107 protein-coding genes and 1 pseudogene (1 of these 108 running past the window's edge) are annotated in these 113,498 nt (G+C 62.5%); 53 read left to right on the forward strand and 55 right to left on the reverse strand.

The annotated features are described in order from the left end of the window. Positions 1-194 precede the first annotated feature (194 nt). Both A9K71_RS11585 and A9K71_RS11590 read right to left on the reverse strand, forming a co-directional pair. Positions 195-1,313 carry a DUF1501 domain-containing protein gene (locus A9K71_RS11585; RefSeq protein WP_082980466.1) on the reverse strand — a complete coding sequence of 373 codons (1,119 nt, stop codon included), beginning with the start codon at positions 1,311-1,313 and terminating at the stop codon, positions 195-197. Continuing rightward, positions 1,304-2,653, reverse strand: coding sequence for a S8 family serine peptidase (locus tag A9K71_RS11590; RefSeq protein ID WP_156752638.1), 1,350 nt, complete (start codon positions 2,651-2,653; stop codon positions 1,304-1,306). The genes A9K71_RS11585 and A9K71_RS11590 overlap by 10 nt, the downstream gene beginning before the upstream one ends. 164 nt (positions 2,654-2,817) lie before the next feature. On the opposite strand from A9K71_RS11590, the gene A9K71_RS31370 reads away from it, so the two are divergent. Then, positions 2,818-3,396: a hypothetical protein gene (locus A9K71_RS31370; protein ID WP_127403287.1), complete on the forward strand. Its 579-nt coding sequence runs from the start codon at positions 2,818-2,820 to the stop codon at positions 3,394-3,396. Positions 3,397-3,408: 12 nt separating this feature from the next. On the opposite strand, the gene A9K71_RS11600 is transcribed toward A9K71_RS31370, so the two are convergent. After that, positions 3,409-5,142 carry an adenylate/guanylate cyclase domain-containing protein gene (locus A9K71_RS11600; protein WP_066994994.1) on the reverse strand — a complete coding sequence of 578 codons (1,734 nt, stop codon included), beginning with the start codon at positions 5,140-5,142 and terminating at the stop codon, positions 3,409-3,411. 116 nt (positions 5,143-5,258) lie between these two features. Here A9K71_RS11600 and A9K71_RS11605 point away from each other — a divergent pair, with 116 nt between their 5' ends. Both A9K71_RS11605 and A9K71_RS11610 read left to right on the forward strand, forming a co-directional pair. Beyond that, on the forward strand, positions 5,259-6,533 hold the full coding sequence (locus A9K71_RS11605; RefSeq protein WP_156752639.1) for a YcaO-like family protein: 1,275 nt from the start codon (positions 5,259-5,261) through the stop codon (positions 6,531-6,533). Between the two features lie 1,048 nt (positions 6,534-7,581). Continuing rightward, positions 7,582-8,673 (forward strand): acyltransferase, encoded by a 1,092-nt coding sequence (locus A9K71_RS11610; RefSeq protein WP_066995000.1) that lies wholly within the window; start codon positions 7,582-7,584, stop codon positions 8,671-8,673. Positions 8,674-9,145: 472 nt separating this feature from the next. Here A9K71_RS11610 and A9K71_RS11620 read toward each other — a convergent pair whose 3' ends face one another. Next, a complete protein-coding gene (locus tag A9K71_RS11620) occupies positions 9,146-9,796 on the reverse strand; it encodes an outer membrane protein (protein ID WP_066995007.1) in 651 nt (216 codons plus the stop codon). A 634-nt stretch (positions 9,797-10,430) separates the two neighbouring features. Further along, complete coding sequence (locus tag A9K71_RS11630; protein WP_066995013.1) at positions 10,431-11,954, reverse strand: glycosyltransferase family 39 protein; 1,524 nt, start codon at positions 11,952-11,954, stop codon at positions 10,431-10,433. Positions 11,955-13,050: 1,096 nt separating this feature from the next. Between A9K71_RS11630 and A9K71_RS31375 the strand changes: the two genes are divergently transcribed. From A9K71_RS31375 to A9K71_RS30245, 4 genes are all read left to right on the forward strand, one after another. Continuing rightward, positions 13,051-13,911, forward strand: coding sequence for a hypothetical protein (locus A9K71_RS31375; RefSeq protein WP_156752640.1), 861 nt, complete (start codon positions 13,051-13,053; stop codon positions 13,909-13,911). A 246-nt stretch (positions 13,912-14,157) separates the two neighbouring features. Further along, positions 14,158-15,195 carry a phosphatidylglycerol lysyltransferase domain-containing protein gene (locus A9K71_RS11645; protein ID WP_066995021.1) on the forward strand — a complete coding sequence of 346 codons (1,038 nt, stop codon included), beginning with the start codon at positions 14,158-14,160 and terminating at the stop codon, positions 15,193-15,195. Between the two features lie 111 nt (positions 15,196-15,306). Continuing rightward, positions 15,307-16,074 (forward strand): Stf0 family sulfotransferase, encoded by a 768-nt coding sequence (locus A9K71_RS11650; RefSeq protein ID WP_082980468.1) that lies wholly within the window; start codon positions 15,307-15,309, stop codon positions 16,072-16,074. 331 nt (positions 16,075-16,405) lie between these two features. After that, the gene (locus tag A9K71_RS30245) at positions 16,406-17,236 is read left to right on the forward strand and encodes a glycosyltransferase family 2 protein (protein ID WP_197504222.1); all 831 of its coding nucleotides are present in this window, start codon (positions 16,406-16,408) and stop codon (positions 17,234-17,236) included. Here A9K71_RS30245 and A9K71_RS11660 read toward each other — a convergent pair. From A9K71_RS11660 to A9K71_RS11750, 18 genes are all read right to left on the reverse strand, one after another. Next, complete coding sequence (locus A9K71_RS11660) at positions 17,215-17,997, reverse strand: hypothetical protein (protein ID WP_066995031.1); 783 nt, start codon at positions 17,995-17,997, stop codon at positions 17,215-17,217. The genes A9K71_RS30245 and A9K71_RS11660 overlap by 22 nt on opposite strands. A gap of 986 nt (positions 17,998-18,983) precedes the next feature. Further along, on the reverse strand, positions 18,984-20,591 hold the full coding sequence (locus A9K71_RS11665) for a DUF927 domain-containing protein (protein ID WP_066995034.1): 1,608 nt from the start codon (positions 20,589-20,591) through the stop codon (positions 18,984-18,986). 195 nt (positions 20,592-20,786) lie between these two features. Continuing rightward, positions 20,787-21,647, reverse strand: a complete 861-nt coding sequence (locus A9K71_RS11670) for a hypothetical protein (protein WP_156752642.1) — start codon at positions 21,645-21,647, stop codon at positions 20,787-20,789. A gap of 332 nt (positions 21,648-21,979) precedes the next feature. Next, positions 21,980-23,014: a hypothetical protein gene (locus A9K71_RS11675; protein WP_066995038.1), complete on the reverse strand. Its 1,035-nt coding sequence runs from the start codon at positions 23,012-23,014 to the stop codon at positions 21,980-21,982. Positions 23,015-23,044: 30 nt separating this feature from the next. After that, complete coding sequence (locus tag A9K71_RS11680; protein ID WP_066995040.1) at positions 23,045-24,298, reverse strand: site-specific integrase; 1,254 nt, start codon at positions 24,296-24,298, stop codon at positions 23,045-23,047. 204 nt (positions 24,299-24,502) lie between these two features. Beyond that, a complete protein-coding gene (locus A9K71_RS11690) occupies positions 24,503-25,273 on the reverse strand; it encodes an SDR family oxidoreductase (protein ID WP_066995043.1) in 771 nt (256 codons plus the stop codon). Between the two features lie 13 nt (positions 25,274-25,286). After that, the gene (locus A9K71_RS11695) at positions 25,287-26,282 is read right to left on the reverse strand and encodes an ABC transporter permease (RefSeq protein ID WP_066995046.1); all 996 of its coding nucleotides are present in this window, start codon (positions 26,280-26,282) and stop codon (positions 25,287-25,289) included. A gap of 97 nt (positions 26,283-26,379) precedes the next feature. Next, the gene (locus tag A9K71_RS11700; RefSeq protein WP_066995049.1) at positions 26,380-27,420 is read right to left on the reverse strand and encodes a sugar ABC transporter substrate-binding protein; all 1,041 of its coding nucleotides are present in this window, start codon (positions 27,418-27,420) and stop codon (positions 26,380-26,382) included. 40 nt (positions 27,421-27,460) lie between these two features. Continuing rightward, a complete protein-coding gene (locus A9K71_RS11705; protein ID WP_066995052.1) occupies positions 27,461-28,225 on the reverse strand; it encodes an ATP-binding cassette domain-containing protein in 765 nt (254 codons plus the stop codon). Next, the gene (locus A9K71_RS11710; RefSeq protein ID WP_066995055.1) at positions 28,222-29,388 is read right to left on the reverse strand and encodes an ROK family transcriptional regulator; all 1,167 of its coding nucleotides are present in this window, start codon (positions 29,386-29,388) and stop codon (positions 28,222-28,224) included. The genes A9K71_RS11705 and A9K71_RS11710 overlap by 4 nt, the downstream gene beginning before the upstream one ends. Positions 29,389-29,531: 143 nt before the next feature. Next, positions 29,532-30,287, reverse strand: coding sequence for an ABC transporter permease (locus A9K71_RS11715; protein WP_066995057.1), 756 nt, complete (start codon positions 30,285-30,287; stop codon positions 29,532-29,534). Continuing rightward, on the reverse strand, positions 30,284-31,057 hold the full coding sequence (locus A9K71_RS11720) for an ATP-binding cassette domain-containing protein (RefSeq protein ID WP_066995060.1): 774 nt from the start codon (positions 31,055-31,057) through the stop codon (positions 30,284-30,286). Before A9K71_RS11720 ends, A9K71_RS11715 begins: the two co-directional genes overlap by 4 nt. Then, positions 31,057-32,109: an ABC transporter substrate-binding protein gene (locus A9K71_RS11725; RefSeq protein WP_197504223.1), complete on the reverse strand. Its 1,053-nt coding sequence runs from the start codon at positions 32,107-32,109 to the stop codon at positions 31,057-31,059. Before A9K71_RS11725 ends, A9K71_RS11720 begins: the two co-directional genes overlap by 1 nt. Before the next feature lie 65 nt (positions 32,110-32,174). Beyond that, complete coding sequence (locus tag A9K71_RS11730; RefSeq protein ID WP_066995063.1) at positions 32,175-32,609, reverse strand: VOC family protein; 435 nt, start codon at positions 32,607-32,609, stop codon at positions 32,175-32,177. Between the two features lie 2 nt (positions 32,610-32,611). Then, the gene (locus A9K71_RS11735) at positions 32,612-33,346 is read right to left on the reverse strand and encodes a FadR/GntR family transcriptional regulator (protein ID WP_066995066.1); all 735 of its coding nucleotides are present in this window, start codon (positions 33,344-33,346) and stop codon (positions 32,612-32,614) included. Further along, on the reverse strand, positions 33,343-34,779 hold the full coding sequence (locus A9K71_RS11740) for an FAD-binding oxidoreductase (protein ID WP_066995069.1): 1,437 nt from the start codon (positions 34,777-34,779) through the stop codon (positions 33,343-33,345). Before A9K71_RS11740 ends, A9K71_RS11735 begins: the two co-directional genes overlap by 4 nt. 135 nt (positions 34,780-34,914) lie before the next feature. Continuing rightward, entirely contained in the window at positions 34,915-36,192 is a 1,278-nt protein-coding gene (locus A9K71_RS11745) for a M23 family metallopeptidase (RefSeq protein WP_066995073.1), read from the reverse strand. A 166-nt stretch (positions 36,193-36,358) separates the two neighbouring features. Continuing rightward, a complete protein-coding gene (locus A9K71_RS11750; RefSeq protein ID WP_066995289.1) occupies positions 36,359-36,826 on the reverse strand; it encodes a peroxiredoxin in 468 nt (155 codons plus the stop codon). Between the two features lie 97 nt (positions 36,827-36,923). Here A9K71_RS11750 and A9K71_RS11755 point away from each other — a divergent pair, with 97 nt between their 5' ends. Further along, positions 36,924-40,334, forward strand: coding sequence for a DUF3971 domain-containing protein (locus tag A9K71_RS11755; protein ID WP_066995076.1), 3,411 nt, complete (start codon positions 36,924-36,926; stop codon positions 40,332-40,334). Between the two features lie 9 nt (positions 40,335-40,343). Here A9K71_RS11755 and tyrS read toward each other — a convergent pair whose 3' ends face one another. After that, positions 40,344-41,597, reverse strand: coding sequence for a tyrosine--tRNA ligase (gene tyrS / locus A9K71_RS11760; protein ID WP_066995292.1), 1,254 nt, complete (start codon positions 41,595-41,597; stop codon positions 40,344-40,346). Positions 41,598-41,947: 350 nt separating this feature from the next. On the opposite strand from tyrS, the gene A9K71_RS11765 reads away from it, so the two are divergent. Both A9K71_RS11765 and A9K71_RS11770 read left to right on the forward strand, forming a co-directional pair. Further along, the gene (locus A9K71_RS11765; RefSeq protein ID WP_066995079.1) at positions 41,948-43,591 is read left to right on the forward strand and encodes a glycosyltransferase family 39 protein; all 1,644 of its coding nucleotides are present in this window, start codon (positions 41,948-41,950) and stop codon (positions 43,589-43,591) included. 36 nt (positions 43,592-43,627) lie between these two features. Then, positions 43,628-44,479, forward strand: a complete 852-nt coding sequence (locus tag A9K71_RS11770) for a phosphatase PAP2 family protein (protein ID WP_066995296.1) — start codon at positions 43,628-43,630, stop codon at positions 44,477-44,479. Between the two features lie 29 nt (positions 44,480-44,508). On the opposite strand, the gene A9K71_RS11775 is transcribed toward A9K71_RS11770, so the two are convergent. After that, a complete protein-coding gene (locus A9K71_RS11775) occupies positions 44,509-45,183 on the reverse strand; it encodes an alpha/beta hydrolase (protein ID WP_066995082.1) in 675 nt (224 codons plus the stop codon). Positions 45,184-45,430: 247 nt separating this feature from the next. Between A9K71_RS11775 and A9K71_RS11780 the strand changes: the two genes are divergently transcribed. From A9K71_RS11780 to A9K71_RS11815, 8 genes are all read left to right on the forward strand, one after another. Continuing rightward, positions 45,431-46,591 (forward strand): cysteine desulfurase family protein, encoded by a 1,161-nt coding sequence (locus A9K71_RS11780; protein WP_066995085.1) that lies wholly within the window; start codon positions 45,431-45,433, stop codon positions 46,589-46,591. Between the two features lie 237 nt (positions 46,592-46,828). After that, complete coding sequence (sufB, locus tag A9K71_RS11785) at positions 46,829-48,346, forward strand: Fe-S cluster assembly protein SufB (RefSeq protein ID WP_066995087.1); 1,518 nt, start codon at positions 46,829-46,831, stop codon at positions 48,344-48,346. A 27-nt stretch (positions 48,347-48,373) separates the two neighbouring features. Beyond that, complete coding sequence (gene sufC / locus A9K71_RS11790; RefSeq protein ID WP_066995090.1) at positions 48,374-49,129, forward strand: Fe-S cluster assembly ATPase SufC; 756 nt, start codon at positions 48,374-48,376, stop codon at positions 49,127-49,129. 25 nt (positions 49,130-49,154) lie between these two features. Further along, positions 49,155-50,435, forward strand: coding sequence for a Fe-S cluster assembly protein SufD (gene sufD, locus A9K71_RS11795; RefSeq protein ID WP_066995093.1), 1,281 nt, complete (start codon positions 49,155-49,157; stop codon positions 50,433-50,435). 104 nt (positions 50,436-50,539) lie between these two features. Beyond that, positions 50,540-51,781 carry a cysteine desulfurase gene (locus A9K71_RS11800; protein ID WP_066995096.1) on the forward strand — a complete coding sequence of 414 codons (1,242 nt, stop codon included), beginning with the start codon at positions 50,540-50,542 and terminating at the stop codon, positions 51,779-51,781. A 5-nt stretch (positions 51,782-51,786) separates the two neighbouring features. Then, on the forward strand, positions 51,787-52,179 hold the full coding sequence (locus A9K71_RS11805; RefSeq protein WP_066995299.1) for an SUF system Fe-S cluster assembly protein: 393 nt from the start codon (positions 51,787-51,789) through the stop codon (positions 52,177-52,179). A gap of 108 nt (positions 52,180-52,287) precedes the next feature. Then, positions 52,288-52,674 carry a Fe-S cluster assembly scaffold SufA gene (gene sufA, locus A9K71_RS11810; protein WP_066995098.1) on the forward strand — a complete coding sequence of 129 codons (387 nt, stop codon included), beginning with the start codon at positions 52,288-52,290 and terminating at the stop codon, positions 52,672-52,674. Beyond that, the gene (locus A9K71_RS11815; protein WP_082980469.1) at positions 52,675-53,193 is read left to right on the forward strand and encodes a DUF2199 domain-containing protein; all 519 of its coding nucleotides are present in this window, start codon (positions 52,675-52,677) and stop codon (positions 53,191-53,193) included. Between the two features lie 8 nt (positions 53,194-53,201). Here A9K71_RS11815 and A9K71_RS11820 read toward each other — a convergent pair whose 3' ends face one another. Next, complete coding sequence (locus A9K71_RS11820; RefSeq protein ID WP_066995302.1) at positions 53,202-53,699, reverse strand: GFA family protein; 498 nt, start codon at positions 53,697-53,699, stop codon at positions 53,202-53,204. 89 nt (positions 53,700-53,788) lie between these two features. Here A9K71_RS11820 and A9K71_RS11825 point away from each other — a divergent pair, with 89 nt between their 5' ends. Continuing rightward, positions 53,789-54,112, forward strand: a complete 324-nt coding sequence (locus A9K71_RS11825; RefSeq protein ID WP_066995104.1) for a TfoX/Sxy family protein — start codon at positions 53,789-53,791, stop codon at positions 54,110-54,112. Between the two features lie 3 nt (positions 54,113-54,115). On the opposite strand, the gene A9K71_RS11830 is transcribed toward A9K71_RS11825, so the two are convergent. Both A9K71_RS11830 and A9K71_RS11835 read right to left on the reverse strand, forming a co-directional pair. After that, entirely contained in the window at positions 54,116-55,033 is a 918-nt protein-coding gene (locus tag A9K71_RS11830; RefSeq protein ID WP_066995107.1) for a pseudouridine-5'-phosphate glycosidase, read from the reverse strand. Between the two features lie 47 nt (positions 55,034-55,080). Beyond that, positions 55,081-56,019, reverse strand: a complete 939-nt coding sequence (locus A9K71_RS11835; protein WP_066995110.1) for a carbohydrate kinase family protein — start codon at positions 56,017-56,019, stop codon at positions 55,081-55,083. A 280-nt stretch (positions 56,020-56,299) separates the two neighbouring features. Here A9K71_RS11835 and recA point away from each other — a divergent pair, with 280 nt between their 5' ends. Together recA and alaS are read left to right on the forward strand one after the other, a co-directional pair. After that, the gene (recA, locus tag A9K71_RS11840; protein WP_059185132.1) at positions 56,300-57,397 is read left to right on the forward strand and encodes a recombinase RecA; all 1,098 of its coding nucleotides are present in this window, start codon (positions 56,300-56,302) and stop codon (positions 57,395-57,397) included. Positions 57,398-57,664: 267 nt separating this feature from the next. Continuing rightward, positions 57,665-60,334, forward strand: coding sequence for an alanine--tRNA ligase (gene alaS / locus A9K71_RS11845; RefSeq protein ID WP_066995113.1), 2,670 nt, complete (start codon positions 57,665-57,667; stop codon positions 60,332-60,334). A 236-nt stretch (positions 60,335-60,570) separates the two neighbouring features. Here alaS and A9K71_RS11850 read toward each other — a convergent pair whose 3' ends face one another. The 3 genes from A9K71_RS11850 to A9K71_RS11860 are packed head-to-tail and all read right to left on the reverse strand — an operon-like array spanning position 60,571 to position 63,151. Beyond that, positions 60,571-61,197 (reverse strand): glutathione S-transferase family protein, encoded by a 627-nt coding sequence (locus tag A9K71_RS11850; RefSeq protein ID WP_066995117.1) that lies wholly within the window; start codon positions 61,195-61,197, stop codon positions 60,571-60,573. A 1-nt stretch (position 61,198) separates the two neighbouring features. Next, positions 61,199-61,936, reverse strand: a complete 738-nt coding sequence (locus tag A9K71_RS11855) for a hypothetical protein (protein WP_066995121.1) — start codon at positions 61,934-61,936, stop codon at positions 61,199-61,201. 3 nt (positions 61,937-61,939) lie between these two features. Further along, positions 61,940-63,151, reverse strand: coding sequence for an NADP-dependent isocitrate dehydrogenase (locus A9K71_RS11860; protein WP_066995124.1), 1,212 nt, complete (start codon positions 63,149-63,151; stop codon positions 61,940-61,942). Positions 63,152-63,354: 203 nt separating this feature from the next. Here A9K71_RS11860 and A9K71_RS11865 point away from each other — a divergent pair, with 203 nt between their 5' ends. The 8 genes from A9K71_RS11865 to A9K71_RS11900 all read left to right on the forward strand — a co-directional run bounded on the left by A9K71_RS11865 (position 63,355) and on the right by A9K71_RS11900 (position 69,456). Continuing rightward, positions 63,355-64,194, forward strand: coding sequence for an RNA methyltransferase (locus A9K71_RS11865; protein WP_066995127.1), 840 nt, complete (start codon positions 63,355-63,357; stop codon positions 64,192-64,194). Between the two features lie 79 nt (positions 64,195-64,273). Then, positions 64,274-64,888 (forward strand): hypothetical protein, encoded by a 615-nt coding sequence (locus A9K71_RS11870; RefSeq protein WP_156752643.1) that lies wholly within the window; start codon positions 64,274-64,276, stop codon positions 64,886-64,888. Between the two features lie 106 nt (positions 64,889-64,994). Further along, positions 64,995-65,795: a glutamate racemase gene (murI, locus tag A9K71_RS11875; protein ID WP_066995305.1), complete on the forward strand. Its 801-nt coding sequence runs from the start codon at positions 64,995-64,997 to the stop codon at positions 65,793-65,795. Positions 65,796-65,854: 59 nt separating this feature from the next. Continuing rightward, positions 65,855-66,037, forward strand: coding sequence for a DUF3008 family protein (locus A9K71_RS11880; protein ID WP_066995133.1), 183 nt, complete (start codon positions 65,855-65,857; stop codon positions 66,035-66,037). Between the two features lie 411 nt (positions 66,038-66,448). Further along, complete coding sequence (gene rpsD / locus A9K71_RS11885) at positions 66,449-67,066, forward strand: 30S ribosomal protein S4 (RefSeq protein WP_066995136.1); 618 nt, start codon at positions 66,449-66,451, stop codon at positions 67,064-67,066. A gap of 187 nt (positions 67,067-67,253) precedes the next feature. Further along, positions 67,254-68,150 carry a tRNA 2-thiocytidine(32) synthetase TtcA gene (gene ttcA, locus A9K71_RS11890; protein ID WP_066995139.1) on the forward strand — a complete coding sequence of 299 codons (897 nt, stop codon included), beginning with the start codon at positions 67,254-67,256 and terminating at the stop codon, positions 68,148-68,150. Then, positions 68,140-68,967, forward strand: a complete 828-nt coding sequence (locus A9K71_RS11895) for an inositol monophosphatase family protein (RefSeq protein ID WP_066995142.1) — start codon at positions 68,140-68,142, stop codon at positions 68,965-68,967. Before ttcA ends, A9K71_RS11895 begins: the two co-directional genes overlap by 11 nt. 78 nt (positions 68,968-69,045) lie before the next feature. After that, positions 69,046-69,456 (forward strand): hypothetical protein, encoded by a 411-nt coding sequence (locus A9K71_RS11900; protein ID WP_066995145.1) that lies wholly within the window; start codon positions 69,046-69,048, stop codon positions 69,454-69,456. 22 nt (positions 69,457-69,478) lie between these two features. On the opposite strand, the gene A9K71_RS11905 is transcribed toward A9K71_RS11900, so the two are convergent. Together A9K71_RS11905 and grxD are read right to left on the reverse strand one after the other, a co-directional pair. Further along, a complete protein-coding gene (locus A9K71_RS11905; RefSeq protein WP_066995308.1) occupies positions 69,479-70,678 on the reverse strand; it encodes a multidrug effflux MFS transporter in 1,200 nt (399 codons plus the stop codon). Positions 70,679-70,866: 188 nt separating this feature from the next. Further along, positions 70,867-71,202 (reverse strand): Grx4 family monothiol glutaredoxin, encoded by a 336-nt coding sequence (gene grxD / locus A9K71_RS11910; protein ID WP_066995148.1) that lies wholly within the window; start codon positions 71,200-71,202, stop codon positions 70,867-70,869. Between the two features lie 294 nt (positions 71,203-71,496). Between grxD and A9K71_RS11915 the strand changes: the two genes are divergently transcribed. Together A9K71_RS11915 and A9K71_RS11920 are read left to right on the forward strand one after the other, a co-directional pair. Then, positions 71,497-72,618: a multicopper oxidase domain-containing protein gene (locus A9K71_RS11915; protein ID WP_066995151.1), complete on the forward strand. Its 1,122-nt coding sequence runs from the start codon at positions 71,497-71,499 to the stop codon at positions 72,616-72,618. After that, on the forward strand, positions 72,615-73,814 hold the full coding sequence (locus A9K71_RS11920; protein WP_066995154.1) for a ZIP family metal transporter: 1,200 nt from the start codon (positions 72,615-72,617) through the stop codon (positions 73,812-73,814). The genes A9K71_RS11915 and A9K71_RS11920 overlap by 4 nt, the downstream gene beginning before the upstream one ends. 19 nt (positions 73,815-73,833) lie before the next feature. Here A9K71_RS11920 and A9K71_RS11925 read toward each other — a convergent pair whose 3' ends face one another. The 4 genes from A9K71_RS11925 to A9K71_RS11940 form a co-directional block, all read right to left on the reverse strand. Beyond that, positions 73,834-74,067, reverse strand: a complete 234-nt coding sequence (locus A9K71_RS11925) for a BolA family transcriptional regulator (RefSeq protein WP_023674714.1) — start codon at positions 74,065-74,067, stop codon at positions 73,834-73,836. Between the two features lie 107 nt (positions 74,068-74,174). Then, on the reverse strand, positions 74,175-74,699 hold the full coding sequence (locus A9K71_RS11930; protein ID WP_066995157.1) for a hypothetical protein: 525 nt from the start codon (positions 74,697-74,699) through the stop codon (positions 74,175-74,177). Then, a complete protein-coding gene (gene purL / locus A9K71_RS11935; RefSeq protein ID WP_066995160.1) occupies positions 74,696-76,927 on the reverse strand; it encodes a phosphoribosylformylglycinamidine synthase subunit PurL in 2,232 nt (743 codons plus the stop codon). Before purL ends, A9K71_RS11930 begins: the two co-directional genes overlap by 4 nt. Before the next feature lie 154 nt (positions 76,928-77,081). After that, positions 77,082-78,491, reverse strand: a complete 1,410-nt coding sequence (locus tag A9K71_RS11940) for a PLP-dependent aminotransferase family protein (protein ID WP_066995162.1) — start codon at positions 78,489-78,491, stop codon at positions 77,082-77,084. A 94-nt stretch (positions 78,492-78,585) separates the two neighbouring features. On the opposite strand from A9K71_RS11940, the gene A9K71_RS11945 reads away from it, so the two are divergent. Next, entirely contained in the window at positions 78,586-78,828 is a 243-nt protein-coding gene (locus A9K71_RS11945) for a DUF1127 domain-containing protein (RefSeq protein WP_066995312.1), read from the forward strand. Positions 78,829-78,996: 168 nt separating this feature from the next. On the opposite strand, the gene A9K71_RS11950 is transcribed toward A9K71_RS11945, so the two are convergent. From A9K71_RS11950 to purC, 4 genes are all read right to left on the reverse strand, one after another. After that, the gene (locus tag A9K71_RS11950) at positions 78,997-79,407 is read right to left on the reverse strand and encodes a hypothetical protein (RefSeq protein ID WP_066995165.1); all 411 of its coding nucleotides are present in this window, start codon (positions 79,405-79,407) and stop codon (positions 78,997-78,999) included. 55 nt (positions 79,408-79,462) lie between these two features. Beyond that, positions 79,463-80,131 (reverse strand): phosphoribosylformylglycinamidine synthase subunit PurQ, encoded by a 669-nt coding sequence (gene purQ / locus A9K71_RS11955; RefSeq protein WP_066995168.1) that lies wholly within the window; start codon positions 80,129-80,131, stop codon positions 79,463-79,465. Positions 80,132-80,241: 110 nt separating this feature from the next. After that, on the reverse strand, positions 80,242-80,481 hold the full coding sequence (gene purS / locus A9K71_RS11960) for a phosphoribosylformylglycinamidine synthase subunit PurS (RefSeq protein WP_066995172.1): 240 nt from the start codon (positions 80,479-80,481) through the stop codon (positions 80,242-80,244). 67 nt (positions 80,482-80,548) lie between these two features. Then, positions 80,549-81,343: a phosphoribosylaminoimidazolesuccinocarboxamide synthase gene (gene purC / locus A9K71_RS11965; RefSeq protein WP_040969563.1), complete on the reverse strand. Its 795-nt coding sequence runs from the start codon at positions 81,341-81,343 to the stop codon at positions 80,549-80,551. A 275-nt stretch (positions 81,344-81,618) separates the two neighbouring features. Between purC and A9K71_RS11970 the strand changes: the two genes are divergently transcribed. Together A9K71_RS11970 and A9K71_RS11975 are read left to right on the forward strand one after the other, a co-directional pair. Then, on the forward strand, positions 81,619-81,939 hold the full coding sequence (locus tag A9K71_RS11970; protein WP_066995175.1) for a DUF1476 domain-containing protein: 321 nt from the start codon (positions 81,619-81,621) through the stop codon (positions 81,937-81,939). Positions 81,940-82,039: 100 nt separating this feature from the next. Next, positions 82,040-82,813, forward strand: coding sequence for an HpcH/HpaI aldolase/citrate lyase family protein (locus tag A9K71_RS11975; RefSeq protein WP_066995178.1), 774 nt, complete (start codon positions 82,040-82,042; stop codon positions 82,811-82,813). 12 nt (positions 82,814-82,825) lie between these two features. Here A9K71_RS11975 and A9K71_RS11980 read toward each other — a convergent pair whose 3' ends face one another. After that, positions 82,826-83,383, reverse strand: a complete 558-nt coding sequence (locus tag A9K71_RS11980) for an alpha/beta hydrolase (RefSeq protein WP_066995180.1) — start codon at positions 83,381-83,383, stop codon at positions 82,826-82,828. A gap of 198 nt (positions 83,384-83,581) precedes the next feature. Between A9K71_RS11980 and A9K71_RS11985 the strand changes: the two genes are divergently transcribed. Further along, entirely contained in the window at positions 83,582-84,394 is an 813-nt protein-coding gene (locus A9K71_RS11985) for a VOC family protein (RefSeq protein WP_066995181.1), read from the forward strand. 39 nt (positions 84,395-84,433) lie between these two features. On the opposite strand, the gene purB is transcribed toward A9K71_RS11985, so the two are convergent. Beyond that, positions 84,434-85,741 (reverse strand): adenylosuccinate lyase, encoded by a 1,308-nt coding sequence (purB, locus tag A9K71_RS11990; RefSeq protein WP_066995184.1) that lies wholly within the window; start codon positions 85,739-85,741, stop codon positions 84,434-84,436. A gap of 60 nt (positions 85,742-85,801) precedes the next feature. Continuing rightward, the gene (locus A9K71_RS11995) at positions 85,802-86,290 is read right to left on the reverse strand and encodes a hypothetical protein (RefSeq protein ID WP_245299596.1); all 489 of its coding nucleotides are present in this window, start codon (positions 86,288-86,290) and stop codon (positions 85,802-85,804) included. Positions 86,291-86,509: 219 nt separating this feature from the next. Between A9K71_RS11995 and A9K71_RS12000 the strand changes: the two genes are divergently transcribed. Continuing rightward, positions 86,510-86,767, forward strand: coding sequence for a DUF2171 domain-containing protein (locus tag A9K71_RS12000; protein ID WP_066995318.1), 258 nt, complete (start codon positions 86,510-86,512; stop codon positions 86,765-86,767). A 15-nt stretch (positions 86,768-86,782) separates the two neighbouring features. Here A9K71_RS12000 and A9K71_RS12005 read toward each other — a convergent pair whose 3' ends face one another. Both A9K71_RS12005 and A9K71_RS12010 read right to left on the reverse strand, forming a co-directional pair. Further along, positions 86,783-87,799: a P1 family peptidase gene (locus A9K71_RS12005; RefSeq protein WP_066995186.1), complete on the reverse strand. Its 1,017-nt coding sequence runs from the start codon at positions 87,797-87,799 to the stop codon at positions 86,783-86,785. Further along, on the reverse strand, positions 87,799-88,863 hold the full coding sequence (locus A9K71_RS12010; RefSeq protein WP_066995188.1) for a branched-chain amino acid ABC transporter substrate-binding protein: 1,065 nt from the start codon (positions 88,861-88,863) through the stop codon (positions 87,799-87,801). Before A9K71_RS12010 ends, A9K71_RS12005 begins: the two co-directional genes overlap by 1 nt. A 178-nt stretch (positions 88,864-89,041) precedes the next feature. On the opposite strand from A9K71_RS12010, the gene A9K71_RS12015 reads away from it, so the two are divergent. The 6 genes and pseudogenes from A9K71_RS12015 to A9K71_RS12035 all read left to right on the forward strand — a co-directional run bounded on the left by A9K71_RS12015 (position 89,042) and on the right by A9K71_RS12035 (position 93,388). After that, positions 89,042-89,536, forward strand: a complete 495-nt coding sequence (locus A9K71_RS12015; RefSeq protein WP_066995321.1) for a flavin reductase — start codon at positions 89,042-89,044, stop codon at positions 89,534-89,536. A 3-nt stretch (positions 89,537-89,539) separates the two neighbouring features. Continuing rightward, a pseudogene (locus tag A9K71_RS30250) lies at positions 89,540-89,730 on the forward strand (VWA domain-containing protein); the annotation flags it as partial. A 69-nt stretch (positions 89,731-89,799) separates the two neighbouring features. Beyond that, on the forward strand, positions 89,800-90,138 hold the full coding sequence (locus tag A9K71_RS12020) for an XdhC family protein (RefSeq protein WP_066995190.1): 339 nt from the start codon (positions 89,800-89,802) through the stop codon (positions 90,136-90,138). Positions 90,139-90,144: 6 nt separating this feature from the next. Then, entirely contained in the window at positions 90,145-90,849 is a 705-nt protein-coding gene (locus tag A9K71_RS12025; RefSeq protein ID WP_066995193.1) for an XdhC family protein, read from the forward strand. Next, positions 90,846-92,465, forward strand: coding sequence for a molybdopterin-binding/glycosyltransferase family 2 protein (locus A9K71_RS12030; protein ID WP_066995196.1), 1,620 nt, complete (start codon positions 90,846-90,848; stop codon positions 92,463-92,465). Before A9K71_RS12025 ends, A9K71_RS12030 begins: the two co-directional genes overlap by 4 nt. Positions 92,466-92,497: 32 nt before the next feature. Continuing rightward, positions 92,498-93,388, forward strand: a complete 891-nt coding sequence (locus A9K71_RS12035) for an alpha/beta fold hydrolase (RefSeq protein WP_066995199.1) — start codon at positions 92,498-92,500, stop codon at positions 93,386-93,388. On the opposite strand, the gene A9K71_RS12040 is transcribed toward A9K71_RS12035, so the two are convergent. Further along, the gene (locus A9K71_RS12040) at positions 93,389-94,438 is read right to left on the reverse strand and encodes a DUF1176 domain-containing protein (RefSeq protein WP_066995201.1); all 1,050 of its coding nucleotides are present in this window, start codon (positions 94,436-94,438) and stop codon (positions 93,389-93,391) included. Positions 94,439-94,582: 144 nt separating this feature from the next. Between A9K71_RS12040 and A9K71_RS12045 the strand changes: the two genes are divergently transcribed. Then, a complete protein-coding gene (locus A9K71_RS12045) occupies positions 94,583-95,086 on the forward strand; it encodes a DUF1993 family protein (RefSeq protein ID WP_066995204.1) in 504 nt (167 codons plus the stop codon). A gap of 51 nt (positions 95,087-95,137) precedes the next feature. Here the strand turns inward: A9K71_RS12045 and A9K71_RS33010 are convergent, their stop codons facing one another. Then, on the reverse strand, positions 95,138-95,302 hold the full coding sequence (locus A9K71_RS33010) for a DUF1127 domain-containing protein (RefSeq protein WP_082954041.1): 165 nt from the start codon (positions 95,300-95,302) through the stop codon (positions 95,138-95,140). A 329-nt stretch (positions 95,303-95,631) separates the two neighbouring features. Between A9K71_RS33010 and A9K71_RS12050 the strand changes: the two genes are divergently transcribed. The 3 genes from A9K71_RS12050 to A9K71_RS12060 all read left to right on the forward strand — a co-directional run bounded on the left by A9K71_RS12050 (position 95,632) and on the right by A9K71_RS12060 (position 98,640). Next, complete coding sequence (locus tag A9K71_RS12050; RefSeq protein WP_066995206.1) at positions 95,632-96,150, forward strand: hypothetical protein; 519 nt, start codon at positions 95,632-95,634, stop codon at positions 96,148-96,150. A 117-nt stretch (positions 96,151-96,267) separates the two neighbouring features. Then, positions 96,268-97,335, forward strand: coding sequence for an aldo/keto reductase (locus tag A9K71_RS12055; RefSeq protein WP_066995324.1), 1,068 nt, complete (start codon positions 96,268-96,270; stop codon positions 97,333-97,335). Positions 97,336-97,371: 36 nt separating this feature from the next. Beyond that, positions 97,372-98,640 (forward strand): cysteine desulfurase-like protein, encoded by a 1,269-nt coding sequence (locus tag A9K71_RS12060; RefSeq protein WP_066995327.1) that lies wholly within the window; start codon positions 97,372-97,374, stop codon positions 98,638-98,640. 1 nt (position 98,641) lies between these two features. On the opposite strand, the gene A9K71_RS12065 is transcribed toward A9K71_RS12060, so the two are convergent. The 4 genes from A9K71_RS12065 to A9K71_RS12085 form a co-directional block, all read right to left on the reverse strand. After that, on the reverse strand, positions 98,642-99,670 hold the full coding sequence (locus tag A9K71_RS12065) for a histone deacetylase family protein (RefSeq protein WP_066995209.1): 1,029 nt from the start codon (positions 99,668-99,670) through the stop codon (positions 98,642-98,644). Continuing rightward, entirely contained in the window at positions 99,667-100,164 is a 498-nt protein-coding gene (locus A9K71_RS12070; protein WP_066995212.1) for a GNAT family N-acetyltransferase, read from the reverse strand. Before A9K71_RS12070 ends, A9K71_RS12065 begins: the two co-directional genes overlap by 4 nt. Positions 100,165-100,388: 224 nt before the next feature. Beyond that, positions 100,389-101,771, reverse strand: a complete 1,383-nt coding sequence (locus tag A9K71_RS12080; protein ID WP_066995217.1) for an aspartate aminotransferase family protein — start codon at positions 101,769-101,771, stop codon at positions 100,389-100,391. Position 101,772: 1 nt separating this feature from the next. Beyond that, positions 101,773-103,413, reverse strand: coding sequence for a N,N-dimethylformamidase beta subunit family domain-containing protein (locus A9K71_RS12085; RefSeq protein WP_066995220.1), 1,641 nt, complete (start codon positions 103,411-103,413; stop codon positions 101,773-101,775). 144 nt (positions 103,414-103,557) lie between these two features. Here A9K71_RS12085 and A9K71_RS12090 point away from each other — a divergent pair, with 144 nt between their 5' ends. From A9K71_RS12090 to A9K71_RS12100, 3 genes are all read left to right on the forward strand, one after another. Then, the gene (locus A9K71_RS12090; protein WP_066995224.1) at positions 103,558-103,806 is read left to right on the forward strand and encodes a ParB N-terminal domain-containing protein; all 249 of its coding nucleotides are present in this window, start codon (positions 103,558-103,560) and stop codon (positions 103,804-103,806) included. Positions 103,807-103,936: 130 nt separating this feature from the next. After that, positions 103,937-104,332 (forward strand): GFA family protein, encoded by a 396-nt coding sequence (locus tag A9K71_RS12095; protein ID WP_066995228.1) that lies wholly within the window; start codon positions 103,937-103,939, stop codon positions 104,330-104,332. Between the two features lie 139 nt (positions 104,333-104,471). Continuing rightward, positions 104,472-104,684 carry a hypothetical protein gene (locus A9K71_RS12100; protein WP_066995231.1) on the forward strand — a complete coding sequence of 71 codons (213 nt, stop codon included), beginning with the start codon at positions 104,472-104,474 and terminating at the stop codon, positions 104,682-104,684. 40 nt (positions 104,685-104,724) lie between these two features. Here the strand turns inward: A9K71_RS12100 and A9K71_RS12105 are convergent, their stop codons facing one another. Then, positions 104,725-105,636: a hypothetical protein gene (locus A9K71_RS12105; protein ID WP_066995234.1), complete on the reverse strand. Its 912-nt coding sequence runs from the start codon at positions 105,634-105,636 to the stop codon at positions 104,725-104,727. A 187-nt stretch (positions 105,637-105,823) separates the two neighbouring features. On the opposite strand from A9K71_RS12105, the gene A9K71_RS12110 reads away from it, so the two are divergent. The 4 genes from A9K71_RS12110 to A9K71_RS12125 all read left to right on the forward strand — a co-directional run bounded on the left by A9K71_RS12110 (position 105,824) and on the right by A9K71_RS12125 (position 109,483). Next, positions 105,824-106,696, forward strand: a complete 873-nt coding sequence (locus A9K71_RS12110; RefSeq protein WP_066995237.1) for an undecaprenyl-diphosphate phosphatase — start codon at positions 105,824-105,826, stop codon at positions 106,694-106,696. A gap of 54 nt (positions 106,697-106,750) precedes the next feature. Continuing rightward, entirely contained in the window at positions 106,751-107,536 is a 786-nt protein-coding gene (locus tag A9K71_RS12115; protein ID WP_066995240.1) for a phosphodiester glycosidase family protein, read from the forward strand. 186 nt (positions 107,537-107,722) lie between these two features. Next, a complete protein-coding gene (locus tag A9K71_RS12120) occupies positions 107,723-108,862 on the forward strand; it encodes a GH25 family lysozyme (protein ID WP_066995242.1) in 1,140 nt (379 codons plus the stop codon). A 138-nt stretch (positions 108,863-109,000) separates the two neighbouring features. Further along, positions 109,001-109,483: a DUF2314 domain-containing protein gene (locus tag A9K71_RS12125; RefSeq protein WP_066995245.1), complete on the forward strand. Its 483-nt coding sequence runs from the start codon at positions 109,001-109,003 to the stop codon at positions 109,481-109,483. A 201-nt stretch (positions 109,484-109,684) separates the two neighbouring features. On the opposite strand, the gene A9K71_RS12130 is transcribed toward A9K71_RS12125, so the two are convergent. Next, positions 109,685-110,056 carry a VOC family protein gene (locus tag A9K71_RS12130; RefSeq protein ID WP_066995247.1) on the reverse strand — a complete coding sequence of 124 codons (372 nt, stop codon included), beginning with the start codon at positions 110,054-110,056 and terminating at the stop codon, positions 109,685-109,687. A gap of 160 nt (positions 110,057-110,216) precedes the next feature. Next, positions 110,217-113,498, reverse strand: the 3' portion of a protein-coding gene (locus A9K71_RS12135) for a vitamin B12-dependent ribonucleotide reductase (protein WP_066995249.1). 507 nt of this gene lie beyond the right edge of the window; 3,282 of the gene's 3,789 nt are visible here — the last part of the coding sequence; its start codon lies beyond the right edge, outside the window; it ends in the stop codon at positions 110,217-110,219.

A 113,498-nucleotide genomic window follows, 5' to 3' on the forward strand; every position in this document is an offset into this window, starting at 1 on the left:
GGGGGGGACGTCAATCGTCGTCAAGCGTCGCTGACGCCTGAGCTGCCGACCGTTCGAGTGTCGCCTCGAACAGCCCGGTCTTGTCGCCTACGGATGTGTGACGGAAAACTTCTGAAACTCCTTTCGGGCGCCGCACCCGACGTCTCGCGCCCCTGATGCGGGGTGTTGGCGTCGTGACTGTCGCAAAGGATGTATCAAACCAGAAACAATCCTTTGATTGCTTGAAGGCCCGATGCGTTGGGAGCGACCATCGCCATTGCCTGGCTTGACAGTCCAAGATGGTCTTTCAACACCGCGTTGACGATCGAGCGGGCATCGGTGGTGACTGCCAAGTCGGTCCCCTCGTGGAGCTGATCTGGCGCCAATCCGGGCCAGCGACCCGCGATCCGCCCTCCGGCTATCGCACCACCCATCAAGAACGCTACGCTGGCACTGCCATGGTCGGTGCCGCCTTGGTCGTTGAAGTGGGCAGAGCGCCCGAATTCCGTAATGCCTAGCACAACGGTTTGACGCCAGATTGCGGCTGCCGCTTCCGAGAACGCGACGACACCGCGCGCCAATGTCCCAAGGGTGGCCGAAAGACGCTCTCCCTGAGCAACGTGGGTATCGATACCGTCCAACTGCAGCAGGGCCACGCGCGGGCCGTCCGGCCCGGACAGCGCCTGCCCCGCGGAGGTCGCCGCTGCGACAAAGCTTGCAGCACTCAGCGCATGTCGCCGCGCAAGCAATGTCTGCACGGCGTCTCCGGCTGAACCGGACGCCTCGCCGAGCCAAAGGCGGGCGAGGTCAAGTCCCGGATTGCCCAACACAAGATCGAAAAGCGCGTCATTTGGCAGGCCGGCCGGCGCAGCACGCCAGATTGGTTGCCTTCCCTGCGACAGCACCGAAGCGGCTCTTCCCGGCCAGCCAAAATCGCCGCCGTCGAAATCGCCGTCGAACAGCACCCTCTGCGCGGCGTCATGCGATCTCCCGATATCCGGGATGCCCGTCGCGGGCAGGATCAGCAATTCGCCAGCCGAATAGAACCGAGCAAGAGGTTCCAGCGCCGGATGAAGTGCGAACAGCGGATCAAGCTTCACACCGAACGCGTCGTCGGAGGTGCCAAGTTCTCTCGCCCTGCCTCGTCCCCGCCGGAAATCCGGATCACCATGGGGCGGCAGCGCGGCCAGCGCATCAAGTCCGCCCCGAAGGTGGACGACCAGCAGCCGCGGGTGGCTGTCGCCGGCAAAAACCGCCGAAGCAAAGCCTGCGCTGGTAGCAAACAGCGAGGTAAGACCCAAACCCTGGAGGGCCGTGCGGCGCGTCAATTGCATTTCGGATAGTCCGGATTAGCGACGTCCGGCGTTCCGGCCGTCGAAAATCCAAGCTGATCGGCATTTGGGATCACGCCCTTTTTGATCGGGGCCTCCGGCAAACTCGCAGTGGTCCGAGCCAACAGTCCCGCCAGGACTGGAGCGGCAAGGGACGTCCCCGAACAGATATTCTGTCTTAGCTTGTGATTGTTTGTACTCCGCCAAAGCACCTGGACGCCAACGCCGGGCTCGGACATGGCCGCGCCAAAAGCGCCGCCATTCCAAAGCACATCACACCACCCGTTTGAAACGGTGCTGCACACGCCAGTGCCGGTGCCGGTCGGGATATAAGTGCTGTCGGATGCCGAGACACTTTGGATGAAGCCTTGCGTCGGGTTTGGAGAAACATATTCCGACGCATTGGCCGGGAAAAAGGACTGTACCCACGACGCCTCGTCGTCTTCCCGCGCATTGCCCGCCGCAATCACGATGCGGACCTGCTTGTTTGCGATCTCAAACAGCAGCTTGTCCATCTGACCAAGCAGGTCCAATTGGCCACCCTTCTTCGCGGTCTCCATGAACTGCGTGCCCCAGCTGATGTTCAGGATTTGGCCGGCCGACGCATGATCACTGACATATTGTAGGGCGACAAGCGGCGGTCCGACGATCTTCGACTTTTCGCCTTCAAATGCCTTGACAATCTTGAGTGGCACCCCTGGGCTGACCCCAACGATGCCAAGGAATTGACCGCTTGTTGTACCTTGCACGCGCATTCCGCCAATGATGCCTGCGACCATCGTGCCGTGACCTTGAGTGTCTGGCGCGCCGGTGGTCGTGCTGCATGGGGTCACCATACAGTTGATCCGTTCCGAAATATTGAGAAGCCCTTTTGTGACGACGTCGTCGTCGACGCCGCTATCGATGATCCAGACCGCAGGCCCGCCGGTCACAGGACTGGGCGACCCGATGACTCTGCAAACGCTCGGCGGCACGAGCTTGTCACCCGTCACAGGCTCTAGCCGACTACGTGCTTCGCAACCGCCATCCGCGAACAGGCTTACTTCAAGTGAGTCCGGCTCCTGATACCCTTCCGAAAGAAGCTTGTTCGCTTCCTCGTCGGTAAAGCTTCCAGTGACCAGGCTAAACCCCAGATCCGGCATGTCGACAGCCTGCAGGGCGTCCCCCGACGGATTGATCTTGTTCAGGCTGGTGATAACCGATGCAAATCTGTCCTTGTCCGCAAGTGGCGCGATGAATGTGTGTTGCGTTACTTGCGGCCCGCCGGGGTCTTCGTCCGCGTGCACGATTGTGGACGCGGAAAGTGTGGTGGCGAGAAAAGTCACAAGCCAGGCGAACCTCATGGATCCCAACCGTCTGCTGGTCGACTGACTGGCAGCATGCTCCCAATAGCTCTTTCTGTCCACGGCAAAGCTTTGGAGGCGAACCGCTCGAGGGCTCTTCTTGCAGCCAAAGAAAAAGCAGCCTACGTTGTTGTCGCACGCTCAAAGCGCGTGGAGCAACGCTTGTGCCCAAGGTGAAACTCAAGCAGGGCCGACAGGCTCAGGAGATTGGCGCGGCGCTCGTGGGAGCCTGGCTGAAGGCTTTGCCGCCCGCATTCACGGCGACTGTATCAGCGGTAGTCTCGACAAGTCCTTTGCGTATAACCGTCGACATACCGAACGCATTCACGCTCAACGATGTCATAGCTCTGCGCACTGGGGATAAAAGTGGCAGCCTTCGAAGTGTGAAGGTGGGACAGATCACAGGTGCTACGGGAAACACCTTACGTGTTGTTGATCTTGCTGGTGTCGATATCGACTATAAAGGCAAGAGCTTGCTGAATGGCGTAGTGTCGAAAGTAAAAGACCTGAATGACGTCATTTTTCGTAACGAACTTACTATTGTGTTGGAGCAGATCGTCGACGCGAAAGTGAAACTGGCGTGCGATGCGCCTACGGAGCTGACTGTGGTCCTGCCGGCCCTGCCGGAAGGCGTTGTCACGCGAGAGGACCTGATAGATTACCTCGGGGCGTACCACAAAAACGCGCAGGGTCGGCACTATCATGACGAGCTTGCGTCCGCGGTCCTTTTCGGCTGCCGATAGCAAACTTCAAGATCAGTTCGGCAGCCCTGCGGCGAGCAGCCCCTTCAACAGCGCGGCCCGATCCTCCTCCAGGCGATAGGGCTCCTTGGCCACGAATCGACTGCAGGAAAAGCTGGGTGTACCCGCCAACACGCGAGCCGCGTACGACTTTGCATCGCTGTCCCGGCCAAGCGCCGAGCTCGAAGCGGCCATGTAGGCCGTAACCCATGTCGGCATGGTCGACGAACGGCTCAAAGCGACCAATGCCGGCTCGGGCCGGCCCGCAATGAAGTGGACGATGCCGCGAAACGGCCAATACCAGGATGGTTCATAGAGCGGATCGAGCACCTGCGCCCGCTCGAACCATTGCATGGCGCGATCCGGTTCGCCGCAAAATGTGTAGAGGGTGCCGAGATAGGAAACCTGCTCGGGATCGTTCGGATTGAGGTAGAGGGCCCGTGCGTAGAGTTGCGCGGCGACGTCGAAGTCTCGCAGGTGCAGCAGCACCCAGCCGAGAATGTTGAGGCAGACCGGATCGTTGGCGGAGAGCGCCACCGCCTTCTTGGCAATTTCATGCGCCTCGTCGAGCAGGGCGTCGGAAGATCCCATGTCGCGAAACCATTCCAGCTGCTTGTAGTGAGCCAGCTTGGCATAGGCGCGCCCATAGGTCGGATCGAGGTCGATGGCGCGCTGATACCATTGCCTGGCTTCCGCTTCGCACGCGAGGTCGCCTAGCGGCAGGGCGTTGCCGCGCAGCACGCACTCATAGGCAGCCAAGTTGGCCGGCGGCTTGCGCCGTGCCTTCTCCGCACCCGCCGCCTTGAGCCGGCCGATAACTGTGCCCACGATCTTGCGGACCAGTTCGTCCTGCACATCGAATATGTCCTGATCGTCGCTGTCATAATGCTCTGCCCAAACATCACCGCCGGACGTGGCATCGACCAGTTCGCACGACAGGCGGATACGCCTCCCCATCCTGCGGATTCGCCCCGCAAGCTCGAAATCGAGCCCGATATCCGAGACCAGCTTCGGCAGCTCCACATCCTTGAGCCGCATCGAGGTGTGATATGACGCGACAGAGAGCTGCGTGAACCGCGTCAGCTCGGTGATGACGTCTTCAGTGAACCCTTCGCTGAAGTACGGCTCCACGCCACCGGTGCTGACAAATGGGCGGACCAGGATCGACGGCGCGTTCGAGCTCGAAGTCTCGGCGCCGATCCTCGCAAAGGCGCCGTCGGGTCTGTGAATAAGCGAGTAGACGGCCACCGGTCGGGGAATGTTCTTGAGCAGAAAGTCACCGCAATATTCGAAGGGCAATTGGAGCCCTGCGCGGACCTCCTCATGCACTTTTGCCGAAAGGCAAATGCCTCCGGGAGCCGCGATCTGTTCAAGCCGTGCAGCCACGTTCACACCGTCGCCGAACACGTCTCCGTCGCCGTCGACGATAATGTCGCCGAAATTTATGCCCATCCGAAGCGACAGACCGGGCGACGACCGCTCGGGGCTTGCGAGATAGGCCTGAATAGCCACCCCGCACCGCACCGCTTCGACCGCGCTGAAGAACTCCGCCACCATACCGTCGCCAGTGTTCTTTACGACGCGGCCGTCATGCCGATGAACGTAGCCTGGGATCTCGTCGTGCATCAGCGCTCGGACGCGGGTAAACGTGCCTTCCTCGTCTTCCGCCATTTGTTGCGAATAGCCGACCACGTCCGCGACCACGATCGCAGTCAGCCGTCGCTTCAGGGTGCCGTTGCTTGCGATCAATCTAGGCTTTGGGGTCAATCCATACCTCGGGTCAGACGTCCGAACCTACTTTAGCACATTTGCATGATGCTATCGCGCATGGCAGCGTGTAAACTGCTGCATGAAGAGCTTCGGGCGTGCGACAGAGCGAAATCCGTTCAGAAACGCTCGCAATGCGAAAGATGCGCACATTCGAGGTCTGCGTGGGGTCTAGTCTTCTCTATGGCCCGGTGGTGATCTCGGATCCATTGCTCGGCTGTCCTCTCACTGTGGCGGCAGGCCGCGTTCGCGCCGCCAGGGATGGCGATGAGAGCATTTACTTCGCGTCCGGTTGGGGCACGACAGTCGAGCAGGCGCTCCAAGGCTGCCTTTATGAGGCGGATGAGACCTACTTCGCCCAGATCATTCCCGAGGGGCGAATTCTGCGGTCGCGTGCCGATGCGATTCATGGTCGGGTCGTCGAGCCGCCCGGTATCCTTCTTTTCAGCGAAGAGCAATATGACCGCCGAGAGGCCGCGAACCGACAGCCCCGCAATATGGTTCCGGCCCGCTGGGACAGATCCGCGCCCGAAGACTGGATCCTGAGTGACGACAGGCTCGGTACGGAGCAAGCCTGGGTGCCCGCGGGGCTGTGTTTTCTCGGCTATGATCCCGGTGGCAAGCAATCATCGTTGCCGGCTGCCGACTCGAACGGACTTGCGCTGGGCATCAACCCTGAGGCCGCTGCGATGAGCGCCCTTCTCGAGCTGATCGAGCGAGATGGGACCTCCATCTGGTGGTACAATCGGCTTGTTCTGCCTCGAATCGATCCGAAGTCGATGGCAAGCGATACTATATCTTCATACGAGGATTGGCTTCGGCGCCAAGGTCGCGAATTGCGCCTTCTGCGACTTACGTTGGATTTGGCGGTGCCGATAGTTGCGGCAATCTCCAGCGATAATTCCGGCCGGGGTCCGGCGATGGGGTTTGCGGCAGGCGCATCGTGGTCAGCGGCTGCCACAAGGGCGCTTGGAGAGCTTGCTCAATGCGAAGCGAACCTTGCTCTGCTCTCCCAACAGGCGCAGCAACAGGGAACGGCCCGCTTTACGCCCGGGGCGCGGCAACTTTATCGCTGGCATCAAGAGACGGATCTTGGGCTGTGTCCATATTTGCAGGGTGAGAATAGCGGCCCTGCCTGCGCGGATGAAGCGACACTCGACTACGCCTCGTGCGTCAAACTCTGCCGCGAACGAAGCCTGGAAATACTCGCCGTCATCCTGATGCAGGATGAGCAGCGGTCCCTTGTCCGAATGTTCGCTCCGGGGTTGCGTTCGACCAAACCAAGGTTTGGTCCGGGCAGGCTCTATTCTGTTCCAGCCACGCTTGACCACGGGCCTCCGAGGTCAATATGCCGAGACCCTTTCCCGTTTTAGCGCGAAGCCAAAAGCTGCTGCAAAGTTCCAATTTGGGATCGAACACCGGAGGGCATACTCTACCGCTTCAGATTCCTTAAAGCGGCCATTCCGCTGTCGGCCCCAAAGCTGCTGTCTGGAGTGCGCCTCAATGCCGGCCCTAGAGGTCGGCTTTGCTGCCCGACGCGGACATCATCTGCGACTACACTGGATGTGATGATTGCGCCGTCAGACCTACGTCAGACGTGAACGTCGCATCTCAGATCCTCCGGCATGTAACGATCCAACCGGACGAGCATCCGTCTTGGGCGTGGCAAGGAGCCAGCAATTCAGATCGAATCGAAGCAAACCACTTTGTCGGAGCAGAAGGTAGGCGACCCACCTCTTCAGCTATCAGAAACTTCCTGTAGTCCACCCGGCTCTCCGAAATTTCCGGCGAGAGAAGGCTCAAGCACGTCCCAAACTGTGGATAACGCGTCGCGTGCCCGAGAATAGAAGCCGCCGTACGCGGGACTAGAACCTGCGGATATCGCCGGATAGAAATCGGATTGACGGCCGTTTGGAGGACCGACCTGTGCGCAGCGTGAAAGGCGCGCTGCCGAGACCTGTCAGCCCATCCGGCTGCCGAGCGAGAGTTGAACCACTCCCATATCAAGGCTGGCGCCCGAAATCGTCGCGCACAGGCGCTTTGGTGATAGACCTTCCACGCCAGGATCACCCCGGTTATCGCAATCGGCCTGATCGCCTCACAGTTTCGGACGTGAACTGCACGCCGCGCTGCTAAGGACAATCGCCGGTCGAGGTTTTCCAGGCGTGGCGCCCATGTCGTCGACATAAGTTTCCGACCGAGGGCTGGGATGTTCCGCAGATGTCGGAAGAGATCAGCGCCGGGTAATGTAGGAACTCGAGAGTAAGCGGAGCAAGTCCGCGGCCTACAAGATGAACTGGCCGGCGCGCGGCTGCACTGCGATAGGCCTTCGATCAGATCGATTCGTTGAAAAAGCCACTGTCGATTCTAATAACCCGGGCCTGGTTGACTGGTTAGCTTTGACGTGTAATCCAGGAACCTATGCGTGCAACCGGAAAATCTTCGCGGATTGAGTGGATCGACTATGCTCGATTCTTCGCGGCCTTGATGGTCATGAGCTATCATTACGGGGTCAACGGCATCCGAAACGGCAAGCTAACCAGCCTAGAGCCATTCGACCGAGCTGGAGCAGTGCTGCAATATGGCTACCTCGGTGTACCGCTATTTTTCATGATCAGCGGCTTCGTGATCGTGTCGTCAGCCGGCTCGGGTTCGCCGGTCAAGTTTGCCATTTCACGGGTCTTTAGGCTGTGGCCGGCATTCATCTTCTGTATGACCTTGACGTCGATCGTGCTCGCCATCTGGCCCTCGCATTTGATGCCTATATCGCCAAGCCAGTACCTCGCGAACCTTACCATGGTTCCGACCTCTCTTGGGTTTCCGGTCGTCGACGGCGTCTATTGGACCCTCAAAACAGAGATAAAGTTCTATGCCGCCGTGCTTGTCATTCTGTCGCTGCGGCTCATTGCCTACGCTCAAATCATTGTCGAGCTCTGGATAGGATGGTTGCTGGTTTCATTGGCGGTGGGAAGCGGTCATGGCTTCCTTCAGGGATATGATGCCTTCTTTGCCGCAGGCTGCTCCTTTTATTTCATTTCCCGAGACGGGCTTTCCGTCAGAACGCTACTCGCGACTGCGGCTTGTGGTCTCGTGGGACTTCAATCGGCGGAACTGCCAACTACTGCCGCAATCAATGCGACCTACGGCCAGTCGCTTTCGCAAGCGGTCGTTGTAACCACTGTGATCGGATTCTTTGCCCTGTTCCTGGGAATGAGCACGTCCAAGCTCAAATACACGACACTACCGTATGCGAGACAGATCGGCTCGCTAACCTATCCTATGTACCTTCTCCACGCGTATATCGGGTACACTTTGATGTCCAGATTTGGGTCATCTGATCATCCACTTCTTACGGTTCTTAGCATGGCTGCAGCGGTCCTCGTTGCAAGCTATTTGGTGACCCGCTTCATCGAACGACCGGCGCAAAAACTTCGTCCTGCAGCCGAGCGCTGGTTGGGTGCATCCTATCGTCCAGCCCGACAACTTGAACCTTCCGCACTCCCTGAAGGCTAGCTCGGGAGCGACACCGAGGCATACCGCTTAAAGCCTTCGACATCAACAGGCTGCCCGCGGCGCGGGTGTAAAGAACCTCCCACGGACACAGCATTCCGTAGTCACTGGCAAAGGCGCCGATGGTGATGGAAAAGCTGCAGGATTCGCCGGCCAAGAAGCGCAAGGAGCCAGCGATCGTCACGAGGAAAACCGCCTGCCCTGGCGCGCTTCGATTTTCGCGCCAGCTGGACGGTCGAACGCAAGGCGGCCGGGCTGCCAGCGACGTTATGGGCCGGGATATGCTTCTCCGGAATGACTGAGGGCAGGACATCCGACGCCAGCGCGGACGACGCCAACAAGGTAGCAGGCCACACCTCGACCAAGACGAAGACGTATGACGGTGCCGCGCTGGGGCGGCCGGCCGATTAGCCGATGCAAAAACGAAAGCACCGGGCAGGGCCCGGCGCTCTGAGTCTCATCCGAGAGTTGCGGCCTAAAACTTGATACCAATACCGACGCGGAAGTCGTGAGTCTGTGCCTTGTGCTCCAGCACGCATCCGCCGCCGCAATATTCGAAGCTCTTCTTGCCAAAGAAGGAAAAGTCATACTCGCCGCGAAGGAAGACATTGTGGGTCAGCGGCACGTCGATGCCGGCGCCGACGATCCCGCCAACGGCCGTTCCGTCCCGTTTCGCAAGGCCGACCGCGTCGGTTTTCAACCGCGACGCCGTGACACCCGCCGTCAGGTAGGGCAGGTACCCACCCAGATCCATACCGACTCGGCCCTTGAGAGAACCGAACAGACCAAGCGACTCGTCGAGATCGCCAGGGCCCGGCACGTCGTGGAAGTGGCCCTTCTTGAACCGGTAGCCCAGCTCGCCTTCAACGCCGTAGACGATGTTGCCCGACTGGAAGTTGTAACCGACAAAACCGCCGATCGTCGGCGAGCCCACGTTGTGCGTAACGTCGGCACCAATATTTGGCTCGCGGATCTTATAGTGCTCGAGCGTCCCGGCGCCGAAGGCACCGGCATAGGCTCCCTGCCACGTCCATTCGCTTGTCGCAGCCGGTTCTACAATATCGGCCGCCATGACAGAGCCGCAGGCAGCAAGGCCGAATACGGAAGCTAGCAAAAGAGATTTCATGTTTGTCCCACCGCAATTTGACGTTGACTCGAGATATACCTCAGAGCGCGCCGGATTGCTGTTGCAAAAACATCACGATGCAGTGGTTCTGAGGGGCGGCCGGTGGATAACCCGAGGTTTATCTGCCGGTCGCTTGACCCCTTTGCCTCCTTTATGTTGTTTAAAACGGCCTCGGGCGCTACGTCGCGCTTCCACTCCTTCAGCTCCTTCTCTGCTTCGGTATGCACAGCCAGGCGCTTGGTATGCTCGCTGAGCAGGCTCACCTGCGGATCGAGGTCTGCCCGCGACCCCGCGTGCAGTCGAGACATCCTCACGATTTCGGCGGCGGTGCGGCACCGCTGGCTCCGGACGGCCAGAGCCCCATGAAGATGTGCTTGACCGTGACCTGATCACGATCTGGGCCATAGCAGCGGAGAACGGCGCCGAGCTGCAGGCAAGACGGTCCTAAAACGCGGGCAAAAGCAGAGCCGCGGCCGCAGGTGTAGTCAAAAACGATGAGGCGGCCCAGATTGCGGGGGTGGGAAGAGTTCGAAAGCGACGGACTGCTGTGCTGACTGGCGGGCGTAGCGACATGCGTCAGCTTTCCAACCGAACTAGGCGGCATACCTTCGCCGTGCAAACACTGCTCGGTTGCTCACTTCGCTGAACTGCGGTTGCTAAGGTGCGCGAAATAGATGCGCCTTCCGGAGTCCGGTCCTAACAGTTCGTGCGCCGTCAGGGTGCCGATCTGGTTGCTCAACTCGTATCCTGCTTGTCGCAACCGCTCTAGGAGCATCGGGTTCGGCCTGCCTTCGTTCTCTGGCCACATCAGCACCGCAGGTTCTTGCAGAAGTTCTTCCAAGTCGGGCACCTCCGGGACGAGAAGTACGAGGTCGCTCCTCGCGAGTCGGAAATTGCCGATCCAAAAGGAATTGCCGACGATCGTGCGAACGGGCACGGTGGCTTGCAGCTCTTGATAGAGCTTCCGATAATCCAGTCTCGCCGCGCGAGACATGCCTTCGCCACCCATGAGTTGTGCATACCAAGTGAATGGTATCGTAAGTAGTGCTATCGCCACCCCCGAGGTGATTACGAAGCGCTGCACCTCTCGGCCGAACTCGCCCAATATTTCCGCGCATGCGGAGAGATATAGCGGCAGCAGGAAAAGAATGGGCAGAAGCCAGCGGCTACGCAACGACGTGCTGCCACTGATTAGCATCAGCAGCAGCACAGCAGAAATGCCGAGCAGCAATGCACGTCGAAGGAGTTTGTCCGGCTGTGCCTCAACAGTCCCCTTCAACCAAGGAAATTTCCATTTCCAAGCAGAGCCCACGGCGTACACGGAAAAAGTTACAATGCTGAATTCCACTGTCGCCAATATGGTCTGGACTAGCCCTTCTGTGCTGAAGACAATCATTCCGACGTCGCCATCGTCTATATCGAACTTGTACACGCGGGCAAAAACTGCATCCAAATGCCCATAGCTCCAAATCGCGGTCGGCGTCAGAACAAGCACGAATACTGTCAGGCTAAGGAGCATCTGTGGCGCAACCATCGCCTGTCGATAGGCGCGCACCGACAATGCCGAGGAGAATAGCGCCACCAAAAGGAGGACATCATTGAACTTCGCGAGCATGGCCAATCCAGCGGCCAGTCCGAAAGCTAGATAGGCCAGGGGCGTGCGGCTCTGTACGAGGTAAGCGAAGGCGAGCAGCGTGACCGCTGAAAAGGCGAAAGCCGCTACCGAGTGCGTTAACGTATGTTGTGCCTCCCAAAAGAGCAGGGGAACCGTCATCATTCCGAGCATCGCAGCAGCGGCGGTGATTTGCTTGTAACCCAGCTTCCGCATCGCAGCATGAACTGAACTAAATCCGACAAAAAGCAGGAAATATTTCGCCAGCTTCAGACTTGTAATGTTCGTGCCCGTCGCCTGGCTCACTACCCAAGTGATCCAGTTGTAGAGCGGTGGTTGCGAACCACCATACCCCGGAGCAAGATGCTGCAAATAGATGAGTTGCTCGGCATCATCGACGCTAACACCATTGCCTGCCCAGGCACTGAGCAGCGACAGCGTCACAGTCTGGAAGGCGAAATAGAAAGCAATGACAAACACCGCGGCATAAACCCTGCCGACCTTCTCCTTGGCGAGCCAATCGATCAGTTCCTCGATTTTGCGCAAAATTTTGTCACCCCTTGTGAGCTCGACGCGTTAGCACGGCTGTGGAGTGGAGAACAATGGATTGGTAGCTCGCGACCTGATCCGTGTGGCCTGGCAGACTGCTTGGTCAAGTCTTCGTGGCCTTTGATCGCAAAGATGTGGAGCCATGAGGACTATCGTTCGTATCGCGACTGCAAGCACTACCGGTCAGCAAACACCTTGCTGGGCGAGGTTCGGTAGTGTTCGGAATCGCAAATCCGCGGGCGCTCGCAATTGTTCGGAGACGAGGTGAAACGAGAAGCTGCGCTATTGGAAGACAATGAGCCTCCGGGTGAGGTCACCGCTTGTGAAGCTTTAAGCGAAGTAGGCAGCTGAACGCCCTTTGCCACTAAGCCTGTTTCTCTCTGTTGAGCAGGCCCCTCTTATTCGCCTCAGTGCGACTTGCATCAGCCAGGTGTGCGAAATATACACCAAATCGCTCGCCCAAGTGTGCCGGAGTCCGGATGTTCTGCATACGAAGAACGAAGCTGAGGTCGAGCCCAGTGCCGCAATGTCAAAGGTGCTAATGTACGTGCTTAGCTCCAGCTGGCGAGATCACGTTGCATGGATGAGCGTTTGCTGGTGAACCCCTGCGTTCATAAAAAGCCGCGTCGTAGGCTGCCCGCGCTTGGTTAAGTTGAAACGGATAAGATATTGCGGGGGGAAACTGCTCCGCCAGCTCGAACAGCGGGTGTTTGTGGGGCTGGCACCCGTTAGTGCACCAGAGCCGAAGGTTCCCGGAGAGATGGGCGGGTCAAACTGGAGACTGCTGCGGCGTGTAGCGGGCTTGGCGTGGGCGCCACACGCGAGTCCAGGGGAGAAAAACTAATGCAGACAGACACTCTCCAATTCCTCGATCATGAGCAGGGTGGCGTCGAGATGTATAGGATGGCGCCGTGGCGCTTCGTCGGATTATTAACCCGCTTCCTTCAGTGATCTTAGAGATACGCAACTTATGTCATTGCTGAGCCAGAAATGCCGATCCTTCAAACGTCGCTATCGGTTATCGAGACGTACGTCTACGTCGTCTACCACACTTGTCTGGTGGGGAAGCTTCGAACGCGGCGGGGGAGCAACTGTGGGCGACTTGGATGCAGTGAACAACCTTTCGGCTGCCCTACGTCGTGCTGGCCATGATCACGACGTATTGAGCCATCCGACGCTTGGGATTGCTGATCACCGCCAGACGAAGGACCTGTTTGATATACGCAATGAAATCAAAACGCTTGTCTTCGTTTGCGGGCCCCTTGTCGAAGTGGATGAACTGGCTGATTTGCTGGCGGTTCAACGGAAAGCGAGAAAGATCGCTGTCGGCGTCAGCGTAATTCCCTGTCACAAAGCGATGGCTTCGCGTTTCGATGCCATACTGGCGCGCGACGGTTTGCCGAGAACATCATTCGATCTTGCTATCTCACGATCCTGGCCTAGCGCTAAGCCGTCCCCAAGTAGGCGACTGAGGGCCGGACTTTGCTTCCGGGGCGATCAGCGGGACTACGGCAAAGGCATGACCGAATGGGTCAGAGCCGAGCGGCTTCTGTCGCAACTTGCCGAAGCTTTTGGGCTGGAAACTGAGCCGATCGATACCGTACTAAAGCCCGGAAACGAAGCAGCTAAGATCGAGTCCCAGTTCGAAAACGTCGACCTCATCCTGACGACACGTCTCCATGGCTCCCTCTACGGCCTATCAAGAGGCAAACCCGTCATAGCCCTCGATCAAATTAGGGGCACTGGCAAGGTGAAGCCGATCCTCGATCGCCTTAATTGGCCGTTCGCTTATTCAATCGAGGAAGCCAATGAGAGTTTGCTCGCAAGGCAGATGCGACAGCTAATGGCGGAATGGCCGGTGGAGGCGGTAACCAAGGCACAGAAGACGATTCTGGATCTCTCTTCCGGTGCCCGCGCGGATGCGGTCGCCATGATTACACAAGCCAGGCGTTAGTCCGGATGCGGGCCAACCAGCGCGACACGGAAACGAGTATCAACCGTCGTCTCTGTCTGCCATACAGGCTGATCCTGAAGCTAGGTTCCTGCTCGACGGGATCCTTGATGCTATGCTCAAGTCTCTCTCGCTCAAATATGGCTGCTACCGAGTCGTCGGCAGTCGCGTTCGATCGGACTCGCCATCACCCACGCTACACGTGGGGGCGGATTGCTGACGTCTAACCAAAGGCGCGAGATCTCGCTCATGCCCTCTTTGCGCATCCATCTCGATCGTTTGCTTGAGGACGCCGCTCCCAAAGTCGCCCGGCAGGACCTTACATATACCGAACGTCTGGCGTTGGTTAGGAAGCATGGTAACTTTTCCCTCGCCTACTCGACCGCTGTCCAGCAGGAGCTGTCCTGCTTCGGCGGAACTGATGGGTATATCGCTTTCGGCACCAAGATGATGCACCATTTCGCGCTCGGCGATCCGGTCGCCGAGCCTTCTGATCGGCCCGACTTCATCAGACGTTTTGTCGAAGCCGCTCGCAATCCTTGGTTCGTGCAAGTGAGCGAGGAGACCGCACGGGTGCTGGCAGGGCTTGGCTACCAGGTAAACTGTCTCGGCGTCGACACGCGACTTGAGCTTCCCGCCCATGATTTTTCCGGAAAGCGAAATGAGACGGTGCGCTATTCCGAGCGCTGGCTGCTAAAGAGGGGGTTTTCCTTTGCCGAGGATAAGCGCACCGTCTCTCCCGACGAAGTCCGAAGGCTCTCGGAGAACTGGCGAGCAGACCGCATTGTCAAGCGTTGGGAGATGGCTTTCCTCAACCGTCCCTTCAGTTATCGCCTTGGCCCCGATATGCGCCGTTTCGTCCTGCACGGTCCTGACGGCGGTCTAATCGCCTTGCTTGATTTCGACCCTCTCTTCAGCGGCGGTGAGGTGATAGGCTATACGACTTCGTTTAAGCGAAAGCATGTCGATGCCACGCCGCACGCCGAAGTCGGCCTGACCAAATTCGCGGTCGACTGCTTCCGCGGAGAAGGTGTCTCCGTGGTCACACTCGGTTTATCGCCACTTGCTGAAAATGGACCCAGCGGCTTCATCGAAAGCAGCTTCTGGCGCCATGCATTCCAGCGTGCGTACGAGTCGGCATGGGTCAATCGCCGCAAATTCAACCTGCAGGGACAGGCTGCATTCAAACGGCGTTTTCATGGTGCCGAGAAGCCGACCTATATCGCCTTCCGCCACGGCACCTTCGTCCAGATGCTGGGACTCCTCCGCCTGGTCAAAGCTTTATAAGCATTATCGCGCTGGCGGCGGATTGCTAACACAAGAGCAGATCGACGCTGCGTTTGTCGGCTAATCGAGCGGGATTGAAGGCTTGACGATTCTTGACTATAGCCCGAATGGATGAAGGCTCTGTCATCGCGTTTGAACCTTGGATCATTGCGGAGTGTGCGACCTAGTAGGCGACGACCACCGTCTGACTGGACCAGCCCGCGTTCTACAATCGTTATCGTCGGAGCAGCGCGATCGGGGACGAGCCTTCTCTGTTCACTCATGAGTGCGACCGGGCAGCTTGGTCAGCCCGACGAGATCTTCAGTCCGCGCTCGCGGAAGTACCCCAATCCGCTCGGGAAAGACGATATGTTGCACCGGGCGACTGTAGCGCGATCGCGCGTATCGCAAAACGGGGTATGTTCATTCAAGCTTTTCTCCGGCCAACTAAAGGCCGCGGCAAGGCGTATTCACCTTTGGGAATTTTTCCCTGACCCGATCTTTGTTCGAGTGTTCCGTGAAGATCTTCTTGGACAGGCGATCTCGCTGGCGAGGGCAAGGCTAACTGACAAATGGAGTTCGCATTGGGCGGGTTCGGGCGAACCAGCGATCTATTCAGCCAAAGCTATCGACCGAGCATTGTCGGACATTGTCGATGAAAATGCGCGGTGGGATCGGTATTTTGCACGCAACCAAGTTTCATCGATGAAGGTGGTATACGAGGAAATTGTTTGTGATCATGCACCAATTCTCCGTGGCATTGCTGATCTGGTCGGTGTGACGCTGGCTTCAATTCCAAGCATCGGGGACGCCGGACTCAAAGTTCAGCGCGACCGAATAAACGAGCAATGGCGACGCGACTTCGTCTCCGACGCGGGCGGGCTCGATCGGATCGATTGAAGGATAGAAGGGACTCGACCTCGATTCTGAGGAGGCCCATCTTCCGTTTGCCGTCGCAGGGCAGCCGCCCACTTCGGCGGGTACTGTTCGATTGAACCCGCCAGCATTCGGGGCCAGTACCAGCACCCCGGCCGCTCCATACAGATAATTTCAAATATGTTCGTTGACCTGGAGTGCTTTCAGAAATAGAGATCGATCAGGTAATGAGGTGGAAGCTCATGCTTGTGACTGAAAGTTGCGCCGTGCGTCGGTGCAAAGAAGTATTTCCGTGTGACTCCCGAAGCAGCAGCACCTTGGTTTTTCGGCTTCCGGACAACGCGGTCCTGCCGCGATGATTGCCGATGCGCCTTTGATTTCGGTGATTGTGACAACCTACAATTGGCCAGAAGCGCTAAGCCTGACTCTACAGTCGCTTATCGGCCAGACGGACCGTCGCTTTGAAGTCATTGTGGCCGATGATGGGTCTGGCCCAGCCACGGCCGAAGTGGTGTGCGCCTCTGCGAAATCGGCGCCGATTCCGATCCTCCATGTTTGGCAAGAGGATATCGGTTTTCGTCGTTCCGCGATAATCAACAAAGCCGTTGCCGAGGCAAGGGGAGATTATCTGGTTTTCGTCGATGGCGACTGCATCCTGCAGCCCGATTTTGTAACCCAACATCGTGAACTGTCCCAGCCAAACCATCTGGTGACTGGAAGTAGAATTTTGCTGGGTCGTAAACTTAGCGGAATGCTGTTGGCCGAGGGCAGGTGGTCCTACAGGGCGTTCCTGCGCAGCGCGCTTTGGTACCGTCTTACTGGTGATATCTCCAAGATCGCCGGGATCTTCGTACGCCTGCCCCCCTCCCGATTTCGTGACTATCGCTCATTTGTTTGGCGCCGCATAAAGGGCTGCAATCTTGCCTGCTGGAAAGCCGATGCTCTTGCCATTGGGGGCTTTGACGAAAGCTTTTTCGGCTGGGGCTCGGAAGATATCGACTTCGTGTTCCGACTACAGGAAAAAGGTGTGGTCCGACGGTCCGGCACTTGGGCTACGGAAGTCCTGCATATCTGGCATGCCCCACCAGATTCGAGCCGTGCCGAAGGAAACGAAAAAGTCGTGCGTGAAAGGATCGAAGCTGCATGTCGCCGCAGCAGGGCAGATCAGACTCCGAACTGGGCATAAAGTTTGGCTAAAGGCGAACCAGACGGCGGAGAGGTGTGTCGGAGATCACGCAACGCCTCATTCCAGAGATGCAAGGTGAGTGTCTCCTCGCGCACTATCGATTCGATTGAGCAGGCCGGGTCATAGATCGCGCGAGCTTGGGTAAAGTGCAACGGGTAGAATACGGCCTGGGGCTGCGCCCTTTCAAACAGCCCGTGCTTGTGGGCAAGCGCGGTAATCGCGGCTGGACCGAACGTCCCCCAGGGAAGATCGGCCGGGCGCACAGGGAGTCCAAGCAGGCGCATAAAGCGAGCCCTTCTTGCGCGCCGCATTCGAGTCCATGGGGGGACTTGGTTGCTGTGGAAAAGGCCCTCCAATTCAACGGTCATCGGCAATGTGGCGCCGAGATATAGTATGGCCCCGTTAATGGTGCTGTCATCCTCCAAGCCGAACAAGCAATCTTCCTGAAGTTCCACAGGTTTCAAGCAAACAATGTCGAGGTCAGACCACAAACCGGATCCGCTCAGTTGCAGCCGATAACGAAAATAATCCGAAGCGAGCGCATAGGACCCCGTCCTGCGGTGCCGCAGGCGTCTCATATCGGTAAAAGGCAGGATCGCGTCGCCATCGACGAGTTCAACGCCAGCCGGCACGTTGGCGACAGGCTGATAAGCGTGAAGACGAACCGGGTGCGCGCAGTTGAGCCACGAGGCGATCGACAGCAGTTCGATACGACCGAGTCGATCGCCGATCCAGAGCATGTTCACGGGTGGTGTCGTCATTCGCCTGCCTTCGTTTCTCCTGAATGGCGCGCGAGGACGCGCCCGCCGGAGATGCTGTCTATTCGTTCTCGAAGGAAACTCAATTTGTCGCTGCTTAGCAGCAAGTTTCGCTCTCTCAAACCTCGCAGCATAGTACCTCCAAGATGTAGATAGGGGAGCAGGAGTCGGAGAGGACGTGATGCAAGGCAGGCGGTGGGAGGTTATGCCAAATAGTTCCTTCCGGCCCTTGTATGTCCAGTCCCGATCCGCCGGCGCAATTCCTTGAGGACGGCAGCGATCAGCTCTTCGAATACATTTGCTCAGGTTGCCTCGAGTGCGTACCGCCGTTCGAAGAGCTTCAAGGTCCATACGACTAATCCATTGTCGCCTGGATTAGATGATCAACCACGGATAGAATTACCGCCGCCCTCAAGACCGCAGTTCTGATGTCATTGCGCTCGCTAGGGCAACCCCAAGGCTGTTGAATTTCCGTGTCAGTCCGCAAAACTGGTGTCGGCGAATGGCAGCTTTCTCGCTAGGTTTTCCAGAACCGGACCATCCTCATCCGGCCCCAAAGACGACATGGCCACATTCCGCCACTTTCTGGATCGACAACCTGTCGATGCGATAGGCACGTTCCGCTGTCGCTTCCTGCGCTTAACCCCTGTTGCAGAGCCATTTGATCAGGTCTGCCTTTTCAAGGATGTCGGGCGTTCCAAGGAGCATAGTTGTCTCCATGATTATTTGCGGGCGGGGTAGGGACACGTCCGACCCCTGGTGCAACCAACTCGACCGGTGGGATAATCGAGGTGATCCGTTGTATCTCACCGGTCGAATTGTCTGGTCACCGAATCTTGACGGTGGGGTGCACTCTCCTGTGCCACACCCTGTGCCGGCACTAAAACGTTTCGCGAGCTTGGAAGGCAGTGACCGGTGCATGCGTGGCTCAGACGGACGAGGCTCCCAATCAAGCGAGAGCCTCTGTCGGGTTCAGCCAACGACCTCGATCACACGCCGGCGGCGGTCCTCAACGCTTTCAGTTTGAAGACGACGAACCGAATTTTCTTCCGGTGCCCGGCAATGTAAACGCGAATTTGCCGGGTCCGTTTGCCGCCATCACCTTTAAGCGCGATCCTGAGGCGCCTCAGCTCCTCGAGGGTTGACGGAAGGTTGTCGGGGAATAGCTCAGCGAGCGCATCGGTACTCATAAACAGACGCCGTTTGTGCGACGCACCGGCGATAAAACCCGGGCATGATTTGGCTATCTCGATCGTTTCGCCGGCTTTGAAACTTGGATACGCGCCTTTGTCGCGGATAGCCCGCCAGATGGCAGAAGGGGGGTCGTCCTGAGAGATTTTACTTTTCGCGCCTTCCTGTGAGGACCTATAGATTCTCGTCATCACGCCGTCGCAATCCGAGAATTCCCACGGCAAGATTCCTGCGCGGATAGCCAATCGCCCGGCAGCAAAAATCAACCCGAACTTTTGCGCAATCCGTCGCTCCACCCCACCATTGTCCGAACACATGTGGTCAACGAATTTGTCGATGTGCCGCGCTACCAATGCTTCTAGCTTGTCTTGGTTTGACACCAAGTAATCCACCCACTTGATCAGCGCCGTGCCGTAGTCAATCTTCGCGGCATTGGTAAGGTCTTCGGATGCCTTGGCCCGCTCCTTGTTTGCGGCGTAGCCCGCGGTTGACCATATCCCGCCGAGAGTCTTTCCCGGGACCGGAATGTCTATCATCCGAGCTCTGTCACCATCGGTGCGGACATATCCTCCAAGGGCGAACTCCTTTTCGATGGAAAGGGGCCCGGTTGATAAGCCCCATCCATCGAACTTCACGTTCGGTAGTCGGTCTTGTACCGCCTGAGAATAGGTTGTTCCCTTGCCACCAGTGAGTTGATGGACAGTCGATCCTAGAATCTTCCATTTTGCCGCATCCTTGATTTTCTCAGTGTCGTCCAGAACCAGTTGCAGGCCGTTTCGCGTGGCTGCGAGTTCTTGCAGGGCTCGTGTCCTGGAATCCCAATCAGGCAGCTTCTCTTGAGGGCCCGATACCGAAGCTCCCATCTTTAGGGCCGTCGTCTTTCCGGTCGAGCCGCTTGCGCACAGATGGAAGAGCGCGCCTTCCTGAAGTCGCGAGCGTGAGAAGCGAAACAGGGGAGCCGCAAGAGCGTGTAAGATCGCGAAGGCCGTGTAATCGGAGCGCAGGGCCGGGGTTGCTACATGCTTTTGCCAACCTTTGAGTGTGCCTGCGGTGGATGGGACATCAAGGAAGCCTCCGAGATCCAGCGCTGGGTTTAGTCGGACGTCGTCGTCTCCGATGCATCGGTCGGCGCTGATTAGAAAGGATCGATTATGCCATCCGGTCCGGCTCGCCAAGATTCCGCTCACTGGCGATAGCTCGGCCTCCAACCGAGCGAAATCGAGATTGGCTTCGTCTTGTGTCGCACCACGAGCTAACAGAGCACTCCTGAGCTCCTTGGGGTTCATTGCCTTTTGCCTCGGCAGCAACTCAGTCTCTTCGAGGTGGTCGTATCGCTTGAAGGCTATTAAGACCCACTCTCTACCGTCCTCATCGCGGTATCGGCGGATTTTCGATGGAGATGACATGACTATCTTCCTTAGCTTTGCCTCACCTGCCTCACCAGATTTGGAGAGAGGTCGATCTGTCTGCGGCTCAATGGGTCGCGCGAAAGGTCGTGAGCGATTTGGTGATGAAGGTGCAGTTGTGTAGATGATCGACTGAGTATTTTACGGTCGCGGCGTATGGATCAGTCATTCATGACCAAGAAACGCACCCGCGTGTCATTTTTCAATTCTCGTCGTCTTGTCGTTCAGGACGTCAAGTTGACTTCTATTTCTCCGAATTCCAAACAGGATGAGCAGGTCGCCGACTTTGTGTTTCAGCAGGAATTCGTCGAATAACGCTTCATAACCGACGATCAATCGTTGCCGATCGAGAGCAAAATTCAGCGGTGCGTCGCAGTGATTAGGCAGACCGCCTAGCCGGCATTTAAGCGCGTAACGAAGCGCACCCTTGTCTTCGACCGGAAGAACTTTGACCGGCTTTAGCGTCCGAAATGCCTCCCGATCGTAACGTTGTCGGAGGTGGGTCTTGAGCGTTCGTTCGTCCGACCCTGCAACCACTAGATGGACATGAGGGCGGACTATGACCTTTCCGTCCAGTCCGTAACCGAGGTCGAAGTCCACCCGACCAACGGCTACGATAGCTTGACCTGAGGCTCCTTCTGCCTTCTTCAGACCCCTTTTGATCGATTGAACGATGCCGCTGACTTTGAACTGGGGGAGGTCTTTGGGGGCCAACCAGTAGGTCGGGCTAGCCACGGTCACGAACAGTGGTTGGCGATCGAGAGGGGCCAGGATCTGCGCTATCCTAGGCCCCTCCTTTCGCTCCAATCTGATATGAGCCACCCGACATATGGCCGAGCAGGGGAAGGGGTTCGGCGAGGTCGTTCTGTGTGGAGGGATTTCCGATCGTTGCCCGCAACGACCCCTTCGGCATTCGAAGAGTTCGTCGTCAGGGGCAAGCTTTCCAAGGCCGCGGAGCCGACGCAGCCGTAGTTGATGATCGGCGATCGCGTGATCCATGTCACGGTACTGGCGCCATTTGGTTCGCCGGCGCAGGGGGTGCTTGGCTTTAGCCATTGTGACCTCCCTGCGACGTATTCTGACGGGTGTGTTCTTCCTCCCATGACAGAATGTCCGAGAGCCGATAGCGGACCGAACGAGACAATTTTACGTACGGTAGAGAGCCGCCGGTGACGCGGCGATTTCTCAGGGTCTTGACCGAGATCGACCATCTCTTTGCGAGCGCATGCTCGTCGAGAAATGTCTCGTTCTCCGGGTCTAAAGGTTGTGTTGTTTCAGGCATTTACGGGTCCTTCCGTTGTTGGTGAGGACCAGAAAATGCTTCAGGGGCAAACGGCAAAAAATGCCGAAAAATCAGCCTACTATGGATAAATCAAAAATACCTGGAATTATTGCTTCAGTGGACGACCAGCCCTCCTTGCTGACAGCTTGATCAGTTTCGCTTTAGCGTCCTCACTTATGGGCTCGGGCTCAAATGGTTCAGTCTCCACGGGCAAGCCATTGTCGTCCTTCTTCATAGGCACGGGGGTGAGGCTGTCGTAGACATACCTCGCTCTGCGAAAGGCCTGCTGAACGCACTCGGAATGTGAGTAGAGGCTCGCAGGGTCAAAGAGTATTCGATGGAGGAGACGCTTCCCGCCGCCATCTAGCGTGTTGTAAGCAGCGTAGGCGAAAGCTGGTGCGAACGCTTTATCCGCGACGTCGTTTTCGATGGTTTTTCTTTTCCGAGGCGTCCTCGCAATCGGTTCCAGGTCAGGTCGCCAGTCAATCTCGTCAGGGATGTCATAGGCCTTCATTGCGCTTAGCGCGCGGGCCGAGGCAGTGCTGACTGCGGACCTGATAACGTGGAGGCCTGTGTACATAATCAGGGTATCATGGATCCAGGTCGCGGCATTCAAAATCTCGGCTGCCATCTGCTCCGACGTGTTGGCTATCGAAACGCTTCCGACGCCACCGACGTGCTCATAGATTCCGTTGTAAAAGGTTTGGTTGCGCTTAGCTAAACGCGCGTAAGCTTGGTCAACGGTATGAGCGCGACGATTAGATCCCTTGTGGGATCCCTCCAGCTTATCTGCGGTCGCTCGAACGGCTGAACGCAACGCACTTAGGTGAAGGTCTTTGTCCGATGGGTCTACTAGCCAAGCGACGAACATTCTCCCGGGGATAGGCTCCATCTCTTTAGGAAGATCCGGGTCGAAAAGAACGGACTGCAACTCTGCTATGTCCACCACCGCACCCTCGGTTACAGACTTGAATGGGCTCGTCTGATCGACAGGTGCAGGCGTCCAAGGTTCTCTAAGGATCCGCCGCAGCATCTTCGATGTGAGCTTGACCCTTTGAATCTGCCAAAAACGCTTCATGCCAAGGCGAATTTTCTGGCTCGGTTCAGCTGTCGAGCCGCCTTCGTCACCGCTGTTTGTCATCGGACTTTACCCCCTCGTTCTATGAGAAGGTTATCCATCGTTAGCATTTACCGCTAGACGCCTTGCAATCTCTTCTGACACCTCCGTTGAGGCTGAAGCGAGAGCCGCATCCGGCCGGTGAACGTATCGCGACGTAACGGTTCGTCCTTTGTGTCCCAAGATTCCGGCAATGGTGCCGTCCGAATAGCCCAACTCTGACGCGACGGAGGCGAAGGTGTGCCGCAGGACGTGGCAACTTACATTGTCCAAACCAGCGGCTCGAAACAGTCTGGGAGCGATCTTGTTGAGCCCTTGGAAATGCGAAATTCCTCTCGCTCCTGGGAACACAAACTGACAGTCCTTCTGTCTTGGCAACGACGCAAGGATCTTGGAGGCTACTGAACCGATCGGCCGGAGGCTTCTCCCGGATTTGGTATCCTCAAGCCGCAGGCAGGAATGATCGAAATCCACCTCGCTCCATTTCAGTTTTGCAATCTCACTGGATCGGCAGCCAGTCAGGCAAAGAAGTTCGATAATTTGGACTCCTGCCGGATGGAGTTGGACCCCAGATCGATCCGTCCCGGTCCGCAACTGTGCGCCTAGACTTGCGAGTTCGCTATCTCTGAGGAAGCGCTCCTTCGCTTCGCTTCTAAAGCGCCTGATTCCATGGACCGGATTGGTCTTGACGACCTCTTCGTCGACGGCCCACGACATTATCCCAGAAAGTAGGTCCGCTACCCGAGCCGCCGTAGAGGCCCCCCCTTGCACCCTGGCACGACCGCGCTTTTTGGTTTTGATATCGACCGCGGTTTTTCCGAGCGTGATGTCTTGAATGAGACCTTTGACCTTGCGCCCGTCCAAATCTACGACCGCAACAGAACCGATAAGAGGCTTTATGTGCCGCTCGATGCGACCCGTGTCGATCGATAGGGTTGAGGTCTTCTTAGGCCGATTGAAGCGTGTCAAAACGGCCCCGGACTCTGCCGCGATCATGTAGCGATCACAAAGGTCCGCTATGGTGACCACAGTGGTCGTTTCGTTTTGCGGAGCGCGACGCGGTGGTGCATCACCGGCCGCGATCTGGCCGAGGAGTACCTTCGCTTGAAGTCTCGCTTCGTCGACGGTTAGGGCACCGAAGCGGCCGATGGTATGCCACCTCTGTCGACCGGCCGCAGAATATTTTAGGACGAAGACGGCATGCCTTCGTTGCCGCCTGACACCGAAACCGGTCACGCTTCCGCGACCAGTGTCCCAGAGGATTGAATTCTGGGTCAGCCTCTCCGCATCCGTCTTTGTGATCGGCACGCTCCCCTCCTAGCAACAAACTAGCAACTAGTATCGAGGGAATGCGGGTTACATACAAGGTAGCTAGGCAGAAAAAAGATGAACAAAATCAACAAAAGATGGTAGCGGGAGGACACTGCAGGATACCAGCCTTCTTCGTTTACACCGAAGATGTCGGCGGTTCGAGCCCGTCATCGCCCACCAGTTTCCTGGCACAATCAAGACTCACGGCGGCGTCAGGCGGAAATCCTGGCCTTCGGGCAGGAGCTGGCCGCCATCAACGACGATCGTCGTGCCGGTGATGTAGCTGGCGTCGTCGGAGGCCAGGAACAGGAAGGCGTTGGCGACGTCGCGCGGCGTGCCGAGACGTCCGAGCGGCACGGCGTCCTCCATGCTCTTGATGAAGGCGGCATCGCGGTGAAGCTTCATGCCCTCGGTCAGGATGTTGCCCGGCTCGACGCCATTGACGGTGATGCCATAGCCGGAAAACTCCAGCGCCGCCGCGCGGATGAAGCCGTTGATGCCGGCCTTGCTTGCCGAATAATGGCCGTGGCCGGGGCTGCTCACTTGCGGGCCGGTAATGGAAGAGGTGAAGAGCATGCGACCGCTGCCCTGAGCCTTCATCGGTGGAAGCGCTGCCCGGGCGGCGTTGAAGCTGCCGCGCAGATTGACCGCCATGACCCGGTCCCAGTCCTCCGGGCTGGTGTTCTCGATCAATTGCCAGGGATAGATGCCGGCGTTCTGGACGATGATGTCGAGGCGGCCGTGACGCTGCAGCGCAAATGCCACCACCGCTTCGGCGTCGGCCATCTTCGAAATATCGGTGCGGATGAAGGCGGCACCCAGTTCGTCGGCGCTCGCTCTGCCGGCTTCGGCTTCACTGTCGGCCAGCACAAGGCTGGCGCCTTCCTCGGTGAAGCGCTGGGCTATGCCCTTGCCGATGCCACGCGCGGCCCCGACGATCACCGCCACCTTGCCTTGGATGCGTCCGGTCATGCGAGCCGTCCTGTCATGCGAGCCTTTGGCGAATGGTTTGCTTGAAGGCGTCGAGAAGCACGGCCGCCAGCACCAGCAAGCCGTGGATGACCTGGGTGAAGTTGGCCGGCAGGGCCATGAGGTTGATGGCGGTGTTGATGGCCGACAGGAGCAGCACGCCGGCATAGACGCCGGGCAGGGTGCCGACGCCGCCTTTCAGGCTGACGCCGCCAATGACGACGGCGGCGAAGGCGTTGAAGAGCAGGCCGACGCCGAGATTGGCGGTGGCGCCGGAGGTGCGGATGGCGAGCAGCCAGCCGGCGAGGCCGGCGATGGCGCCGGCGAGCACGAAGGCGATGATCAGGTTGCGGTTGACGCGGATGCCGGCACGGAAGGTCGCGGTCTCGTTGCCGCCGATCATCACCAGATGCCGGCCGAACGGCGTCTTGGCGAGAATCAGCGAGAAGACGACGAAGCAGCCGACAGCGATCCAGGCGGTGAGCGGCAGGCCGGCGAGCCGCTGGATGCCGAACCAGCGGATGGCCGGCGCCAAATCCTGCGCCGAGCGTCCGCCGGAAACGACAAGCACGAGGCCGCGCACCCAAATATAGGAGGCAAGCGTGATGATGAAGGCGCTCATCCGCAGTCTGACGATGAGGAAACCGTTGATGACGCCGATAAGGGCTCCCACCGCCAGGGCTACGGCGAGCGAGACCGGCACCATCAGCCAGTCCGGATGCAACTGCAGGCCGAGGCCGATGCCTGACGAGCAGAACATGATGCCGACCGCCATGGCGCTGAGCGCCGCGACCGATTCAACCGACAGGTCCATGTGACCGGCAATGATGACCAGCGCCAGGCCGATCGACATCACGCCCAGCACGCTCGATGCCTCGACGATGTTGGCGAAGATCCCGAGCTGGAAGAAGTTCGGAATGAGGGTCGAGAACACGGCCAGCACGAAGACCAGCATGAACCAGACGAGATTGTCGAGCACAAGCTCGAGACTGTGGCGGGTGCGTGGGCTCATCGGCCGATCCGGTTAGCGTCGAGTTTGGATATGCGGCTGCCGCGGGGCGGGCCCGCGAGGCTCCGGGCCGGGAGGCCCGGAGCTCGATGGAAAAGGCCTACTCGACGGGCTTGACGGTATCCGTCGGCGGCTTCAGGTTGCCCCAGAAAGCGGGGTTGTCGACATTCTCCTTGGTGATCGCCGCGCCCGGGATCTTGATGTTCGGGCCCCAGGCTTCCTTGGTCACCACCGACTTCAGGCCGAGCACGTCATACTCGCCGGGCTTGATCTCCTGCTTGTTGACGACCTTGTCCATGAACATGGCGACGGCCGCGGCCTGGGCGTAGAGCGGCTGTTCGACTTCGACGTTGAGCCAACCCTTGCGGATCAGGTCGAGGCCGACCGGCGCGCCGTTCGAGCTCATCATCATCACGTCGCCCGGCTTCTTACCGGCAGCCTCCAGCGAGGCAACGCCCGCGACCGAAAGATGCGCCGCGTGGCTGAAGATCAGGTCGATGTCGGGATTGGCCAAGATCTGGTCGGCAACAATGGTGCCGGCGTTGCTCGCCTCCCACTGCATGGCGGGCAGCGAGATGATCTTGACGTCCGGAAATGCCTTCATCTTCTCCTCGAAACCCTTCTGGATGTCGAGCGTGTAGGGATCGCCGGGATCACCGAGCACCTGCAGGATCTTGCCCTTGACCGAGCCATGCTTGGCCTTCAGCAGCGCTTCGGCCTGCTCGGCCGCAATGTGGCCGATCTCGACCGTGCCGGCGACCGATGTGAAGTCGGATGGCGTGGCGGTGATCTGGCGGTCGAACTCGACCACAGGGATGCCGGCCGCGCGGGCGGCTTCAACGGATGGCTTCAACGCATTGAAATCGACCGCGGCGAGGATGATCGCCTTCGGCTTCAGTGCGATGACGTCGTTCATCTGCGATTGCTGAGCGTCGGTCTTGTTGTCGGCGTTCAGTGTCTTCATCTCGTAGCCGACCTGTTTCAGGAACAGTTCCAGCGCGCTCACCGAGCCGGTCTGGAATTCGTCGAGCAAGGTCGGCACCAGGTAGTAGACGGTACCCTTGGACTGGGCGAATGCCGGCGTGAGCGTGGCAATGGCCAGGGCCAGGATACCGAAGACAGAAAGTAGCATTCGCTTCATGTCGTTCGCTCCTCTTTTCGCCGGACCCCTCATTTGTCCCTCAGCCCGCCGGTCCGGCACCGGCGAGCGTTTCCCCGGTGATCATGTTGATCACCGCATCGGGACTTGTCTTGTTGCGGGCAACGTCGCCCGCCACGACGCCTTGGCGGATCACCACGATCCGGTCGGCGACCTGGAAGGCCTGCTGCATGATGTGAGTGATGATGACGACGCCAATGCCTTGGCTCGCCACCTGGCGGATCATGTCGAGGCCGCGGCGCGTCTGCTCGACGCCGAGCGCGGCGAAGGGTTCGTCGAGCAGCACCAGCTTGCCGCCCCAATGAACGAAACGGTTGAGCTCGATCGCCTGCCGCTGGCCGCCCGAGAGATGCTCGACCTTGGTGCGCAGCGAGGGAATGCGGGTGCCGGCATTGGCCAGCGCCTTCGACACTACTGACTCCATCGCGCGCTCGTCGAGCACCGGAACGCCCAGCACCTTGCGGGTGATCTCGCGGCCCATGAAGAAGTTGGCCACAACGTCGACATTGGTGCAGAGCGAGAGGTCCTGGTAGACGGTCTCGATGCCGGCGGCCTTGGCCTCGGCGGGGGTTTTGGCGAGGAACTCCTTGCCTTCGAACAGCATGCGGCCCGAGGTCGGCTCGAGTCCGCCGGCAATGATCTTGACCAGCGTCGACTTGCCGGCGCCGTTGTCGCCGAGCAGCGCCACCACCTCGCCGCGCGCGATCGAGAAGCTGATGCCCCTCAGCGCCCGGATGGCGCCGTAATTCTTGGTGACGTTGTCAAGGACCAGCAGGGGTTCGCTCATGCCGCGATGTCTCCGCCGTTCAGAAGGTCGCCTTCGCGCTGCCGCTTGGCGGTGAAGATCTGGCCGAAGCGCGGCGAAAGCACGCCGGAAACGGCAAGTGCCGCGGCGCCGCGCAACACGGCATGCTGCCCGCCCTGCGCCACGAGGATGCGCGGCGCGGCGCGATCCTTGCGAGCCGAAACCGAATTGTGCAGCGGCTCCGCCAATGCAGCCAGGCGTTCGAGCAACTGAGGCGAGGCGAGGCCCCCAAGCACGATCGTCTCGGGGTCGAAAAGGTTCTCGATGACTGCGACGGCGTTGCGGAAGATCGGAGCGACTTCGGCCACCCATCCGGCGTCGTTGCCGTTCCAGCGGCCGCGCGCCTCGAGCGACAGATAGCGTTCGAGGCAGCCCCGGTTGCCGCAGGGGCAAAGCTCGCCTTCCGGAACGACGGGGATGTGTCCGATCTCGCCGGCATTGCCCCAGGCCCCGCGCAGCACGCCGCCGTCATGCACCATGGCGCCGCCAAGCCCGACGCTGAAGTAGAGATAGTAGTAGTCGGAACGCTGGAGGCCGAGGCCGTAGAGGCGTTCCCCCATGGCCGCCGCCGCCATATCGGTCTCGAAGAAGGCGGGCAGGCCGGTCGCGGCGGCAAGGCGCTCGCGCAACGGCACGCCTTTCCAGCCCGCCATTGTGGTCGGTCCGACGAAGCTCATGGTCTCGACGCCGAACGGGCCGGGAAGCGCCATGCCGACGCCGATGACCCGTCCTCCGGCGCGGCGCCCGGTCAGATCGGCAACCATGGCGCCGATCGCCTCGAAGGCGAGATCGGGTGTCGGGCTCGGCGCTTCGCGATGGACGCTCTCGATCACGTCGCCGCTCAGGTTGATGAGTGCGGCGTCTATCCCCAGCGGGGTGAGGTGGATGCCGACCGCATAGCCGCCTTCCGGGTTGATGCGCAGCGTGGCCGGCGGGTGGCCGCGGCCCTTCGGCTCCTCGCGGACCGACAGTATGTAACCCTGTTCCTCCAATTCGCGCACGATGGTCGAAACCGTCTGAACGGTGAGCCCGACGTGCTGCGCGATGTCGCCGCGGGCGATCGGACCGAAGCGGCGGATGGATTCGAGCACGATGCGCCGGTTGTACGGCCGCCCGAACTCCTGATTGGTTCCCCGCAACGCCATGGCTTGCGCTCCTGACGGCTTCAAGGTTCGCAGAGAAGATTTATTCAGTCAAATGGAATTCAAAAATAATTTGCCCGGCTCCCGAGGAGAGCAAGTTTCCCTGCGGTTCCCCAGCGCTTGCGACCCGGGCAATGTGCGGAAAGCTAGTATCTGATGACGCGACGCTCGATCAGCACGACAATGCAGAAAAGCGCGATCGATAACGACGACGACAGCACGATCGCGGCGTAGAGCCGGTCGGATTGATAGTTGAACGTCGCCTGGATGATCAGCGCGCCGAGGCCTTTGTCCGAGCCGATCCATTCGCCGACGATGGCGCCGATCACCGCAGTGGCCGAGGCGATGCGCAGCGAGGAGAATAGCATCGGCAGGGCGCGGGGCAGGCGCAGAGCCCAGAAGATCTCCGAGCGTGTCGCCGACAGCACGCGGAACAGTTCGTGTTCGTTGTCGCTCGCCGAATCCAGGCCCCGGATCATGTTCACCAGGGTCGGGAAGAAGCAGATCACCGCGGCGATGACGATCTTTGGCGTCATGCCGAGGCCGAAGATCAGGATGATGATCGGCGACAGCGCCAGGATCGGAATGGTGTTGAAGAATAGCACGATCGGGAAATAGGCGGCCTGCAGGAAGCGGCTGTGCACGAAGACCACGGCAAGCAGCACGGCGGCGAAATTGCCGATGACGAAGCCCGCCAGCGCCTCGATCAGCGTCGGTCTGAGATTGTCGATGAGCAGGGCGAAATTCTTCTGGAAGACGCCGAAGATCGCCGTCGGCGTCGGCACGATATAGGCCGGCACGCCGAGTAGCGGCAGGAGATACTGCCAGGCAATCAGGATCGACGCGGCGCCCAGAACCGGAAGCGCAATCGCCATTTGCGGGCCAAGCGGCGCCGGTCTCACGATGCGCGCTCCAGCGCTGCACGCAACTCGGCCATGGCGCCGACGATCGCCGCATCCTCGCGCTTGCAGCGGTTGCCTTCCTGCTTGAAGGGCCGCAGGTCGAGGTCCTTCACCACCCGTCCCGGATTGGCAGCCAGCACAATGACGCGCTCTCCGAGATAGGCGGCTTCGGCGATCGAATGGGTGACGAAAAGGATCGTTGTGCCGGTGCGCCGCCAGAGCGTCAGCAATTCGTCGTTGAGGCGATCGCGCGTGATCTCGTCCAGCGCGCCGAACGGCTCGTCCATCAGAAGCAGCCTGGGCTCGCCAAGCAGGGCGCGGGCGATGGCGACGCGCTGGCGCTGGCCCCCCGAAAGCTGATGCGGCAGGCGTTCACCGAGTCCGCCAAGCCCCATCAGCTCCAGCAGTTCGCTGCTGCGGTCATCGATCTTGCGTGTGAGGCTGCGCTGGCCGACGCCGAGCGGCAGGCGCACATTGTCGCGCACCGTGCGCCAGGGCAGCAGGGTGGAATCCTGGAAGACGAAGCCGACGTCGCGGCGCGAGCGCACCGCGTGCGGTGTGGCCCCAAGCACGCTGATCGTGCCGTCCAACGGGTCGAGCAGGTCCGCCACCACGCGAAGTAAGGTCGACTTGCCGCAGCCCGACGGGCCGAGGATCGACAGGAAGGAGCCGGCCGCGACCGTGAGGTCGAGGCCGGACAGCACTTTGACGACCGTCTGCCGGCCGCCATAGCCGACATCGAGCTTCTGCGCTTCGATGGCGTTCGGCATCAGGCCGCGGGCGCGTCGAGCTTGGGCCGGTCGGCGGCCGAAAGCTCCAGGATCTTCGTGGTGTAGACATCTTTGGCGGCCGGGCGTCCGTTCGGGTACTGGCCGACCTTGTCGAGCAGCGTCAATTGCTCCTCGATGGAGGCAGGGTCGAACGTGCCCCAGCCATCCTTGGCGGTCGCGCCATCGAAGGAGAGTTTCAGCACCAGGTTGACGGTCTTCTCTTCCCAGCCGAGATCCATCTCCGGATAGGCGGCGACCATCTTCTTCACCGCTTCCTGGGGGTTGGCGTGAACCCAGCCCCAGCCCTTGCCGACCGCGCCGACGAACTTCGCCAGTGTGTCGGGGTCCTTCTCGATCGCCGCGTCGGTCGCGAAATAGACGTCGGCGTAGGAAGCGAGGCCGAGGTCGCGCACCAGGAGATCGATGCGGTCCTCGCCGACCACGCTCAGCGCCTGGGTGTTGGTGATCCAGCCGCCGATGGCGTCGACGTCGCCGCGCACCAGAGGCGCCTTGTCGAAGCCGACATTGACGATGGTGACTTCCGACGGGTCGATGCCGTTCTTGGCCAGGATCTCATCGATGACGAAGCGCGCGGTCGGCTGGATGCCGATCTTCTTGCCCTTGAGGTCGGCAACATTGCGGATTGGCTTTCCCGGTTTCGAGGTCAGCGCATAGGGGCCGGTGCGGAAGCCGCAGGCGATGATTTTGATCGGCACGCCGCTGGCGCGCGCCGCATAAAGCTGCGGCGTTTCCGAGAACTGGCCGAGCTGCGCGGCGCCGGAGATCACCGGCGGCACGGTCGAGGCGTTGGGCCCGCCAGGGCTGAACTCCACCTCGAGCCCGGCATCCTTGAAATAGCCGTTGGCGACGGCCGCGATGTCGCCGATCTGGCCATTGGACATCAGCCAGTCATACTGGATGACGACCTTGCCGGCGGCCCTGGCGCCCGGCGTCAACACCAATTGCATACCGGCTGACGCGGCTGCGACCGCTGCGAGGCCGCCCTTCACGAAAGCGCGGCGGTTCAATTCGTAGTCTTGGTTCCCACTCATTTTTCGCTCCTGTTGCAGACTTCTTGTCTCTTCTTTCCAAGCGCCGACCCCTCGGCGCGGCGTCGCTACGGCTGTTGGTCGTGGTAGTCGCCAGGGCCGCCGTCGAGCCAGGCGTAAAGCTCCCAAAGCGTGTCGTCCGGATCGGTGAAATAGGCGCAGCGCGCATTCCAGACGTAGTTTTCGGGCGGTCCATAGAAGGGCACGCCCTTGGCGCTCAATTCGCCGTGCAGCCGGTCGATCTCGGTCGGCGATCCGAGCTGGACGGCGACGCAAACCTTGTGCGCTTGGCGCGGCGATCTCTGGTTCGAGACGCCGGTGTGTCGGTTGATGTGGTCGAGCTCCCAGGCGGCGAGCGTCACGCCCTCGCCATGGAAATCGGCAAAGCCTTCGGCACGCCGACGCAGCCGGAAGCCGAGTTTCCCGACATAAAAGTCGACCGTACGCTCGATATTTTCCACCAGCAGGCAGACGTCGGAGATGCGGGTGAGGTTGGCCGGCATGACTATTTCGTCCCGCCGGTCTTGGAGAGTGGCAGCTTCACGCCGACGCGGTTGGCGGCGCCGATGATGTGCGTACGCATTGCTGCTTCCGCCGCCGCCGGATCGCCCGCCACCAGCGCCTCGTAGATGCGCACATGCTCGCCGACATTGATCTCGACGAGATCGTGCAGCGGGTTGGTCATGCGGGCATAGTGGATCGACTGGCGGATCTGCTCACAGACAAAAGAGATGAAGGTGTGGATGTAGCTGTTGCCGGTCGCCCGCGCGATCTCGCGGTGGAAGAGCAGGTCGGCGTCGATGCTGCCTTCTTCCCAGCGCTCCTCGCCGCCCATGCGGTCGAGCGCCGCCTTGATCGAATCGAGATGCTCCTGCCCGCGCCGCGCCGCGGCGAGCGCCGCCGACTCGGCCTCGAGGATGCAACGCAGCTCGAACAGCCGCTCCATATTATGGGTGTCCTTGAGCGCCTCGCGGTCGATGCGGATGGCGGCCCTTTGCTCGGGCGCCAGCACGAAGGCTCCGATACCTTGCCGCGCTTCGATCATGCCGTCGGCCCTGAGCTGGGCAATCGCCTCGCGCACCACATTGCGGCTGACGCCGAACTTCTCGGAAAGCTCCTGCTCGGTCGGCAGCCGCGCGCCGGGATTCAACTCGCCGGATTCGATCTCGCGGCTGAGGAAGGCCGCGACCCGGTGCGGCAGGGTTTCGACGGTGCCGATGGCGGCCAGTCTCTGCTTCATAAAAAACGCTCCGTCGAGGGCAGCAGGCAGCCGGGGTTCATCACCCCTTTAGGGTCGAGCGCAGTCTTCAGCGCGGTAACCATGCGGCGATGCGCCGGCGAAAGCCCGGCCCAGAATTCTCGGGCACGGCTGCGGCCGATGCCGTGCTCGGCGCTGATCGAGCCGCCGAGGCTGACGGCGATGTCGTACAGCCCGGCCGTGATTTCTTCGCCGCGCACCCGCGCTTCGCCATCAGCGAGATCGAGCGGCGGCAGCACATTGAAATGGATGTTGCCGTCGCCGGCATGGCCATAGGCCAGTGCAATCCAGCCCGGATGTTCGGTGGCGACGAAGCGGCGGGCGCGCTCGACAAGGACAGGGATATCGGAAATGCGCACCGAGAGATCGGTGCGCACGTGATAGCCGCGCTTCGCCTGGCCCTCGACCAGTCCCTCGCGGATCGCCCAGAGGGCCTTAGCCTGCGCGTTGCTGGTCGCGAGGACTGCGTCGGCCACCAGGCCGCCTTCGAGCGCATCGGTTAGAAAACTGGCGAGCACGCCGTTGAGGTCGATGGTCGGTCCGGAGGACAATTCGATCAGCGCATGGACGGGTCCTGCGACAGGCGCCGTCATTCCAGGATCGACCAGCCGGGCCAAATCGATGCATTCCGAGCCGATGATCTCGAAGGCGGAAATCAGATCGGAGCAGGCGCGGCGCGCTCGGTTGAACAGGCCGATGGCCGCTTCGAACGAGACGAGGCCGAGATAGGCGGTCTCGACACGGGCCGGCTTCGGGAACAGCTTGACCTCCACACCGGTAATGATGCCGAGCGTGCCCTCGGAGCCGATGAACAGCTGCTTCAGGTCATAACCGCTGTTGTTCTTGCGCAGCCCGGAAAGGCCGTTCCACAGCTCGCCATCGGCCAGAACAACCTCCAGCCCCAGGATCAGGTCGCGCGCCATGCCGTAGCGCAGCACGTTGACGCCGCCGGCATTGGTCGCGGCATTGCCGCCGATCTGGCAACTGCCTTGTGCGCCGAGCGCCAGTGGGAACAGGCAATCTTCGGCCTCGCTTGCCTCTTTGATCGCCTGCAGCACGCAGCCTGCGTCCGCCTGAAGTGTGAAGTTCGCGCGATCGATCCGGCGGATGGCGTTCAGCCGCTCTAGGCTGACGACTACACCGCCGGTGGCGGTGCCATCGATGGCGCCCGAAACCAAGCCGGTGTTGCCGCCCTGTGGAATGACGCCGAGTCCCAACTCGCTGCACAGACGCATCAGCGCTTGCACCTCCGCAACCGACGCGGGGCGCAGTACGGCCAGCGCGCTGCCTCGATAGTCGCCGGCCCAATCGCCGAGATACTTCGCCATTCCAGCAGTGTCGGCGGTGAGACCGCTCGGCCCCACTGCGTCTTCGAAAACGCTGAGGATTTGCGGTGAGAGGCTGCGAATGGTCATCAGCGGCGCAATCGGTGAGGCGATAGGGTGATGTATATCATCCTACAACTTGGATTGAGTCAATCCAAAGCGAGCGCTGCCAAGCAAAACGGTCGATAAATCTGGAGGGACCTCGGGTCAGCCGCGAGGCGTGCGCTAAAGGTACTGCGCGACCTTCTTGCCGACGGCGAGGAAGCGCAGCGGGTCGACCGCCTCGCCGTTGTGGCGCACTTCGTAGTGGAGATGCGGACCGGTCGAGCGGCCGCTGCTGCCGGTCTTGCCGATCACGTCGCCGGCGGCGAGCTTCTGGCCGACAGTCACGTCGATCTCGCTGAGGTGGCCATAGCGCGTCGCAAAGCCGTTGCCGTGGTCGACCTCGACCATGCGGCCGTAGCCGCCGTTCCAGCCGGCCTTGGTGACGACGCCGGCAGCGGTGACCTTCGCCGGCATGCCGATCGGCGCCCTGAAATCCATTCCCGTATGCAGGGCGGCCGTGCCGAGGATCGGGTCGGTGCGCACCCCGAACGGGCTGGTCACGGTATGGCCCGGCGCGGGATTGCTGAGCGGCAGCTTGCGCGCCTCTTTCTTGACTTGATCTAGCGCATCAAGCGCTTCATCCAGCTCTTTGACTTTGCTGTCGAAGATCATTGAAGAATCGAGCGGCACCAGCGGCCCGCCGACATCGTTCTTGTCGAGCTCCGTGTCGACCGGCAGCCCGGCGGCTTGCAGTGCCTGCGAGATCGCGTCGGCGTTGCGATAAGCGTTGTCCGCAAGCGTGGTGATGCGCGTGAGCTGCTGGTTCTCGATGGCCTTGAGCGAAGCGTTGATCGACACGAAGAGCTTGTCGGCACGATCCGCTGCCGTTTCGTTGTCGAGCGGGTCGGAGCGTGTCGACCACAGGGAGAATGGCCTCGTGTCGCCGGCGCCCAACGATGCGACGGAGTAGGTCGGGGCCTGCGAAAGACCGCCGGTGATCTCGGCGCGCTCGTCGGGTTTGGTCGCGGTGGCATTGGCTGCGGCGGGCACATCGCCGACCTCGCTCTCGGCGCGTTCGAGGATCGGCCCGAGCCGGCCGTGGCGCTGGCTGAGCTGGGTCTGCCTGGCCAGCAACTCGCTGACCTTGGTCTCCATGAGCTGCTGGTCGAGAAGCTGGCGGCTGGTGATGCGATCGACCTGGGCGCGAAGCGCGGAGATGCGATCCTCATAGGCCTGCTGCATGCGCGCCTGCCTGGCTGCGGTGGCGCCGATCAGGTCATCGCGCAGCACCAGGTAGGAGGTGGCGAGCAGATAGCCGATGGCGATCGCCGCAAGCGCCGACCCGATGAAGGCGGCGAGCCACGGGCGGATGGTGAAATGCCGGATCTCGTTGCCCCGGGCGATAATGACCGTATGGGGCTCCTTGCGCCTGCCGAAGACCGCTGACTGACCGTTCACGGGACCAAGCTTTCGTTACGACTCCAACGACAGCTCGATTACACATTATTAGGGTTAACAAAGCTTTGCTGGCGGCGATGTCGGCATATCCAAATCCCGCAACGCGGGTGGCAGGTTGCAGGGAAGGAGGCCAGCAAAATCGCGGAAGCTTTGGGTCTGCCCCGCTTCACAGCGCGCGCACCGCCTCCAGCACCTCTTCGGCATGGCCCTTGACGCGCACCTTGCGCCAGATGCGGGCGACGCGTCCGTCCTGGCCGATCAGGAAGGTGGCGCGCTCGACTCCCATGTACTTGCGGCCGTACATCGTCTTCTCGACCCACAGATGATAGGCGTCGATCGCCTTGCGCTCCTCGTCGGCGACGAGATCGAGGGTGAGATCGTATTTCGCCTTGAATTTGTCGTGTTTCTTGACGCTATCGGGGGACAGCCCGATGACCACGGCGCCGGCCTTCTCGAATTCCGGCTTCAGCTGCGAGAAGCCGATCGCCTCGTTGGTGCAGCTTGTGGTGTCGTCCTGCGGATAAAAGTAGAGTACGACAGGTTTTCCCCGGATCGCGGCGAGGCTGAGGGAGCCGCCGCCGTCGCGCGGAAGATCGAATTGCGGCGCAACGTCGCCCACGTCGAGATCAGCCATGTCGATGCCCTTGTTTGCGGTTACGCGCGGATCGAGCATCGATATAACGTGAGGCGGGGATTCGTCCACGACGAGTACGTTTACAACGGAATATTGCTTGGATCAGGAGCAACCGCAGCACGAGAAGATCAGGTTCAGGCGTGACGAGATCACCGACCTGGGAGCTTTTCCGTCCGCTTGCAGCGTGCCGCCGCTTGGCCGTGCTTCGGTGCGCCGGCGCTTCCGCATCCTCGGCCGGGTGTTCGCCGGACTCTGCGCACTGGTGCTTCTGGCGGCAATTGGCGTCTATGTGCTTGGCACGTCAGGCATCGGCACGGAACGACTTCGCGCCGAAGCCGAGACGGCCATCGAGAAGCTCGCTGGCGTCGATCTCAACGTCACCGTTGGGCCGGCGCGGTTGACGCTCGATGGGTCGAGCTTCGTCGCCCTGCAGGTCAGCGACGTCAGCTTGAAGACGGCCGACGGCAAGCCGATGGCCGATGTCGGGCGCGTCCGCTTCGGCATGCGCCTGCTGCCGCTGCTATCCGGCGAGGTCAAGCTCACCAGCGCCCGGTTCTCCGATGCTCGCATCATGGTCGCCGCCATGCCGTCCGGCAGCGGTGATTGGACGGCGGCTTTGCGCAACGAGGATGGCCTGGTCGATCCGGAGAAAGTATCGGCGGCGGTGTTTGGCGGCGTCAACGCGGCGCTGGATGCGGTGCGCGCGGAATCGATGCGCCAGATCGACCTCCGCAACGTCGAGTTCGAATTGCCGCCGGGCGGATCGGTCAGGCGTGTGACCGTCGCCGAGGCCACGGTTGGGCAGACGGGCACAGGCAGCATGGAACTGTCTTCAAATGCCGATGTCGACGGCCGGCATGTCAGCCTGAGCGCCTCCGCGGCGCGCGATCCGAGCGCCAGGCGGATCGCATCGCTGGACGCCGCCCTCGCGATAGCGGACGTCGGCGTAACGCCCGCTCAGGGAAGCTCCAGCGGCGGGAACTTCGCCGCCCAGGGCGGCAAGCTTGGTTCTGTTGCGCTGAAGCTTTCGGGTGCCGAGGCGTCCGGCGAGACGACGTCGCGGCTGACGGCGTCGCTGTCGCTCGGCGGCTCGGTGCTCGATCTCGGCTCGCGCGGGCTGCTGCCCGCCGACGTCGATGTCAAGGCCACATTGGTCGCGGGATCAAACAAGGTCTCGGTCGACAAACTGCTGATCAGGACCGGCCGCTCGACATTCGATTTCTCAGGCTCGATCGGGCCGAAGCCGGCAGCCGCGGGCGAGGAGCCGTCCTACCGCTATGACCTTGTCAGCGACGGTTCGACGCTCGCGCCTTCGGAATCGCCGGAGCCGGCGCTTCAGTTCCTTGCCCGGGTCGCCGGCGTCTACCAGACCAAGAGCCGCAAACTCGTCGCCGAGCAGATCGGCGTCCGCTCCGGCGGTTCGAGCGACGTGCTGGGCACGGCGTCGCTCGCCTTCATCGACAATGGCCCGCCGGGTGTGTCGCTGTCGCTCAATGTCCACGACATGCCGGTTTCGCATGTGAAGCAGTTGTGGCCCTGGTTCTCCGCCCGCAACGCGCGGCTTTGGGTGCTGGACAACCTGTTCGGCGGCCGCGTGGTCGACGCCAACCTGCAGTTCCAGGTCGTTCCGGGGCGGCTCGGCAACGGCGTTCCGCTTTCCGGCGACGAGGTGTTCGGCCGCTTCCAGGTCGAGGGCTCGCGCTTCGATACCGCGGGGCGCATTCCACCGATCCGCGATGCGGTCGGTGTCGTTGCCTTCCATGGCAACGATGTCGATATCACGCTGTCCTCGGGCAGCGTTTTTATGCCGAGCGGCCGCACCGTGGCGGCAAGCGGCGGCACGCTGACGATCAAGCAGGCGAATGTTTCGCCCGTGATCGGCTCGCTCGACATCGATGTCGCCGGCGAAGCCCCGGCGATCGCCGAACTCGCCTCCTTTGAGCCGATCAACGCCATGCGCCATGTCGGACTTGCGCCTGAGGATTTGAGCGGCACCGTCACCGGGCATGTGCGGGCCGACATTCCGCTGACTTCCGGCGTCGATACCTCGACGCTCGACTGGCTGGTGGCGCTGGACTACCAGGATCTTTCCTTAGCCAAGCCGTTCGAGGACCAGATGGTGACCGAGGCCGACGGGTCCATCACCGTGAGCCCCGACCGTGCGGTGATATCGGCCAAGGCGAAGCTGAACGGCATTCCGGCCGAGCTCGACCTGGTCGAGCCGCTCGAGGACAGCGGCCCGCCGCGCAGCCGTAAGGTCGCGCTGGTGATCGACGACAAGACGCGCGCTGCAGCAATGCCCGGCCTTTCGCCGCTGCTTTCCGGAACCATCAAGGTGGCGATCGACAAGAGCGGCGAGGGCGTCCAGAACGTGTCGGCCGACCTGACCAACGCAAGGCTCGACATCCCTTGGGCAGGATGGAGCAAGGGTGCCGGCATTCCGGCCAAGGTCACCTTCACGATGGCCAAGTCCGGCAGCACGACCACGCTGTCCGACTTCGATCTCGACGGGAAGAGCTTTTCGATCGACGGCGATGTGACACTGGTCAACGGGGCGCTGTCCTCGGCCCGGTTCAGCAAGGTCGCGCTCAACAGAGGAGACGACGTCGCGGTCTCGGTCAAACGGTCGGGCAAAAGCTATGCGGTCGATGTCAGCGGCGACTCTCTCGACGCCCGCTCGCTGATCAAACAGTTCACCTCAGACGTCGATACAGCCACAAAAGGCGCCGGCGCCGACGCGATCTCGGTCAGCGCCGACGTGAAGTCGCTGACCGGCTTTCACGACGAGGTGCTGTCGAACCTCAAGCTGAATTACAGCGCTGCCGGCTCCCGGGTGAATGGTCTCGATGTCAGCGCGACGGCGAGTTCGGGTGCCGCCATTGCCGTCCGAAACACCACCGGCGACGGCGGCCGGTTTCTCAGGATGAAATCGGCCGATGCCGGCGCTATCCTGCGCTTCCTCAACATTTACGAGCATATGGAGGGCGGGGCCATCACGCTGTCGCTGGCGGGCGACGCCGACGGGCCAATGAAGGGCCAGGTCGACGCCAGCAATTTCTATGTCGTCAACGAGCCGAAGCTTGCGTCGATCGTGTCGACCAGGCCGGCCGGCGACACGCGCAGCCTCAACCAGGCGGTCAAGGCCAACATCGACACCTCAAGGGTGCAGTTCGAGCGCGGCTATGCCGAGATCGACAAAGGCTCCGGCTATCTCAGACTGGCAAACGGTTTGTTGCGCGGTCCGCGCATCGGCACCACTTTCCAGGGCACGCTCTACGACCAAGACAACAATATGGACATGACCGGCACCTTCATGCCGGTTTATGGGCTGAACCGCATCTTCGGCGAACTGCCGCTGTTCGGCCCGCTGCTCGGCAACGGCCGCGACCGCGGCCTGATCGGCGTCACCTACCGGCTGCGCGGCAACGCCAACAAGCCGACGCTCAACATCAATCCGCTGTCGGTGGTGGCGCCGGGAATTTTTCGCTCAATCTTCGAGTATCGGTGATCAGGCCGACTAGATCGGCCGCACCAGAACGTGCTTCTTCCTGCCGAACGAGAGCTTCACCACACCTTCCGCGCCCAGGTCCTCAAGCGTTACCATGCGCCGGTCATCCGTGACCGCCTGGTCGTTGAGGCGCACGGCGCCGCCCTGGACATGCCGGCGCGCTTCGCCATTGGAGCCGGCGAGCCCGGCGGTGACGAACAGCGACAGGATGCCGATGCCGGCCTCGAGATCAGCCTTGGCGACGTCGATGCTGGGCAGCGTGTCGGCGAGCGCGCCTTCCTCGAAAGTCTTGCGCGCAGTCTCGGCAGCCGTTTCGGCCGCCGCGCGGCCATGCAGCATGGCGGTGATCTCGGTGGCGAGAATCTTCTTCGCCTCGTTGATCTCCGAGCCGCCGAGCTTTTCGAGGCGCGCGACCTCGGCGAGCGGCAGTGTCGTGTAGAGCTTCAGGAAGCGCCCGACATCCGCATCCTCGGTGTTGCGCCAGTACTGCCAGAACTCGTAAGGCGACAGCATATCGCCGTCGAGCCAGACAGCGCCGGAGGCCGACTTACCCATCTTGGCGCCCGACGAGGTGGTGAGCAGCGGCGTCGTCATCGCAAACAGCTGCACGCCTTCCATGCGATGACCGAGATCGATGCCGTTGACGATGTTGCCCCACTGGTCGGAGCCGCCCATCTGCAGCCGGCAGCCGACGCGCTTGTAGAGCTCGACGAAGTCGTAAGCCTGCAGGATCATGTAGTTGAATTCGAGGAACGACAGCGACTGCTCGCGGTCGAGCCTGAGCTTCACGGAATCGAAGGCCAGCATGCGGTTTACGGAGAAATGCCGGCCGACATCGCGCAGGAAACTGACGTAGTTGATCTCCATCAGCCAATCGGCATTGTTAACCATCACCGCGTCGCCCGCGCCGCTGCCGAATTTGAGATAAGGCGCGAAATTGCGGCGGATGCCGACGAGATTGCTCTCAATGTCCCCAGGCGTCAGCAGCTTGCGCGCCTCGTCCTTGAAAGAAGGATCGCCGATCATCGAGGTGCCGCCGCCCATCAGCGCGATCGGCCGGTGGCCGGTCTGCTGCAGCCAGTGAAGCATCATGATCTGGATCAGCGATCCGGCATGCAGGCTCTTCGCCGTCGCATCGAAGCCGATATAAGCGCTCACCGTTTCCTTGGCGAAAAGCTGGTCGAGGCCGGTTTCATCCGAAATCTGGTGGATGAAGCCGCGCTCGCTCATGATGCGCAGGAAATCGGACTTGAAGGCGGACATCTTTTCTTCCCGGAGATCGCACGGCATTTGGCCGAGCTTGACGTGAAGGGGCGCGTTTAGCATCCAAGCGCGATCAGCAAAAGTGGTTTCCGGTTTTGCGTAGGATCGCGCTTCAAGAGGCAAACAGGTGATCAGCAACAGTGAGTTCCGGTTTCGCGTAAGACCGCACTTCAACCGGCAAATGGGCGATCAGCAAAAGTGGCTTGGGGCATTGCGTGCTACCGCCTGCCATGAGCCGCATCCTTGCTTCGCCCCTTTTGCTGGCGTAATGAGGCGCCCGCGCAAGGGCAGCACGCCCCGACGCGCCGCGACGGGGCTATCCCGCAGATCAGATCGGACAAGCTCCCGCGATGAACAGGAACTATCTCCTCCTCTTTCTGTTCAGCATCCTGATGACCGTCAGCGGGCTGGCAAGCCTGCCGCCGGTCGACCGGGACGAATCACGCTTCGTCCAGTCGACCAAGCAGATGGTCGAGACCGGCGACTATATCGACATCCGACTGCAGGATGTGACCCGCTACAAGAAACCGATCGGCATCTACTGGCTGCAATCGGCGGCCGTCGTATTGAGCGGTGAGGGGGTCGAAGCGCCGATCTGGGTCTATCGACTGGTTTCGATGCTGGGCATCGCGCTCGCCGTCGTGGGCATCGGCTGGACGGGCACAAAACTCTTCGGCGCCAATGCCGGCCTTGCCGCCGGCCTGATGATGGCCGCCATCTTCGCCACCGCCTTCGAAGGCCGCGACGCCAAGACCGACGCCATGTTGCTCGCCTGCTGCGTGGCCGCGCAGGGCGCGCTGGCGCAGGTCTATCTGGCCGCGCGCCGCAAGGAGCCGGTTGCCGGCCACCTCCCATGGATCTTCTGGATCGCGCAGGGACTGGGAATTCTGATCAAGGGTCCGGTCGCTCCGCTGTTGTCGCTGCTGACGGCCGGCGCGCTGTTCGCCTTCGAACGCGACTGGCGCTGGCTTTTGAAGCTGAAGCTGGTGCGCGGCGTTGCAATCGTGCTCGTCATCGTGCTGCCCTGGATCATCCTCATCAGCTGGAAGAGCGGCGGCGCCTTCTTCCAGGAGGCGGTCGGCAAGGACATGCTGAACAAGGTGGCGCAGGGCGAGGAATCGCATGGCCTGCCGCCGGGCTTCTATATGCTCACCTATTCGCTGTTCATGTGGCCTTTCGGCCTGATCGCGGTCGGCGCCGGGCTGCAGGCCATCAACCGCTTCTGGGACGACCCGCGCCTGCGCTTCTGTCTCGCCTGGTATATCCCCTTCTGGCTGGTGTTCGAGGCGATCCCGACCAAGCTGCCGCATTATGTGCTGCCGGCCTATCCCGGCATGGCGCTGCTGATCGGCTGGCTGCTCACCTTGCCGGAGGATAAGGCCAATGCGCCGCTCAAGCGCTGGCAGAACTGGCTGTGGTGGTCGACCGCCTTCGGCGTCGTCGTCGTGTCGATCGGGCTAGCCGCAGTATGCATAGGCGCGCCGCTCTATCTCGCAAAAGCCTTTTCCTGGAGGAGCATTCCGGCGGCGATCGCCGCGCTCGTGACCGGCTATCTCGCTTTCCCGCGCCAATTGCAGGTGCCGCTCGAACGCATCGCCGCGATCGCGATCGGCGCGGGCGTAACCTTCAGCCTGCTGTTCGGCGTGATTGCGCCGGCGCTGAGGCCGATCTGGCTGAGCCCGGCCATCAAGGCAGCCGTCGATGCCAACCGTCCTTGCGACACCACGGTGGTCGCCTCGTCCCCCTATCACGAGCCGAGCCTGGTGTTCCTGGTCGGGACCAAGACCGTGCTGACCGACGTCGATGGCGTGGCAAAGCACCTGCTGGCCGATCCGACCTGTGCGCTGGGACTGGCGCCGGTCAAGGAGGAGCAAAAGCTAAACGAGCTGCTTGCCGGGCAGGGCAAGTCGGCGAAGCGACTGACCGAGATCGACGGGCTCAACTATTCGTCAGGAGACAAGCTGGCGCTCGGCCTTTATCGAGTGGCCCAGTGAGGAATAATGTCGGAGCTCGAAGACCCCTATAGAGCCATGTCCGCCGTTTCTCTTTACCGCCGTTCGCTCGGCAACTTCCTCGACACGACGCGCATCGTGCAGCGGCGTTTTGCAGTGCGGCCCGCGCGCTATCCCGAGATTCCCTGGCTCGTCTGGGTCTCTGCATGGCTTCTGCTGGCCATAGCCATTGGCCTCACCCTGGACAGCGCCGCCGGCAGGATGCGCGGCGGGTGGACGCCAAGCTTCGTCCGATTCACCGACTTCTTAACGGATTTCGGCCTGGGCGGCTGGTATCTCATCCCCGCGGTTCTCTGCCTCGTCGCCGCCAACCTGACGGACTGGCGACGGCTTTCCAGGTCGTCGCGTCTGCTCGTCTACAATTGGACCTGCTTCGCTTTCCTGGTGCTTTGCGCGGTTAGTCTTTCCGGGCTGGCCGTCAACTTACTAAAATACGGCATCGGCCGGGCCCGGCCGCTCTATTTCAACGATTACGGGGTGCTGTCGCTGCATCCCTTCGCCATGGATGCGCGCTTCGCCGGCTTTCCGTCCGGCCATGCTACGACGATGGGGGCGGTGTTCGGCGTCCTCTTGCTGCTGTTTCCAAGGCGCTGGCACATCGCGCTTGCGGCCACGGCCTTGATCGCTTCGACGCGCGTCTTCGTCGGCGCGCATTATCCGAGCGACACAGTGGCCGGCTTTGGGCTCGGCCTTGCCTTTGCGATCGCCGCAGGGTTGGTTTTCGCGCGGCTCGGTTTCATCTTCCGGCGGCCGTCGTCGACCAGACCCGTGCCCAAGCGCACGTTCCGGCTGCTGTCTTCCAGCGGATCCAAGGACAAAACATCGCTGGCGAGGCGGAGCCGCGAGCAATTGTCGGCTGACCGCCCGTAGAGCTATTTGGTCTAAGGATTGCCCGAAATCTACCTCAGCCGCTTCGGCCGTGGATCGGCGAGCTCGCCGGCCAGACGCCGGTCGAGGTAATCGGCGCATTCGTCGATCAGCAGTTCGGCGTGGTTGGCGAAGAAATGGTTGGCGCCGGAGATAGTCTTCTGCGTAATGGTTATGCCTTTTTGCGTGTGCAGCTTGTCGACCAGGGTCTGCACGTCCTTGGGCGGCGCCACCTTATCGGCATCGCCATGGATGATGAGGCCGGACGACGGGCAGGGTGCCAGGAACGAAAAATCGTAGGTGTTGGGCTGCGGGGCGACCGAGATGAAGCCCTCGATCTCGGGCCGGCGCATGAGCAGCTGCATGCCGATCCATGAGCCGAACGAATAGCCCGCGACCCAGCAGCTCTTGGAATCCGGATGCAGCGACTGCACCCAGTCGAGCGCAGCGGCCGCGTCCGACAATTCGCCGGTACCGTGGTCGAACTCGCCCTGGCTGCGGCCGATGCCGCGGAAATTGAAGCGAAGCGTGGTGAAATCGCGCTTCTGGAACATGTAGAAGAGGTCATAGACGATTTTGTTGTTCATCGTGCCGCCGAATTGCGGGTGCGGATGCAGCACGATGGCGATCGGCGCGCTCTTTTCCTTCGAAGGCTGGTAACGGCCCTCCAGGCGACCAGCCGGACCGGCGAAAATGACCTCAGGCATAAAATACTCCACGTGGCATACGAAGGCGCGAGCCCGGACTCTTCCTTTGGCCCGTTCTGTGGCCTTGACGCCGGGCAAGCGTCTTCCTAGAAGCTAGTTTAGAATTGTTCAAAACTGGGTGCCGAGAACGCATTTTCTCGGCCGCCCGCGCCGCAAGCCGGGTAAATAGGACGGCTCGCCTTGCAATTTCAAGGAAATAACGCGCTGTCCTCGCGGAATGGCTGCTGACAGGATCGACTGAAGGAAAATGGCCGCAACTCGCGCCTATCTCGACTACAACGCCAGCGCACCTCTCATGGCAGAGGCGCGGTCGGCGGCGGTCGCGGCGCTCGATGCCGCCAATCCGTCGTCGGTTCACAGCGAGGGCCGCGCGGCGCGGCGGCTGATCGAGGATGCCAGGCGCGACGTGGCAGGGCTGGTCAATGCCAGGCCCGAGCACGTCGTGTTCACCTCCGGCGCGACGGAGGCCGCATCGACGCTGCTTGCTCCCGACTGGCAGATGGGGCGCGGCTCTGTCCGCATCAGCCACCTCTATGTCTCGGCCGCCGATCATCCCTGCATTCTGAATGGCGGGCGGTTCTCGGCGCCGCAGGTGACGAGGATCGGCGTTGATCGAGACGGCATTGCCGATCTCGAGGCGCTGACTACGGCGCTCTCCGCGCATGACAAGGCTGCCGGCCTGCCGCTGGTGGCGATCCATGCCGCCAACAACGAGACGGGGGTGATCCAGCCGATCGGACGCATCGCCGAGGTCGTCAAGGAAGCGGGCGGCGTGCTGGTCGTCGATGCCGTGCAGGCGGCAGGGCGGATTCCGATCGACATGTCAGCCGGTTATGCCGATTGTCTGATCCTGTCCTCGCACAAGATCGGCGGTCCGAAGGGCGTCGGCGCCATCGTCGCCCGGGCCGACCTGATGATGCCGAAGCCGCTGATCATTGGCGGAGGCCAGGAAAAGGGCCATCGCGCCGGCACCGAGAATCTTCCCGGCATTGCCGGTTTCGGTGCCGCGGCGCGGGCAGCACTCGCCGGCCTGGAAGACATGGAAGCGGTCGCGCGCCGTCGCGACAAGGTCGAAGCCATCGTGCGGGAGCTCGTCCCTGATACGGAAATCTTTGGAGCGGCCGCGCCAAGGCTTGCCAATACGACATTCTTCGCTATTCCCGGCGTCAAGGCCGAGACGGCGCAGATCGCCTTCGATCTCGCCGGTGTTGCGCTGTCGGCCGGTTCCGCCTGCTCGTCGGGGAAAGTCGGGCCAAGCCACGTGCTGAAGGCGATGGGCCACGGCGAGAGCCTTGGCGCCTTGCGCGTCTCGATTGGCCGCGCTACCGGCGCCGAGGAGATTGAGGCGTTCCGCGCGGCTCTGGCGGGCATAGCCGCGCGTCGGGGTGGAAAAGAAAAGGCTGCCTGACGGCGGCGAGGCATCGGACAAGAGATCCCCGGCGGCTCTTGAAATCCGGTGCTCGAAAAACGAATTCAGGCCATCCGGCCTGGTAGAGCCGTGCGTTTCGTCTGGACGGGTGAATTTCCGGCCGGAACGCACTATATGGAGCTTACTCCGCAGCCGAGTCCTTCCTGGGGCGCGTTTCTGCGGTGCCATAGTTTGAAAACTGCCGGGCCTTGACCCCGGCGTGGATGGAGAACGCTTATGCCTGCTGTGCAGGAGACGATCGATCGAGTCCGAAAGATCGACGTCGACCAATATAAATACGGATTCCAGACAGAGATCGAGATGGATAAGGCCCCCAAGGGCCTGAGCGAAGACATCATTCGCTTGATCTCCGAGAAGAAGGGCGAGCCGGACTGGATGCTGGAATGGCGTCTGGGCGCCTATAGGCGCTGGCTGACGCTGGAAGAGCCGACCTGGGCGCGCGTCCACTATCCGAAGATCGATTTCCAGGACATCCACTATTACGCGGCGCCGAAGAGCACGCCGGGACCGAAGTCGCTGGACGAGGTCGATCCCGAATTGCTCAAGGTCTACGAGAAGCTTGGCATTCCTTTGAAGGAGCAGGAGATCCTCGCCGGCGTGCGGAAGACCGACGCTTCGGAGCTGGAGGAGGCCAACGACAACGTCTACAAGTCCGGCCGCGTCGCGGTCGACGCCGTGTTCGATTCCGTCTCGGTGGTCACCACCTTCAAGAAGGAGCTGGCTCAGGCCGGCGTTATCTTCTGCTCGATTTCGGAAGCGATCCGCGAGCACCCTGAGCTGGTGCAGAAATATCTTGGCTCGGTCGTGCCCACTTCCGACAATTTCTACGCCACGCTGAACTCGGCCGTGTTCACCGACGGCTCCTTCGTCTTCGTGCCGAAGGGCGTGCGCTGCCCGATGGAGCTGTCGACCTATTTCCGTATCAACGAGAAGAATACCGGCCAGTTCGAGCGCACGCTGATCATCGCCGAAGAAGGGGCCTATGTCTCCTACCTCGAGGGCTGCACGGCGCCGCAGCGCGACGAGAACCAGCTGCATGCCGCGGTGGTCGAGCTGATCGCGCTCGACGATGCCGAAATCAAATATTCGACGGTGCAGAACTGGTATCCCGGCGACGCCGAGGGCAAGGGCGGCATCTATAATTTCGTCACCAAGCGCGGCGATTGCCGCGGCCATCGTTCGAAGATTTCGTGGACGCAGGTCGAGACCGGCTCGGCGATCACCTGGAAATATCCGAGCTGCATCCTTCGCGGCGACGATTCCAGCGGCGAGTTCTATTCGATCGCGGTGTCGAACGGCTATCAGCAGGTCGATAGCGGCACTAAGATGATCCATCTCGGCAAGAACACGTCGAGCCGCATCATCTCCAAGGGTATTGCCGCCGGCTTCTCGCAGAACACCTATCGCGGCCAGGTCTCGGCGCACCGCAAGGCGACCAACGCCCGCAACTTCACCAACTGCGATTCGCTGCTGATCGGCGACCAGTGCGGCGCGCACACCGTGCCCTACATGGAAGCCAAGAACGCGACGGCGAAGTTCGAGCACGAGGCGACGACGTCGAAGATATCCGAGGACCAGAAGTTCTACGTGATGCAGCGCGGGATTCCCGAGGAAGAGGCGATCGCGCTGATCGTCAACGGCTTTGTCAAGGACGTCATCCAACAGCTGCCGATGGAGTTCGCCGTAGAGGCGCAGAAGCTGATCGGCATCAGCCTCGAGGGTTCGGTCGGCTGACCGCAGAAGATATTCAGGAAAAAAAATATGCTTGAGATCAAGAATTTGCATGCCCGCATCGTCGAGGACGGCACGGAAATCATCCGCGGCCTGAACCTGACGGTCAAAGCTGGCGAGGTCGCCGCCATCATGGGCCCGAACGGTTCGGGCAAGTCGACGCTGTCCTACATCCTTGCCGGCCGCGAGGACTACGAGGTCACCGAAGGCGACATCCTCTACAACGGCCAGTCGATCCTCGAAATGGATCCCGCCGAACGTGCCACCGCCGGCATCTTCCTCGCCTTCCAGTATCCGATGGAGATACCGGGCGTGGCGACCATGGAATTCCTGAAAGTCGCGATGAACGAGCAGCGCAAAGCGCGCGGCGAGGAGCCCCTGAAGGTTCCGGAATTCCTGAAGCGCGTGAAGGACGCCGCCGCTTCGCTCAACATGGACATGAACATGCTGAAGCGGCCGCTCAATGTCGGCTTCTCCGGCGGCGAGAAGAAGCGCGCCGAGATCCTGCAGATGAAGCTGCTCGAGCCGAAGCTCTGCGTGCTCGACGAGACCGATTCAGGCCTCGACATCGACGCGCTCAAGATCGTCGCGGATGGCGTCAACGCGCTGCGCTCGCCTGAACGCGCGATCGTCGTCATCACGCACTATCAGCGCCTGCTCGAGCATATCGTGCCGGACAGCGTGCACGTGCTCTACAAGGGCCAGGTGATCAAGTCGGGCGACAAGTCGCTGGCGCTCGATCTTGAAACCAACGGCTATGCCGGCGTGATCGGGCAAGCCGCGTGAGATGGGGCCAAGTGAGGCAAGAGCAATGAACATGCACGCACAGCCCCAGCGGACATTGGCCGAAACGGCGCTGATCGACGCCTTCGGCGAGCGGCTGTCGCTGCTGCCCGGCGACGGCGCGGTGATGGTCAAGCGCGACGACGCGATCGAGGCGATCAAGCACGGCCTGCCGACGCGCCGCGTCGAATCCTGGCATTATACGGACCTGCGCCGGCTGCTGACCTCGGTGCCGGCCTTCGAGGCCGGGGACATCGCAAAGGCGCTCGATCCGGTCCTCGACGGTTCGGCCGTTCTGCCGGTGCTGAACGGCGTTTCGAGCGCCAAGGCTCCCGAGATCGAAGGCGTCACGGTGGAGCGCCTGTCGGAGAAGCTCACCGACGGCAGTATCGCGCCGGGGCTCGATCGCTATGGCGCCGATGACGCAATCGGCGCGCTGAACACCGCCTTCGTCGCCGACGGCTATTTCGTCGACATCGCCGACGGCACCGAGCTGGAAAAGCCGATCGAGCTGCAGAACCTCCAGGCCGGCGGTCAGACGCATGTGCGGCTCCTGGCACGTGTCGGAGCCGGCGCCAAGGCAATCATCGTCGAGCGCCAGACGGGCGAGGCAAGCGAAGACGGCGAGGCGCTTGTCAGCTCGGTCAGCCAGCTCGTGGTCGGCGACGGCGCCGAGGTGACCTGGCTGATCGTGCAGGAGCAGCCGGACACGGCAACGCACCTTGCCCAGTTCAAGGCGCATATCGGCAAGGACGCCAAGCTGACGGTGTTCGTGATGAACGCCGGCGGCAAGCTGGTGCGCCAGGAAGTCGTGGTCAGGACGACTGGCGAAGGCGCCGATTTCAAGCTGCGCGGCATCAACCTTCTGGCCGGCGACACGCATACCGACACCACCATGGTGCTCGATCATGCCGTGCCGCACACCGCCTCGACCGAAGTGATCCGCAACGTTGTGACCGGCAAGGCGCGGGGTGTCTTCCAGGGTCGCATCAACGTCCACCAATACGCGCAGAAGACCAACGCCAAGATGGCGTGCAACACGCTGCTCCTGTCGGACGAGGGTGAGTTCTCGACCAAGCCGGAACTGGAAATCTTTGCCGACGACGTCGTCTGCGGTCACGGCGCGACAGTCACCGAGATTGACCACAACCATCTGTTCTATCTGATGGCGCGCGGCATCGACGAAAAAGCGGCGCGCGGCCTTCTGGTGAAGGCTTTCGTGGCGGAAGTGATCGAGGAACTGGACGACGAGGCGCTCGTCGACGCGCTCGAAGCGCGGCTCGACGCCTGGTTTTCGACGCACGGATAGCGCTTTCCCCCTTCTCCTACTTGGGAGAAGGTGAATTGGCGCGGAGCGCCAAGACGGATGAGGGGTGCTGGACGGAGTGAGGCGAAGCCTCGAAAGACCTTGTGATGGACCAGAAGATCGAAACCGCTCCCTACGACGTCGAGGCGATCCGCCACGACTTCCCGATCCTGTCGCGGCAGGTCTACGGTAAGCCGCTGGTCTATCTCGACAACGGCGCCTCGGCGCAGAAGCCGCAGGTGGTGCTCGACACGATCCAGCACGCCTATTCCCAGGACTACGCCAATGTCCATCGCGGCCTGCATTTTCTGTCGAATGCCGCGACCGATGCTTATGAGAAAGCACGCGAGACGGTACGCCGCTTCCTCAATGCGCCGAGCACCGACAACATCGTCTTCACCTCCAACACCACCTCGGCGATCAACACGGTCGCCTATGGCTACGGCATGCCGAGGATCGGCGAGGGCGACGAGATCGTGCTCTCGATCATGGAGCACCACTCCAACATCGTGCCCTGGCATTTCATCCGCGAGCGGCAGGGCGCGAAGCTTGTCTGGGTGCCGGTCGACGATCTCGGCGCCTTCCATATCGAGGAATTCGAGAAGCGGCTGACGAACCGCACAAAACTCGTCGCCATCACCCATATGTCGAACGCGCTGGGCACGGTGACGCCGATCAAGGAGATCGTGCGCATCGCGCATTCGCGTGGCATTCCCGTGCTCGTCGACGGCAGCCAGAGCGCCGTGCATATGCCGGTCGACGTGCAGGACCTCGATTGCGACTTCTTCGTCTTCACCGGCCACAAGGTTTACGGACCGTCCGGCATCGGCGTGCTCTACGGCAAGAAGCACATGCTGGAAGCGATGCGGCCCTTCATGGGTGGCGGCGAGATGATCGAGGAGGTGACGGAAGACATCGTCACCTACAACGAGCCGCCGCACCGTTTCGAGGCCGGCACGCCGCCGATCGTGCAGGCGATCGGGCTGGGCGCCGCGCTCGAATATATGGAAAAGGTCGGCCGCGAGCGCATCGCGGCGCATGAGGCGGACCTCAAGAATTACGCGCACGAGCGGCTGCGCACCATCAATTCGCTGCGCATCTTCGGCGACGCGCCCGGCAAGGGCGCCATCATCTCGTTCGAATTGCAGGGCATCCACGCCCATGACGTGTCGACGCTTATAGACAGGCAAGGCGTCGCGGTCCGCGCCGGCACGCATTGCGCCCAGCCGCTGCTGAAACGCTTCGGCGTAACCTCCACATGCAGGGCATCGTTCGGCATGTATAACACCAGGGCCGAAGTCGACGCTTTGGCCGATGCGCTGGAAAAGGCGCGAAAGTTCTTCGGGTGACGACCATGGAAGATGCGAGCACCACCGCAGAGACCGCGCCGGAAACGGCCGGTAACGGCCTCGTCTCAGCCTCGGCGATCCCGGCCGACGAGTTGGCGCGGCTGACCGACGATATCGTCTCGGCGCTGAAGACGGTCTACGATCCGGAAATCCCGGCTGACATCTACGAGCTCGGCCTCGTCTACAGGATCGACATCGAGGACGACCGGACGGTCAAGATCGACATGACGCTGACCGCGCCGGGCTGCCCGGTGGCCGGCGAGATGCCGGGCTGGGTCGAGAACGCCGTCGGCGCCGTGGAGGGGGTTTCGGGCGTCGAGGTCAACATGGTGTTCGACCCGCCGTGGACACCCGACCGGATGTCGGAAGAGGCGCAGGTCGCGGTTGGATGGTACTAGCCAGCGACCCCACTAAGGTTGGCTGGCTTGCAGCAAAGGTGAAACTTCACCATCTTAAAGGCAGACTCATTCCGCGGGCCTTGAACCCGCGCGAACGTGGAGAATGACATGGGACGCTTCGCCGTCATCACGATGACCGACAAGGCCGCGGACCGCGTGCGTGAGATCGTCGCTACGCGCGACAACGCGCATGGGATCCGTCTTGGCATCAAGAAGGGCGGCTGCGCCGGGATGGAATACACGGTCGATCTGGTCACCGAGCCGAACCCCAAGGACGATCATATCGAGCGCGACGGCGCGCACGTCTATGTCGCGCCGGAAGCGGCGCTTTTCCTGCTCGGAACCGAGATGGATTTCGAGCAGACGACGCTGCGAACCGGCTTCACCTTCAGGAACCCGAACCAGAGCTCGGCCTGCGGCTGCGGCGAATCCGTCGAGCTGAAGCCGGCCGATCTCAAGGCGCTGGCGGAGGCGCGCGCTTCAAGCGCTGCTTAGGTGAGCGCCGAGGCATATCGCTGGCGATGTGCCTGCTGTGACCAGGAGTTCACCGGACTTCCCACCGATATAGCCTTTGGCGCACCGGTGAATCCAGACGCGCTTGACGAGGTAGCTCGGTCGACCTTCCGCAAGAACGACGATTTTTGCGTGGTGAGCTACGCCACGGGGCAAACAGACCGCTTCATTCGTTGCCTGCTGCCCTTGCCCGTACCTCAGTTGTCCGAAGAGTTCTGTTTCGGTGTTTGGATGTCGGTCTCGGAAAGAAGCTGGAATGTCTATCGAGCCGGGTATGATAGCGGCCAATATGAGGACGAGCTCTGCTTCGGGTATTTGATGCACGACATTCCTGAATATCCGAGCTCGATGCACCTGCATGCCAATGTTGTGTTTCAGCCCGGCAATCTGCGTCCCAGGGTCTTTCTGCATGATGCAGACCACCCCTTGGTCGCCGCGCAGCGCGAAGGGGTGGATGTGAGGCAGATCGAGCGCTGGGTTGCGCTAACCCATCGCTCTTAGATGCAGGCTTAGTCCACCCACAAGCCGGTGCGCTTGTGCCAGTCGGCGATCGATTCTTCGGGATAGAGCTCGAACACCTTGTCGTTCCTGCCGATCGCCGGCTCGACCCAGCTCGCCTTGTATTTCAGCATCAGATGCACCTTTTCCGGCGGCTTCGGCAGGTCGCTGTCGATCGCCGAGGCGAAGGGGTGGACGAGGTCCGGCCAAGTCGGGTCGTAGAGCCAGAGCGCGGCGCCGCATTTCTTGCAGAAATTGCGCTCGCCGGTCGAGACCTCGCAGTGCGGATGCTCGTCGTCCTCGATCTCAGCGCGGTAGACGCCGAGATTGGGCTTGCCGGTGACCTTGAGCGTTTCGTTGTCGGCGCCGAGATTGATGGCAAAACCGCCGCCGCCCTGCTGCTTGCGGCAGATCGAGCAGTAGCAGAGCATGAACGGCACGGGCGTGTGACTTTCCACCTCGAAGCGGACGGCGCCGCAGCGGCAGGAGCCTTTGAGCAGGACAGGCATGGCGCGAAACTCCATTTCATGTCTCAACCTGTCAGCATGCTGTTGGTTGCTGCGATGACAAGGCCCACGCCGGATGAGATGCTTGCGGCATGGACAATGACCGCCTCGAAGAATTGTTCGAGAGCCTGGGGCCGATCAGCATCCGAAAACTGTTCGGCGGCAAGGGCATCTATTGCGACGGCGTCATCGTCGCGGTCGTGGTGCGCGGCGAACTGATGCTGAAGGCCGACGAGGAGACGATCCCCGAATTCGAGGCCGCCGGCTGCAGCCAGTGGACCTATACGGGCTCGCGGCACGGCAAGGAGGTGGCGATGCCCTATTGGAGCGTTCCCGACAGCGCCTTCGACGATCCCGACGAAATGGCGGTCTGGGCGCGGCGCGCTTATGAAGCGGGGCGGCGCGCGGGCAGATAAGGCCTACAGCGCCTTCGCTATCTCCGCCGCCAGCCGCGCATTGTTCTCGACCAGCGCGATGTTGGTCTTGAGGCTGCGGCCGCCGGTGAGCTCCAAGATCTTCGACAGGAGGAACGGCGTCACGGCTTTGCCGGTGATGTTCTGCGCTTCGGCCGCCTTCTGCGCGGCTTGGATGTAGCCGTCCATCTCGGCTGCCGGGATCTCGTCGCTCTGCGGCACCGGATTGGCGACTAGTATGCCGCCGCCGAGGCCCAGCGCCCGCCGCGTACGGTAGAAATGCGCGATATCTTCAGGCGCATGCAGCGTCAGCGGCGCACGGAAGGGCGATTGCCTGGACCAGAAGGCGGGCATGGTCTCGCAGCCATGGCCGATGACCGGCACGCCGCGCGTCTCCAGCACTTCCAGCGTCTTTTCGACGTCGAGGATCGCCTTGGCGCCGGCCGAGACGACGACGACCGGCGTGCGCGCCAGCTCGTCGAGGTCGGCCGAGATGTCAAAACTCTTTTCGGCGCCCTTGTGCACCCCGCCGATGCCGCCGGTGGCGAAGACCTTTATGCCGACCATGTGCGCGGCGATCATGGTGGCGGCCACGGTGGTGCCGCCGGTGCGCTTTTGGGCGACGGCAAAGCCGATATCGGCACGCGACAGCTTCATGGCGTCGCCGGTCATGGCAAGCGATTCGCGCTCGCCATCGGACAGGCCAATCTTGATGCGGCCATCGACCACGGCGATCGTCGCCGGCACGGCGCCGCCCTCGGCGATGATCTGCTCGACCTTGGCGGCCATCGCGCCATTGTCGGGGTATGGCATGCCGTGGGTAATGATGGTGCTTTCCAGCGCCACCACAGGCCGCCCGGCGGCAAGCGCCTCCGCCACTGGCGGATGAATGTCGATGAAGGGGCGGGCGGTCTCGGGCGTCATGTCCGTTCTCCACTCCGGAGAAAACTCCGGCAAGATAGTTTGTGGCCCTATGCCACCACCCGCGCCTCGTGCACAAGGGCAAGCGCCTGGCCAAAACTGCCGGCGGTGAAAGACGGTACCGCCTCGGCGCTCTCAATGGCGAGCATCGCTGCGGCAACACCTTCGCGCAGTGCCCTCCGCAAAGGGAGCCCGCGCAGCAGCGCGGCAACCGTGGCTCCGGTCAGGGCGTCGCCGGCGCCGGTCACGTCGGCAACTCGTCGCGGGGCGGGCGGGTCGATGGCGAAGACGCCCGATTGGTCGAAGCCGAGCACCGGAGCACTGCCGGCCGTGATCACGCCTGCCGTCAAGCCCAGTCGCCTGAGTTCCCCGACAAGATCGCGGCCGGAGATATCCGCACCAGCCAGCGCCGCCGCCTCTCGGCGGTTCATGAACAGCAGCGAAAGATTGCCGAGCAGCGGCGCTAGCCGCACCACCTTGGCTGGCGAGACGGCGATGGCGAAAACCGGTCTGTCGCCGGCTTGCGCAACCAGGCGCTCGAGGGCCGCCGTCGGCAGGTTCGCGTCGCAGAGGATCGCGTCTGCCTCGGCGATCGCCTCGCGCACCTTGGCGCGGCGGATCTGCTTGGGGAAGGCGAGGTCGTAAAGGCCCATATCGGCAAAGCCGACGATCAGCTCCCCCTCGCTGTCGATCAGCGCAGTGTAGCTCGGCGTCGTGCGGTCGAGGAACACCGCCGAAAGGTCGGCGATGCCGGCCTCGTCGATCGCCGATGCGACGGTCTCACCCGCCGCATCGCCGCCGCGCACCGAAAGCAGCGAGGCCGAGACGCCGCGCTTCACAATGCTGCGCAGCGCGTTGAAGACGCCGCCGCCGACATCCTCGCGCATGATGCCGGGATTGGATGCGGCGGGCACGTAAGGGCCCGAGACCTGGCCGCGCCGGTCGATATGGGCGCCGCCCAGCGCTAGGATGTTTGGGGATGTCGGCATGCCGCGGAGGTGACCTCGTTGATTGTTTGCGTGCGCACACTAGGTTTCCGCGCATCGCCCCGCAATCGGGTCGCGATTCGGGCCGCCCGGATATCGAGATCTCGCTTGGATCAGCAGCACTGGTTCACGCCATCTCTAGTGAGACAAAAATAGAACAAATCCAGATATTGTTTGTTTTCCAGCCATTTGCTGCCTCTTGCCAGATGAGAACAAAAAAGGTACAAACTGGCAGGGATCACGGATTGTCCGGCCTTCATTGACGACCAAGGGGTGATGTATCATGGCTCAGAATAGTTTGCGGCTTGTAGAGGATAAGGCAGTGGACAAATCAAAGGCTCTGGATGCGGCGCTGTCGCAAATCGAGCGCGCTTTCGGCAAGGGCTCGATCATGCGGCTCGGCGCCAATGAGCAGGTGGTCGAGATCGAAACCGTGCCGACGGGATCGCTCGGGCTGGACATCGCGCTCGGCGTTGGCGGGCTGCCGCGCGGCCGCATCATCGAAATCTACGGGCCGGAAAGCTCGGGCAAGACGACGCTGGCGCTGCACACGGTTGCGGAAGCCCAGAAGAAGGGCGGTATCTGCGCCTTCGTCGATGCCGAGCACGCGCTCGATCCGGTCTATGCCCGCAAGCTCGGCGTAGACCTCGAAAACCTCCTGATCTCGCAGCCCGACACGGGTGAGCAGGCGCTGGAGATCTGCGACACGCTGGTGCGCTCCGGCGCCATCGACGTTCTGGTGGTCGATTCGGTGGCGGCACTGACGCCGCGCGCCGAAATCGAGGGCGAGATGGGCGATGCGCTGCCCGGCCTGCAGGCCCGCCTGATGAGCCAGGCGCTGCGCAAGCTGACCGCGTCAATCTCGCGCTCCAACACCATGGTCATCTTCATCAACCAGATCCGTATGAAGATCGGCGTCATGTTCGGCTCGCCGGAAACCACGACCGGCGGCAACGCGCTGAAATTCTACGCCTCGGTGCGCCTCGACATCCGCCGCATCGGCTCGGTCAAGGATCGCGACGAAGTGGTCGGCAACCAGACCCGCGTCAAGGTGGTGAAGAACAAGCTGGCTCCGCCCTTCAAGGTGGTCGAGTTCGACATCATGTATGGCGAGGGCGTGTCGAAGACCGGCGAGCTCGTCGATCTCGGGGTCAAGGCCGGCGTGGTCGAGAAGTCGGGCGCCTGGTTCTCCTACAATTCGCAGCGTCTCGGTCAGGGCCGTGAGAACGCCAAGCTTTTCCTGCGCGACAATCCGGACACGGCGCGCGAGATCGAGCTGGCGCTGAGGCAGAATGCCGGGCTGATCGCCGAAAAATTCCTCGAGAACGGCGGCTCCGAAGGCGGTGACGACGGCTTCGAGGACGAGGCTGGCGCGATGTAGGCACTGCCGGAGTTCGGCCATAATCCGGATCCATTATCTAAAGCTGATGTAATCGAGTTCCCTAGTACTGCGTCCGAACCGCCGGCCTTCGTGCCGGCGGTTTGCGTTTGGGGGCGAGGGCACAGGCCGCCCAGCCGGAGGATTGGCCTGGTTCCGTGTTTCTGGACAGGGTCAAGAGCTACGGCTAAAAGGCCAATCTACCTTCTGACACACGAAAGCCCATTTGCCGCCGGCCTGGCCGGCGGTTTTCGCGAAAAGGCAGTATCCATGAGTGGCGTGAACGAGATCCGGTCGACATTCCTCGACTATTTCCGCAAGGAGGGTCATGAGATCGTCGCCTCCAGCCCGCTGGTGCCGCGCAACGATCCGACGCTGATGTTCACCAACGCCGGCATGGTGCAATTCAAGAACGTGTTCACCGGCCTGGAGAAGCGGTCCTATTCGCGCGCCGCGACCGCGCAGAAGAGCGTGCGCGCCGGCGGCAAGCACAACGATCTCGACAATGTCGGCTACACCGCGCGCCATCTCACCTTCTTCGAGATGCTCGGCAATTTCTCGTTCGGCGATTATTTCAAGGAGCGCGCGATCGAGCTTGCCTGGAACCTGATCACCAAGGAATTCGGCCTGCCGAAGGACAAGCTTCTGGTCACCGTCTATCACACCGACGACGAGGCGGCCGGTTACTGGAAGAAGATCGCCGGCTTCTCGGACGATCGCATCATCCGCATCCCGACCTCTGACAATTTCTGGGCGATGGGCGACACCGGTCCCTGTGGTCCGTGCTCGGAGATATTCATCGATCGCGGCGAGCATATCTGGGGCGGTCCGCCCGGCAGCCCGGAGGAGGACGGCGACCGGTTCCTCGAATTCTGGAACCTGGTGTTCATGCAATATGAGCAGGTGACGAAAGACGAGCGCATCGACCTGCCGCGCCCGTCGATCGACACCGGCATGGGCCTGGAGCGCATGGCTTCGATCCTTCAGGGAGTGGAGAGCGTCTTTGAGACCGACCTGTTCCGGCATTTGATCGATGCGGCATGCTCGGCGCTCGGGCACGGTCACAACCAGGAGAACGCAGCATCCTTCCGCGTGATCGCGGATCATTTGCGCTCGTCATCCTTCCTGGTGGCCGACGGCGTGCTGCCCTCCAATGAAGGCCGCGGCTATGTGCTGCGTCGCATCATGCGTCGTGCCATGCGCCATGCGCAACTGCTCGGCGCCAAGGAGCCGCTGATGTGGAAGCTGGTGCCGGCGCTGGTGCGCGAGATGGGCCAGGCCTATCCGGAACTGGTGCGTGGCGAAGCGCTGATTACCGAGACGCTGAAGCTCGAGGAGACGCGCTTCCGCAAGACGCTGGTCCGCGGTCTCGGCCTGCTTTCGGAGGCGACGGAACAGCTGCACGCCGGCGACATGCTGGATGGCGAGACGGCCTTCAAGCTCTACGACACCTATGGCTTCCCGCTCGACCTGACGCAGGATGCGCTGCGCCAACGCGACATCTCGGTCGATCTTGCCGGCTTCACCGCTGCGATGGAGCGGCAGAAGGCGGAAGCGCGCGCGCACTGGGCGGGGTCGGGCGAAGCGGCGACCGAGACGGTCTGGTTCCCGGTGCGCGAGCAGACCGGCGCCACCGATTTCCTCGGTTACGAGACGGAAGAGGCGGAAGGCCTGATCCAGGCCCTGGTCAAGGATGGCAAGATCGTCGACAGCGCCGGGCAGGGCGACGCGGTTGCCGTCGTCGTCAACCAGACGCCATTCTATGGCGAATCCGGTGGCCAGATGGGCGATACCGGCATGATTTCCGGCGACGGCTTCTCGATCGAGGTCACCGACACGCAAAAGAAGGCCGACGGGCTTTTCGTGCATTTGGGCAAGGTGACGCGCGGTACGATCAAGACCGGCGCTGCCGTGGAGCTAAAGGTCGATCACGCGCGCCGTTCGAAGCTGCGCGCCAATCACTCCGCGACGCATCTCATCCACGAGGCGCTGCGTGAGGTGCTGGGCACCCATGTCGCGCAGAAGGGTTCGCTGGTCGCGCCTGATCGCCTCCGCTTCGACATCTCGCACAACAAGCCGATCTCGGCCGAGGAGCTCGAGGATGTCGAGCGCATGGCCAACGAGATCGTCGTGCAGAACAGTCCGGTGACGACGCGGCTGATGTCGGTGGACGATGCTATTGCCGAGGGCGCGATGGCGCTGTTCGGCGAGAAATACGGCGACGAGGTGCGCGTCGTTTCGATGGGCACCGGCCTGCACGGCGCCAAGGCCAACCGTCCCTATTCGGTCGAGCTCTGCGGCGGCACGCATGTCAGGTCGACCGGCGATATCGGCCTTGTGCGCATCCTGTCGGACAGCGCGGTCGCCGCCGGCGTGCGCCGCATCGAGGCGCTGACCGGCGAGGCGGCCCGCAGGCATCTCGACGAGCAGGACAAGCGCCTGAAGGCAGCCGCGGCGACTTTGAGGATTTCGCCGGCCGACGTTCCGGCGCGTGTCGAGACTTTGCTCGAGGAGCGCAAGAAACTCGAGAAAGAGCTCAGCGAGGCGCGCAAGAAACTGGCCCTTGGCGGCGGCGCGGCCGTTGCCGATGCTCCGGCCACCAACGAGACGGTTGCGGGTGTCGGCTTCCTCGGCAAAGCGGTCAGCGGTGTCGCGCCGAAGGACCTGAAGCCGCTTGCGGATGCCGGCAAGAAGACGCTGGGCTCCGGCGTGGTCGTCTTTATCGGCGCCGGCGAGGACAACAAGGCGAGCGTGGTGGTCGGCGTCACCGACGACTTGACCGGCCGCTTCAGCGCTGTCGATCTCGTCCGTGTTGCGTCCGCCGCGCTTGGCGGGCAGGGCGGCGGCGGGCGCCCTGATATGGCGCAAGCCGGCGGCCCCGACGCCTCCAAGGCGGACGACGCCATCGCGGCGGTAAAGGCGGCGCTCGAAGCCGCGTAAGCCCGCTACAGGGCTTCAATTTAAGCCAGTTCCACCTTCTCCGAGGGTAGCGCTGCCCCTCATCTGGCAGCCGCCATCTTCTCCCCGTCGAACGGGGAGAAGGGCGCTGTCACCGCGATTTTCGCCAATCGCCGGCGTCGCGCCCAGCCTCTTTCTCCTCATTTAGGCCCGTTTACGGGGAGAAATGCCCGGCAGGGCAATGAGGGGCACGCCGGCGTCGAGGACGTTCACTCGAATCAGGCGGCTTTCTCGGTTCGCGCAAAGCTCGGGCGAACGGCAACGCGTCCATACCAATCCCGGATTTCTGGAAACCGCGCAAGCAGCTTTCGCCCTTCGGCGACCTTGAGGAAATAGCCGATAATCGACGCCGCGTGCAGATCGGCCAGGGTCAACTGATCGCCGAGCAGCCAGGGGCCCGGGGTGCTCAATGAAACAAGCGTCCGCAGCACCGTCTCCGCCTGCGAAATCCCCCGCGCGATCAAGGCTTCGTCCGGCGGCGCCTTTTCCAGCCGCTCGACGGCGACATTCCAGACCATGGCCCGGTAAGCGTAGGCATCGAGCATGCCGATGATCTGGTTCATCCGCGCCCGACAGCGCGTATCGCTGGGCTGCAGGGCCGGACCGGCGAAGGCCTCGTCGATGTAGCGTGCAATCGCACCGGTCTCGAAGAGCCGAAAACCGTCATGCTCGAAGGCCGGAATGCGGGCGAACGGATGATGCTCCAGATACCAGGGCGGAATGCCTTCGGCCGCGAAGATGTCGAGAGGGACGAGCTCGTAATCGACGCCCTTTTCCTCCAGCGCCATTCGCGCGATGCGGACATAGACGCTGTAGTGGGCGCCGTAGAGAAGAGGCTTTGCCACTTCATTCCTCTTTGCCTTGGCTGTCCCGTATCCAGACGCGCAGCGTGCCGGTGGTCTGAAAGCCGCAGGTCAGTGCGTCATCCAGCCCGCCGCCGCGTTCATACCCGACTAGCGCGCGACTTTCAGCAAACGTATTGGCTGCGGCTCGCACAGCGTCTCGATAGGTCGGATTGCCATCCGTGGCAAAGACATTTGACAACCCGATCACGAGCTCGGATCTATTGGCTATGCAGCCGGCGGTGAAGCCGTCGGCCGTCCGTCGGCCAAGGATGGCGATGGCGGGGTCGGCCAGAACTGCAGTCGGAAAGAGACGGCCGCTGGAGCGACCTGCGCCACCCGTCCAGGCAAGTTCCCACATCTCCAAGCTGGCTGCGTCCCGAACGCGTTCCCAACCGGAGGGGGTCGTCGTTGGACGACTTAGGTCCATCCAGATCCAGCTTGCTTCGAAGAGTTGGCTGAACCCGAGCGGTCGGAGATCCAGACGGCAGAACCCATCCTTGACCGAAAAGCTGGCGGCAAGAACAGATCTCAGTCTGGTTATTTCTGCAAGTTGGATCGGTACGTCATCGGCATCCAACGTGGCGGCATTGGGGTAGTAAAGAGGTGCTTGCTCGTCGCTGGACCAGGCGGAGCAGCTCCTCCGGTCGCTTAGCCCGTGCACCTTGAAAATAGCCTGGCAGAGGTCGGCATTGTTGCCAGCGCAAAGGCGGACCCTTTCGCTGGCAACAAGGCTCGGCACTTCTTACCCCATCGCCTTCTGCAGGTTCTCGTCGATCTTGTCGAGAAAGCCGGTGGTCGACAGCCAGGGCTGGTCGGGGCCGATCAGCAGCGACAGGTCCTTGGTCATGAAGCCGCCCTCGACGGTCTGGATGCAGACCTTTTCCAGCGTCTCGGCAAAGCGCTTGAGCTCGGCATTGCCGTCGAGCTTGGCGCGGTGGGCCAAGCCACGCGTCCAGGCGAAGATCGAGGCGATCGAGTTGGTCGAGGTTTCCTCACCCTTCTGATGCTGGCGGTAGTGGCGGGTGACGGTGCCGTGGGCGGCTTCCGCTTCCACGGTCTTGCCGTCCGGCGTCATCAGCACCGAGGTCATCAGGCCGAGCGAGCCGAAGCCTTGCGCCACCGTGTCGGATTGCACGTCGCCGTCATAATTCTTGCAGGCCCAGACATAGCCGCCCGACCATTTCAGGCTGGAAGCGACCATGTCGTCGATCAGGCGGTGCTCGTACCAGAGTTTTCTCGCCTTGAACTCGGCCTCGAATTCCTTCTCGTAGACTTCCTGGAAGATGTCCTTGAAGCGGCCGTCATAGGCTTTGAGAATGGTATTCTTGGTCGAGAGATAGACCGGGAAGTTGCGCAGCAGGCCATAGTTCAGCGAGGCGCGAGCGAATTCGCGGATCGACTCGTCGAGATTGTACATGGCCATGGCGACGCCGGCGCCGGGCGCGTCGAAGACGTCATGCTCGATCACCTTGCCGTCTTCGCCGACGAACTTGATTGTCAGCTTGCCCTTGCCCGGGAAGCGGAAGTCGGTGGCGCGGTATTGGTCGCCGAAGGCGTGACGGCCGACGACGATCGGCTTGGTCCAGCCGGGCACCAGGCGCGGCACGTTCTTCATGATGATCGGCTCGCGAAAAATGGTGCCGCCGAGGATGTTGCGGATGGTGCCGTTGGGCGACTTCCACATTTTCTTCAGCTTGAATTCCTCGACGCGCTGCTCGTCGGGCGTGATCGTCGCGCATTTCACGCCGACGCCGTATTTCTTGATTGCGTTGGCCGAGTCGACGGTCACCTGGTCATTGGTGGCGTCCCGGTTCTCGATCCCTAGATCGAAATAGTCCAGCTTGATGTCGAGATAGGGGTGGATCAGCTTGTCCTTGATGAACTGCCAGATGATGCGGGTCATCTCGTCGCCGTCGAGCTCGACGACCGGGTTCGCCACCTTGATCTTCGCCATGGAAAAATGCCTCGTTGCTGGGGATCTGAACGGCCTTGCCCGTGGCTTCGGCCGAGGTTGGGCAGCGTATATCAAAGCCTTTTTGAGCGCGCAAACCGCGATCAGCCGATCGCAGACCGGTGTCGCGCTTGTGAATGCTTCATTTTCAGGCCCGGATGTGGCAGGGGACGCCGAAACGCCGCAAACCCCATGTACGGAGAGCCATGCCAGCCGCAAACGACACCGCCAAGACCGCCGGACCGGCGATCATCCTTGTCGAGCCGCAGCTCGGCGAGAATATCGGCATGGTCGCGCGCGCCATGGCGAATTTCGGCCTTTCGGAGCTGCGCCTGGTCAATCCGCGCGACGGCTGGCCGAGCGAGAAGGCGCGCGCCGCCGCCAGCCGCGCCGACCACGTCATCGATGCGACAACGGTGTTCGACGACCTTGCCTCGGCAGTGGCCGACCTCAACTTCGTCTTCGCCACCACCGCCCGCGAGCGTGACGGCTTCAAGCCGGTGCGCGGTCCGGTGGATGCGGGCAGGGCGCTCCGGGCCCGCGAGCAGGCGGGGCTGAGCACCGGAATTCTGTTCGGCCGTGAACGTTTTGGCCTCTACAATGAAGAGGTTGGTCTGGCTGACGAGATCGTCACCTTTCCCGTCGATCCTGGCTTCTCATCGCTCAACATCGCACAGGCCGTGCTTTTGATGTCCTATGAATGGATGAAATCCGGCCTTGCCGAAGAGACCGCGACCAACTTCGCCGGACCGGAGCTCGTTCCGGCGACCAAGGAACAGCTGCACAGCCTGTTCACCTATCTCGAAGGCGCTCTCGAGGCGCGCGGCTATTTCCGCCCGGAAGAGAAGAGGCCTAAGATGGTCGACAATCTGCGCGCGGTGCTGACGCGGGCGGGATTCGCTGAGCCCGAGTTGAAGGTGCTGCGCGGCATCATCTCGTCGCTCGACAGGTTTTCGCCGGCAATGCCGCGCGGCGACGGCTCACCGGGGGATGATCCGAGGCGGGCGCCGGCTACGCGCAAACGAACAACGGACAAAGAAAGTTAAAATCCGTAAGCTCCGAACCTTCAAGGTAACCGAATATTATGCGGTTTGGTTCATCGTTCTCGAAACGATGGGGCAGCAGATGTTTACGTCCAATATTGGCCGTCTGCATTTCTTCTTCTATTCGCTAGGTCTGTTCATAGCGGAAGCGGTAACGATCGTGCTCTGCATTGCCGCAACGACCGGCTTCGCGGGGTTGATCAATTCGATGCCGGGTCCGTCGCGGCAAAGCCTGGCCGGCGCCGCGCTTGTTGTGTCGCTCGTCTTCGTCGCGCTGCGCGGCAACATCGCATGGCGCCGCAGCCGCGATGCCGATGGTTCAGGCTGGATCCTCTGGTCCTATATCGCCTTTTCCGGCATCTATGGATTGCTGCAGGCCGGAACGCTTCTGGTCATCGATTTCGGCAATCCTGAGAGCGCGCCCGGTGGCCTGAACCTGCTCGGCCTTGCCATATTCGGCCTCTGGTGCACGATCCTGTGGGCAAAGCCTGTGGCCGGCAGCAACATCGATGAGCTGACCGAGGCTTTCGACTTTGAAGGCTCGTTGCCGGCGGAGGCGCGCCCCGCGAGGGCGACAGCGAGCGTTGCTCCAGCTGCGCCACGGACTGCTGCGCAACCCGCGCGTCCGGCGCCGGCGCCGGTGCCGCAGCTGTTTGGCCGGGCGCGACCCGCCGGCTTCGGCAAGCGGGGGCTCTGAGTTGCGCAAAAGCTGCTGGCATCTGCCACTTCAAGACCATGATCGTTCAGGATAGAAGCGCGATTGGCCAAATCTCGGGTCAGCTTCTTCCTGTAGTCGGATGACAATGAACGATCGATCAAACCAGCGTCCGATCCTGATGTTCGATTCCGGTGTCGGCGGACTGACGGTGCTGCGCGAGGCGCGCGTCCTGATGCCGGATCGGCGCTTCGTCTATGTCGCCGACGACGCGGCTTTTCCTTACGGCGCATGGGAAGAGCCGGCGCTCAAGGAGCACATACTCGCCCTGTTCGGCAAATTGCTCGACCGTCTGCAGCCGGCGATCTCAGTGATCGCCTGCAACACCGCCTCGACCCTGGTGATCGATGCGCTGCGGGAAAAATTTCCCGGTCATCTTTTTGTCGGAACGGTGCCCGCGATCAAGCCGGCGGCCGAGCGCACGCGGTCCGGCCTGGTTTCGGTGCTGGCGACTCCGGGCACGGTGAAGCGCCAGTACACGCGTGACCTGATCAGCAAATGGGCGCAGACATGCCATGTCCGGCTCGTCGGCAGCGACAGGCTCGCCGCATTGGCCGAGATCTATATGCGCGAAGGTTTTGTCGACGAGGAAGCCGTGCGCGCCGAGATCGCGCCCTGCTTCATCGAGCACGACGGGCAGCGCACCGACATCGTCGTGCTCGCCTGCACGCATTATCCGTTCCTCGCCAACCGCATGCGCAAGACCGCTCCCTGGCCGGTCGACTGGATCGATCCGGCGGAAGCCATTGCCCGGCGCGCCATGTCGCTGCTGCAGCCTATCGGCGAACCGTCGGGCGAGACCGAGCCCGATATCGCCCTCTTCACCTCTGGTAAGGTGGATTTCGCCACGCGCAGGCTCATCCAGGGCTTTGGGCTGACCTCGCGCTAGCTGGAACTGCGATAGCGCCGCAGCGTTTCTCTTCCCACCACCGCACAGGGAGAAATCGCATGCCAGCCAAATCGCAAGCGCAACAGAAGGCAGCCGGCGCAGCCCTTTCGGCCAAGCGCGGCGAGACCAAGAAAACCGAGCTTAAGGGTGCTTCGCGCGAGATGTACGAGTCCATGAGCGAGAAGCAACTCGAGGAGTTCGCCGAGACCAAACGCAAGGGACTGCCTAGCAAGAAGTCCTGACTTTGTGGCTGCCTGGCTCTCAAGTTGGTGCCTGGATAGAAACCCGTGGCATGCCACGACGTGGCGGATCTGCGTGCGGCCATGCCAATGCCTGCCATCGCCGGCTCCGGCGTCATGACGGCAGAATGGTTGAGCCGGTGCGTCGCCGACACGAGCTTGACACCGGTTAAATCTCTGTTTAACAGGGCCACCAACACCGGGCGGCGACGTCCGGTGGTTTCTTTTGCATGGGCAAGACCTCACCGGAAGCCACTCTGTCGGCGGTCTTGTTCGAACTGACGTGTCCCGTGGGTTTTCCGTCGCGTTGCGTGGGAAACCCTGTCAGGCCTCGAAAACGGAGGCCAGAGGAGGGCGCGTTTCCTTCACCCGGAGCCAAGGGGTTCCGGGTATATCGTTTTGAAAGGGAATGCGATGAGCAAGCGCGAATCCGCGAAATACAAGATCGACCGCCGTCTCGGCGAAAATATCTGGGGCCGTCCGAAGTCCCCGGTCAACAAGCGCGAATACGGTCCCGGCCAGCATGGCCAGCGCCGCAAGGGCAAGCTTTCCGACTTCGGCCTGCAGTTGCGCGCCAAGCAGAAGCTCAAGGGCCACTATGGCGATGTTTCGGAAAAGCAGTTCCGTAAGGTCTATGAGGAGGCCAACCGCCGCAAGGGCGACACCTCCGAGAACCTGATCGGCCTGCTCGAGTCGCGTCTCGACGCGATCGTCTATCGCGCCAAGTTCGTGCCGACCATCTTCGCGGCCCGCCAGTTCGTCAACCACGGCCACGTCAACGTCAACGGCAAGCGCACCAATATCGGTTCGTACCGCTGCAAGCCGGGCGACGTCATCGAGGTGCGCGAGAAGTCGAAGCAGCTCGTAATCGTGCTGGAATCGGTAGGCTTGGCCGAGCGTGACGTGCCGGACTATATCGAGGCCGACCACAACAAGATGACCGCGACCTACAACCGCGTTCCCGGCCTGGCGGATGTTCCGTTCGCCGTCCAGATGGAACCGAACCTGGTCGTCGAATTCTATTCGCGCTGATCCGACCAATCGGCGACACCCATCCAAGGCCGCCCTCGAGGCGGCCTTTTCTTTGTTTGTCGCGTCGGCCACGGCGGCAATTCCACCCTGGTCATTTTTTTAGCCGCAATTCCGCGACGGCTAGTGATTCCACTTGGCTGCAAAATGCTCTAAGCGAAGCGGCAACAGAACCGTGGGCACCTGCGCCATGAATATGCTGCCAAACGTCAAATCGCTTGAGCCGATCGCCGACGAGCCGGAAGGCGGATTCCATCCGCTGTTCCGCGACGTGCCATCCTCGGTCGAGTTCAACAAGCTGCGCAAGCGGCTGCTGCGGCTCACGCGCCAGGCGATCGAAGACTTCGCCATGGTCAAGCCCGGCGAGCGCTGGCTGGTGGCGCTCTCCGGCGGCAAGGATTCTTATGGCCTGCTTGCCTTGCTGCTCGATCTCAAATGGCGCGGGCTGCTGCCGGTCGAGCTGCTTGCCTGCAATCTCGACCAAGGTCAGCCGAATTTCCCGAAGCACATCCTGCCGGACTACCTCGGCGCCAACGGCATTGCGCATCGCATCGAGTACCAGGACACCTATTCGGTGGTCACCGACAAGCTGCCCGAGGGCAGCACCTATTGTTCGCTCTGCTCGCGGCTGAGGCGCGGCCATCTCTATCGCATCGCGCGCGAGGAGGGTTGCACCGCGCTGGTGCTCGGCCACCACCGTGAGGACATCCTCGAAACCTTCTTCATGAACCTGTTCCATGGCGGGCGTCTCGCCGCCATGCCGCCGAAGCTTCTCAATGACGAGGGCGACGTCATGGTTCTGCGCCCGCTCGCCTATTGCGCCGAGGCGGATCTCGAGAAATTCGCCAGTGCAATGAAGTTCCCAATCATCCCGTGCGATCTCTGCGGCAGCCAGGAAGGGCTGCAGCGCAACGCCATGAAGGCGATGCTCGACGATATCGAGAAGCGTATGCCTGGCCGCAAGGACACGATGATCCGCGCGATGACCAATGTGCGACCCTCGCATCTGCTCGACCGAAAACTGTTCGACTTCGCCGCGCTCGATGTGCGCCTTACCATGGGAAAAGACATTTCCGATGACGTTTGACATGCAAGCGATCGACTGGCTGGCCGAGCTTCTAGCTGACGCAGCCAGGGCCGAAATCATGCCGCGCTTTCGCCGGTTGGGCGAGGGCGATATTCGCCAGAAGACGTCCGCCGCCGATCTGGTTACGGAGGCGGACGTCAACGCCGAAAGGCTGATCACCGCCAGGCTGCGCGAGCGTTACCCTACAGCGATGATCGTCGGCGAGGAGACCTGCTCCGACAATCCGGCCTTGCTCAAAGGGCTCGGCGATGCCGCGCTGGCCTTCGTCATCGATCCGGTCGACGGCACCTTCAACTTCGCCTCCGGCGTGCCGCTGTTCGGCGTCATGCTCGGCGTCGTGGTCAACGGCGAGACGGTTGCCGGCATCATCCACGACCCGATCGGGAAGGACTGGCTGATCGGCGCCAGGGGGGCGGGCAGCCATATCCGCCACGCACATGGCGCGCTGGACAGGGTGCGGGTCGCCGAGCCGGTGCCGATCTCCGAGATGACCGGCGCGATCTCGTGGCAGTATCTGAAGGAACCGGAGCGCTCGCGGCTCGCCCGCAACCACACAAAGGCGCTGTCGCAGTTTGGCTATCGTTGCGCCGCGCACGAATACCGGCTGCTGGCGAGCGGCCATGCGCATTTCGTCGTCTACAACAAGCTGATGCCGTGGGACCATCTGGCCGGCGTGCTGATCCATCAGGAGGCCGGTGGTTATGCGGCGCGGATCGACGGCGATGCTTATCTGCCGTCGCATGTCGACGGCGGGTTGTTGGTGGCGCCAGACAAGGATAGCTGGCACGAACTGCGGCGCGAGCTCTGGGCGGAATAGGATCGATTGCGCCAGCGGGGGCCAGCCGGTCGGCTGGAAGATGTCGACCTACAACCTCACGCAAATCCGGAGATGTAAATGAGCATCCGGTCCGCGATGGTCGCTCTGGCTCTCGCCCTCGCCGTGACGATCACGGGTGCTGACGAAGCAGCGGCACGGGAGCGCGCCTGCGGCAGTCGCGATCCCGTAAACTCCATAGCGGAAATGTCGGCTGCCATTTACGCCTGCTGGCGGCCGCCTCGCGGAACTGCCGGTCTGTCCTTGACCCTTCGGTTCTCGCTCCGCCGAGACGGAACGCTCATTGGCAAGCCGCGCGCGACCTTCTCCGCACTCGGATCGAACGACGCATTGAACAGAGCCTTCGTTGCCTCGATCCTCGAGGCTCTCGATAAGGCCCTGCCGTTACCCTTTACCGAGAGCATGGGCGAGGCGATCGCAGGGCGCATACTTTCGCCCCGCTTCACGGCTGCGCTGGAGCGAAAATCCTGACCGCCTGGCCGTAGGCGAGGTCTCACACCGGCGGATTGTGGGGCTGGAACAGCCTTCCGCGCTCGGCGATCAGGATCATCAGCAGGGCGGCGAGGGAAACGCTGCAGAAGCCGGCGGCCAATGGCGTGACCGTGCCGTTATAGGCCTGGCCTATCAGCGTTCCGAGCAGGCCGCCGAGAAAGGTCTGCATGAAGCCGAGGATGGAGGACGCCGTGCCGGCAAGCTCGCCGAGCGGCTCCATCGCAAGCGCGTTGAAATTCGCGCCGAGACAGCCGAACGGAACCATCGCGCCGGCAAAGAAGGCGATGAACAGCCAGAGCGGCATCTCGATCTCCAGCGAGACGACGAGCCAGACAAGGCTGATGGCGAGGAAGAGCAGCAGCGCGCTCTGCGACAGGCGGCGCATGCCGACCTTGCCGACGAGCCGCGCGTTGAGGAAGTTCGAGAAGGCGAGCACGCCCGCGACGCCGGCGAAGATCAGCGGAAACAGCTCGCCGACATGGAAGACTTCGAGATAGATCTGCTGCGCGGAATTGATGAAGCCGAACATGGCGCCGAAGATGAAGGTGCTGGCAAAGGCATAGCAAAGCGCGATGCGGTTGGTGAGCACGATGCGGAAGCCGCCGACGACGGCGTTGACGGTTAAGGGCCGCCGGTATTCCGGATGCAGCGTCTCCGGCAAGCGCAACAGTGACCATGCCGACACGATCAGCGCGCCGACCGCCATGGTGACGAAGATCCAGTGCCAGGTGGCGAAAAGCATGATGAACTGGCCGATGCCGGGCGCGACGACCGGTATCGCCATGAACACCATGAAGATCAGCGACATGACCTCGGCCATGCGGCGGCCCTCGAAGGTGTCGCGCACGATGGAGACAGCGATGACGCGGGTGGCCGCCGCGCCGATGCCTTGCACGACACGGCAGGCGAGCAGGGTGGCAAAGGTCGGAGCAACAGCAGCGGCCGCTACCGCCGCCACATAGATGATCAGGCCGGCGACAAGCGGCGCACGGCGGCCGAAACGATCGGAAACCGGACCGAAGAAGAGCTGACCGGTGCCGAAGCCAAGGATGTAGGCTGTGATCACATACTGGCGGTGGTTTTCATTCTCGACGCCGAGCGAGGCGCCGATCTGCTGCAGAGCCGGCAGCATGATGTCGATGGCGAGCGAATTGAGCGCCATCAGCGCCGCGCAGAGCGCAATGAATTCCCAGCGCGGAATGGGCAAGCTTTTTGCCGACTGCTGCGCTAGTGCCTGATTGTCCACGGCAAAATCCGATCAATCAAACGAACATGCGCCGGTCGACCGGCGCATCAATTCGTCTCGTTCTCGAGTTCGAAAACCCAAAGTGCCGAGGTCGGGCCCGGATGTCACCGCGCGGCCGGCTGGGCCGGCCAGCGCGAGCTCAATCAGGCGGCGCCTTTGACGCTGACGCCTTTTTCGACCAGGAAATCCTGCAGCTCGCCGGCCTGGAACATCTCGCGCACGATGTCGCAACCGCCGACGAACTCGCCCTTGACATAGAGCTGCGGAATGGTCGGCCAGTTGGAATAGTCCTTGATGCCCTGGCGCAGCTCGGCCGAGGTCAGCACGTTCACGCCTTTGTAGTCGACCCCGACATAGTCGAGGATCTGCACCACCTGGCCGGAGAACCCGCACTGCGGGAAGCCGGGGGTGCCCTTCATGAAGAGCACGACGTCGTTGCTCTTCACTTCGCTGTCGATGTAGTCGTTGATGCCGCTCATGGGGTATCCTTTCACGCCTGTGGGAGTCAGGCTCGAAGCATGTCCATCAAATAAACCCATAGGTTGGCTGAAACAAGACGTTAGCCGCGACGCACCCGAAATGGCGCAAAGCTTTGGTCCGCCATTGGGCCAAATCCGCCAGCCGGAACTCTTCCCACAGGCGGGCCGGCAGGCCGGATTATCTTGTCCCGGTGCCGCTGCCCGGTTTCCCAGCTGCGCACGCGCCAGAATTATAGCTATAGCTAAATCTTGAAGCATGCGCTATCCTTGCCAGTGCCTTGGAGGAACGCGGATATGCGCGAAACGAAATCGCTGCTGGAACAAAAGCTCGATCGAAGGCTGCTTCTGGCCGGTGGCCTGGCGGCCGGCGGCACGGCGGTGATGGCGACCGCGGCGCGCGGGCAGACCGACCACGCCGGTCACGGAACGCCAGGGGCGGCCGAACCGCAGCCGGCGCACCTGTCCGCGCATGGGGCGATGATCACCGTCGGCGAGGTCGAGGATAGCCGCAACGGATTCGATCCAGTGAAGCTGCTGAGCGACTGGGAGACCGGGACGGTGTCGACGCTGCCGGACGGGCGGACACTGCGCAGCTTCGAGGTCACGGCCGAGGACAAGGAGATCGAGATCGCGCCCGGCATCCTGTTCCCCGCCTGGACCTACAATGGCCGCGTGCCGGGGCCGACGCTGCGGGCCACCGAAGGCGATCGCTTGAAGATCGTCTTCCGCAACAACGGCTCGCATCCGCATTCCATGCATTTCCACGGCATTCATGCAGCACGGATGGACGGCGTTCCCGGCGCCGGTCTGATCGGGCCGGGCGAGGAGTTCGTGTACGAGTTCGACGCCAGGCCGTTCGGCTGCCACCTCTATCATTGCCATGCGCTGCCGCTGAAGCGGCACATCCAGAAAGGTATGTACGGCGCCTTCATCATCGATCCCGATCCCGCCAGGCATCCGGAGCACGAGGCGGTCGCCCGCTCGCGCCTGCTCGGCACGCCGGAGAATGCCGGCTGGCAGGAATTCGTAATGGTGATGAACGCCTTCGACACCAATTTCGACAACGAGAACGAGGTCTATGCCGTCAACACCGTCGCCCATGCCTACGCGAAGAAGCCGATACGGGTGCTGAAGGACAAGCCTGTCCGGATCTATCTCGTCAACGTGGTCGAGTTCGACCCGATCAACTCCTTCCATCTGCATGCCAATTTCTTCGACTACTACAATCAGGGCACGACGCTGACGCCGACACTCAGGACCGTCGATCTGATCACCCAGTGCCAGGCCGAGCGCGGTATCCTCGAGTTCCATTTCAGGGAGCACGAGCCAGGCCTCTACATGTTCCATCCCCACCAGTCGGAGTTTACCGAACTCGGCTGGTCGGGCATGTTCGACGTCGTGGAGGCCTTGTCGTGACCGATGTCAGTAGCACCTCCCGGGATACACAGGCCGGTCGGCCGCGCTGGCTCTCTCTGCTCTGGATAGTACTGCCGCTCGCCGTGCTCGGGCTCGCGGTTGCGTGGATGGTCTCTTCCGACCCGTTGGCCAGCTTTCGCAACGGCGCGCCGCCGGTCGAGAACCTGACCTTCGAGCGGACAATTATCGGAAACGACGGCATTCGAATCCTCGTGCGGGCCGGTGGGTCGGAACCGATGACGATCGCACAGGTCCAGGTCGACGACGCTTACTGGCAGTTCACGCAGGATCCGCCGGGGCCGATCCCGCGCGGCGCAACGGCATGGATCAGCCTGCCATACCCCTGGGTGCTGGGGGAGGCGCATGCGATCAATGTCGTAACCAGTACCGGGACAACATTCGGGCACGATATCGCCGTCGCCGTACCCACACCGACGCGCAGTTCACCTAGCTTTGCCGCGCAAGCGGTGCTCGGCGGCTTTGTCGGCATCCTGCCCGTGGCGATCGGCCTGATGTTCTATCCGGCACTACGCGGGGTCGGGCGGAACGGCATGGACTTTCTCCTGTCGATGACCGTCGGTCTGCTCGCCTTCCTTTTCGTCGACACGCTCGAGGACGCGTTCGAACTGGCTGGCGAAGCAGCCGCCCTGTTCCAGGGGTCGACCATGATCGTACTCGCAGCCACCGCCAGTTTCCTTCTGCTCATGGCGGCAGGCCGGCGCAGCGGGACACCGACCGGGCTGGCGCTTGCCACCTTCATCGCACTCGGCATCGGCCTGCACAATCTCGGCGAGGGGCTGGCGATCGGCGCCGCCTTCGTTTCGGGCGCAGCCGGGCTCGGCACGTTCCTGGTGCTTGGCTTCACCTTGCACAACATCACCGAAGGCATCGCCATCGCCGCCCCGATCCTGAAGCAGCGACCGCCGCTCAGGACCTTCGCCATGTTGACGCTGCTCGCGGGAGGTCCGGCCGTCGTCGGCCTATGGATCGGCAGCCTCGCCTATGCGCCGCAATGGTCGGCGCTGGCGCTGGCGATCGGCGCCGGAGCGATCCTGCAAGTGATCGTCGAGATGGTTTCGCTGCAGCTTCGCCAGCGCCCCGATGGCTCGCGCGCCTTGCTCGCACCGGCTGCGATGGCCGGGCTGACAGCCGGGGTCGGCTTCATGTACCTCACGGCGATGCTGGTAAAGATCTGAACAACCGCGGCGTCAACACTCAGTCCGGAACGCTGGTCTGCAGGGCGAGCGCATGCAGCACGCCGCCCATATTGCCTTTCAGCGCGTCATAGACCATCTGGTGCTGCTGGACGCGGCTTTTGCCGCGGAAGCTCTCGGCCACCACTTCGGCAGCGTAGTGGTCGCCGTCACCAGCCAGATCGCGAATCGTCACCTTGGCGTCCGGAATGCCTTCCTTGATCAGCCGTTCGATGTCGTGCGCATCCATTGCCATGGCAGAAATCCTGTTTTCGAGCGGGCGCAGCCCGTGCGATGAGAGTCGGGGATAAGCGTAGAGCCTTTCCGGTCCGGATTGAAGCCGTTCCATCCGTGACCGAGGCTTCACGGGATATTCCGACCCGGCTGAGCCGCGTCGCCGGCGGACATATCCTCGCGCGTCGAGTAGGCGCGACCGAGGCTGAAGGTCAGCACGTAGAGCGGCACGTTTATCGCGATGCCGACCATCGGCAAGTAGCTCGTCCACTGCCAGACCGGGGAGAAAAACGGCCGGCCGTAGCCATCGCACATAAGCGAAGAACCATACGCCCAAAGCGCTCCGATGGCGGTTGCAATGGCGAAGAGCTTGACGCAAGTGACGATATGCCTTGCCCGGGCCGGCTCCGGCAAAAGGCGCTGCCACAGCACCAGGCACAAAACAGGAATGGCGTAGACGAGGTCCTGAGCGGCCAGCAACGGAATTGCGCCGTTCGCCGCAGCAAGGAACTCGGCTCGCGTTTCGAGCCTTGGACAGACCTCGCTCGAGGTCGTCGACAGCAGCAGAAAGACGAACGGGCCGAGGAACCAGAAAAAGAACAGCGACGGCCAGAAAACCGCTGCAAGCAGCGCCCGGACCGCCAGCCTGGTCAAATGGCCTGATCCATGAAGCGCGGGAACCAGCCCTCATGGGCGGCGGTCAATTCGCTGACCGGAACGGCACGCGCCTCGCCGAGCTTCAGCGTGTCGCCACCGGTCGTGCCGATCCACGGCGCGAAGATGCCGAGCTTGCCCTGCTCCGCGCGGATCCTGTCCCATTCGGCGCTTTGCGGGTCGATCGACAAGGTCAGGAGATAACGTCCTTGGTCCTCGCCGAACCAGACCGGGATCGGATCGGTGCCGGTGAGGCCGGGAATGGTGGCGCCGATGCCGGATGCCATCGCCATTTCGGCCAGCGCCACGGCAAGGCCGCCGTCGGAGACGTCGTGCGCGGCAGTCACGATGCCGGAAGCGATCAGCGCGCGCACATGGTCGCCGACGCGCTTTTCATGTTCGAGGTCGACGGGCGGCGGCGAACCGTCGGCGCGGCTGTGGATGTCGCGCATATAGGCGGACTGGCCGAGATGGCTGCCCCATGTCGGCGGCGCGCCGACCAGCACGATCATCTGGCCCTCGGCGGCAAAGCCGACGCGGGCCATCTTCGACCAATCGGCGATCAGCCCGACGCCGCCGATGGTCGGCGTCGGCAGGATGCCGCGGCCATTGGTTTCGTTGTAGAGCGAGACATTGCCGGAGACGATCGGGAAGCCGAGCGCGCGACAGGCGTCGCCGATACCCTTAACCGCTCCGACAAACTGGCCCATGATCTCCGGCCGCTCCGGATTGCCGAAATTAAGATTGTCGGTGGCGGCAAGCGGCAGGGCGCCCGTTGCCGTCAGGTTGCGCCAGCATTCGGCGACGGCCTGCTTGCCGCCCTCATACGGGTCGGCCTCGCAATAGCGCGGCGTGACGTCGGAAGAGAAGGCGAGCGCCTTGGTTGGATGACCTTCGACGCGCACCACGCCGGCATCGCCGCCTGGGAGCTGCAGCGAATTGCCCTGGATCAGCGTGTCATACTGCTCCCACACCCAGCGGCGCGAAGAGAGGTCCGGTCCGCCCAGCATCTTGAGCAACGCGTCAGCGACGTCGGCCTTGGGCGCGTCGTTCGCTGCAAGCGGCGCCGGCTTCTTCGTTTCGACCCAGGGGCGATCATATTCCGGCGCCTGGTCGCCCAGTTCCTTGATCGGCAGGTTGGCGACCTCGTCGCCATGGTGCAGCACGCGGAAGCGCAGGTCGTCGGTGGTCGTCCCGACGATGGCGAAGTCGAGGCCCCATTTGCGGAAGATCGCCTCGGCTTCCTCCTCTTTCTCGGGGCGCAGCACCATCAACATGCGCTCCTGGCTTTCCGACAGCATCATCTCGTAGGCGCTCATGCGCTCCTCGCGCACCGGCACCTTGTCGAGATCGAGCTCGATGCCGAGATCGCCCTTGGCGCCCATCTCGACCGCCGAGCAGGTGAGCCCGGCCGCACCCATGTCCTGGATGGCGATGACCGCGCCCGACGCCATCAGCTCGAGGCAGGCCTCCAGCAGGCACTTTTCGGTGAAAGGGTCGCCAACCTGTACGGTCGGCCGCTTCTCCTCGATCTTGTCGTCGAACTCGGCCGACGCCATGGTGGCGCCGCCGACGCCGTCGCGCCCGGTCTTGGCGCCGAGATAGACGACCGGCAGGCCGACGCCCTTGGCCTGCGACAGGAAGATGGCGTTGGTTTTGGCGAGGCCGGCCGCGAAGGCGTTGACCAAGATGTTGCCGTTGTAGCGGGCGTCGAAATTGACCTCGCCGCCGACGGTCGGCACGCCGAAGGAATTGCCGTAGCCGCCGACACCGGAAACGACTCCAGCAACCAGGTGCCGGGTCTTGGGATGGTCAGGCGCGCCGAAGCGCAACGCGTTCATCGCCGCAACCGGTCGGGCACCCATGGTGAAGACATCGCGCAGGATGCCGCCGACGCCGGTCGCGGCTCCCTGATAGGGCTCGATATAGGAGGGGTGGTTGTGGCTCTCCATCTTGAAGACGACGCAGTCGCCGTCGCCGATGTCGACCACGCCGGCATTCTCGCCCGGCCCCTGGATAACCTGCGGGCCGCTGGTGGGAAGCGTGCGCAGCCATTTCTTGGAAGACTTGTAGGAGCAGTGCTCGTTCCACATCGCCGAGAAGATGCCGAGCTCGGTGAAGCTCGGCTCGCGGCCAACCAGATCGAGGATGCGCTGGTATTCGTCGGGCTTCAGCCCATGCGCGGCGACGAGCTCGGGGGTGATCGGCACGGAATTGGATATGGTCATGAGCGGCGATTGGTATCCGTCGGAGAGGGGGCTTTTTCTGAGTCTCCTCTTATCGCAAGCGTTCGAGCGATACACCCCCAAAGCACAACGAAAACGCCGGAAAACCGCTGCGCCGGCACCGGCCGGTAGCGCGAGGCGCTTAGGAAAGGACAGGTCAGGAAAAACTGTCGTAGCCGGCGCGGCCCTCGTCGAGCAGGCGGCGGATGACCGCGACGCCACCGGCGACATCCTTGCTTTGCCGGGGTTGCGAGACACCGAAGCGGACGCCGTGGAAGACTTGTTCGGAACGACCGGCCTTGAACTCATCCTCGTCGTCGATGAGCACGCCCTGCGCAAGGCAGGCATTCTTGAAGGTGCCTGAGAGCCAAGGATCCGGCAAGGTGAGCCAGACGAAGGGCACATTGTCCCGTGCCTTGAAGTCAAAGCCAACCAGCGTCTCGCGCACGACGTGGACACGAGCTTGGATCTCTGCAATGCAGCGCTTGCGGATATCGCTGGCCTGGCCGGACATCACCAGCCTTGTTCCGACTTCCGCCAGCAGAAAGGGCAGCCCGCCGGTCATCATCTTGTGCGCCACGCGGATGCGGTGGCGGTAGGCGGGCGGGCAGGACAGCCAGCCCCCGCGCACGCCGGCCGCTACCGACTTCGACAGGCCGCCGACGACGATCGTGCGCTCAGGGGCGTATTCGGCGAGCAGTGGCGTCGGATCGTCGGTCAATTCGCCATAGAGATCATCCTCGATCAGGACGACATTGTACTCGCGCGCTATGCGCGCGATCGCCTGGCGCCGCTCCGCCGACAGCGTCACCAGCGTCGGGTTCTTCGCCGTCGGCATCACGAACATCATCTTCGGGTGTTTCTGCGCGCAGACGCGTTCGAAATCGTCGGGATCGAGACCTTCATCGTCCGCCGAGACCAGCGCGGTACGGCGCCCGATCAGACCGGCGCTGCGCGAGATCTGCGAATAGGTGAGATGCTCGAAGACGATCGTGTCGCCAGGCGTGGTGAGCGCCGCGATCGCCGCCATCACCGCCGCATGGGTGCCAAGCGTCGGCACGATCGAATCGGGCGAGGGGTGAAAGGAATTGCGCTTGAGCCAAAGGCCGCCGGCCTCAAACCAGCGCTCCGGGAAATCCCTGGTATAGCTTGAAATGTCGTGAGGGTGCTCCTCCGCCGTCCGCGCCAGCAGTTCGGCAATCAGTGCGCCTTGCCCGACATCGGGGGCGGCGGTGCTGTCGAAGCGCAGCTTGCCGCTCGGCGCGTCGATGAGCCGCGTTCCGAGCGCGGCGGGCTGCAGCTCGGGCTTGGGGCTCTCCGCGCGTTGCGCGAGCACATAGGTGCCGCGCCCGACCTCCCCACTCACCAAGCCGCGCTCGCGCAGCAATTGATAGGCCCGGCCGACGGTGCCGACCGTGGTGCCAATGTCGTAGGCGAGGTCGCGCTGCGGCGGCAGTTTTGCACCGGCATCAATGACGCCCTTGTCGATATCTGACTCAATGCTGTCAGCAAGGCGCTGATAGAGAGGGCCGGAACCGGAAGCGAGGTCTGGGAGCCAATTTGTCATGGTGACAATTTTTTATATTGCATCGCGAGACGAGTCAATCGATATGAAAACACGGGTAACTAGAGTACAATTGATAGAATTGGTTGATCGCAAGATGAATACAATTGATACATTCCGTTATGACAGCGCCGAGTTGCACGGCCGCCCGTCGGGGCGCCGCGGGTTCGTTGACCGGGTCGTATTCGTGCTTCGTGCCATCGCCAGGCAAATCGACCGAATGCTGGAACGCCGTCGCGGACGCCTTGCGCTCTTGGAGATGACCGACGAGCAGCTCAAGGACATCGGCGTTTCGCGCTGCGACGCCCATCGCGAAGGTATCAGGCCGTTCTGGGACTAAGCCCGGCGCGACCGCCCTTAGTTGTTGCGATGCATGTCGTTCTCCCAAGACGCTTCGAGGTTTTGGGCCGCGAACAGAGCTTCGTCGGTATGTTGATTGCGACTGCAGGACGAGCGCGAAAAAGCCGACCGTCAATCCTGCATTTGCAGGAATTGGCCTACGGCCGAGTCACGCGGCAGCGGCGCAGGATGGACTGCCGGCCTGCCAGCGCGCGATGTCGGAGCCTATGCGCGCGCCCAGCGGTTCGGCCATCAACGGCCCGAACACGTCCACCTTGCGGGAATTGCCCTGTGCTTGCACGACCAGCAGCGGCTTGCCGCCATAGTGCTTGGCGGGCACCAGCAGGAATCGCGGCGTGCCGCTGTAGGAGTTGAGCTCGTTGGCCATCTGATAGGGCCTGAAGGCCGGGTCCTTGCTGGCGATCCAGCATTTGTGAGCGGCGATGGCGACCTGCTCCATGGCAAGCAGGGAAGCGCTCTTGCCTGAGGGGGGCGGCGTGGTCTTCGAGCCGGACTGGCAACAGGCGAGCGCAAATCCGGCGGCGGCCAGGAGAGCAAGGCGAGTAATCGTCAGTCTCATGGTCAGGCCGCCCCGTTGGTCTGAAAGAATGGTCTGAAGGAATCGTCTGAAAGGATCAAGCGGCGATGCCAAGCGCGCCTTCGAACAGCGCCCGGCCGTCGCTGCCGCCGTGTGCCGCCTCGATCAGGTTTTCCGGGTGCGGCATCAGACCGAGCACATTGCCCTTCTCGCTGACGATGCCGGCGATGTCGTTGATCGAGCCGTTGGGATTGGTGCCTTCGGCATAGCGGAACACCACCTGGCCTTCGCCTTTGAGGCGCGCCAGCGTTTCGGCGTCGGCGAAATAGTTGCCGTCGTGATGCGCGACCGGTGAGCGAATGATCTGGCCGGGCTGATAGCCGCGGGTAAACATCGTGTTGGCGTTGGCGATCTCGAGCTTCACGTGCCGGCAGACGAATTTCAGCGAGGCGTTGCGCATCAGGGCGCCGGGCAGCAGCCCCGCCTCGACCAGGATCTGGAAGCCGTTGCAGACGCCGATCACCATCACGCCCTTGGCCGCCTTTTCGGCCACTGCCCGCATCACCGGCATGCGCGCGGCGATCGCCCCGCAGCGCAGGTAGTCGCCGAAGGAGAAGCCGCCGGGAATGGCGATCAGGTCGACGTCCGGGATTTCGGTGTCGGTTTGCCAGACGGTCGCCGGCGCCTGACCGGAAATCTTGGTCAGAGCCGCGATCATGTCGCGGTCACGGTTGAGCCCAGGCAGGAGGACGACGGCTGATTTCATTTGGGTCGTAGGGCCTCTGGTCTTCGGCGAGTTCGCTGGTGATGCACGCGCTTCAGGAGCCTGTACATCAAATCGCTGGTGGCTTCAGGCATAACCTCTGCGCTGCAACCTCAGGTAATAGCCACACTATAATTCTCAATCACCGTGTTCGCCAGAAGCTTGTCGCACATGGCCTTGAGGTCGGCTTCGGCCTTGGCTTTGTCGGTTCCGGTGAGCTCGATGTCGAAGACCTTGCCCTGCCGCACCTGGCCGACGCCGTCGAAGCCCAGTCCTGAGAGCGCGTGCTCGATCGCCTTGCCCTGCGGGTCGAGAACTCCGTTCTTGAGGGTGACGGTGACGCGGGCTTTCATCGATACTCCTGAGTGATCGGTAGTGCGGAGGGCGGGCACGCCGTTTCCGGCAGGCCCGCGCTGGCAGTCAGTGCTTCGTGCTCTTCGAGGGCTCGGAAGAGGCAACGAGCACCGGGCCTGTCGGGCGCGGCGGCTCGTTCTCATTCATGATGCCGAGGCGGCGGGCAACTTCCTGGTAGGCCTCGACCAGCCCGCCCATGTCGCGGCGAAAGCGGTCCTTGTCGAGCTTGTCCTGAGTGGCGACGTCCCACAGCCGGCAGGAGTCCGGCGAGATCTCGTCGGCGACAACGATGCGCATCATGTCGCCCTCGAACAGGCGGCCGCACTCGATTTTGAAGTCGACAAGCTGGATGCCGACGCCCAGAAACAGGCCGGAGAGGAAGTCATTGACGCGGATAGCCAGCGCCATGATGTCGTCGATCTCCTGCGGGCTGGCCCAGCCGAAGGCGGTGATGTGCTCTTCCGACACCATCGGGTCGTCCAGCGCATCGGCCTTGTAGTAGAATTCGATGATCGAGCGCGGCAGAACCGTGCCTTCCTCGATGCCCAGGCGCTTTGCCAGCGAGCCGGCGGCGACGTTGCGCACCACCACCTCGAGCGGGATGATCTCGACTTCCTTGATCAGCTGCTCGCGCATGTTCAGCCGGCGGATGAAATGGGTCGGGATGCCCATACGATTGAGGTGATTGAAAATGTGCTCGGAGATGCGGTTGTTGAGCACGCCCTTGCCGTCGACCACCTCATGTTTCTTCTTGTTGAAGGCGGTGGCGTCATCCTTGAAGAACTGGATCAGCGTCCCGGGCTCAGGTCCTTCATAGAGGATCTTGGCCTTGCCTTCGTAAATGCGGCGGCGATTTTTCATCTGATTTTTTCTCTGGATTGGCGGGCAGGCGGCAAGCGGCCAGTTCCTGTCCGTCTGCCTAAATTAGTTGTGGCGACGGGTGCGTTCAATGCCGGTGTCTATAGCAATCGTAATGTTTGCTCAATCGGCAAATCCAGCCGATCAACCGCTTTCGGAACCGAAATGCCGCAGCGCAGCATGGGACGTTGCATATTGACCGGCCCGCGACCTTTTGGTTTGTGCTGGGTAAGCACACATATTCATAGCCAAGCGAATCGATTTGATCGGAGGGACGCATGAGCAGCATGAAAGACCGCGAAGAGGGCTTCGAGCGCAAATTCGTCTTCGACGAGGAGCTCCGCTTCAAGGCCTCGGCGCGCCGCAACAGAGCGCTCGGCCTGTGGGCCGCCGAAAAGCTGGGCAAGAGCGGAGCCGATGCCGAGGCCTATGCCAAAGCGGTAGTCGTCTCCGACATCGAGGAGGCCGGCGACCATGACGTCTTCCGCAAAATCCGCGAGGACTTCGACGCCGCGGGCGTCAACCAGTCGGACCATCAGATCCGCCGCACCATGGACGAGCTGATGGCGCAGGCGATCGAGCAGGTCAAGAACACGTAAAAATCGTTGGACCAATCGACCGCCCGGCTCAGCCGGGCGGTTTTCTTTGCCTTGCCGCCGTTTCCGGCTGAGACTGCGGATCGTTACCAAGGAAGTTCCGATGTCGCTCAAGTCCCGCCTGGCCGCCGACGAAACGCTGTTCACCGCCTGGTCCGGCGTGCCGGACGCGCTGACGGTAGAGATCATCGCCAAGCAGGGCTTTGATGCCGTTACCCTCGACATGCAGCATGGCGGCCACCACGAGGACAGCGTTCTGCGCGGCCTGGTGCCGGTGCTTGCCGCCAACAAGCCGGCGCTGGTGCGCATCCCGGTCGGGCGCTTCGACATGGCGAGCCGGGCGCTCGATTTCGGCGCCGAGGCGGTGATCGCGCCGATGGTCAATTCCGTAGACGACGCCAGGCAGTTCGCCGCAGCGATGAAGTATCCGCCGATAGGCGAGCGTTCTTGGGGCCCGACCTATGCCTTCCCGCGCCATGGGAAGGGCGACCATGCCGAGTGGCTGCGCGACTCGAACCAGCGCACCATGGCCTTTGCCATGGTCGAGACGCGTGCGGCGTTCGAGGCGCTGGACGGGATCCTCGAGACGCCCGGCATCGATGGCATCTTCGTCGGGCCGTCGGATTTCTCGATCGCCTGGTCGAACGGCACCACCGTCAATTCGACGCTGGAAAGCATGATGGAGACGGTCGCCTCGATCGCCGAGCGGACGCGCAAGGCCGGCAAGCACGCCGCGATCTATGTCATCGAGCCGGCCGTTGCCGGCCGCGTCGTGTCGATGGGCTACCGCCTGCTCGCCATGGGCTCTGACCACACGCTGATCTCGCTCGGCGCCAGGACGCTGCTGAAGAGCATGCGGGATTCGATCGGCGCCTGAGGCGCCGGCGTTTCAAGGCTCCTTCAGTTCCGTGAGGAACTTGGCGAAAGTCATCGATCCCTCCGGCCAGGGGCCGAAGCCCGCGTCCTGGTTGAGATGGCCAGCGTCGCCGGCGTCGATGAACAGCGAACCCCAGGCGGCGGCGATGTCCTCGGCAACCTCAAAGGCGCAGAACGGGTCGTTGCGGCTGGCGATCACGATCGACGGAAAGGGCAGGGGCTCGCGCGAATAGGGCCCGAAGGTCATCAGGTGCCTCGGCCTGATCTCCGGATTGGCGACATCAGGCGGCGCCACGAAGAAGGCGCCCGCGACCGGCTTCTGGAATTGCGGGATCGCCTGCACCGCCGCCGCCACACCCAGCGAATGCGCGACGATGACGACCGGCCGCTCGGCCTCGTTGACAGCTTTCGCCACACTTGCTGTCCAGTCCTCGCGCACGGGTTTCGTCCACTCGGCCTGCTCGACCCGGCGCGCTGTCGATAGCTTCGATTGCCACCGGGTCTGCCAGTGCTCGGGCCCGGAATTGGTGTAGCCCGGTATGATGAGAATATCGGCGTCCTTGACTTTCATGGCGCCGATGTAGCGAGCGCCCCTGTCTGATGCAACCGGCCGGTGGGATGCAGTGGCATCACAAAGGTGAACAACGTGTTCGATTCTTTCAACCTTGTGTGAACGATGGTGATGAACGATCTGGAGAGGGAACAGGAATGACTAATAAACGTCGGCGCGACTGCCCATCGTGAGATCGGCGCCCGAACGGAGAGTGTGATGAGCGAACTGCCTTTTGCCGCGACCACCCCGGTCAGCGTCGCGCGTGTCGGGTTGAAGGCGCGCGATGCCGAAAACCTTGCCGCCTATTATCGTGCCGTCGTCGGCCTGCAGGAGTTGAGCCGCGCCGATGGCGCGATCACCCTCGGCGCCGCGGGCCGCCCGCTGCTGGTGCTGGAGCAGGATGCCTCGGCCAGGCCTGACGACCCGCGCAGCGCCGGCCTTTTCCACACTGCGTTCCTGCTGCCGTCGCGCGCCGATCTCGGCCGGTGGATCAGCCATGCCGCCGCCAACCGGATCGGCATCGAAGGCGCCTCGGACCATCTGGTCAGCGAGGCGCTCTACCTCACCGACCCTGAAGGCAACGGCATCGAGATCTACGCCGATCGCCGTCCGCAGGATTGGAAATGGAACGGCGACAAGATCGCAATGTCGACCGAGCGGCTGAACCTCCCCGCGGTCGTCGCCAGCGTGCCCGTCGGTGATGCCGGCTGGCAGGGAGCGCCGGAAAACACCATTGTCGGCCATGTCCACCTGCGCGTCGGGCGTCCGGAAGACGCCGAAGCGTGGTGGCATGACGAATTCGGCTTCGACACGGTCGCCAAATATGGCGGTCAGGCTGTGTTCCTGTCCTCCGGCCACTACCACCACCATATCGGTGCCAATTCCTGGCGCAGCGCCGGCGCCGGCCGCCGCGATCCCTCTCGCTCGGGCCTCGCCTGGGTCGAAATGCGCTCGGATAACGTGAAGGCCGAGACGACGCGTGAAGATCCCTGGGGCACGGTGATCAGGACGGTGCCTGGCAAGGCTTGACTAGGGCTGCGCCACGCTAGCGGGCGCTTTCACTCGGACTCAAGCCTCTCCAAACACCCGCTTAAAGATCGTGTCGACATGCTTGGTGTGATAACCGAGGTCGAACTTCTCGCGGATCTCGGCCTCGGGCAGTGCCGCTGTCACGTCCTTGTCGGCAAGCAGTTCCTCAAGGAAATCAGCGCCTTGCTCCCATACCTTCATGGCGTTGCGCTGTACCAGGCGATAGGCATCCTCGCGTGACACGCCAGCCTGCGTCAACGCCAGCAACACGCGCTGCGAGTGGACCAGGCCGCGGAACTTGTTGAGGTTCTTCTCCATGTTCTCGGGGTAAACGAGCAGCTTATCGACGACGCCGGTCAGGCGTGCCAAGGCGAAGTCGAGCGTCACCGTCGCGTCCGGTCCGATCATGCGCTCCACCGAGGAGTGCGAGATATCGCGCTCGTGCCATAGCGCCACATCCTCCATGGCCGGCATGGCGTAGGAGCGGACCATGCGGGCAAGGCCGGTGAGATTCTCGGTCAACACCGGGTTGCGCTTGTGCGGCATCGCCGACGAACCCTTTTGTCCCGGCGAGAAATATTCTTCCGCTTCCAGCACCTCGGTGCGCTGCAGATGCCGGATCTCGACGGCCAGGCGCTCGACCGACGAGGCGATCACGCCGAGCGTAGCGAAGAACATCGCATGGCGGTCGCGCGGGATGACCTGAGTCGAGACCGGTTCCGGCTTCAGGCCGAGTTTCTTCGCCACATGCTCTTCGACGTAGGGATCGATGTTGGCGAAGGTGCCGACCGCGCCCGAGATGGCGCAGGTGGCGATGTCTTCGCGCGCGTGCAGCAACCGCTCGCGGCAACGCGAGAATTCGGCATAGGCCAGCGCCAGCTTGACGCCGAAGGTGGTCGGCTCGGCATGGATGCCGTGGCTGCGGCCGATGGTGATGGTATCCTTGTGCTCGAAGGCGCGGCGCTTCAGGGCCACAAGCAGCGCGTCAATGTCGGCAAGCAGAATGTCGCTGGCGCGAGTCAATTGGACCGCAAGGCAGGTGTCGAGCACGTCCGACGAGGTCATGCCCTGGTGAATGAAGCGGGCGTCCGGTCCGACGAATTCGGCGAGATGGGTCAGGAATGCAATCACGTCATGCTTGGTGACGCGCTCGATCTCGTCAATCTTATCGACGTCGAATTTGGCCGCGCCGCCCTTTTCCCAAATGGTCTTGGCGGCTTCCATCGGGATGACGCCGAGCTCGGCCAGCGCATCGCAGGCATAAGCCTCGATCTCGAACCAGATGCGGAACCGGGTTTCGGGCGACCAGATGGCGACCATTTCCGGCCGGGAATAGCGAGGGATCATGGTTTCTTAGTCCTGCTGGGAGAAGCTTTGGCCGCGTCCTAACAGAGGCCGGCTCAATGCTCAACGCCGCCGGCGTGCAAACCAGATGCTGGCGGCGGCAAGTGCGGCAAAGCCGAACGGAAAATAGAGCCGGATGCCAAGGACGACGAACTGGTAGAGCGCAGCGAGGATCGTGAACACGAACTCAGACGCCCAGGTCCGCGTGAAGGCCGGCGCGTGCCACTCGGCGTAGTAAGAACGGTATTGCAGGGCAAACAGCCCGCCGGTGAAAGCGAGCGTCGCGCCGAGCAGGCATACGAAAGCTGCGGCGAGCGCGGTTTCCCAGTGGCGGCCGCGCGATACCAGCGCGGCGAACGTCAGCCCGACCGGAAAAGCAAGCGCGCCGCCGAGCGCATACAGCAGCACGACGAAGCGGGCGCTGTCCGGCGTCTCCCAATAATACAGATTGAGGAAAGCGCTCGCCGCCATCGCAGGCCCCCACAACAAGGCGCCGACAATTGCCGTGCCTGCCGAGGGCAGAGCGTCGCGCAGGCGGTTTGCCAGGCGCAGACGCAAGGAGGCCGGCTGCAGCGAGGTTACGGTCACTGGGCCGCGTTCCGCGGCGAAAAGCGGTTCGGCTTGCCTGGTGGCAATGCTCCCTGTCTCATTGGCGTCATGGCTATCACGCCATGGTGAACAAGACGTGCCGCTCGATGCATCCAATCCGGCGGCCGTTTGTTATTGTGGGCGCCCGACAGGGACGCGCGGCCACCCACCGGAGGGACCAGCATGACCGTCGATGTCAGTAAGATACGCGAGCATATGGAAGTAGTCGGCGCCGATGGCGTCCATGTCGGCACCGTCGACAAGGTCGAGGGGCAGCGCATCAAGCTGACCAAGGCCGACAGCGGCATGGGCTCGCACAAAGGCCACCACCATTACGTTCCGCTGGCTCTGGTCGCGGAGATCGAAGGAAAGAAGGTCTGGCTCTCGGCGAATTCGGACGTCGCGGTGACGTTCGAGGAAGAGAAGTCCGACCCGACCTGACCGACGTCCAGAACTCTAGCGGGACGACCAGACCGGAAAGAGATCGCCGTCGGCCGGCCTCGCCGCGTGGACGCCGCGGCTGACGGCGCGGGCCATCGTAGACCCCGCTGCGGCATAGAGATCGATCGCTGCATCGGCGCTGAGTTCGATGCCGCTCCTGCCGGTCGCGAGCGCAAAGACGAGATCGCCGTCGGCCGGTGTGTGCGTCGGCCAGATGGCGCGGGCAAATCCGTCATGCGCCGAAATCGCCAGCCGTTTGGCGGCCGACTTGGAAAGCACGGCATCGGTGGCAATGACGGCAATCGTCGTGCTGGCGCCCTCTGGCGGTTCCCCTGCGCGCCTGTCGCGGTACTTCAAGAGTATCTTCCTGGCGTCTTCAGGTATCGGGTCGGGATAACCCAAGCCGCCGAATTCATCGCCGATCTCGAAGGGAGCGGCCCAGAAATGGCGGCTGCGTCCGACCGTCACCGAACCGGTCGGGTTGACGGCGGCTAGCGCGCCGATGGTGACGCCGCTGCCGAGCACCGTCGAGGCCGAACCCAGCCCGCCCTTCAGACCGGAAGTCAGCGCGCCGGTACCGGCGCCGACCGTACCGAGCGGGAAGTCGGTCGTTGTCGCCTGAGCCGCCTCGTAGCCAAGCTCGCGATAGGGCGGATAGCGGCCCCAATCCTTGTCGCCGCCATTGCGCAGGTCGAAGAGGATCGCGGCCGGCACGATCGGCACGCGAAAACCACCCACCTCGATGCCGATGTTTTTCTCCCGCAGCGCCGCCTGGACGCCGGAAGCGGAATCGAGGCCGAAGGCCGAGCCGCCGGACAGCACGACTGCGTGAATGGTCGCGATCGAGTTTTGCGGCTCGAGCAGGTCGGTCTCACGTGTGCCTGGTGCGCCACCCAGCACCTGGACTCCGGCCACCGCCGGCTCCTCGCAAAGCACTACCGTGACGCCGGACTTCAGCCTGGCGTCAGCAGCATTGCCGACGGTGAGTCCGGCGACGTCGGTGATCAGGTTGCGTGGACCGGTGCGGAACATCAGTTTTCCTCCAGCGGCACGAAATGGGAGCCGTCGAAGCGGAAGGCGCGGAATGGGTTTTGGCTGAGATCGCCCTTTTCGTCGAAGCGGACGGTACCGATAGCGGTCGCGAAATCATGTTCGGTCAGCGTCTTGGCGAGCGGCTTGCCGGAGCTTTCTGCGTTGACCGCTGCCGCCTTGGCGACCTCCACCGCGGCATAAGCCGGCAGCGTGTAGCCGTCGGTCACGATCTTCCTTTCGCCAAAGGCCTGCACGACCTTGGGGTCCGCGACTTCTGACCACTCCGGCAACGCGATCATCAGTGTGCCGGCCGCATAGGGCACATCGCCGGGTGGCGTGCGCAGCGTCTCGCCGCCGGCGAAGGTGATGCCGGCATTGAGCGAGGCAGCGTCGCGCCCCATGATGGCGATGTCGTCGCCGTCGCCGCCGGCAAACACTTTCGTAGCCCCCGCTTTCTTTAGCCGGCCGATCAGCCCGATCTGGTTGTCGAGCTGCGGCCGGAACGTGTCGACGAAGACCGGTTTCAGCGCCGCCTGCTCGGCGGCCGCGCGGAAAGTCTCTGCGATCTCTCGGCCATAGATGGTGCCGTCATCGATAACGGCGAACAATTCGTTCTGCCAGAGCCGAGTGAGGATCGTGGCCACCGCATTGCGTTCGTCGTCGCCGCGCGGGCCAAGCCGGTAGACCGGCCAGCCGGTCTTGGCGCGGCGGTCGGTCAGGCTCTCGGTGCGCACGCCGATCGCGATGACCGGAATGTTGGCATCCTTGAGGATCGGCAGCGCCGCCTCGATCGCTTCGGTGCACAGAAAACCGACAACGATGTTGACCTTGGCATCCACGAACTGCCTGGCAGCCGCTGCACCGCCGTCGGCAGTGCAGGCGTCGTCAACGGTTTGGACGGCGACGCCTTCGGCCTCCGCCGCCAGCCCGGTCCCCGCCTCGATCTGCTTGCCGAGGATCGCCGACGGCCCCGACAGCGGTGCGGCGACGCCAACCAGCGTCTCGGCATGGACGCTCGCGGCCAGCCAAAGCAGCGCGGCTAAAGTCGTCGTGAGAAGGCGCATTCGGGCGAGAGGTCCTCCGTGCCGGGAGTATTGTTCCGGCACTATTCCAGCAAAGACCTAAAGGCTGCCTAATCCCGGTGCAACACGCGAATTCAGGATTGCGCTCAAGCACTTCGCTTGTGTCATACAATATGCAGCCATATATAACGAACTTCCGTTTTGGCAGGTGGATCATCGGGTGCTGAAGATTAATGACATCGGGCCGCAAGCCTATCGCGATGCGATGGCGCATTTTGCCGGCCATGTGCATGTGGTGACCACGGACGGCCCGGCCGGGAAACGAGGCGCAACGGTGATTGCCGCCTGCTCGGTCTCGGATACGCCGCCCGCCGTGCTTGTCTGCCTCAACCGCGAAAATCCCAAGAACGAGGCCTTCATCCGGAACGGCAATTTCGCGCTGAACACACTCGCCTCGGACCAGGAGGCGCTGTCGGTCGGCTTTTCCGGCATCACCGGCCTGCCGTCCGAGGAGCGCTTCGCGCTCGGCGAATGGGACGTGATCTCGACCGGCGCGCCGACGCTGAAAGGCGCGCTCGCCGTCTTCGACTGTCAGATCATCGATACCAAGGATTTGGCCACCCATCGTGTGCTTTTTGGCAAGGTGACGGGCCTGCGCATCGGCGATAATTTGCGGCCGCTGATCTACCACAACCGCGACTACCACGTTCTGTGAAAACCGCTCTTGCGCTTTGATGGGTCGAGGCGCGCACCCGTGGCGGGAAGGCGATGCTGCCGCGTGTCGACGAGTTCCGCGCCGTGCACAATCTGGACGCGCTGGTCGATCCTTGCGCCTCGCTCGACCAGCGGCCGGCCGCAGCTGTGTACCCGCGGCGCTGGCTGCGAACTGGCGACAGGCGGGCCGCGTAGCCATATGTTTCGCACCGATATATTCCTCTGGGACGTTCCCCGAGAAAACAGACTTTGTGAGAAGCGACGATGGACGAGAGCATTTATCTCGATGAGGCCCGCGATCCCCTGATCATCGCGGAAGGCTGGATGAAGGACGGCAAGGATGTCGCCATCGCGACCGTGGTCGAAACCTGGGGTTCGGCGCCGCGCCCGGCCGGCAGCCATCTGGTCATCGACGTCGAAGGGAATTTCCACGGTTCGGTTTCCGGCGGCTGTGTCGAGGGCGCGGTGGTGACCGACGCGATCGACGTGATCGGCTCGGGCAAGCCGCGGATACTGGAGTTCGGCGTCGCCGACGAAACCGCCTGGCAGGTAGGCCTGTCCTGCGGCGGCCGCATCAAGGTCTATGTCGAGCGGCTGGGTTGATTGCGGATGGACCCATATGTTCTCAAAACATTGAACGAAGAGCGCCGCGCCAGGCGCGCCGCGGTGCTGGTCACCGACCTCGGTGACGGCCGCGACCGCATCGTGCGTGAAGGCGACCGCGTCGCGGGCGAGCTCGGCGCGGCGATCGCCAGTGCGTTCCGCACCGGCATTTCTCGATCGGTGGAAGCGGAAGGGCGGACTTTCTTTCTCAATGCGCATCTGCCGCGCCCGCGCCTTGTGGTGATCGGAGCGGTGCATATCAGCCAGGCGCTCGCGCCAATGGCCAGAATCGCCGGCTATCCAGTCGAGATCATCGATCCGCGCACCGCCTTCGCCACGCCGGAGCGCTTTCACGGTGTAGCGCTGCATGCCGAATGGCCGGAAGATGTGCTGAAGCGCCAGCCGCTCGACAGCTACACCGCGCTTGCCGCCGTCACCCACGATCCGAAGATCGACGATTTCGCGCTGAAGGCGGCGCTCGACGCCAGGTGCTTCTATGTCGGGGCGCTTGGCAGCAGGAAGACTCACGCCAAGCGGGTCGAGCGTCTGCTGGCGCTGGGCGCCAGCGCCGACCAGATCGCCCGCATCCATGCGCCGATCGGTCTCGATATCGGCGCCGCGAGCCCGGCCGAGATCGCCGTAGCGGTGCTGGCACAAACCATCCACGCCTTCCGCTCGCGCGGCCTGGAAAGCAAAGGCGCGGTGGCGTGAAGTTCGGTCCGATCGCGATCGATGAGGCCGAAGGCGCGGTGCTGGCGCATGCAACCACTGCCGGCGAGCGGCGATTCCGCAAGGCGCATCGGCTGAACGGCGAGGACGTTGCGGCGCTGAAGGCGGCCGGCATCAGTGAAGTGGTCGTGGCCGTTCTCTCTCCCCATGATCTCGGCGAGGATGCCGCGGCCGAAAAGATCGCGTTGAGTATGTCCCATCGCAACGTCGAGACGAAGCCCGCTGCAACCGGACGCGTGAACCTGCATGCCGAAACCGCAGGCGTCTTCACCGTCGACGCCAAGATGATCGACGCCATCAATGCCATCGACCCGGCGATCACCATCGCCACCCTGGCGCAGCACGCGCCTGTCGAGGCGGGCCAGATGGTGGCGACGGTGAAGATCATTCCGTTTGCCGTCGCTGCGAGCCTGGTCGATGCGGTGGCCAAGATTTGCGCCGGCGGTGAAATCTTCGCCGTCAACGCCTATCGCCCGGTCAATGTCGGCGTCATCCAGACGACGCTGCCCGGCTTGAAGCCGAGCGTGCTCGACAAGACGCTGCGGGTCACCGAGGCGCGGCTGGCGCGCTCCGGCGGCCGGCTGACTGCGGAGCGGCGCACGCCGCATGACGTGACGCTTGTTGCGGAAGCAGCAAGCGCGCTGGCGCGCGACAACGACATGGTGGTGATCTTCGGCGCCTCGGCGCTGGCCGATTTCGCCGATGTCATCCCTGCCGCGATCGAGAAGGCGGGCGGCAAAGTCATTCGAGCCGGCATGCCGGTCGATCCCGGCAATCTGCTGGTGCTCGGTACGCTCGACGGCAAGCGCGTCATCGGCGCGCCCGGCTGTGCCCGCAGCCCGAAGGAAAACGGTTTCGACTGGGTGCTGGACCGGCTGATCGCCGGGCTTGACGTGACGGCGGGCGACATTGCCGGCATGGGCGTCGGAGGCCTGTTGATGGAAATCCCGTCCAGGCCGCAGCCGCGCGAGCCGCTGCCGTCGCAGTCGGCAAAAGCGGAGCCGAGGGTCGACATCGTGCTTCTCGCCGCCGGGCGCTCCAGCCGCATGGGCGGGCCGAACAAACTGCTGGCGCTGTTCGACGGCAAGCCGCTGGTGCGGCGCACCGCCGAGCGGGCGCTGGGATCGAAAGCGGCCAACGCCATCGTCGTCACCGGCCATCAGCGCGAGCGGGTGCGCTCGGCGCTCTCAGGTCTCGATATCACGCTTGCCCACAATCCGGACTTCGCCGACGGGTTGGCCTCGTCGCTTAAGGCGGGCATCGCGCGGGTCGCGCCCGACGCGGCCGGCGCCATGATCGTGCTCGGCGACATGCCTGGTATCTCGTCTAAGGATCTCGATAGCCTGATCGATGCGTTCCGCCGATCCGGGGGCCGCGCGGTGGTGCGCGCGGCGCATCACGGCAAACGCGGCAACCCGGTGCTGCTGCCGCGGTCGCTCTTTGCCGCCGTCGCGCAGCTCGAAGGCGATACAGGCGCGCGCCATCTGGTCGAGGCCGAAGGGCTCGACGTCATCGATGTCGAAATCGGGCAGGGCGCTTCGATCGACGTCGATACGCGCGAGGCGCTGGAAGGCGCGGGCGGCGTGCTGCAGGATTGACAAACCGAAGCCGAATTTCGCATGGCTTCGGAATGTCTTTGCGCTGCCGAACTTTCCTCACTTTGCTCGCCGCAACAGCTTTTTCGCTCTCTGCCGCCGAGGGCCAGACGTTGTCGCTGAAACCCTTCAAGGACGAGCTTTTCGCTTATCCGGCGACGCTGTCGAGCGGCGACAACGGTGCCTATACGGTGCTCGACTATCGCGAGATGCGCGACATCAATCAGCGCGACGAGGTGCCTGAAAGGCGTGTGCATGCCCAATATATCGACCCCGGCGTGCGCAAGATGCAGCAGGATTTGATGCTGAAGACCGATGTCGGCGATGTCCGGCATGTCGCAGTCGGCAAGACGCAAGGTGCCGCCATCATCGTGCTTTATCTGCACGGGCAGGGCGGCAGCCGCAAGCAGGGCGTCGACGACTTCACCTTTGGCGGCAATTTCAACCGCCTGAAGAATCTGATGGCCGAAAATGGCGGTCTTTATCTTTCGCCGGACTTTCCCGATTTCGGCGACAAGGGCGCCGCCCAAGTCGCGGCTTTGATCGACCACTATGCAGAGACATCGCCCGGCGCGAAAATCTTCGTCGCCTGCGGCTCGATGGGCGGCATTCTCTGCTGGAAGCTGGCCGACCGCAAGGATACTGGCGCCCGCGTCAGTGGGCTGCTGCTGCTCGGCTCGCTCTGGGACCAAAGCTTCTTGACCAGCCCGGCGTTCAAGCGTCGGGTGCCGGTGTTCTTCGGCCAGGGCAGCCGTGACGTGGTTTTCCAGGTTGAGAAGCAGGAAACCTTCTTCCGCTCGATCCTCGCCAAATCGAAGAGCTATCCGACCCGCTTCGTGCGGTTCGAGACCGGCACGCATGGGACGCCGATCCGCATGGTCGATTGGCGCGGCACACTCAACTGGATGCTGACGAAAGCGCCCTGATCAAGGCGGCGTGTTGTAGTCCAGGACGGTCTCGGGATTGATCTCGCCGTCGTAGGACGCATCGACATCATACTGCACCAGCGAGAAATTGCCGTGGCGGAACAGATAGGTGCCGGTCGATGAAGCGTCGCCGACGCCGCGCCATTTGTTCATCGAGGTGATCGTCTTGGTCTTGTCGTCATATTCGGAATTGACCAGCTGGTCGTCGGTCTGGAAGCCGATGATGTGGATGCCCTCGACCTTGCCTTCACTGTTGTTGTTCTCGTAACGGATGTCGAGTTCCGGCGCGGCGAACTGCAACTGCCGGACGCCGGACACATCGTCATAGATGTAATAGACCGCGCTTTCATTGTAGGCGGCCATCGAGCAGAAGAAGCGGAAGAGCCGCGTCTCGCGCTCCGGCTCGTCGGCTCCAGCGTCCTTGTCCTTGTAATGGATCGAGTATGCGTCCGGCTCGCCGGCCGGCTTGCCTTCCGGGTTCTCCTTGTCGCACTGCTCGCCATAGGCGGCGAGGAACGACTTCCTGGCCTGTTCCAGCGCCTCGTCCTTCTTAGGCGGCGGCGGGCCGTCGCCGCAGCTTGTCGGCACGGCATCCTGGAAATCCGAAGTCGACGGCTTCAGGGCGCCCTTGTCGATAAAGATCGGCTGGAACGGCGGTTCCTGGATCTGCGCGTTGACCTGGCGAAGCGTGTAGCAGCCGGCAAAGATCTTGGCTTCGCCCTTCTTGTCGGTGGCCTGGATGGCGACAGGGACGCTGTAGTAGATGCTGCCGGCAGCACCTTCGTCCGATACCGCGCCGGTCTTGACCTCGACCGTGTCGGTGCTGTCGTAGCCTTTAACGAAGGCGTCGAAATCTTTTGCCGGCTTGGTGTCGCCGAAATAACCCCAGGCGCGGGCGAATTCATGCCGGTTGATCGCGCTGTAGAGCGAACGGACAACAGCCTCGGCACTGGACCGGTCGTCGATATAAGCGGCTTCGGCTGCAAGCGCCGACCGGCCGATGCCCGCAAGGGAGAACAAGGCAGTCGCTGCGATAATGGCAGGTCTCATCGGGAATCTCCGCTCGATAACGAAAATACTACCACCGCGATTGCGGCGAGGCGGTGACGGGGGCGCAGGGCTGCTTGAAGAATCGAGCCGGGAAGCGCTAGCTCACGGCCCGCGGCGCTGACGCCGCCTGGGGAGATAACTCACGTGACCATATCCATGTACGATATTTCGGTGGCCGTCTTTTCGGCCCGGCTGAAGGCGCTGGCCAGCGTGCTGTCACTGGCCGAACAGAACGCCGCCGACCGCAAGATCGACCCGCAGGTGTTTCTGACCGCGAGGCTGGCGCCCGACATGTTCGCGCTGACCCGGCAGGTGCAGATCGCCACCGATCATGCCAAGGGCGCGCCGTCGCGACTCGCCGGCCGCGAAGTGCCGAAATACGAGGACAAGGAGTCCACTTTCGAAGAGCTGCACGCCCGAATCGCCAAGACGCTCGATCATCTGGCGACATTCTCGGCCGCCGATCTGGACGGGTCGGAAGAGCGGACGATCGAATTGAGGCTTGCCGGACGCGAGGTCTCAATGGCCGGACTGCAATATCTGCTCAACGCAGCCATGCCGAACTTCTACTTCCACATCACCACGGCATACGACATCCTGCGGCACAATGGCGTGCCGCTGGGCAAGTCGATTTTCCTGGGACGCTGAACACGGAGAGGTTTCCCGGCGCGGCCGAGAACCCTCTTTTTCATCGTTGAATCAGCGTATCGACATCTCGCGGGCGATACGCGGAAAGTCGGCCGGCTTGATGCCGATATCGGCGCGGTCGGCGTTGCTCATCGCGTTCAGCAGCGCGAGCGCCGATCGGTAACGCTGTTGTTCCTGCGGCCGCGGCCGCGCGAACATTTCGGTGAAGAACCCCATATTCCAGCCCCTTGTTTGTCCTCCACACGCCGAGAATATAGGTGATTTGTTACAATTGTGCAGTGCAGCAAGCGCATGGCAGCCATGCCTGGTGAATTTTTTCCGCCAAAATCGCTTCTCTTCTGAAACTTTTGCGGAAACTCGACCGTACGGCACGGTCCTGGCGGGTGGGCTTTTTCCTCGCCACTCTGGCGACCTGCCGGTCGGTATCAAATGCAGCGCGGCTTTGATCTTTCCGGCCGGCGTCTGCAGCTGCAAGCACCCGCAATCGTTAATGTCGTCGGCATTCATTTTTAACGACAGCGATCTATGGTCGACGGCAACAATGAATGCCGTTGCGACAGGAGGAGGCTGAGATCGGCACCGGGAACAAGCTGGATTTCGCTTCGTTGCTCGACGACCTCATCATCGCTTCCGAGGAGGGCGAAGACGGGGGCGCCCGGCCCTCGATTCCATTCGACTATCTGTCGGTGGCGGACGAGCTTCACTCCGGCCGCATCAAGGTCGCCGGCGAAAGCGTCGCCGCCGAGTACCGCGAAGCGGGCGCCGACCTTGCCGCCGAGTTCGCCGCGCTTCTCGACCAGGCCAAGCTGGCTCTCGCTGAGGAAGAGCATCGCCCTGAGGAAGAGCTGGCGCCGATCGACCCTGAATCGATTGCCGGCGAGCTCGGCCTCGATCGCCCTGCGAAGGATACCGATTTCGGCCGCATTCGCCGCAACTTCGCCTTCGCCAACCATCCGGACCGTGTCGCCCCGCATCTGCGTCAGCGCGCCATGATCCGCATGCAAGTGGCCAACATGCTGATCGACGAGGCCAAGCGGCGCGCGCTGGCCGCGGCACGACGCTAACCGGTTTCCGAATTCACGCAAAAGTCGCCAGGACCGGCTTGGAGAAAATCCGGCCTATGCCTTATGCTTGAATTCCTCCCCGCGCAGCCGCGCGCCACCTCCCGCCGGAGACATTTCATGCAAAAACGCCGCCTCGGTCGGACAGACCTCCTTGTTTCGCAAATCTGCCTCGGTTCGATGACCTGGGGCCAGCAGAACACAGAGGCCGAAGGCCATGCCCAGATGGATCTGGCCTTCTCGCGCGGCGTGAATTTCATCGACACCGCCGAGCTTTACCCGATCCCGCCCAAAGCCGAGACGCAAGGGTGGACCGAGAGGATCATCGGCAGTTGGATGAAGACCAAGGGCAACCGCGACAAGGTCATCATCGCCTCGAAAGTGGTCGGCCGCACGGCCAACGCCTGGTTTCGCGGCGACCGGCCATCGAAGCTTGTGCGCGCCGACATTTTCGATGCGGTCGAGAAGTCGCTCGCCAAGCTCCGTACCGATTATATCGATCTCTACCAGATCCATTGGCCGGACCGGGACATTCCCTGGGGTTCGAACCCGACGCGGGTCGGGGCGGTAGCGCGGCGGGCCGATGCTGTCGGAGCGCCGGCGGACGAGACGCCGATCGCCGAGACGCTCGCTGTCTTCGAGGAACTGGTGAAGGCGGGAAAAATCCGCCATTTAGGCCTGTCGAACGAAAGCTCGTGGGGCGTCATGCGTTTCCTTGCCGAGTCCGACAAGGGCGTCGGCCCGCGCGTCGCCTCGCTGCAGAACGCCTACAATCTCGTCAACCGCACCTTCGAGGTGAACCTGGCCGAAGTCTGCCAACGCGAAGAGGTCGCGTTTCTACCTTATTCTCCGCTGGCGCAGGGCTACCTCACTGGCAAATATGATCACGGCGCCCGGCCGCAAGGCTCGCGCACGCAGCTCTTCAATCGCGGCCAGCGCTACGAGACGCCGAATGCGGCGGAAGTGCTGCTCCAATACAGTGAGCTGGCGCGCTCCTTCGGCATGGAGCCGGCGCTCTTCGCCAACGCCTATGTGACGAGCCGGCCTTTTGTAACCGCGAACATCGTCGGCGCCACCAGCGTCGCGCAGCTCGACATGGCGCTGTCTTCGGTCGAGGTCCGCTGGACGGAGGAGATGCAGAAGGCGGTCGATGCCATCCACCAGCGCGTCGGCAACCCTTGCCCGTGACTGGAAATCATTGAGAAGGACGAAGGGATGGAGGCGATGGCAGATTTTCCGATCGAGCTCGTGCGCGGACGGTTTCCAGCACTTTCGCTGACCGACAAGGGCCGCCGTCGCATCTATCTCGACAATCCCGCCGGAACCCAGGTGCCGCAGGCGGTGGCGGATGCGGTCTCGCGCTGCCTGCTAACGACAAACGCCAACCTCGGCGGCTTCTTCGAAACGACGGTCGCGGCGCAGCAGGTGGTCGACGATGCGCATGCGGCGATGGCCGATTTTCTCGGTGCGGCGAGCGTCGAAGAAATCATCATCGGCGCCAATATGACGACGCTGACCTACCACATGTCGCGCACACTCGGCCGGACGATGAAGCCGGGCGACGAGATCATCCTCACCCGCATGGACCACGAGGGCAATGTCTCGCCCTGGCTGCAGCTTGCAGAGGATCTCGGCCTTGTCGTGCGTTTCCTGCCCTTCGACGAGAAAAGCTGGCAGGTCGAGGAAGCGGGGCTGGAGGCGCTGCTTTCGGAAAAGACGCGGCTTGTGGCGCTGAACTATGCCTCGAACCTCACCGGCTCGATCAACCGCGTCAGCGAGCTGACGGCACTCGCCAAGCAGGCCGGGGCGCTGGTCTATGTCGACGCGGTGCAAGTCGCGCCGCACGGGCTGATCGACGTTCAGGCGCTGGGCTGCGATTTCCTGGTCTGCTCGGCCTATAAATTCTTCGGGCCGCATATGGGTATATTGTGGGGCCGCCGCGACGTCATCGATGCGCTGAAACCCTACAAATGCCGCTGCTCGTCCAACCACCTGCCGGAAAGGTTCGAGCTTGGCACGCCGCAGATCGAGCTGATGGCTGGATTGACCGCAGCGGTCGACTACTTCGCCGATCTCGGCGCCGCAGACGGCGAAGGCGGTTCGCGGCGGCAGCGGATAGCGAAGGCCTTCGAAGTGTCGATCGCTTACGAGAACGCGCTCGCCCGGCAGTTGATCGAGGGCCTGTCGGCCATCGATGGCATGACCATTCGCGGCATCACCGACCCGGAACGTTTCGGCGATCGCGTGCCGACAATTTCCTTCACGGTAGAGGGCATCGCGCCGGAAACGATCGTGCGACAGATGAATGCCGAAAACATCTTCCTGTGGTCCGGCCACAACTATGCATGGGAGATCGTCCACCAACTCGGCATTCCGCCGGAGCAGGGCGTCGTGCGCATCGGCATCGCGCATTACAACACGACCGCAGAGATCGACGAGACGCTGGAAAGCGCCCATCGCGTCATTGCAATGCTGAGGCAGCAGCGCGCCTGAACTATCCTTTCTTCCCGCCAAAGCCGGTCAGGAAAGCGGTGAGGTTGTCGGCGAGCGCATCGCAGAGGTAGCCGCCCTCCTGGACGATGACCGTCGGCAGGCCAAGGCCGGCGATCGCCTCGCCGATGCGCGCGAAGCCGGGCGTCGTCACCGAAAGGCCTCCGAACGGATCGCCTTCGAATGCGTCGAGCCCGAGCGCGACAACCAGCGCTTCCGGCGCGAAGGCACGGATGCGCCGGAAGGCTGTTTCCAACCCTTCCAGAAAGGCCGCGTCGCCGGATTTGCGCGGCAGTGGCAGGTTGAGGTTGTAGCCGAGGCCCGCCCCTTCGCCGCGCTCGTCGGCATGGCCCCAGAAGAAGGGATAGAAGCGCACCGGATCGGCATGCAGCGAGACGGTCAAAACATCCGGTCGGGCGTAAAAGATTCCCTGCGTGCCGTTGCCGTGATGCAGGTCGACATCGAGTATGGCGACACGTCCCGCGTCCTTTCTCAGCACCTGCGCGGCGACCGCCGAATTGTTGATGAAGCAGAAGCCGCCCGCCACGTCGGCAAAGGCGTGATGGCCGGGCGGGCGGCAGAGCGCGTAGGCCGCCGTCGCGCCGGCCATCACGGCTTCGGCGGTTTCCACCGCGCTCCAGGCGCTCCAGAGCGCACTGTTCCAGGTCTCTACCGAGATCGGGCAGGCGGTGTCGGCCATATGATAGCCGGCCTGGCCGACCGCCGAGGCCGGGTAGGAGCCGCCGCGGCCGATTGGATGGATGTTCGGGATGACCTCAGCCGAGGCGCCTTCGATGCGTTGCCAGCGCGCGAAGATGTGCTCGAGAAAGTCGAGATATTCGGGCGTATGCACGGCGGCGATCGGCCCAAGGCCATGGTCGTTCGGCCGTTCGATCGTCACACCGGCCGATCTTGCGCCGGCTAGCAATCTCTCGACCCGTTCCGGCTTTTCCGGATTGGGTTGCGGCGCGCCGCTGGAAAGGAAGGCCTTCGGGTCATGGCGCTTCTGTTCCTCGGCATAGAAGGCTTTCATCGTTCGTCCTCCGGCGCGTCGGCAAAGGCAAAAAAGGCCTCGCCGACAATCTTCTGCACCTGCTCGTAGCTCGACCAGCCGATACCGAGCTTTTCATAGAAGGTCTTGGCGGTCTCGTTATCGGTGTCGACGGAGAGCCTGAGATAGACGCCGCCTGCAGTGCGACACTCCTTGGCCACGCGCCGCAACAGCTTCTCACCGATGCGGCGGCCGCGAAAGCGGTCCTCGACATAGAGGTCCTGCACAAAGACCCCGGGCCGGCCCATCCAGGTCGAAAAGATTGGGAAGTGCAGGCAAAGCCCGGCGAATTCGCCGTCGACCTCGGCGACCAAGGTCGAAAAGGCGGGGTTTGCGCCGAAGCCGTAGCGGCGGAGGTCATCCGGTGTCGAGGTGATGTCCTGATGCGCGCCGATGTGGGTGCCGAGGCGCAGCAAGGCGGCATGGATGGTCTCGGCATCCTCGATTTGGCCGGGGCGGAGGATAACTGTGCTCACGACAAATACGGCGCCCGGGCACCCCCCTCTGTCCCGCCGGACATCTCCCCCGCAACGAGGGAGATCAGCAGGTGCACCGACCGCGCTGTTCCTGCAACGTCGGCGATTGGCGAAAGCGACAGGGACATCGGATCTCCCCCGTTGCGGGGGAGATGGCCGGCAGGCCAGAGGCGGGTGCGAAGGATCGCGAACATCTCAGGACGTCTCAAAGCGCCATTTCACCCTCAGCCTGCCACCGGCAGGTCGAGTTCCTCCGCCAGCGCCTCGAGCGAGTCGCCGATGATTGCGATCATCTCGCCGATCTGCTCGCGCGTGATGATCATCGGCGGCGCCACCATGAAATTGTCGCCGTCGACGCCCCCCTTGACCTTGCGGCCATAGATGATCAGGCCGCGCGCATAGGCGTGGTCGAGCAGGCGCTGCGTTGCCTTTTTCGCCGGCGCGATCGGCGTCAGCGCCTCCGGATCGGCGACCATCTCGGCGCCGAGCAGCAAGCCCTTGCCGCGCACGTCGGCGATGAAAGGGAAACGCTTCTGCAACGCCTTCAATTCTGCGATCAGCACATCCTCCATGGTGGCGGCGTTGGCGATGAGATCTAGCCGGTCCATTTCGCTCAGCACCGCAAGGCCTGCCGCACAGGCAAGCGGATTGCCGGCATAGGTGTGGCCGTGCTGGAAGCCGCCGGAGGCGAGCAGCGGCTCGACCAGTCGCATGGGAGCAGCCAGCGCGCCGAGCGGCGCATAGCCGGAGCCCAGCCCTTTCGACAGCGCGACGATGTCCGGCTTGCAGTTCCAATGGTCGCCGCCCAAAAATTTGCCGGTGCGGCCGGCACCGCTCATCACCTCGTCATGGATGAGCAGGATGCCGTAGCGGTCGCATATCTCGCGGATGCGCGGATAGTAGCTGTCGGGCGCGACAAGGGCTGCCGTCGCCGCGCCGCCGACGGGTTCCATGATGAAGGCGAGCACGCTTTCCGGGCCCTCGGCCTGTATCTTGTCTTCGAGCATGTCGGCATAGCGGATGCCGCGCTGCTCCATCGAGAGGTTGTCGCGATCGCGCCAGGCGGCCGGCGCCGGCACCGTCGGCATCACCCGCATCAGCGGCGTAAATGTCTCGGCAAGCGCGTCGTCGCCGGTGATGGCGAGCGAACCCAGCGTGCCACCGTGATAGGACGGGAAGCGGGTGATCACCTTCCAGCGCTTCGGCTGACCGGTGGCGACCGCCCATTGCCGGGCGAGTTTGATGCAGGATTCGGTCGCTTCCGAGCCGCCCGAGACGAAGAAGATGCGGTCCATGCCTTCGGGCAGCTTGTGAGACAGTGCCCGCGCCAGTTCTTCCGCCGGTTCGTTCTCGAAATGAAGCCGATAGGCGAAGGTGGTCTTGTCCATCTGCCGCTTCATGGCGTCGAGCACGTTGCGGTTGGAATGGCCGATATTGGCGACCATCGGTCCGCTTGAACCGTCGATGAAGCGGCGGCCGTCCTTGGTCCAGAAATAGATGCCCTCGGCGCGGTCGACGAGTGGCCGGCGCAGGCTGGAGAGATAGAACAAATGCGACGGCGGCCGCGCTTCGGCTTCAGGCGAGGGCTGCACTTCCGGTGTCGGCATATCAGGACTTTCCGAGATAGCGGTCGAGAACATTCTTGGTGACGCGTTCGACCATCGCGTCCTGCCTTAGCAGGCCGGCGACCCATTCGCAGCTTCCGGCGTGGAAGACTTCGCCCTTGCCGCGCGGGAAATTGACGATCATGCCGTTGCCGCGCTTGACCTTGTCGAGATTGGCGTCGCTGGCCTCGCCGAACAAAGTCTCGGCGGTGAAGCGGCCGTCCTCGTCGGTGAGGAACTGGTCTTCGATCGGAATGTCGGCGCTTTCCTCGACCTGGCTCGCCAGGCCGACGGCCAGCACCTGCAAGCCGTCCGGAGCGCCGCTCTCCGCAGTCGGGTAGGGCAGGCCGCCGCGTATCTCGAAATGGAGCCCGTCGACCTCATAGCCATAGACATGGCTGTCGGCGCCAAGCAGGTCGCCATAATAGATGCCGGTGCCGGCGAAGGCCCAGTGCTCGGGGCGGTAGACCGGGAAGCCGCGCACGCCGCGCGGCGCGCAGCCGCCCCAGCCGGCATAGACGCCACGCGTCGCGTTGAGGCCGAAGGTAGCGCTGCCCGGACGGCCGATCTCCGGTGCTTCCCAGGAATTGGTGGCGCGGGTGATGTCGCCGCCGCGATAGGCCGGGTCTTCGGCCCGTGCCCGGTATTTGTAGCAAACCTGGCGTCGGCCCTCGTCCTCCAGCCTGGTCTGCCACATGAAATTGCCGGCGAAGCGCGCCGCGTGGCCGCCGCGCTCGACATAAGCGTCCACCGCGTCGCGCATCTCCCAGGTCCAGTATTCGTCGTGGCCGACGAAGACGACGCAATCATAGCCGTCGAGGATTTCCGGCGAGAAGTGCAGCTCGTGCTGGCTGGCGAGGTCGACCTGATATCCGGCGCGTTCGGCAAAGCGGAAGAAATGGCTGTCGTAGCTTGCCCAGCCGGAAGACGCGTATTTCTTCGAATGTCCCGTGGCAAAGGCCCATTCCATATGCGGATAACGCGGCACGGTCTTCGGCGGCACAGCGACTTCCAGCGGCACGCGCGGTGCATCCTTGGGCAGCACGACGAAGCCGCGGCACCAAGGGCGCTGCGTGGAGACCATCGTGGCATATTGGTCGCGGTTCGGGCCGGTGATGCCCTGATAGTGGTTGGAGCCGCCCCAGGTGTTATAGGCGAGCCAGGTGCCGGTCGCGGCGATCTGCAGCAGGCGACCAGGCTTGCGGCCGGGCAGGGGCGCGACGATGAAGAGGTGGTGGCTCTCGATCGGCGTGCCGTCTGGCCCTTCAGCCGAAAGCCTGACACGGTAAGCTCCCGACGGCCAGTCATCGCCGATGCGGAATTCGAACGAGGCTTCCCAGCCGCAGCCGTCGACCGAACATTGCTCGGGCGTTTCCTGCCAGCGCGCCGACAGTCCCGACCCATCGAAGACCTTGGTTTCATCGCCGCCGTGGCGGACGATGACAATTCTGAATTGCGGGGCCGTCGAGCTGACGAAAAGCGTCACCGTCTCGCCCGGACGATAGGAAAAGCGGTCGCTGTAGCACCAGATCTCGCCGCTCGAGCCATCCATGCCGGGCCACTCGTAATAATGCCCGCGCACCGCCTCCCGGCGCTGCTCGGGCGTCAGTCCGAAATCGGGAAAGTCGGCGGGCCGTTGCGTCATGGAAAAACCGAAATCAAGAGGTCGCCATTGAGACCGTAGGGCGGCCAAGCGTCAAATGGAAACGATCGGGCCAGCAGGCGCTTGGCCTTATCCGGCAAACGGCTTATTTGATCTTCAGGCGATGTTTGAACGCCGGGAGCCAAGATGCTGCGCGTGCAAAGGGTCAAGGTCGACGACATCTATGTGCCGATGGCGAGGCGCAAGACGCTGCATCCGGAGACGGTACGCCATCTTGCCGAGGATATCCTCGAGAACGGCATGAAGATGCCGATCCAGGTGCGCCACGACGGCAAGCGTCATGTCCTGGTCGAAGGGCTGCACCGGCTGGAAGCCGCCAAATGGCTCGGCGAAACCGAGATCGATGCCTACCTCGTCCAGGCGCGGCGCCACTGACGCCATCCTATCTGTTGCCGTGTCGGCCCGGCATCACCGTGAGCGATCGCGTCCTATCAATGCTTTTTAATTGACGCTGCGATGTTCGCGGCTACCGTGCCGGCCTTACCTGTCAATCGGATCCTTGGACATGGCGAAATACCAGGGCGGATGCCTGTGCGGCGCAGTGCGCTATCGCGCCGAGGCCGAACCAATCAACGAGCGCGTCTGCCATTGCCGGCTGTGCCAGAAGGCGATCGGCGCCGCCTTCAATGCGCGGCTCCTGTTCAGCATCGATGATGTCACGATCCAGGGACCGGTGGCGACAATCAATTCTTCGCCGGACCTCAAGCGCGGTTTCTGCTCGGCCTGCGGCACGACGATGTTTTCGCGACGTGACTCCAGGGGCATTCTCGGCATCACATCCGGCTCGCTCGATGATCCGTCCGCGTTCAAGCCCGACATGCATTTCTGGACCGCTTCGAAGCAGCCCTGGCTGCAGCTGGATGACGGCCTGCCGCAATATGAGGGCGCGCCTCCCGCTTAACCTTCTTCAGCAAGAGAAGGTTAACGCCTGCACAAAGATTTCATCTTCGATTCACGAGATAGCCGGCAAAGCGTCATTGGCGGGCCATCATTGGCTGCCTATCTAAGCGCCACGCGGCAAGGCATCGAGGAGGTGACGGATGAGCGAGAGCAGCAACACCCTGGACGAGCTTTTGAACGACCCGATGATCCAACTCGTGATGGAGCGTGACCGCGTGCGCCCGGCCGAGCTTCGCCTGCTCTTGGAAAAGGCTCGCGACAGGGCTGCCGACGATTCCCGCATCGACCAGCCGGTGCTGCCGCCGGCGCATATCGTGGCCAGAAGCTGCCTGAAGCAATGGCTGTACCGCTAAAGCGCGTCGCGCTGAACTGACGCGCTTTAGGTCTTTCCGATCAGCTCGAATGCGCCGGCAAATAGCTGTAATGACTGCGGAGATAGGCAATTTTGAAGCCGAGCCGGGCGTGGTTGCGGTAGGCCGGACCGTCGCGTTCGGGGCTCGGCGCCTCGATGTCGGCGACGAACAGTCTTGCGCCGGCGGCTATGCCGTCGCGGACCAGCCTTTCGCCAAGCATGGCGTCGAGGTCGAAGCTCGGCGCCATGATGCCAGGCACCGGGGCGTCGATCCCGCTCCAGGCGGCGCCATCCGAGATGAACATTGAACGCACGGCAGCCACGGCGCCATCGCGTTTCAGCATGTAGTGACGCCAGCCCTCGCGGCCGACCAGGGCCATGAGCCAGGGCGAGGTGGGCAGCCTGTACCTCGCATCGATGAAGGAAGCCCATTCGGGAGCGGTCTTGGACGTAACCTCTTCGACCGACAGATCGTCTGCCGGGAACAGCGGCTCGGCAGGCAGCGGCGTTGCGTCGCGAAAAATTCGTTCCCAGCCGCTCTGATGCTGGAGCCCGCGCGCTTCCAGCCAGCAGCGCAGCCGGGAAGGCTCGGTGTGCGGGCTTGTGCAGAACCACGGCCGCAAGATGCCGGCAGCGCGGTAATGCGCCAGCAGCGAATCGAGCTGATCTTCCGTGGCCGGGCCGTCGACGCCGATGTTCTTCACGCAGTTGAAATGGATGAACGGGATCGTCGTGCAGGTGGTCCAGACGAGGTCGCCGTCGCGGGCGATCGACAAGCCGTGCCGCGCGGCGAATTCCGTGGGCGCGGCATCGTAGAGATCGAGCCAGGCATTGACCTCTGCGCGCTCGATGGCGCGGCTCAAATCACGCGAGACCTCCTCGATCCCGATTTCCGGATGGTGCGACACCGGCGGGACGACCGGCTGCAGTTCCGAGAGGGCGGCAGTCGACATGCTAGTCCTCCTCCGATCTGCCTTACAGTGTAAGATTAGCGCATGATAATATGGAAGCGCCTGTTGTCAAGCAGGATAAGCGGCACCTTACAAATCCGTGAATTGGCTTCGCCGTACCATGAGGCTAAGCCTGCCCTTGAGGGGCTTTGCGCATAACAATTCATTTTTCGCCGGGGAAAGGACAGGGATGACGGACGTCTGCACGCAGGGATTGGACACCGGCTTTGTCAGCCTGGGCTACGCCAAGGTGGCGTTTCTCGGCATCGTGCAAGGCATCACCGAACTGCTGCCGATCTCTTCGACGGCGCATATGCGCGTCGTGCCCGCCGTGCTTGGCTGGCAGGACCCGGGCTCGGCCTTTTCTGCGGCTATGCAACTCGCGGCCCTTGCCGCGGTGATCAGCTATTTCTGGAGCGATGTCAGGGAAGTCGCGGTGGGGTCGCTGGCGGCGCTCACGCGCCGCGACTATGCCAACCGCTATTTCCGCCTGGCGATCGGCATCGTGCTTGCCACCGTTCCGATCGTCATCGCCGGCCTTGCGCTATCCAGCGTGCTCAATGCCTGCAACTCGCCGCTGCGCGGGCTGGCCGTGATCGGCTGGGCCTGCATCGCCATGGCTGTGCTGCTTGCGCTGTCGGAAATCTATGCCCGCCACAGGCTGACCCTGGACAAGGTGTCCGTGCTCGACGCCTTGCTCGTCGGCGTGGCCCAGGTCGGCGCGCTCATTCCCGGCGTGTCGCGCTCGGGATCGACGCTGACGGCGGCGCTGGGCCTTGGCTATGCCCGCCCGGAGGCGGCGCGGCTCTCCTTCCTGCTCGGCCTGCCGGCCATCGCGTTGGCCGGCCTGAAGGAGCTTTGGGAACTGCACAAGATTCACCTCGGCGCTTATGGCTGGTCGGTCCTGGCGGTCGGCCTCGTCGTCGCCTCGATTTCCGCCTTCTTCGCCATATGGGGACTGATGCGCGTGCTCGAGCGCTTTTCCGCTTGGCCCTTCGTCATCTATCGCGGCCTGCTCGGCGTCGTGCTGCTGATCGGCGTCGCCGTCGGCTGGCTGAGCTAGAGGCTTTCGCCGAATCCGCTATACCGGCACCTGAACCTTGTTTCGGGTGCGCCTATGGACATTGCAACCCTGCTGCAATCGCTGCCTTTGCTGGCAGCGCTGGTGAAATCGGCGGTGCCGGCAGTGGTCGGTGCGGGGCTGGGGCTCAGCCAATGGGTCGCAGCGCTGCCGCCATGCCGCACTCACACCTTCGAGACCGCGACCTATCTCGTCTGCGAGACGGACCCGAAGCTTTACTCGATCGAGCTGTTCTGGAAGGATCCCGACGGCAAGCTCTACCAGTCGCTGCACAATCTTCGAAGCGCCCAGCAGGCCGCCGGACGCACCATGCTCTTCGGCATCAATGCCGGCATGTACCATCCCAATCTCGCGCCGGTCGGTCTCTATGTCGAGCGCGGGCAGCAGATCGCGTCGGCGAAGATTGGGGCCGGCTCCGGCAATTTCTCGATGCAGCCCAACGGCATCTTCTATCTTAGCGACCGCAAGGCCGGCGTTCGCGCGACGAAGGATTATTTGAAGCGTTCCCCGAAGGTGGACTATGCCACCCAGTCCGGGCCGATGCTGGTGATCGACGGAAAGCTGCATCCGAAATTCCAGGCCGACAGCCCTTCGCGAAAAATCCGCGATGGCGTCGGCGTGCGTGGCGACGGCGTCGTCGTCTTCGCCATCTCGAACGATGTGGTGACTTTCCACGAATTCGCGCGCCTGTTCCGCAACGAACTCGGCTGTCCCAACGCGCTCTTCCTCGACGGCTCGATCTCCAGCCTCTATGCGCCGGCCATTGGCCGCAACGACGATTTCTGGAATCTCGGGCCGATGATCGGCGTGTTCAGGCGCTGAGCAACCGAGAAGCGGTTTGCGTGGAAACAAAGGCGGAGCTTTTATTGTCGGCTTGCCTGGCGAATCGCCCCGCCGAACCAAAGGTAAATTTTGATTCAAACTTTGTTGGTAATTTCTCATTAGGAATGGGGCTCCCGGCGGCGCTGTTCCGGCCCTCGGTCTGTTTTGTTTTGCGTACAGGTCAAGATGCGGATTTTTGGCGTCGTCAGTTTCGTGCTTGCAGGGCTTTGCCTTGCCGGCTGCTCGTCTACCTCGGGCGTCGATGCCTTGCAGATGCCGTCGAACGAGACGACCAGTTCAGTCGTGCGGCCGAGCGCGCCGGTGACGAAGGCAGTGAAGACCGCCGACGCTGCGATGACGGTGGAGACCGTTTCCATGGCGGGCGCCGCGCGCATCAGGCCGCCGGCGTCGCTCCCTGGCGACCAGAATGCTCGTGTTGACGAGGACAACGCGCGTCCAGGGGATGAGAATTCGCGTCCCTTTGGCTTGGCCGAGGAAGAGACGGTGGCATTCCCGGCGCCGGACCTGCCGGATACGGTCGAGCCCCCGGTCGAGGCCGCAGCACTCGTCTCGCCGCCGAAGCGGCTGTCGCGCGCAGCGCCCGCGATGCTGGCTGGCCCTGTTACCCGCTATGCCTTTCGCGATGCCAAACCGATCAATTTCGGGCGCGCCTCGCCCAGGCACCTTGCCGTCCATGGCGTCGACGTGTCGCGCTGGCAGGGCAATATCAACTGGCAAAAGCTGCGCGCCCAGGGCGCCAACTTCGCCTACATCAAGGCGACCGACGGCGGCGACCATCTCGATCCGATGTTCATGAAAAACTGGCGCGGCGCCGATGCCGCCGGGCTGAAGCGCGGCGCCTATCATTTCTTCTACTGGTGCCGCACCGCCGGCGAGCAGGCCGACTGGTTCATCCGCAACGTGCCGCGGGTCCAAGGCGCGCTGCCGCCGGTCATCGATGTCGAGTGGAACGGCGAGTCCTCCTGCAAGCGCCGGCCTTCGCGCCAGAAGGTGCTGGAGAAGATGCAGGTGTTCATGGACAAGCTGGAGCGCCATTACGGCCAGCGGCCCATCATCTACACGTCGCCGGATTTTTATCGCGACAATCTGCGCGGTGCATTTCTCGACTATCCGTTCTGGCTGCGCGCGGTGGCCGCCCATCCGTCAAAGGTCTATCCGGGCCGCAACTGGCTGTTCTGGCAATATTCGGGCTCCGGGCTGTCGCATGGCGTGAGCGGCCGCATCGACCTCAATGTCTTCCACGGCGACGAGCGGCAGTGGCGCAGGTGGCTGGGCGGCGGCGAGGTGGTGGCCGACGCGAATTGAGGCCGTATGCTTCACCCGGCGCGGCGCGGCGATCGACGGCAATTTCAGGATTTCTCTAACCATCGACTCACCGTCTCCCTTAGCGGCGCGGCAACGGCCTTCCGGTAACGTGTTCGTGATCGCGTCTTGGAGGGGTCTATGCGCAAACTGATTGTCACTGCCGCTGTGGTGGCCGCCGTCGGCTACGGATTTTTCAATTCGCACCTGCGCAGCAATACGCCCAACGCCAATGTGGTCGCCTATTCAACCACCGACGAGGCGATGCAGGGCGCCAAGGCCAAGGGCCACTCGACGCTACCCCGCTTCCATGAGTTGATGGCCGCCCGCACGCCTGGCACCTATACGGTCAAGTTCCCGCTGACCCAGAACGGCGCCACCGAGCATATCTGGATGCAGCTTGTGGCTTTCAGCGACGGCCGCTTCGTCGGATTGCTGGCCGACAAGCCGGTCAACGGCAACCAGTACAAGATGGGCGACCGCATGACGGTTGCCGAGGCCGATGTCGAAGACTGGATGATCCGCAACGGCAGCGACGTCTATGGTGGCTACACGGTACGCCAGGCGCTGGCCGACATGCCGAAGGAACAGGCGGCGAAATACGGGATCACGTTCAAGGATTGAGTGGTTCCCCTTCTCCCCTTGTGGGAGAAGGTGTCGCCGAAGGCGACGGATGAGGGGTGCTCCAGCTTGCCGCAGACCTTCGCCAACGTTGGGCACAGCGACAGGATCGCAGCGTCTCACTCCGCTGGAACACCCCTCATCCGTCTCGGCGCTGCGCGCCAATCCACCTTCTCCCACAAGGGGAGAAGGAGAGGGCGCGCGCTACCCCTCGTTGATCATCGCCTCGATGTTGTAACCGTCGGGATCGAGCACGAAGCAGGCGTAGTAGTTCGCCGCGTAGTCCGGACGCGGCCCGGGCTCACCATTGTCCGCGGCACCTGCCTCCAGCGCCGCCCGATAGAACGCATCGACCTCCGCCTTGCTCTTCACCCGGAAGGCAACGTGCAGATGGGTGAGCGGCGGCTGCTCGCCGGCGCGCTGGATCTCGAACAGGCAGCCATTGCCGACATCGAAGGCCCAGAACACGCCCTCCTTGCCGAAGGAGAGGCTGTAGCCCAAGGGCGCAAAAGCCTTTTCGTAGAAGAGCTTGCTCTTCTCGAGGTCGCACACTTCGATGGTGATGTGGTCGATCATGGAAGGTCTTGGACAATCAGGCCAGTGTGGCCGGCCACGATGACGCGGCCGGCTTTGATCTATATTGGCGATGGCTGCATTTGGTTGCAACCAGATACCAGCCATCGGCCTTCAGCTTGCGAATAACTTCGCTGACTGTCAGCCTTGGCGGCATCGGGCCTCAGCTGCACCCGCTCGTCGAACCACACGTGTCGCACTTCTCGCAGGTGCCGTTCCGCACCATGGTGAAGTTGTGGCACTCCGAACATTCGTTGCCGGTGTAACCCTGGAGCAAGGACTGCTGGCGACGGGTGGCGGCTAGCTTCTTGGCCTCGGCGGCCTCGTTGGCGGCGGCGTCGGTGAAGAGCGCCTCGGCGCCGCCGGCGGCCTCGGCTTCCTCTTCCACCATCTCCTCGGCCAGTTCCCTGGCGCGCTCCTCATAGTCGCGCTTGTAGGCAAGGGCCTCGTCGCTTGCCGGCTTCAATGCCAGCACGTTGGAGCCGGCAAAGGCGGTGGGCGCTGCGCGGGCAGGGGCGGTCGTCGGGGCTGAGCCGCCAAAGCCCTTGGGGTCCGAACCGGCAGCCGAGACCAGCTTCACCGGAGAGGCGCCGCGATAGAGGCCCTTGGAGAAGGGCGTCGCCTTGCCTTCGGTGATGCCGCGGCCGAGCGCCGTCTTGTCGAAGTCCGACTGGTCGACATGGGCGAGGTCGTGGCGGCCGAGATAGGACACGGCAAGCTCGCGGAACACGTAGTCGAGGATCGACGTCGCGTTCTTGATCGCGTCGTTGCCCTGCACCATGCCGGCCGGCTCGAACTTGGTGAAGGTGAAGGCCTCGACATATTCGTCGAGTGGCACGCCATATTGCAGGCCGAGCGAGATGGCGATGGCGAAGTTGTTCATCATGGCGCGGAAGGCGGCACCTTCCTTGTGCATGTCGATGAAGATCTCGCCGAGGCGGCCGTCGTCGAACTCGCCGGTCCTGAGATACACCTTGTGGCCGCCGACGACCGCCTTCTGCGTGTAGCCCTTGCGGCGGTTCGGCAGCTTCTCGCGGTCGCGGTAGAGACGCTCGATGACGCGCTCGACGATCTTTTCCGTCACCTGCACGGCGCGCTGCGCGGCGGGCGCCGCAATCAGCTGCTCGACCGCCTCGTCCTCGTCCTCCTCGCCGTCGGCGAGCAGCGAGGCATTGAGCGGCTGCGACAGCTTCGAGCCGTCGCGATAGAGCGCGTTGGCCTTCAGCGCCAGCTTCCAGGACAGCATGTAGGCGTTCTTGGCGTCCTCGACCGTCGCCTCGTTCGGCATGTTGATGGTCTTGGAAATGGCGCCCGAGATGAAGGGCTGCGCCGCCGCCATCATCAGGATGTGGCTCTGGATCGACAGCGAGCGCTTGCCGATCTTGCCGCAGGGGCTGGCGCAGTCGAACACCGGCAGGTGCTCGGCCTTGAGGAACGGTGCCCCTTCGAGCGTCATCGCACCGCAGACATGGATGTTGGCGGCGTCGATGTCCTTCTTGGAGAAGCCCAGCGCCGGCAGCATCTCGAAGGAGAAGTCGGAAAGCTGCTCGTCGGTGAAGCCGAGCGTCTCTTTCACCCAATCGGCGCCGAGCGTCCACTGGTTGAACACGAACTTGATGTCGAAGGCCGACTTCAGCGCCGCATTCAGCGCCGCGATCCTGTCATCGGTGAAGCCCTTGGCCTTCAGCGAAGACGGGTTGATGCCGGGCGCCTGGTTGAGGTTGCCATGGCCGACGGCATAGGCCTCGATCTCGGCGATCTGGCTTTCGGAGTAGCCGAGCGTGCGCAGCGCTTCCGGCACCGCGCGGTTGATGATCTTGAAGTAGCCGCCGCCGGCGAGCTTCTTGAACTTCACCAGCGCGAAGTCGGGCTCGATGCCGGTGGTGTCGCAATCCATGACCAGGCCGATCGTGCCGGTCGGCGCGATGACGGTCGCCTGCGCGTTGCGATAGCCATGCTCCTCGCCGAGCTCGATGGCGCGATCCCAGGCGGCGCGGGCATGCTCGGCCAGCGCCTGCTGCTTCAGGTCGGAGGCGACCAGCGGCACCGGGTTGACGGCGAGCTTCTCGTAGCCGTCCTTGTCGCCATAGGCGGCACGGCGGTGGTTGCGCATGACGCGCAGCATGTTCTGGGCGTTACGGTCATAGTCCGGGAAGGCGCCGAGCTCGGAAGCCATTTCGGCCGAGGTGGCATAGGCGATGCCGGTCATGATGGCGGTGAGCGCGGCGCAGATCGCGCGGCCCTCGTCGGAGTCGTAGGGAATGCCGGACGTCATCAACAGGCCGCCGATGTTGGCGTAGCCGAGGCCGAGCGTGCGGTAGTCGTAGGAGAGCTTGGCGATCTCCTTCGACGGGAACTGCGCCATCATCACCGAGATCTCGAGCACGACGGTCCACAGCCGAACGGTGTGCTCGTAAGCGGCGATGTCGATCGTGCCGTCTTCCTTGCGGTAGGGCAGGAGGTTGATCGAGGCGAGATTGCAGGCCGTGTCGTCGAGGAACATGTATTCCGAGCACGGGTTGGAGGCCCGGATCGCACCGGCGGAGGCGCAGGTGTGCCAGTCGTTCATCGTCGTGTTGAAATGCAGGCCGGGATCGGCGGACGCCCAGGCGGCATAACCGATCTTTTCCCACAGATCCCGCGCCTTCAGCGTCTTCAGCACCTTGCCGTCCTTGCGGGCGGTGAGCTGCCAGTCGCCGTCGGCCTCGACGGCGCGCAGGAAATTGTCCTTCAGCGACACCGAGTTGTTGGAGTTCTGGCCGGAAACGGTGAGATAGGCGTCGGAGTCCCAGTCGGTGTCGTAGGTCTTGAACGACATCGAGGTGTAGCCCTGGCGGGCGAACTGGATGACGCGATAGATGTAGTTCTCCGGCACGGCGTCCTTCTTGGCCGCCTTGATCTCGCGCTTCAGCGCGGTGTTGAGGGCCGGGTCGAAGCAGTCGTCGCCATTGCCTTCGCAATTGACGCAGGCCTTCATGATCGCTTCGAGGTGCTTCTTGACGATCTTCGAGCCGGTCACCAGCGAGGCGACCTTCTGCTCCTCATTGACCTTCCAGTCGATGAAGTCCTCGATGTCGGGATGGTCGGCGTCGACGATGACCATCTTGGCGGCGCGGCGCGTCGTGCCGCCCGACTTGATGGCGCCCGCCGCGCGATCGCCGATCTTGAGGAAGCTCATCAGGCCGGACGAGCGGCCGCCGCCGGACAGCTTCTCGCCTTCGCCGCGCAGCATCGAGAAGTTCGAGCCGGTGCCGGAGCCGTATTTGAACAGGCGCGCCTCACGCACCCACAGGTCCATGATGCCGCCCTCGTTAACGAGGTCGTCCTGAACGCTCTGGATGAAGCAGGCATGCGGCTGCGGATGCTCGTAAGCCGACTTCGACTTGGTCAGCTTGCCGGTGAAGGGGTCGACATAGAAGTGACCCTGGCTCGGCCCGTCGATGCC

The sequence above is a fragment of the Mesorhizobium sp. WSM3873 genome (genome assembly GCF_001672445.1).
In the GTDB taxonomy this organism is placed as follows: Bacteria; Pseudomonadota; Alphaproteobacteria; order Rhizobiales; family Rhizobiaceae; genus Mesorhizobium.

What these genes read in the sequence shown, in the direction of transcription:
- A9K71_RS11770 (WP_066995296.1), top strand. Translation starts at nt 43,628, where the DNA reads ATGTCCGCCGTTTCTCTTTACCGCCGTTCGCTCGGCAACTTCCTCGAC.
- A9K71_RS11980 (WP_066995180.1), bottom strand. Translation starts at nt 83,383, where the DNA reads ATGAAAGTCAAGGACGCCGATATTCTCATCATACCGGGCTACACCAAT.
- murI (WP_066995305.1), top strand. Translation starts at nt 64,995, where the DNA reads ATGAACGATCGATCAAACCAGCGTCCGATCCTGATGTTCGATTCCGGT.
- A9K71_RS12005 (WP_066995186.1), bottom strand. Translation starts at nt 87,799, where the DNA reads ATGTTCCGCACCGGTCCACGCAACCTGATCACCGACGTCGCCGGACTC.
- A9K71_RS11610 (WP_066995000.1), top strand. Translation starts at nt 7,582, where the DNA reads ATGCGTGCAACCGGAAAATCTTCGCGGATTGAGTGGATCGACTATGCT.
- sufB (WP_066995087.1), top strand. Translation starts at nt 46,829, where the DNA reads ATGCCTGCTGTGCAGGAGACGATCGATCGAGTCCGAAAGATCGACGTC.
- A9K71_RS11805 (WP_066995299.1), top strand. Translation starts at nt 51,787, where the DNA reads ATGGAAGATGCGAGCACCACCGCAGAGACCGCGCCGGAAACGGCCGGT.
- A9K71_RS12110 (WP_066995237.1), top strand. Translation starts at nt 105,824, where the DNA reads ATGACGGACGTCTGCACGCAGGGATTGGACACCGGCTTTGTCAGCCTG.
- A9K71_RS11665 (WP_066995034.1), bottom strand. Translation starts at nt 20,591, where the DNA reads ATGTCATCTCCATCGAAAATCCGCCGATACCGCGATGAGGACGGTAGA.
- A9K71_RS12010 (WP_066995188.1), bottom strand. Translation starts at nt 88,863, where the DNA reads ATGCGCCTTCTCACGACGACTTTAGCCGCGCTGCTTTGGCTGGCCGCG.
- A9K71_RS11695 (WP_066995046.1), bottom strand. Translation starts at nt 26,282, where the DNA reads ATGAGCCCACGCACCCGCCACAGTCTCGAGCTTGTGCTCGACAATCTC.
- A9K71_RS12085 (WP_066995220.1), bottom strand. Translation starts at nt 103,413, where the DNA reads ATGACGCAACGGCCCGCCGACTTTCCCGATTTCGGACTGACGCCCGAG.
- A9K71_RS11975 (WP_066995178.1), top strand. Translation starts at nt 82,040, where the DNA reads ATGTCGCTCAAGTCCCGCCTGGCCGCCGACGAAACGCTGTTCACCGCC.
- A9K71_RS11750 (WP_066995289.1), bottom strand. Translation starts at nt 36,826, where the DNA reads ATGGCTGATCTCGACGTGGGCGACGTTGCGCCGCAATTCGATCTTCCG.
- A9K71_RS30245 (WP_197504222.1), top strand. Translation starts at nt 16,406, where the DNA reads ATGATTGCCGATGCGCCTTTGATTTCGGTGATTGTGACAACCTACAAT.
- A9K71_RS12100 (WP_066995231.1), top strand. Translation starts at nt 104,472, where the DNA reads ATGAGCGAGAGCAGCAACACCCTGGACGAGCTTTTGAACGACCCGATG.
- sufD (WP_066995093.1), top strand. Translation starts at nt 49,155, where the DNA reads ATGAACATGCACGCACAGCCCCAGCGGACATTGGCCGAAACGGCGCTG.
- A9K71_RS12105 (WP_066995234.1), bottom strand. Translation starts at nt 105,636, where the DNA reads ATGTCGACTGCCGCCCTCTCGGAACTGCAGCCGGTCGTCCCGCCGGTG.
- A9K71_RS12040 (WP_066995201.1), bottom strand. Translation starts at nt 94,438, where the DNA reads ATGAGACCTGCCATTATCGCAGCGACTGCCTTGTTCTCCCTTGCGGGC.
- A9K71_RS11800 (WP_066995096.1), top strand. Translation starts at nt 50,540, where the DNA reads ATGGACCAGAAGATCGAAACCGCTCCCTACGACGTCGAGGCGATCCGC.
- A9K71_RS11645 (WP_066995021.1), top strand. Translation starts at nt 14,158, where the DNA reads ATGCCCTCTTTGCGCATCCATCTCGATCGTTTGCTTGAGGACGCCGCT.
- purQ (WP_066995168.1), bottom strand. Translation starts at nt 80,131, where the DNA reads ATGAAATCAGCCGTCGTCCTCCTGCCTGGGCTCAACCGTGACCGCGAC.
- A9K71_RS11870 (WP_156752643.1), top strand. Translation starts at nt 64,274, where the DNA reads ATGTTTACGTCCAATATTGGCCGTCTGCATTTCTTCTTCTATTCGCTA.
- A9K71_RS11725 (WP_197504223.1), bottom strand. Translation starts at nt 32,109, where the DNA reads ATGAGTGGGAACCAAGACTACGAATTGAACCGCCGCGCTTTCGTGAAG.
- A9K71_RS11835 (WP_066995110.1), bottom strand. Translation starts at nt 56,019, where the DNA reads ATGCCGACATCCCCAAACATCCTAGCGCTGGGCGGCGCCCATATCGAC.
- A9K71_RS11730 (WP_066995063.1), bottom strand. Translation starts at nt 32,609, where the DNA reads ATGCCGGCCAACCTCACCCGCATCTCCGACGTCTGCCTGCTGGTGGAA.
- A9K71_RS12080 (WP_066995217.1), bottom strand. Translation starts at nt 101,771, where the DNA reads ATGCCGACACCGGAAGTGCAGCCCTCGCCTGAAGCCGAAGCGCGGCCG.
- A9K71_RS12055 (WP_066995324.1), top strand. Translation starts at nt 96,268, where the DNA reads ATGCAAAAACGCCGCCTCGGTCGGACAGACCTCCTTGTTTCGCAAATC.
- A9K71_RS11585 (WP_082980466.1), bottom strand. Translation starts at nt 1,313, where the DNA reads ATGCAATTGACGCGCCGCACGGCCCTCCAGGGTTTGGGTCTTACCTCG.
- A9K71_RS11720 (WP_066995060.1), bottom strand. Translation starts at nt 31,057, where the DNA reads ATGCCGAACGCCATCGAAGCGCAGAAGCTCGATGTCGGCTATGGCGGC.
- A9K71_RS11820 (WP_066995302.1), bottom strand. Translation starts at nt 53,699, where the DNA reads ATGCCTGTCCTGCTCAAAGGCTCCTGCCGCTGCGGCGCCGTCCGCTTC.
- A9K71_RS11620 (WP_066995007.1), bottom strand. Translation starts at nt 9,796, where the DNA reads ATGAAATCTCTTTTGCTAGCTTCCGTATTCGGCCTTGCTGCCTGCGGC.
- A9K71_RS11775 (WP_066995082.1), bottom strand. Translation starts at nt 45,183, where the DNA reads ATGCCTGAGGTCATTTTCGCCGGTCCGGCTGGTCGCCTGGAGGGCCGT.
- A9K71_RS11780 (WP_066995085.1), top strand. Translation starts at nt 45,431, where the DNA reads ATGGCCGCAACTCGCGCCTATCTCGACTACAACGCCAGCGCACCTCTC.
- A9K71_RS11660 (WP_066995031.1), bottom strand. Translation starts at nt 17,997, where the DNA reads ATGACGACACCACCCGTGAACATGCTCTGGATCGGCGATCGACTCGGT.
- A9K71_RS11865 (WP_066995127.1), top strand. Translation starts at nt 63,355, where the DNA reads ATGCCAGCCGCAAACGACACCGCCAAGACCGCCGGACCGGCGATCATC.
- A9K71_RS11670 (WP_156752642.1), bottom strand. Translation starts at nt 21,647, where the DNA reads ATGGCTAAAGCCAAGCACCCCCTGCGCCGGCGAACCAAATGGCGCCAG.
- A9K71_RS11590 (WP_156752638.1), bottom strand. Translation starts at nt 2,653, where the DNA reads ATGAGGTTCGCCTGGCTTGTGACTTTTCTCGCCACCACACTTTCCGCG.
- A9K71_RS11945 (WP_066995312.1), top strand. Translation starts at nt 78,586, where the DNA reads ATGAATACAATTGATACATTCCGTTATGACAGCGCCGAGTTGCACGGC.
- A9K71_RS12025 (WP_066995193.1), top strand. Translation starts at nt 90,145, where the DNA reads ATGGACCCATATGTTCTCAAAACATTGAACGAAGAGCGCCGCGCCAGG.
- A9K71_RS12000 (WP_066995318.1), top strand. Translation starts at nt 86,510, where the DNA reads ATGACCGTCGATGTCAGTAAGATACGCGAGCATATGGAAGTAGTCGGC.
- A9K71_RS12090 (WP_066995224.1), top strand. Translation starts at nt 103,558, where the DNA reads ATGCTGCGCGTGCAAAGGGTCAAGGTCGACGACATCTATGTGCCGATG.
- A9K71_RS11900 (WP_066995145.1), top strand. Translation starts at nt 69,046, where the DNA reads ATGAGCATCCGGTCCGCGATGGTCGCTCTGGCTCTCGCCCTCGCCGTG.
- A9K71_RS11880 (WP_066995133.1), top strand. Translation starts at nt 65,855, where the DNA reads ATGCCAGCCAAATCGCAAGCGCAACAGAAGGCAGCCGGCGCAGCCCTT.
- rpsD (WP_066995136.1), top strand. Translation starts at nt 66,449, where the DNA reads ATGAGCAAGCGCGAATCCGCGAAATACAAGATCGACCGCCGTCTCGGC.
- purB (WP_066995184.1), bottom strand. Translation starts at nt 85,741, where the DNA reads ATGATCCCTCGCTATTCCCGGCCGGAAATGGTCGCCATCTGGTCGCCC.
- A9K71_RS12130 (WP_066995247.1), bottom strand. Translation starts at nt 110,056, where the DNA reads ATGATCGACCACATCACCATCGAAGTGTGCGACCTCGAGAAGAGCAAG.
- A9K71_RS11970 (WP_066995175.1), top strand. Translation starts at nt 81,619, where the DNA reads ATGAGCAGCATGAAAGACCGCGAAGAGGGCTTCGAGCGCAAATTCGTC.
- A9K71_RS11705 (WP_066995052.1), bottom strand. Translation starts at nt 28,225, where the DNA reads ATGAGCGAACCCCTGCTGGTCCTTGACAACGTCACCAAGAATTACGGC.
- alaS (WP_066995113.1), top strand. Translation starts at nt 57,665, where the DNA reads ATGAGTGGCGTGAACGAGATCCGGTCGACATTCCTCGACTATTTCCGC.
- A9K71_RS12050 (WP_066995206.1), top strand. Translation starts at nt 95,632, where the DNA reads ATGCCGTTGCGACAGGAGGAGGCTGAGATCGGCACCGGGAACAAGCTG.
- A9K71_RS11895 (WP_066995142.1), top strand. Translation starts at nt 68,140, where the DNA reads ATGACGTTTGACATGCAAGCGATCGACTGGCTGGCCGAGCTTCTAGCT.
- A9K71_RS12125 (WP_066995245.1), top strand. Translation starts at nt 109,001, where the DNA reads ATGCGCAAACTGATTGTCACTGCCGCTGTGGTGGCCGCCGTCGGCTAC.
- A9K71_RS11710 (WP_066995055.1), bottom strand. Translation starts at nt 29,388, where the DNA reads ATGGCGTTGCGGGGAACCAATCAGGAGTTCGGGCGGCCGTACAACCGG.
- sufA (WP_066995098.1), top strand. Translation starts at nt 52,288, where the DNA reads ATGGGACGCTTCGCCGTCATCACGATGACCGACAAGGCCGCGGACCGC.
- A9K71_RS11690 (WP_066995043.1), bottom strand. Translation starts at nt 25,273, where the DNA reads ATGACCGGACGCATCCAAGGCAAGGTGGCGGTGATCGTCGGGGCCGCG.
- A9K71_RS33010 (WP_082954041.1), bottom strand. Translation starts at nt 95,302, where the DNA reads ATGGGGTTCTTCACCGAAATGTTCGCGCGGCCGCGGCCGCAGGAACAA.
- purL (WP_066995160.1), bottom strand. Translation starts at nt 76,927, where the DNA reads ATGACCATATCCAATTCCGTGCCGATCACCCCCGAGCTCGTCGCCGCG.
- purC (WP_040969563.1), bottom strand. Translation starts at nt 81,343, where the DNA reads ATGAAAAATCGCCGCCGCATTTACGAAGGCAAGGCCAAGATCCTCTAT.
- grxD (WP_066995148.1), bottom strand. Translation starts at nt 71,202, where the DNA reads ATGAGCGGCATCAACGACTACATCGACAGCGAAGTGAAGAGCAACGAC.
- ttcA (WP_066995139.1), top strand. Translation starts at nt 67,254, where the DNA reads ATGAATATGCTGCCAAACGTCAAATCGCTTGAGCCGATCGCCGACGAG.
- recA (WP_059185132.1), top strand. Translation starts at nt 56,300, where the DNA reads ATGGCTCAGAATAGTTTGCGGCTTGTAGAGGATAAGGCAGTGGACAAA.
- A9K71_RS12020 (WP_066995190.1), top strand. Translation starts at nt 89,800, where the DNA reads ATGGACGAGAGCATTTATCTCGATGAGGCCCGCGATCCCCTGATCATC.
- A9K71_RS11950 (WP_066995165.1), bottom strand. Translation starts at nt 79,407, where the DNA reads ATGAGACTGACGATTACTCGCCTTGCTCTCCTGGCCGCCGCCGGATTT.
- A9K71_RS11830 (WP_066995107.1), bottom strand. Translation starts at nt 55,033, where the DNA reads ATGACGCCCGAGACCGCCCGCCCCTTCATCGACATTCATCCGCCAGTG.
- tyrS (WP_066995292.1), bottom strand. Translation starts at nt 41,597, where the DNA reads ATGTCCGCCTTCAAGTCCGATTTCCTGCGCATCATGAGCGAGCGCGGC.
- A9K71_RS12060 (WP_066995327.1), top strand. Translation starts at nt 97,372, where the DNA reads ATGGCAGATTTTCCGATCGAGCTCGTGCGCGGACGGTTTCCAGCACTT.
- A9K71_RS11825 (WP_066995104.1), top strand. Translation starts at nt 53,789, where the DNA reads ATGGACAATGACCGCCTCGAAGAATTGTTCGAGAGCCTGGGGCCGATC.
- purS (WP_066995172.1), bottom strand. Translation starts at nt 80,481, where the DNA reads ATGAAAGCCCGCGTCACCGTCACCCTCAAGAACGGAGTTCTCGACCCG.
- sufC (WP_066995090.1), top strand. Translation starts at nt 48,374, where the DNA reads ATGCTTGAGATCAAGAATTTGCATGCCCGCATCGTCGAGGACGGCACG.
- A9K71_RS11765 (WP_066995079.1), top strand. Translation starts at nt 41,948, where the DNA reads ATGAACAGGAACTATCTCCTCCTCTTTCTGTTCAGCATCCTGATGACC.
- A9K71_RS11735 (WP_066995066.1), bottom strand. Translation starts at nt 33,346, where the DNA reads ATGAAGCAGAGACTGGCCGCCATCGGCACCGTCGAAACCCTGCCGCAC.
- A9K71_RS11915 (WP_066995151.1), top strand. Translation starts at nt 71,497, where the DNA reads ATGCGCGAAACGAAATCGCTGCTGGAACAAAAGCTCGATCGAAGGCTG.
- A9K71_RS12065 (WP_066995209.1), bottom strand. Translation starts at nt 99,670, where the DNA reads ATGAAAGCCTTCTATGCCGAGGAACAGAAGCGCCATGACCCGAAGGCC.
- A9K71_RS11675 (WP_066995038.1), bottom strand. Translation starts at nt 23,014, where the DNA reads ATGACAAACAGCGGTGACGAAGGCGGCTCGACAGCTGAACCGAGCCAG.
- A9K71_RS12095 (WP_066995228.1), top strand. Translation starts at nt 103,937, where the DNA reads ATGGCGAAATACCAGGGCGGATGCCTGTGCGGCGCAGTGCGCTATCGC.
- A9K71_RS11700 (WP_066995049.1), bottom strand. Translation starts at nt 27,420, where the DNA reads ATGAAGCGAATGCTACTTTCTGTCTTCGGTATCCTGGCCCTGGCCATT.
- A9K71_RS11940 (WP_066995162.1), bottom strand. Translation starts at nt 78,491, where the DNA reads ATGACAAATTGGCTCCCAGACCTCGCTTCCGGTTCCGGCCCTCTCTAT.
- A9K71_RS11925 (WP_023674714.1), bottom strand. Translation starts at nt 74,067, where the DNA reads ATGGCAATGGATGCGCACGACATCGAACGGCTGATCAAGGAAGGCATT.
- A9K71_RS11650 (WP_082980468.1), top strand. Translation starts at nt 15,307, where the DNA reads ATGAAGGCTCTGTCATCGCGTTTGAACCTTGGATCATTGCGGAGTGTG.
- A9K71_RS12035 (WP_066995199.1), top strand. Translation starts at nt 92,498, where the DNA reads ATGTCTTTGCGCTGCCGAACTTTCCTCACTTTGCTCGCCGCAACAGCT.
- A9K71_RS11985 (WP_066995181.1), top strand. Translation starts at nt 83,582, where the DNA reads ATGAGCGAACTGCCTTTTGCCGCGACCACCCCGGTCAGCGTCGCGCGT.
- A9K71_RS12115 (WP_066995240.1), top strand. Translation starts at nt 106,751, where the DNA reads ATGGACATTGCAACCCTGCTGCAATCGCTGCCTTTGCTGGCAGCGCTG.
- A9K71_RS11860 (WP_066995124.1), bottom strand. Translation starts at nt 63,151, where the DNA reads ATGGCGAAGATCAAGGTGGCGAACCCGGTCGTCGAGCTCGACGGCGAC.
- A9K71_RS11740 (WP_066995069.1), bottom strand. Translation starts at nt 34,779, where the DNA reads ATGACCATTCGCAGCCTCTCACCGCAAATCCTCAGCGTTTTCGAAGAC.
- A9K71_RS12120 (WP_066995242.1), top strand. Translation starts at nt 107,723, where the DNA reads ATGCGGATTTTTGGCGTCGTCAGTTTCGTGCTTGCAGGGCTTTGCCTT.